Below are 115343 nucleotides of genomic sequence, written 5' to 3'. Positions count from 1 at the left end.
TCCAGGGGTACTTGGGCGAGTCGGGTTGTCCGGTGCTGGTGGAGCCCGCCATGCGCTACGGTCAGCCGTCAGTAGCCTCGGGACTGGACGCCTTGCGCCGCGCGGGCGCACAACGCATCCTGATCCTGCCGGCCTATCCGCAGTATTCGGGTGCGACCACCGGCAGCGTCTTTGATGCGGTCACCCGCTGGGGGCGCGAGACCCGCTGGGTACCCGAGTTGCGCTTTGTGCACCAGTACCACGACGATCCCGGCTATATCGAGGCGCTGGCCGCCTCGGTGCGTCGCCACTGGCAGCGACAGGGCGGACCGGGATATTTGCTGATGAGTTTCCATGGCATGCCGGAGCGCACCCTGCACCTCGGGGACCCCTACCATTGCCACTGCCACAAGACTGCGCGGCTGCTGGCGGAGGCTTTGCAGTTGCAACGCGACCAGTTCGGCGTGAGTTTCCAGAGCCGATTTGGCAAGGCACGTTGGCTTGAACCTGCCACCGAACCCACCTTGGAGGCGCTGGCGCGTCAAGGGCGGGAGCGGGTGGACGTGATCTGCCCCGGTTTCGCGGCCGACTGCCTGGAGACCCTGGAAGAGATCGAACAGGAAGGGCGGGCTGCATTTCTGGCGGCAGGTGGCAAAGACTTCCACTACGTACCTTGCCTGAACGACGATCCTCAAGGTATGCGCGCCTTGACCGGACTGGTGCAGCGCCATCTCTCAGGCTGGACATTGACGGACGATCCCGGCGCGCGAGAAGCCAGCCGACTCCGCGCCTTGGACGCCGGGGCGACCCGATGAGCCGCCAACCTGCCGAGCAGAGCCTGCCGCCGGCCCCGCGTTGGGTCGACCATCCGGTTCGCCTGGACAAGTGGTTGTGGGCAGCCCGGTTCTTCAAGACCCGGAGCCTGGCAGTGCAGGCCATCGACAAAGGCCGTCTGGAGGTCAATGGCCAGGCGGCCAAGGCCTCGCGCGACCTGAAACCCGGCGACCGGATCACGTGGAGAGATCCTGGGATGCCAGCACGAGAACTGGAAGTGCTCGGCCTGAGTGATATCCGGGGGCCTGCGCCGGTAGCTCAGCAGCTCTACCGGGAGACAGCCGCCAGCCTGCAGGCGCGTGAGGCGGCAAAAGAGCAGCGTCGCCAGGGGGTGGAGCCGGCGGCCACACTCACCCATGGCCGCCCCACCAAGAAGGACCGGCGCGAGCTGGCCCAGTGGGACCGCTGGAGCGTCTCCATCGATCCGTCCTGACCGCTGACCGCGCGCGAGGTTTCGCAAATTTTTTGACCCGCCCCTCTTGAAAGCAGGGGAAATGGCCACAGGTCCGGGAGCATGCCGGGTTGGTACGGCGGTGCGGCGGCCAGAGGCCGCCGAGCCATCGTCCCTCGGGCACCACCTTTCCTCTCTCCCGACCATGAACCCACAAGATCAGAACCCGGACGTCCCCAACGTCAATGCCGATGCCGCAGCGGTGGGGGGTGATGCGCCCGCCGTCGACCTGTCGGCCAAGCTCGCGGAGCTCGAGGCGCGCCACACTGAAGTGTCTGACGCCTACCTGCGTGCCAAGGCAGAGACCGAGAACATTCGTCGTCGTGCCGAGGAAGAAGTCTCCAAGGCCCGCAAGTTTGCGGTGGAGGCTTTTGCCGAATCGCTTCTGCCGGTCAAGGACAGCTTGGAGGCGGCCATCGCCATGCCGGGCGCACCGGTGGACAAGGTGCTTGAAGGCGTGCACGCCACCCTGCGCCAGCTTGCTGCCGCCCTGGAGCGCAACAAGGTCCTGGAAGTCAACCCGCCGGCGGGCACCAAGTTCGATCCCCACCAGCATCAGGCCATCAGCATGGTGCCTGCGGAGCAGGATCCCAACACGGTGGTGGCCGTGCTGCAAAAGGGCTACCTCATCGCCGACCGTGTGCTGCGTCCGGCGCTGGTCACCGTGGCTGCCCCCAAGTAAATCGGGCTGGCCCCCACACCACACATCCAAGCCCTTGAAAGCGCAGCGGTTATCCCTACATGCGCTTCAAGGCTGACTGACTACAGGAGCAACAGAACATGGGCAAGATCATTGGCATCGACCTGGGCACCACGAACTCGTGCGTGGCCATCATGGAAGGCAACACCACCAAGGTGATCGAGAACAGCGAGGGTGCACGCACCACGCCTTCCATCATTGCCTACCAAGAAGATGGCGAGATCCTTGTGGGTGCCTCGGCCAAGCGCCAGGCCGTCACCAACCCGCGCAACACCTTGTACGCGGTCAAGCGCCTGATCGGCCGCAAGTTCACCGAGAAGGAAGTGCAGAAGGACATCGACCTGATGCCCTACACCATCGCCGCCGCCGACAACGGTGACGCCTGGGTGGAAGTGCGCGGCAAGAAGATGGCCCCGCCGCAGGTCAGTGCCGAAGTCCTGCGCAAGATGAAGAAGACCGCCGAGGACTACCTGGGCGAAGAAGTGACCGAGGCCGTCATCACGGTGCCGGCCTATTTCAACGATGCACAGCGCCAGGCGACCAAGGACGCCGGCCGCATTGCCGGTCTGGAAGTCAAGCGCATCATCAATGAGCCCACCGCTGCAGCGCTGGCTTTCGGCCTGGACAAGGGCGGCAAGGGTGACCGCAAGATCGCGGTGTATGACCTGGGTGGTGGCACCTTCGACATCTCGATCATCGAAATCGCCGACGTGGACGGCGAAATGCAGTTCGAAGTGCTGTCGACCAACGGTGACACCTTCCTGGGCGGTGAAGACTTCGACCAGCGCATCATCGACTACATCATTGCCGAGTTCAAGAAAGAGCAAGGCGTTGACCTGACCAAGGATGTGCTGGCACTGCAGCGCCTGAAGGAGGCCGCCGAAAAGGCCAAGATCGAGCTGTCCTCCTCGGCCGCCACCGACATCAACCTGCCCTACATCACGGCTGATGCCACCGGCCCGAAGCACCTCAACCTCAAGCTGTCCCGCGCCAAGCTCGAAGCCCTGGTGGAGGAGCTGATCGACCGCACCATCGAACCCTGCCGCACCGCGATCAAGGACGCGGGTGTCAAGACCAGCGAGATCGATGACGTGATCCTCGTGGGCGGCATGTCCCGCATGCCCAAGGTGCAGGACAAGGTCAAGGAATTCTTCGGCAAGGATCCGCGCAAGGACGTGAACCCTGACGAGGCCGTGGCAGTAGGTGCCGCCATCCAGGGTCAGGTGCTGTCAGGCGATCGCAAGGACGTGCTGCTGCTGGACGTCACCCCCCTGTCCCTGGGCATTGAGACCCTGGGCGGCGTGATGACCAAGATGATCAAGAAGAACACGACCATCCCGACCAAGTTTGCCCAGACCTTTTCCACCGCGGACGACAACCAGCCGGCCGTGACCATCAAGGTGTTCCAGGGTGAGCGGGAGATGGCCTCGGGCAACAAGAGCCTGGGTGAATTCAACCTGGAGGGCATTCCGCCCGCGCCGCGTGGCGTGCCGCAGATCGAAGTGACCTTCGACATCGATGCCAACGGCATCCTCCATGTCTCCGCCAAGGACAAGGGCACGGGCAAGGAAAACAAGATCACCATCAAGGCGAACTCCGGACTGTCCGAGGCGGAGATCGAGAAGATGGTCAAGGATGCCGAAGCCAATGCCGCCGAGGACAAGAAGAAGCTGGAGCTGGTGCAGGCGCGAAACAATGCGGACGGCATGATCCACTCGGTCAAGAAGAGCCTGGGCGAGTACGGTGACAAACTCGAAGCGGCCGAGAAGGAAGCCATCGAGGCAGCCCTCAAGGAAGCCGAAGAAGCCCTCAAGGGCGATGACAAGGAAGCCATCGAGGCCCGCACCGAAGCCCTGATGACCGCCAGCCAGAAGCTGGGCGAGAAGATGTATGCGGACCAGCAGGCTGCAGCAGGTGCCGCACAGGCTGCGGCAGGTGCCGGCGCCGAGGCCGCTGCTGCTGCAGGCGGCAAGCCGGCAGACGACAACGTCGTGGACGCTGAGTTCAAGGAAGTGAAGAAGTGATCTTCCGGCCCCCCGGCCCGGTCTGTGGCCGGCCGTGAGTGCCCGCCGCGTCCGGGGAGCCCGCAGGGCTCCTTGCACGCGGCGATTCTGTTTTAAGCGCGAGATCCCGAGATGGCAAAGCGTGACTACTACGAGGTCCTGGGCGTAGCCAAGAACGCCTCGGACGACGAGATCAAGAAGGCCTATCGCAAGTTGGCCATGAAGTTCCACCCTGATCGCAACCAGGGTGACGGCGCCAAGGAGGCTGAGGAGAAGTTCAAGGAGGCCAAGGAGGCCTACGAGATGCTCTCCGATGCCCAAAAACGGGCCGCCTACGACCAGTACGGCCATGCGGGTGTCGACCCCAACGCCGGCATGGGTCGGGGCGGTGAGGGTTTTGGCGGCTTTGCGGAAGCCTTTGGCGACATCTTCGGGGACATCTTTGGTGGCCAAGGCGGTGGCAATGGTCGACGGGGTGGCGGGCAGCAGGTCTACCGTGGCAACGACCTGAGCTACGCCGTCGAGATCAGCCTGGAAGAGGCCGCCGCCGGCAAGGACACGCAGATCCGCATTCCCAGTTGGGACAACTGCGATACTTGTGGCGGCACTGGGGCCAAACCCGGCACTAAGGCCAAGACCTGCGGCACCTGCAACGGTGCGGGCACGGTGCACATGCGCCAGGGCTTCTTCAGCGTCCAGCAGACCTGCCCGCACTGTCACGGCACCGGCAAGATCATTCCTGAGCCCTGCCCGAGCTGCAACGGTGCCGGTCGCCTCAAGCGCCAGAAGACCCTAGAAGTCAAAATCCCGGCGGGCATCAACGAAGGCATGCGGATCCGCTCCGCAGGCAATGGCGAACCGGGGACCAACGGCGGACCGGCCGGGGACCTCTACATCGAGATCCGCATCCGGCAGCATGACATCTTCGAGCGCGACGGTGATGACCTGCACTGCACCGTGCCAGTGCCCATGACGACCGCCGCTCTCGGTGGCGCCATCGAAGTGCCGACCTTGACCGCCAAGGTCGAGATCGAGATCCCCGAAGGCACGCAGCACGGCAAGACCTTCCGTCTGCGCGGCAAGGGCATCAAGGGGCTGCGCTCCGCTTACCCTGGCGATCTGTACTGTCACGTCACCGTCGAGACCCCGGTGAAAATGACTGAACATCAGCGAAAGCTGATGAAGGAACTCGATGAGAGCTTCCGCAAGGGCGGCGACAAGCACTCGCCCAATGCCAAGAGCTGGACAGACCGCGTGAAGGATCTGTTCAAGTAAGGCGCGGGCCTGCCTGGCCGTGACCAGGCATGTCCTCAGAACAGAGGCCTCTGCAGCGGCATCCGGGTCGGATGCGGCATTCTTGCCGTTTGACTAGGCACACCAGCACCTGACGCACTGCGCCGACGGCTCAGCGGCAGCGGGCCGCTTTCAGGCTTCTGCCCCGCGGCGGGCTCGGGGCGGCGGAAGAGGCTGTCGTCCAACACGATGCGGTCAGCCGACAGCCCCAGCCGCCGCCGAGCCTTCTCGAAGCGCTGCCGCAGCAGATCCGCCCACAGGCCGTGGCCGGTCATGCGGCTGCCAAATTGGGCATCGTTGTCTTTGCCGCCTCGCATATCCCGCAGCCGAGCCATGACACGTGCGGCACGCTGCGGAAAATGTCGGGCAAGCCAGTCCTGAAACAGCGGGTTCACCTCCCAGGGCAGCCGCAAGGGAATGGAAAAAGCATGGCGTGCGCCTGCGGCCGCAGCGGACTCCAGGATGCGTTCGAGCTCTGGTTCGTTGAGGAAGGGAATCACGGGAGAGACGCTGACCCCCACGGGGATGCCGGCATTGGCGAGCCGCTCTATGGTTTGCAGTCGCCGTTGGGGCGCTGCAGCGCGGGGCTCCATGATGGCGGCCAAGGCTGGATCGAGGGTGGTGATGGAAACATAGGCGCCCACCAGGCCCTGCGCCGCCATGGGGGCCAGCAAGTCCAGATCACGCTCGATGCTTGCTGATTTGGTGATGACAGAGAACGGATGCCGATGTTCGGCGAGCACTTCGATGAGTGCTCGCGTGATGCCCAGTCGTCGCTCTGCGGGCTGGTAGGCGTCGGTCGCTGATCCCAGATTGAGTGCCAAAGGCTCATAGCCTGGGCTGGCCAGTGCCTCTCTGAGCCGCTGTGCGGCATTGGTCTTGGCGAGGATGCGGGTCTCAAACTCAAGGCCCGGCGAGAGGTTGAGGTAGCTGTGTGTGGGCCGTGCATAGCAATAGATGCACCCGTGCTCGCAGCCCCGATAGGGATTGAGGGACAGGTCGAACTTGATGTCCGGCGAATCGTTGCCGGTCAAGATGCTGCGCACCTCCACCGGTTCCACACGGGTCGGCAGGCTGACCGCAGAAAGCTCTGACCGGGCGTCCCTTGGTCGCTGTGGGCACCAGCCATCGTCCACTGGCTCACGCTGATCTTGGCTGAACCGGTGGGGCATGAGCCACACCGTACCTCGCCCCTTGACACTGGGAGAGACAGGGATCGGGGTGGACGAGTCGCGGAACGGCATGACTGGACTCCAGTGAATACTGTATCTTTATACAGTATTCAGCCTGGCCCGTCACCAGTGAAGGTGCCGCATATGTCGTCCCGGGGCGTCCCAGGGGCCAAAAGTCAGTAGTCGTCGTACCGGGCTTCAGGCGCCAGATTGTCAAAGCGGGTGTTCTGCTTGAGGAACGCCAGGTGCACGGCACCCACCGGTCCGTTCCGCTGCTTGGCGATGATGATTTCCGCCTGCCCGGGGGTCTTGGAGTCCTCCCGGTTGTAGTAGTCGTCGCGGTAGATGAACATGATCACGTCGGCATCCTGCTCGATGGCACCGGATTCGCGGAGGTCTGACATCATCGGACGCTTGTCCGGCCGTGTCTCCACCGAGCGGTTGAGCTGAGAGAGCGCGATCACCGGACAATTCAACTCCTTAGCCAAGGCCTTGAGCCCGCGCGAGATCTCCGAGAGCTCCGTGGCCCGGTTCTCGCCGCTGCTGGCGGCGCTGCCGCTCATCAGCTGAAGGTAGTCGATCACGATCAGACCCAACTGGCCGGACTGCCGGGCTTGGCGCCTTGCCCGTGCCCGCAGCTCCGCCGGATTGAGGGCCGGGGTCTCGTCAATATAGATGTGCGCTTTGGAGAGTTTGTCCACCGCTTCGGTGAGTCGGCCCCAGTCTTCGTCGCGCAGCTTGCCGGTGCGCAGCCCCGACTGATCGATGCGCCCCAACGAACCAACCAGACGCAGGGCCAGCTGCGCCGCCCCCATTTCCATGGAGAACACCACCACCGGACGCCCCTCTTGGACCGCCACGTTCTCGGCGATGTTGAGTGCGAAGGCGGTCTTGCCCATCGACGGACGGGCAGCCAGGATGATCAGATCCCCCCCCTGCAGACCGGCCGTCATCCGGTCCAGGTCATAGAACCCGGTGCGCACGCCTGTGACGTCATCGGCACCGTTCTCCGCCAGCTCGGTCACCCGGTCGATCAGTTGCATGACCAGCTGGTCCATGCTCTGAAATCCCTGCTTGTTGCGCTGACCTTCCTCGCCGATCTTGAAAATCTTCCCCTCGGCCTCGTCCAGGATCTGGGACACCGCCTTGCCCTGGGGGTTGAAGGCGTGGGTGGCGATTTCGTCGCTGGCCGCAATCAACTTGCGCAGGATCGAGCGTTCGCGAACGATTTCCGCATAACGCCGCAGATTGGCCGCGCTGGGTACGCTTTGTGCCAGGGCGTTCAGATAAGTCAGGCCGCCGCAGTCGCCATCCTTGCCCATCGACTGGAGCCGCTCGAACACCGTGATCACGTCCGCGGGCTTGCTGGCGGCAATCAGCAGGCTGATGGCGGAGAAGATCAGGCGGTGCTCATGCCGATAGAAATCCTCTTCGCTCAGGACATCGGCCGCGCGGTCCCAGGCGCCGTTGTCCAGCAGCAGACCGCCCAGCACGCTCTGCTCGGCTTCGATCGAGTGGGGCGGCACACGCAGCCGCGCGACCTCGTCGTCACGCTGGCCGCTGCGGGGATCATAGGCGTCGAAGATGGTGGACATTGCGGGAATGATAGGGCGCACACAAAGCGCGCATACCAAAAGAAAAGGGCCGGCGTGGCCGGCCCTCAGGTGCGGGGAAAGACAAGCGCGGGCATCAGGCCCGCAGCCTCATCATTCCTCGGGCACCACCTTGACGGTGATCTCGACGACCACGTCGGTGTGCGGCGCCACTTGCACGGGGAACTCACCCACGTGCTTCAGCGGGCCGTGCGGCATGCGCACTTGGGCCTTGACGACACTGTGACCCAGCTTCACCAGGGCATCAGCCACGTCGTGGTTGGTCACGGAGCCGAACAGACGACCGTCCACGCCAGCCTTCTGAGCCACGTGCACGAGCATGCCGGTCAGCTTCTCGCCCAGTGCCTGGGCGGCGGCCAGCTTCTCGGCAGCAGCCTTCTCGAGCTCGGCGCGGCGGGCTTCAAATTCCTTGAGCGCGACCTCGGTGGCACGACGGGCCTTCTTGGTCGGGATCAGGAAGTTGCGGGCGTAGCCGTCCTTGACCTTGACGATGTCACCCAGGTTACCCAGGTTGGCCACCTTTTCCAGCAGGATGATTTGCATGGCGGGTGCTCCTGTCAGGCCTTGTGTTGATCAGAGTACGGCAGCATGGCCAGGAAGCGCGAGCGCTTGATGGCCGTGGTCAGCTGACGCTGGAAGAACGCACGGGTGCCGGTCAGGCGGGCGGGCGTGATCTTGCCGTTCTCACCCACGAAGTCACGCAGCAGGTCCACGTCCTTGTAGTCGATCGACTCGACGCCAGCGACGGTGAAACGGCAGAACTTCTTGCGACGGAACAGCAGAGACTGCTGGTTGCGCTTGGGACGACGGTCCTTGGAAAAACGAGACTTGGGCGGGGGCATGTTGACCTCTCTCGATGATCAATCCGGTGTTTGACGGGACGGGCTCAGTCGTGGATGTCGGTGATGTGGAACACCAGGCCTTTGCCATTGCGAGAAGGCGCCAGAAAACCGGTGAAGGTTTTACGGGCTTCCAGCGACAGCGATCTGACCTGGGCGCAAACCTGCTGACCAATGGCCACCGCCCTGATGTCCAGTCGGACCATTCGGGGGTGCCCATCCTGAACCACCTCGGACTCCGACAACAAGGTCAGGTCCACGGCAGGCAGTCCTGCGGGGGTGTAGCGGGTAGTGCCTTGTTCCTGCACCTGCGCGGCAAGCACCAGCCGGTTCATGGCTGGGGGCGCCGATCAGACATCCGCGAGCGGAGCACGTCGAACTCAGGCGGCAGATTCCTGGGCGGCGGCGGCCTTGCGGGCCTCTTCCTTCTCCACCGACTTCATCATGACGGAAGGCGCGGTTTCGGCCTTCTCGAGCTTGACGGTCAGATGACGCAGCACGGCGTCGTTGAAGCGGAAACCGGTTTCCAGCTCGGCCAGCACTTCCTTGGAGCACTCGATGTTCAGGCACAGGTAGTGCGCCTTGGCGAGCTTCTGGATCAGGTAGGCCAGTTGGCGGCGGCCCCAATCTTCCACGCGGTGCACCTTGCCACCACCGTTGGTGACCAGGGACTTGTAGCGCTCCAGCATGGCCGGAACCTGTTCGCTTTGATCCGGATGGATCAGCAGAACGATCTCATAGTGACGCATGAGGACTCCTCTTGGGTTCCAGATGGAAGCTGCCCCGCGCGTCAGATGCGGGTACAGCAAGGGAAAGCCCATCATTATGGCACATCAAGTGCGCACAACGAGGGGCTTTCGGTAAATCAGAGCCGGCTCATTCCGGCTCCGAGGGTTGTCAGCCACGCTTGGCCAGCAGCGTCCAGGTGTCGACCACCGAGTCCGGGTTCAGCGAGATGGACACGATGCCCTCTTGCGCCAGCCACTCGGCAAAGTCGGGGTGATCACTGGGACCCTGGCCGCAGATGCCCACGTACTTGCCCGTGGCGCGGCAGGCCGCGATGGCGCGGCTGATCATGGCCTTGACCGCAGGATCCCGCTCGTCGAAGTCGGCCGCCAGCAACTCCAGACCGGAGTCGCGATCCAGGCCCAGCGTGAGCTGGGTCAGGTCATTGGAGCCAATGGACATGCCGTCAAAATGCGTGAGGAATTGGTCGGCCAGGATGGCGTTGCTGGGCACCTCGCACATCATGATGACGCGCAGGCCGTTCTCGCCGCGCTTGAGGCCCCGATCTGCCAGCATGCCGGTCACACGCTCAGCTTGGCGAACGGTGCGGACAAAGGGCACCATGATTTCGACATTGGTCAGCCCCATGTCATTGCGCACGCGCTTGAGCGCCTCGCATTCCATGCCAAAGGCCTCGCCGAACTCCTCGCTGATGTAGCGGGAAGCACCCCGGAAGCCCAGCATCGGATTTTCTTCGTCCGGCTCGTAGCGGCTGCCGCCAATGAGCTTCTTGTACTCGTTGGACTTGAAGTCGGACAGACGCACGATGACCGGCTTGGGCCAGAAGGCGGCGGCGATGGTGGCCACGCCTTCGGCGAGCTTGTCGACGTAGAAGGCACGGGGCGAGGCGTGGCCGCGCGCCACGGACTCCACCGCCTTCTTCAGGTCCGCGTCAACGTTCGGATAGTCCAGGATGGCCTTGGGGTGGACACCGATGTTGTTGTTGATGATGAATTCGAGGCGGGCCAGGCCCACGCCCGCATTGGGCAACTGTGCAAAGTTGAAGGCCAGCTGCGGGTTGCCGACGTTCATCATGATCTTGACCGGGCAGTACGGCAGTTCGCCGCGCTGAACCTCGGAGACCTCGGTCTCGAGCAGGCCGTCGTAGACATAGCCGGTGTCGCCTTCGGAGCAGACCACGGTCACCAGGGCGCCGTCGGACAGCTTCTCGGTGGCGTCACCGCAGCCCACCACGGCGGGGATGCCCAGCTCGCGGGCGATGATCGCCGCGTGGCAGGTGCGGCCGCCGCGGTTGGTCACGATGGCGCTGGCGCGCTTCATCACCGGCTCCCAGTTGGGGTCGGTCATGTCGGTGACCAGCACGTCGCCGGGCTGCACGCGCTCCATCTCGGCGATCGAGCTGACCAGGCGGACCGGGCCGGTGCCGATCTTCTGGCCGATCGCGCGGCCTTCGGCCAGCACGGTGGAGTGGCCCTTGAGCTTGTAGCGGTGCTCGACCTGGCCTTCGGCCTGGCTGCGCACGGTCTCGGGACGGGCCTGCAGGATGTACAGGCGACCGTCGACGCCGTCCTTGCCCCACTCGATGTCCATCGGGCGGCCGTAGTGCTTCTCGATGATCTGGGCGTACTTGGCCAGCTCGACCACGTCGGCGTCGTTCAGCGAGTAGCGGTTGCGCTGCTCGGGCGGATTGTCCACGGTCTTGACCAGCTTGCCGGAGGCCTTCTTTTCCTCGGGGGTGGCGAACTCCATGCGGATCAGCTTGGAGCCCAGGCTGCGGCGGATGACCGGGAACTTGCCAGCTTCGAGGGCCGGCTTGTGGACGTAGAACTCGTCGGGGTTGACCGCGCCCTGCACCACCGTCTCACCCAGGCCGTAGCTGGAGGTGATGAAGACCACGTCCTTGAAGCCCGACTCGGTGTCGATGGTGAACATCACGCCGGCGGCGCCGACGTCGGAGCGGACCATGCGCTGCACGCCGGCCGACAGGGCGACCTCGGCGTGGCTGAAGCCCTTGTGGACGCGGTAGCTGATCGCGCGGTCGTTGTAGAGGGAGGCGAAGACCTCCTTCATCTTGTGCAGCACCTCGTCGATGCCGTGCACGTTGAGGAAGGTCTCCTGCTGGCCGGCGAAGGAGGCGTCGGGCAGGTCCTCGGCGGTGGCCGAGGAGCGCACGGCCCAGCTGGCGTCGGGCGAGTCACCGGCGACGCGGGCGTATTCGGCGCGCACGGCGGCCTCGAAATCCGGCGGGAACGGGGCGTTCTCCACCCAGCCGCGGATCTCGGCACCGGCCTCGGCCAGCGCGCGCACGTCATCGGTGTCCAGCGCCGCCAAGCGGGCGTTGATCTTCTCGGTCAGGCCACCGTAAGCCAGGAACTCGCGGAAGGCGTGGGCAGTCGTGGCGAAGCCGCCCGGCACGCGCACGCCAGAGGCCGCCAACTGGCTGATCATTTCACCGAGGCTGGCGTTCTTGCCACCGACGTACTCGACGTCGGCCATGCGCAGCTGCTCGAACGGGGCTACCAGGGCGGTGGCCAGGAAAGTGGTAGACATGACAAAGCTCCTTGATGACAAAAATCCGGTGCGGTCAGTCCAGCGCCTCGACGGACGCGCGTCATCCAGCCAGCCCGCGGCGTTGCGGGGTGTTGTTCAGGTTCTGAGCAACGGGGGCACATGCTGGAGAGGGAGGGAGGCTTGGTGGGGCGCTTGGCGCCACACCCCGCAGTCTGTCTGACCAAATTCAGTGAATTCTACGGACAGCGTGCCTATCATGGCTGAAACGCGGCTGAAACTTTTGCGCCTTCTCCCATGACCAATCGCACTGTCTTCTACGTCTCTGACGGCACCGGCATCACCGCCGAGACTTTCGGCAATTCCATCCTGGCGCAGTTCGCGCTGCGTCCTCGGCATGTCCGCCGTCCATTCATCGACACGGTGGACAAAGCCGACAAGGTGGTCTCCGAGATCAACCAGACCGCCGAGGCCGAGGGCCTGCGGCCCATCGTGTTCATCACCTTGGCCAAGGATGAGGTGCGGGAGATCCTGAAAGATGGCCGCTGCAAGGGCATGGTGATGGACATGTTCGCCGCCTTCGTCGAGCCGCTCGAGCATGAGTTGGGCATGAAGTCCAACCATCGGGTGGGCCGTTTCTCGGATGCGGCCAAGAGCCAGGAGTACAACGAGCGGATCGAGGCGATCAATTTCTCGCTGGCCCACGATGACGGGCAATCGGCCAAGAACCTCGAGGCCGCCGATGTGATCTTGGTGGGTGTGAGCCGCTGCGGCAAGACGCCAACCTCGCTCTACCTGGCGATGCAGCACGGGATCAAGGCGGCCAATTACCCGCTCATTCCCGAAGACTTCGAGCGGGGTCAATTGCCTGGTGCTTTGGCCCCGCATCGGCGCAAGTGCTTCGGCCTGACCATCGACCCCGACCGGCTGTGCCAGATCCGCAACGAGCGGCGGCCCGGCAGCCGCTATGCGGCCATCGAGAACTGCCGATACGAAGTGCGCGAAGCCGAGACGATGATGAAACGCGCGGGCATTTCCTGGCTCAGCTCGACCCACAAGTCGATCGAGGAGATCGCGACGACCATCCTGCGCGACATCCGCCCCGACCGGTTGATCTACTGAGCGACCCCACGACCGGGGGCAGAGGGTTCAGCTGAAGACCCCCTGGCGCAGCCATTTGGTCGCCACCCACTTCTCTCCCTCCTCCACGGGCGCGCCGCTGTGCAAGGCCAGGCAGGCAGGGTCGGGTCGGTCGTAGGCAAAGAACAAGGCGTTGCCTCGCACGGGCGACACCTCCAGCCCTGCGTCAGGAAAAGTGGTGGCACCGCCACGCAGCGGGGTGTTCAGGTACATGACCAGCGTGCCTACCCGCTGCCCTCCCCGGGCCAGGATGGTGCCGGCCCCCGGCTGTTCGGGGTCGAAATAGTCTTGGTGGGCCAAGTACCGTGCCCCGGGCAGATAGCGCAGCACCTGCAGACCTTCGCCGTTCTGGATGGGCCATCGCAGCAGGTCAGCGATGCGTTTCTCGATGCGGGCGCAGAGCTCGTTTTCTCCGCGGTTGAAGAACATACCGTCGCTGGTGCGGGCGCTGTTGACTTCGCTGCCGCCGGTCTCGTTGACCACGGTTTCCGAGCGGGCGAGCCGGCCACGGGCCATCGCCACCAGCGCTTCGCACTCCCCTGAGGAGAGGAAGTTACCGAACAGCACAGCCCTGGGACGCTGGCTCTGCATCAGCACCGTGACTTCTCGGTCCCCTGCGATCAGCGTGCTTCGGCCACTGGCCAGGTCTGGCCCCGGTTGACCGGCTGCGGCCAGGAGTCCGGCCGGTGCAGCACGGGCCGGACCTTCGCGCGGGGTGAGCCCCGCGGCCTGAGCGGGCGACGGGGCAGTGGTCCGCGGGTCAAAGGCGGCCATGCCAGAACCGGGCAAGGGGCCCTGCGACTGCAGATGCGACTGCAGCGCCTCCTCCATCGCCCGGATTGCCACCTCGTCGCGCCATCCGCTGGACTTCATGGCTTCCAGGACATCCTCTGGCCGGCAGCCCGCCTGGGCCTGGGCCACGATCCAGCGCTTGAGTTCTTGGGTGATGGGCTGCTCGGCCTGCATGAGGGAAATCCACGAAAGAAGGGGGTCGACGGCATCCGGCTGACCTCAGCCAGCAGGCGCCACGGCGATTGTCCCCAGCACGAGCGTGAGCCGGCAACCGCGGTGGTGGGCTGCACGGTTCAGCGGCGTCGCACCTGTCGCACCCCCGCGACGGTGCCCACGAGCGTGAGCAGACCGGGAAGACGCGAGACCTCCGGCAGCTCCACCGTGAACGTCATGCGCGCGATGTCCCCCATCACATCGCGGGCTGACTGGCTGTGGACGCCGGTCACGTTCACTTTGGCCTTGGCGAAGACTTCGGAGATGTCCCGCAGCAGGCCCTGCCTGTCATGGGCCACGACGTTGATGTCCACCGGATAGGCGGCGCCGTCGGCCCCTTGCGGTCGACCCCAAGTCACCGGAATCACCCGCTCAGGATGGGTCAGGCTCATCTCCCGGAAATTGCGGCAGTCCAGGCGGTGAACGGCCACCCCGCGGCCACGGGTGACAAAGCCACCGATGCCGTCAGGCGGGGCCGGGCGGCAGCATTTGGCCAAGCCGGTCAGCAGGCTTTCCACGCCCACGACCAACACCCCGCCGGCCTGGCCGTCGGCGTGCCGCGGCCGGCGCAGCGCCGGCACCGCGTCCTCCGGCGGTTCGGGCTCGGCAGGCCGCAGGATCTGCTCGATGTTGCGCAGCGAATACTCATCCTTGCCCACCACCTCGAACAGCGCCTCGGCGCTGCGGAAACCGAGGCGCTCAGCCAAGTCTTCCAGCCGCAGGGCCGTGCGCCCTTCGCGCTGCAGCAGGCGCTCGACCAGGTCGCGCCCCCTGGCCACCGTGACGGCCTGGGCCTGGGCGTTGAACCAGGCCCGGACCTTGGCCTTGGCCCGTGCGCTGCGCAAAAAACCCAGCTCCGCATTGAGCCAGTCCAGGGAGGGTCCTCCCTCCTTGAGGGTGATGACCTCGACAGTTTGTCCGTTGGACAGCGGTGTGGACAGGGGCACCATCTGCCCGTCCACCTTTGCGCCACGGCAGCGATGGCCCACATCGGTGTGCAGCGCGTAGGCGAAATCCACCGGGGTGGCGCCGGCGGTCAGCTCGATCACCGCAGCCTGGGGGGTAAAGACGTAGATGCGGTCATCGAACCGGCCCTCAGCCTTGTCCTCCGCCTGCCCTGCCTGGGAGAAGTCCCGCTCCCAGGCCAGCAACTGGCGCAGCACGGTCTTGCGGGCCTCCGCCACACGGGCTTCGAAATCGCCGGCGGCGGCCACCCCACCGTAACCCTTGGCGCCAGCCTCCTTGTAGGCCCAGTGGGCGGCCACACCGTACTCGGCATGCTCGTGCATGGCCTGGGTGCGGATCTGGACCTCGATGGGGCGGCCATCATCCCCCTGCACCACCGTGTGCAGGGACCGGTAGCCATTGCCCTTGGGTCGGGCGATGTAGTCGTCGTACTCCCCGGGCACGGCGGGATAGCGCTCGTGCACCTGGCTCAGGGCGGCGTAGCAGGTGGGGACGTCCTCGACCACCACGCGCAGGGCCTGCACGTCCATCACCTGGGAGAAGTCCAGGTGCTTGCCCTGCATCTTCTTCCAGATGCTGTAGATGTGTTTGGGCCGACCGTAGACCCGCGCAGCGATGCCGTGGCTCGCCAGGTGAGCCGCCACGCCTGCGCGCGTGGCCTCCACCCTCGCCTCCCGCTCCACCCGCTTCTCGGCCAGCAGCCCGGCGATGTCACGGTATGCCTGGGGATGCTGGAAGCGGAAGACCAAGTCTTCCATCTCCCACTTGATCTGCCAGATGCCCAGGCGGTTGGCCAGCGGGGCAAAGACTTGGGCGGTCTCGGCCGCCAGCGGCGCCGGGCACGGCACGCGCTGGGCTGCGTGCCAGCGCAGGCTCTGCAGGCGGGAGGCCAGGCGCAGCAGCACCACCCTCAAGTCGCGCGCGAAGGCCAGGAGCATCTTGCGCACCCGCTCCGTCTGCTCGGCCAGGCGCTCCTGCTCCACCTGCGCCTCCCGCGCCGCACGCTGGATCTGGACCAGCTTGCGGGTAAGCATGACGAGGCTGGCATAGGACGGACCGAAGGCCTTGCTGATCACCTCCTCGGGTCGCTGCAGGAAATCGCCCGCGTAGACGAGGTAGGCGGCAATCTGCAGGGAAGGAGCGCCCCCGATGTCAGACAGGATCCTGGCCACGCCCTCGGCGTGCGACCAGGCGTCCTCACCCGTGTCCAGGCGACGCCCCGTGAGCAGGGGCTCCGCAAACGCGCGGGCACGGATCAACTCCTCAGGCAAGGCTGGTGTGGCCGTGCCGGTACCGGCGTCGCCACGGGTCTCGGCTGGCCGTTGGTCCTGGGCGGCCAGCTCGACGATGGGCGCGGGCCCGTCACGCGGCGGTTGGCTCTTCATGCCTGCTCCAGAAACGCCCGCACAGCTTCACGCTGGTCGGGCTGCTGCAGCATGGGCGCGTGGCCCACGCCCGCAAACTCCACAGCGCGTGCCAACGGTTGACGGCGCAGCATCTCCTGGAGCGTCACCTCGGTGAGCAGGTCGCTCTCCTGACCGCGCAACACCAGCGCCGGCAGGCGCAGGTGGTCCCAAATCTGCCAGAGGGCGGCTTCGCCCGCCTGCACCAACTCCGCGGTCGCTGCCTTGAAGGGCAGCGCGATTGCCGGGTCATAGTGCGGCTTGAAACCGGTGCCGTCGGCCACAAGCTGTGGCCGTGTCAGCGCCATCCACTGCGCCGGGGTGTGGGGACCGAAGCTGGCGGATACCGCCCACAAGGCCTCAGCCGCCTGCTCCAGGGTGTCCCAGCGAACCGGCGCGCCCAGGTACTGGCCGATGCGCTGCAGCGCATCGAGCTCCAGGCGCGGGCCGACATCGTTGAGCACCAGGCGCCGCACGGGAGAGCCCGGCAGACTGCTCAGCGCCAGGCCGATCAGTCCGCCCATGGAGGTGCCCACCCAGTCCACCTCGGCCACGCCCAAGGCGGCGACCAGCCGCATCATGTCGGCGGCGTAGGCCGGTATGGCGTATCCCATGGGGTCGCGCAGCCAATCGGAACGGCCACGGCCGACCACGTCGGGGCAGACCACCCGGTAGGCACCGGCCAAGTCCTGGGCCAGGGTGTCGAAGTCCCGGCCCTGCCGGGACAGACCGTGCACACAGACGAGTACGCGGGGGTTGGTGGGATCCCCCCACTCCGTCCAGGCCATGCGGGGTTGGTCGGACCGGTCCGCGCAGACGACATGGTGGAAGCGGGGCGACTCGGCGTGGAGGGCGGACATGGCGAGGCTTGTTATCTGTTTGCAAGGTAGGGGGCCAGATAATCGACTTTAACAACCCCCCACAGGAGACTGACGCATGTTGAAAGGCAAGACTGCACTCGTGACCGGATCCACCAGCGGCATCGGACTGGGCATTGCCAAGGCCCTGGCCGCCCAGGGGGCCAACGTGATGCTCAACGGGTTTGGCGATGTCGAGGCCGCCAAGGCCGAGGTCGCCGCGTTCGGCGTCCGGGTGGGCTACCACGGGGCGGACATGAGCCAGCCCGGCCAGATTGAGGCCATGGTGCAGGCTTGTGAAGCGGAGTTCGGCGCGGTGGATGTGCTGGTCAACAACGCCGGCATCCAACATGTGGCGCCCGTCGAGAGCTTTCCGGTGGACCGGTGGGACGCCATCATCGCCATCAACCTGAGCTCGGTCTTCCACGCCACACGCGCCGCCCTGCCAGGCATGAAGGCCCGCGGCTGGGGCCGCATCATCAACGTGGCCTCGGTCCACGGCTTGGTGGCATCGGCGCAGAAGTCTGCCTATGTGGCCGCCAAGCACGGCGTGGTCGGCCTGACCAAGGTGGTGGCCCTGGAGACCGCCACCACGCCGGTGACCTGCAACGCCATCTGCCCGGGCTGGGTGCTGACCCCGCTGGTGCAAAAGCAGGTGGACGCCCGGGCCGTGGCTGAAGGGGTGAGTGTCGAGGAGGCCAAGAAGCGCCTGCTGTCGGAGAAGGAGCCTTCCCAGCAGTTCACCACCCCTGAGGAACTGGGGGCCATGGCGGTCTTCATGTGTTCCCCGGCGGCGGCCAATCTGCGCGGCACCGCCATCAACATGGATGGGGGCTGGGTCGCCCAGTGAACCTGCCGCGGCGCCGGTGGGCGCCGCGGCCCGTCCGGTCACCTGGACCGGACAGGCTAGGCGGATGAAATTGTAACAATGCGTCTCCAAGCGTGTTTTGATGCGCTTGTCAAGACGCACAATCACCGCTGTTACAAATTCATCTGTGCCAGACCCATGACAACAAGCACGCCCACCCGCAAGGACCGCGTGGTGGTGGTTGACGACGACGCCCGCATCCGTGACCTGCTCCGCCGCTACCTCACCCAGGAGGGCTTCGAGGTGCTGCTGGCCGAGGACGGCAAGGCGCTGAGCCGCCTGCAGACCCGCGAGACGATCGACATGATCGTGCTCGACCTGATGATGCCGGGCGAGGACGGCCTGTCGATCTGCCGTCGACTGCGCGCCGCGGGTGACAACACCCCCATCATCATGCTCACCGCTAAGGTGGAGGATGTGGACCGGATCGTGGGCCTGGAGGTGGGGGCCGACGATTACCTGCCCAAGCCCTTCAACCCCCGCGAGCTGCTGGCGCGCATCCATGCCGTGCTGCGCCGGCGTCCGCCCCAGGAGGCGCCGGGCGCGCCGGCCAAGGAGCCGCAGGTGATCCAGTTCGGTCCCTTCGAGTTCGACCTCTCGCTGCGCCGCCTGACCAAGGAGGGTGAGCAGATCACCCTGACCACGGGCGAGTTCTCGATGCTCAAGGCCCTGGTGCGCCATCCGCGCCAGCCGTTGAGCCGCGACAAGCTGGCCCAGCTCGCCCGGGGCCGCGAGTTCGAACCCTTCGACCGCAGCCTGGATGTGCAGATCTCGCGTCTGCGCAAGATGATCGAGCCGGATCCTTCGAACCCGCGCTACATCCAGACCGTATGGGGTGTGGGCTACGTTTTCGTGCCTGAGGAAACCGCGTGACCGCCCCCACCGCCCGCCCTGCGCCCACCGCGGGCACACCGGGGCACAACGACAACACCGACTGGTCCGCCCTGGTCGTCGAGGACGAGAAGCGCAAGCGTCGCCAGCGCGGGCCGGTGCTGTCGGTCAACCTCTTCTGGCGCAGTTTCATGCTGGTGTCGGGCCTGATGGTGGCGGCGGTATTGGCTTGGTCCCTCTTGCTGGACCACCGGCAGGAGCTGGTCCTGGGTGCCCATGCCGGGCGCCAGATGGCGGGCGTGGTGTCCGTCACCGTGCTGGGGGTGCAGCAAAGCGAAGGCCAGCGCCGCAACGCCCTGCTCCAGCAGGCCGCCAGCAAGGAAGGGCTGCAGCTGCTGCGCCGGGAGCCCGGCGACAACTGGCGGACGTTGGAGACGGACACCTTCCACAGTGCCTTCAGCCAGGCCGTCCGCGAGCGCCTGGGCCCGGGCACGCTGCTGGCCCGCAGCGTCAACGACGCCGAAGGCGTCTGGGTCGGCTTTGAGCTCGATGGCAACCTGTATTGGCTCAAGGCTGACGCTGCACGCTGGCAACCGGGCAGCACCCTGCCCGACTGGTGGTGGATGGCGCTCCTGGCGATGCTGTGCTTTGTGATCACGGCCATCTTTGTGCGGCTGATCAACGGCCCGCTCAAGCAGCTCTCGTTTGCCGCCAGCCGCCTGTCCGAGGGTGAGTTCGACTCCAACCTCGACGAGTCAAACATCACCGCCGAGGTGCGCATGGTCAACAAGGGCTTCAACCGCATGGCCCGCGAACTGGCCAAGGTGGAGGAGGAACGCGCGGTGATGCTGGCCGGCATCTCGCACGACCTGCGCACCCCGCTGGCCCGTCTGCGCCTGGAAGCCGAGATCAGCGTCTCGGACGAAGAGGCGCGGCGCAACATGGCCAACGACATTGACCAGCTCGACGCCATCATTGACAAATTCATGGACTACGCGCGCCCCGAGGGCACGCGCATCGTGCCGGTGAACATCACCCAGGTGGTGGAGCGCGAGGCCAGCCTGTTCCGGGACAAGAACCAGATCCGCATCCATCCCCGCCTGCCGCCCAACCTGATGGTCCAGGGCGACGACACCGAGCTGGGCCGCGTGTTCTCCAACCTGTTCGAGAACGCGCGCCGCTATGGGCGGTCCATCGACACCGGGGTGGCGCGGGTGAAGGTGTCGCATGTGCAGACGGGTGACGCCATCATCATCACCGTGCGGGACTACGGGCAGGGCGTGGCGCCAGAGAAGTTGGCCCACCTGACCACGCCCTTCTTCCGCGGCGATGCGGCCCGCACGGCGGCCACCGGCGCCGGCCTGGGTCTGGCGGTGGTCAAGAAGGCGTTGCAACGCATCGGCGGCGCCCTGGAACTCAACAACGCTACCGAGAAGACCGGCCTGGTGGCCCACATCCGCCTGAAGAAGGCCTGAGACGCGGGGCGCAGGGGCCGGCAGCTCCTGCAGCCCGGCGCGTCCGGTTCAGCGCCCCATCAGCAGCACCACAGCGCGGGTCTCGATGGCCCGGCCTTCACCCACCGGTCCCATCTTCTCGGCCGTCTTGGCTTTGACGTTGACCCGCCGGGTATCCAGGCCCAGCACCTGGGCGATGCGCGCCACCATGGCCGGGATGTGCGGCGCCAGCTTGGGCGCCTGGGCCACGACGGTGCTGTCCACATTCACCACCTGCCAGCCCTCCGCCTGCACAAGGCGGTGGGCGTGGTCCAGCAGCACCGCGGAGTCGGCACCCTTGAACTCGGCGGCTGTGTCGGGAAAGTGGCGGCCAATGTCGCCCAGGGCGGCGGCGCCCAGCAAGGCATCGGTGATGGCATGCAGCAGCGCGTCAGCGTCGGAATGCCCCAGCAGCCCCATGGCGTGCGGAATGGTCACTCCGCCCAGCACCAAGGGCCGGCCGGTCACCAGGGCGTGGGTGTCCCAGCCCTCGCCCACACGCAATGCCGGCCAGGCCATGGGCGCGGTCCCGTCCGGCGGCAGGGGCGTGCTCATTCCACCGCCTCCATGCGCTGTGCGATGCGCCACAGCACCCCGCTGGGGTCGGTCAGGCTCATGTCCACCAAGCCCCAGGGGCGCTGCTGTGGCGGAGCCACGCTGACCCCGTAGCGCGCGTCGATGCCCGCCTGTTGCAAGCGGCCCCAGAACGCTTCCAGGTTGTCGACTGTGAGGTGCATCACCGTGTGCTGCGTTCGGGTGGTGTCCTCGGCCTGCTGCAGCAGGAAGGCCGCGGAGCCCAGTTTCAAGCCGGCCATCTGGGTGTGGACGAACTCGCGCTCAAAGCCGATGTCCAGGTAGAACTGCAGCGTGGTCGCGAAGTCACGCGCAGGGACGACGGCGCGGATCTCAGCACCCCGGCGTTGGGTGGCCAGCAGACGCTCGGCCAGCAGAAAGTCGCCAGGGAACGTGACCTTGAGGTTCTCCCAATCCCCCCGCACCAGTCGTGGCTGGTGCCCCAGCGCCTCCACGGCGCTGGCTTCGTCAGTGACCTTGTCACCGGCAAAGGCCAATGCCGGCGCCAGCAGGCCCAGGCGGAACATCTGCGGCGTCTGGGCGGTCCATTTGGCGTTGCGGTCGATGGTGGCGGTGGCCCGACCGGCGGCTTCGCTCTTGAGCGTGTCGGCCAGCGGCAAGGCCAGCAGGCCACCCACCTCGTCATCGCGGCATTCGGCCATCAGCCGCAGCACCCACTCAGGCTTGAGCAGGCAACGCGCAGCGTCGTGCACCAGCACCCAATCGTGGGGCTGGGCGCCGCGGGCCCGCAGTTCGTTCAAGCCATTGGCCACTGTCTCGGCCCGGGTGGCACCGCCGACCTTGGCCAGCCAGAGTGCATCGCCCACGCGACCGGGCAGGTCCTCCTCGAACTGGGTGTCGTCGGGGGCCACCACCACCAGGGTCGCGGTCAATCCGGGTACCCGCGCCAGGGCCTCCAGCGTGTGCGAGACCAAGGGCTGGCCGGCCACCGGCTCGTACTGCTTGGGATTGAAGCTGCCGGAGCGGCTGCCGGTGCCCGCGCAGGGCACCAGAGCGAAGAAGCGGGGTTCCACCCCCACCGCGAACATGGACGGATTGGTCATGGGCGGATTGTCTCCGCAGGCAAGCCTACCGGCGGCCCGGGGGCGGCAAGGTCAACCTCTATCCGCTCATCCGCTCACCCCTCAGTCGGCCTCTGCGCTGTACTGGAGCCCCGGCTCGCCGATCAGATCCCGGCCGCTGCCGGTGTTGTGCCCGGTGACAGTCTTGACTTTGGCCGCCGCGTGCAGGTGGAGGTGATCACCAGCACCGTACCGCGGCCAGCCGCCTGGACCCGGTGCCTGGCCGGGCTGCCGCGGCTGCGCCGGCGTCGTCCGGCCTGAGCCAGGCGCCGGGTGGCTCTTTAGAATCTGGCGGTTCGCGCGTCATTCGGCCCGGTCCCCGCGATCCGGCGTCCATGACGCGTTTGCCATTGGCGCTGCCCTCCCGGCGCGCCCCCAGCCCGCGCACCGTCCATGCAACTGCCTTCCATCGCCCCTGGCAAACGCTTCACCCTGCCCCGCCCCATCGGCTCGGCCGATGCCCTGCTGCTGGCGCGGCATGCGCAGAGCCGGGCGGCGCAAAAGCAGTTGCTGTGCATCGTCACCGCCGAGCCTTCGGACGCCCAGCGCCTGGCCGACGAGCTGCCCTTCTTCGCCCCGGGCCTGCGTGTGGCGCTGTTCCCCGACTGGGAAACCCTGCCTTATGACACCTTCAGCCCGCACCAAGACCTGATCTCCGAGCGCCTGGCCACGCTGTGGAAGATCCACCAGCAGGCGCTGGATGTGGTGCTGCTGCCGGCCACCACCGCGCTCACGCGGTTGGCCCCGCCCAGCTTTCTGGCAGGCACCACCTTTGACTTCAAGGCCAAGACCCGGCTGGACGAGGCCGCACTCAAACGTCAACTCACGCTGGCGGGCTACACCCATGTGAGTCAGGTGGTGTCGCCAGGCGAATACGCGGTGCGCGGCAGCCTGATCGACCTGTTCCCGATGGGTTCGGTGCAGCCATACCGGGTGGACCTGTTCGACGACGAGATCGACTCCATCCGCACCTTCGACCCCGACACCCAGCGCAGCCTGTACCCGGTGCCCGAGGTGCAACTGCTGCCCGGCCGCGAGTTCCCGATGGACGATGCGGCGCGCACCACCTTCCGCCAGCGCTGGCGCGAAAAGATGGAAGGTGACCCCACCAAGCACCGTCTCTACAAAGATATGGCGCAGGGCATCGCCACAGCGGGCATTGAGTACTACCTGCCGCTGTTCTTTGAGCAGGCGGCCAGCTTCTTTGACTACCTGGGCGACGGTGCTGCGCTCGTGCTGCATGGCGAGGTGGATACCGCGCTGCAGCGCTTTTCCTCCGACACCCGCGAGCGCCACCGCTTCCTGCAGCATGACCCGGACCGGCCCATCCTGCCGCCGGACGAGATCTTCCTGCGCACCGACGAGTTCTTCGCGCTGGCCGGCCGGCACGCCACGCTGGCGCTGCGTGGCCAGGAGGCGCTGGACTGGGCCCGCCCTCTGCCCGATGTGAGCGCCGACCGGGGCAGCACCGAGCCCTTGGGGGCCCTGCAGAGGCACTTGGACGACACGCCCCACCGCGTGCTGCTGGTGGCAGAGAGCGACGGCCGGCGTGAGAGCCTGCTGGAGCTGCTGCGCGACCACAAGATTGACGTGCCTGCCGTGGCCTCCCTGGACGAGTTCCTGGCGGGCACGGAGAAGGTGGCCATCACCGCCGCTCCACTGTCAGCGGGCTTCTTCTGGCACGAGCCGGCGCAGGGCATCGCCCTGCAGTTCCTGACCGAGACCGAACTCTTTGCCAGTGCCCCCACCACGCGCCGGCGCCGCAAGCAAGAGCAGACCAGCAACGTCGATTCACTCATCAAGGACCTGTCGGAGCTGAAGGTGGGTGACCCGGTGGTGCATTCGGCCCATGGCATTGGCCGCTACAAGGGGCTGATCCACATCGACCTGTCGGGGGGCCAGGGCGGCGCGAACGGAGGCACAGACGGGGCCAGCGAATTCCTGCACCTGGAATACGCCGACAAAGCCACGCTCTATGTGCCCGTGAGCCAGTTGCACCTCATCAGCCGCTACACCGGCGTCAGCGCCGAAGAAGCGCCGCTGCACAAGCTGGGCTCGGGCCAGTGGGACAAAGCGCGCCGCAAGGCCGCCGAGCAGGTGCGCGACGCCGCCGCCGAGCTGCTCAACCTCTACGCCTTGCGCGCCTCGCGCGAGGGTATGAGCCACCGCTACTCGCCCCACGACTACGAGGCCTTCGCCGCCAGCTTCGGCTTTGAGGAGACGGCCGACCAGCGCGCCGCCATCCATGCCGTGATCCAGGACATGGTCAGCCCCAAGCCCATGGACCGCCTGGTGTGCGGCGACGTGGGCTTTGGCAAGACCGAGGTCGCGCTGCGTGCCGCCTTTGTTTCGGTGATCGGCGGCAAGCAAGTGGCGCTGCTGGCGCCCACCACGCTGCTGGCCGAGCAGCACTACCAGACCATCGTCGACCGCTTTGGCAAGTGGCCGGTCAAGGTGGCCGAGCTGAGTCGATTCCGCACCGCCAAGGAAATCAAGGCCGCGCTGGACGGCATTGAGAACGGCACCATCGACATCGTGGTGGGCACGCACAAGCTGCTCAGCAAGGACGTGCGCTTCAAGCGCCTGGGTCTGCTCATCATTGACGAGGAACACCGTTTTGGCGTGCGCCACAAAGAGGCCATCAAGGCCATGCGCGCCGAGGTGGATGTGCTCACCCTGACCGCCACCCCCATTCCCCGCACCCTGGGCATGGCGCTGGAAGGCCTGCGCGACCTGAGCGTCATCGCCACCGCGCCGCAGCGCCGCCTGGCCATCAAGACCTTTGTGCGCAACGAAAGCAAGAGCGTGATCCGCGAGGCCATCCTGCGCGAGTTGAAGCGCGGCGGCCAGGTCTACTTCCTGCACAACGAGGTGGAGACCATTGAGAACCGCCGGCAAGCGCTGGAGGAATTGATCCCCGAGGCCCGTATCGCCGTGGCCCATGGCCAGATGCCTGAGCGCGAGCTGGAACGCGTGATGCGTGAATTCACCGCCCAGCGCTTCAACGTACTGCTGTGCTCCACCATCATCGAAACCGGCATTGACGTGCCCAGTGCCAACACCATCGTCATGGCGCGGGCCGACAAGTTCGGCCTGGCCCAGCTGCACCAGCTGCGCGGCCGCGTGGGCCGCAGTCACCACCAGGCCTATGCCTACCTGCTGGTGCCCGATGTGGAGGGCCTGACCAAACAGGCCGCCCAGCGCCTGGAAGCCATTCAGGAGATGGAGGAGCTGGGCTCCGGCTTCTACCTGGCCATGCACGACCTGGAGATCCGCGGCGCCGGCGAGGTGTTGGGCGACCACCAGAGCGGCAACATGATGGAAGTGGGCTTCCAGCTCTACAACGAGATGCTGGCCGAAGCCGTGCGGGCCTTGAAGAACGGGGAGGAGCCCGACCTGCTGAGCCCCAACTCCGTGGTCTTTGGCACCACCACCGAGATCAACCTGCACATGCCCGCCCTGCTGCCCGATGCCTACTGCGGCGACGTGCACGTGCGACTGAACCTCTACAAGCGCCTGTCCAGCGCCACCACGCTGGACCAGCTCGACCGCTTGCTGGAGGAAGTGACCGACCGGTTCGGCAAGCTGCCGCCCCAAGCCCAGGCCTTGTTCGACACCCACCGCCTGCGCATCCAGGCCAAACCCTACGGCGTCATCAAGATCGACGCCGGCCCCAAGGTAATGAACATCGGCTTCAAGCCCAACCCGCCGGTGGACCCGATGCGCATCATTGAGCTGGTGCAGAAAAACCGCCAGGTCAAGCTGGCCGGCAATGACCGCCTGCGCATCGACCGCGAAATCGCTGACGCCCGCGAGCGGGCGCAGTACGTGCGGGACATCCTGCGTTCGCTGGGGCAGCCGCAGGGACGGGCCGGGGGCTGAGTTGCTGGGGCCGGGGCCGGCCATCCCGGCTGACCCCGAGCCCGGGCAGTGGCCTCAGAATTCGGCCATCTGCTCGATCATCACCTCGCCAAAGCCGGAGCAGGACACCTGGCGGGCGCCATCCATGAGACGGGCGAAGTCATAGGTGACCTGCTTGGTCTGGATGGCGGCTTCCATGGCGCGGATGACCAGGTCAGCGGCCTCGGTCCAGCCGAGGTGGCGCAGCATCATCTCGGCCGACAGGATCATGGAGCCGGGGTTCACATAGTCCTTGCCGGCGTAGCGCGGCGCCGTGCCGTGGGTGGCCTCAAACAGCGCCAGGGTGTCCGAGAGGTTGGCACCGGGGGCGATGCCAATGCCGCCCACCTGGGCGGCCACGGCGTCAGAGATGTAGTCGCCGTTGAGGTTGAGCGTGGCGATCACCGAGTACTCGGCCGGGCGCATGAGCACCTGCTGGAAGAAGGCATCGGTGATGGCGTCCTTGATGACGATCTCCCGTCCCGTCTTCGGGTTCTTCAAGCGGCACCACACGCCACCATCGATCGGCTGCGCGCCGAACTCGCGCTGCGCCAGGGCGTAGCCCCAGTCGCGGAACGCGCCTTCGGTGAACTTCATGATGTTGCCCTTGTGCACCAGGGTGACGCTGGGCTTGTCATGGTCGATCGCGTACTGGATGGCCTTGCGCACCAGGCGCTCAGTGCCCTCCCTGGACACGGGCTTGACGCCCACGCCGGTGCTGTCGGGATGCCGAAACTTGCTCACACCCATCTGGCTGGTGAGGAAGTCGATCAGTTGGCGCGCGCCCTCGCTGCCCGCCGGGTACTCGATGCCGGCGTAAATGTCCTCGGAGTTCTCACGGAAGATGACCATGTCGGTCTTTTCCGGCTCCTTCAGCGGCGAGGGCACGCCCTTGAAGTACCGCACAGGACGCAGACAGACATAGAGGTCCATCTCCTGGCGCATGGTCACGTTCAGGCTGCGGATGCCGCCGCCCACCGGCGTGGTCAGCGGGCCCTTGATGGACACCAGGTACGACTGGATCGCGGCCACGGTTTCGTCGGGCAACCAGACGTCAGGGCCGTAAAGGCGGGTGGCCTTTTCGCCGGCATAAATCTCCATCCACCGGATTTGGCGTTCACCGCGGTAGGCCATTTCCACCGCGGCGTCCACCACCTTGCGCATGACCGGCGTCACGTCGCGCCCCACACCGTCGCCTTCGATGAAAGGAATGATGGGACGGTCCGGAACCTGGAGGGTCTGGTCGGCGCGGACGGTGATCTTCTGGCCGTCCTGGGGCACTTGAATGTGCTGGGTCATGGTCAAAGTGGCAAGGCAGTTTGGAAAAGGATGAACTGCCGCCGATTCTAGGAGCGCCGTGCGTCTGCCACCGCTGATGTCCGCCGGCTGACAGGGCGGATGTACGCCCCTGGCTACACTGGTTCGCGCCGAGCCGCGCAGGTCCGCGTCAGGGGCCGCCGCCACCGGGCTTTTCACTGTCACGTCAGGGACAAAAGGTGCATTCCTCGCTTCTTACACTCGATGAGCGACACAACATCGATGCCGGCCCATGGTTCTCCACCCTCTCCCACGCCCTGCGACAGGCCATCCTGGCGCGCGCCGTGGTGCGGCGGCTGGAGGATGGGGCGCCACTGGCGGCGCGTGGAGCTCCGGCCGAGGAATGGGTCGGGGTGGCCAAAGGCGCGGTGCGGGTGAGCTCGGTCTCGCTGGCGGGCAAGCAGGTTTCGCTCACCTATGTGGAGCCGGGCGCCTGGTTCGGCGACATCGCGCTGTTCGACGGTCTGCCCCGCACCCACGATGCCAACGCGCATGGGCCCACCACGCTGCTGATCGTGCGCAAGCCCGACTTCAAGTACCTGCTCAGCCAGCATGTGGAGCTCTACGAGGCCCTGCTGCGGCTGAACTGCCGTCGCCTGCGGCTGATGTTCAACCTCATCGAGGACCTGAGCACCCGGCCGCTGGCCGCGCGCCTGGCCAAGCAGCTGCTGATACTGGTGCGCAGCCATGGCATCCACCAGGGCGAGGAGATCCGCATCGGCCTGCAACTGGCGCAGGAGGATCTGGCCCAGCTGCTGGGCGCGTCGCGCCAGCGCGTCAACCAGGAACTCAAGGAACTCGAACGCGAAGGCGCGCTGCGCGTGGAGCCCACCCGACTGGTGGTGCTGTCCCGCGACAAATTGCTGCAAGCCGCCGAACGCTGAGCGCCACCCGGCCCTCAGCCCGGCGATGACAGGCTGAGGAGACCCATGGACACCATCGCCCAGGGCAACACCGGCACCCGCCCGGTGGCCCCCCAACACCGCTTTGACGAACGGGCGCTGGCCGCCTACCTGCATGCCCACCTGCCCGGCTTTGCGGGCCCCCTGCAGGTGGAGCAGTTCAAGGGTGGCCAGTCCAACCCCACCTACCGGTTGACCACGCCGGATACGGTCTACGTGATGCGGGCCAAACCCGGCCCGGTGGCCCGGCTGCTGCCTTCGGCGCATGCCATCGAGCGCGAGTTCCGGGTGATGCAGGCCCTGCAGGGCAGTGAAGTGCCGGTGGCGCGCATGCAGCTGCTGTGCGAGGACGAATCGGTGATCGGCCGGGCGTTCTACGTCATGGAGCATGTCAGCGGCCGGGTGCTGTGGGACCCCTCCCTGCCAGAGCTGGACACCTCCGGGCGCGCGGCGCACTACGACGAGATGAACCGGGTCATCGCCGCCCTGCACCGGGTGGACTTCCGTGCCCTGGGCCTGGGCGACTACGGCAAGCCCGGCAACTACTTCGAGCGCCAAATCGGCCGCTGGAGCAAGCAGTTCTTGGCGTCGGTCACCGGCCCCAACCCGGCCATGGACCGCCTGCTGGACTGGTTGCCGCGGCACATCCCGCCCGGCGCCCGCGACGAGACCGAGGTGTCCATCGTCCACGGGGACTTCCGGCTGGATAACCTGATCTTCGATCCGGCCCAGGCCCGGGTCATCGCCGTGCTGGATTGGGAACTGTCGACGCTGGGTCATCCGCTGGCCGACTTCAGCTACCACTGCATGGCCTGGCACATCCCGCCAGGCACCTTCCGCGGCATCGGCGGGCTGGACCACGCGGCCCTGGGCATTCCTGCCGAGCGCGACTACGTGGCCCGCTATTGCGAACGCATCGGCCGCACCGACCTGGAGGCGGTGATGGAGGACTGGAACTTCTACCTAGCCTACAACCTGTTCCGCATCGCCGCCATCGCCCAGGGCATCGCCAAGCGGGTGGAGGACGGCACCGCCTCCAGTGCCCAAGCGCAGGCCACGGGCGCTGCCGCTCCTGCCCTGGCCGAACTGGCCTGGGGCTTCGCCTTGCGGGCAGGCGCCGCCTGAGCCTCCCCCTCCCGCCGCCCCCCCCACAAAACCCCAGGCCCGCGCCCCGCGAGCCGCCCCCAGAGGAGAGACCCCATGGATTTCGGCTACTCAGCCCGCACCCAGGCCTTGCGTGAAGCCGTCATGGCCTTCATGGACGAACATGTCTTTCCCAACGAGGCCCGCTACTGGGCCGAGCTCGAGGCCAACACCCAGGCGGGCAAGCGCTGGACGCCGCTGCCCGTCATTGAAGAGCTCAAGCCCAAGGCCCGGGCCGCCGGCTTGTGGAACCTGTTCCTGCCCGACTCCAGCCTGGGCGCCGGCCTGACCAACCAGGAATACGCCCCGCTGGCCGAGCTGATGGGACGGGTGCTGTGGTCCAGCGAGGTGTTCAACTGCTCTGCGCCGGACACCGGCAACATGGAGGTGCTGGTGCGCTACGGCACGCCCGAGCAGCAAGAGCGCTGGCTCAAGCCCCTGCTGGCCGGTGAGATCCGCTCCGGCTTTGCCATGACGGAACCGGCCGTGGCCAGCAGCGATGCCACCAACATCGAGGCGAGCATCACCCGTGACGGTGAGGACTACGTGCTCAATGGCCGCAAGTGGTGGACCAGCGGTGCCGGCGATCCCCGCTGCAAAGTGCTGATTTTCATGGGCAAGACCGACCCGGACGCTCCGCGCCACAGCCAGCAGTCCATGATCCTGGTGCCCATGGACACCCCGGGCATCCGCATCGTGCGTCCGCTGACGGTGATGGGCTACGACGACGCGCCGCATGGACACATGGAGATCGAGTTCGACCAGGTGCGTGTGCCGGCGGCCAACCTGCTGCTGGGCGAAGGCCGTGGCTTCGAGATCGCCCAGGGCCGCTTGGGCCCGGGCCGCATCCACCACTGCATGCGCCTGATCGGCCTGGCCGAACGCGCTCTGGGCCTGATGTGCCAGCGCGCCCTGAGCCGCACCGCCTTCGGCCGCACCATCGCCCAGCAGACCGTCACGCAGGAACGCATTGCCGAGGCCCGCTGCATGATCGAGCAGGCGCGGCTGCTCACCCTCAAGGCCGCGTGGATGATGGACGTGGCCGGCAACAAGACCGCCAAGGCCGAGATCGCGATGATCAAGGTGGTGGCCCCGCAAATGGCCTGCCAGGTGATCGACTGGGCCATGCAGGTGCACGGCGGCGCCGGCCTGTGCCAGGACTTCCCCCTGGCCTACTACTACGCCCAGGCCCGCACCCTGCGGTTTGCCGACGGTCCGGACGAGGTGCACCGCAACGCCATCGCCAAGCTCGAATTGGGCAAGCACGCCCCGCGCTGAGCGGCGCCTGCAGCGCTCAATCGGTGGCCGACAGCAGGCCGGTGCCACCCGCCGCCGGGACGACCGCCACCTGGGCCATGGCGCGCAGCACCCGCAGCACCAGCTGACGGGTTGCCAAGAGGCGGTGCTCATCGGGTTGGGGCATGTGGATGCGCAAGGCCATCTGTCCTTGACGCAACACCAGGCTGAAGCGCTCCTCGGGCCATCCCAGGGGGTCGGCGACCATGTCCCCGCCCAGTTCAAAACGGGGCGTCTGGCGCACGGCCAGCGGGGGCTGCAAGGCCTGCCACCACCGCTCCAGCCAACCGGGATCGCTGGCCGACCCGGACAGGGCCGGGAAGCGTCGGCGCAGCGGCCCCACCGCCGGCAACACGGCGATCCACCGCAGTTCGGCCGGCAAGGAAGGATCGGCGCTGGTCTGGGTGCTGTCCACCAGGCGTTGGTAAAGCGCCAGGGACTGCTCTTCCAGCAGGTCCGCCGGCCACAGGGCGGCCAGCAGCTCCTCGTCCGGCAAGGGGGCCGGGCAGCGCCAGATCAGCACCGGACTGCTCAGGTAGTTGCGGTCGCTCGCCCCCCAACGGATGTCGTGGCCATCGGGTACGCCCTGCGCATGCAACTGCAGCGATGGCCCTTGTGGTGAGGGCGAGACCTGCCAGCCCAGTACGGTGGCGGCCGCACCCAGCGCCTGTCCGCCCTGTGCGGCCCATCCCCCGATGCGGCCCCAGGGCCAGTCGGCCGCCTCTGGCAGCCGCGCCTGCAAGCGCTGCCGCAGCTGCTCCCAAAGTGTGCGCCGTTCGAGCTCGTCCATGAGCTGTGACATCGGCCACGTCGGCGCTGGCTTGAGGGCCTAGAATCAAAGGCTTGCCAAAGCGCGCTGCCCGTAGCTCAACTGGATAGAGCAGCTGCCTTCTAAGCAGCAGGTCGGGGGTTCGAGTCCCTCCGGGCAGGCCAGCATGCGGTTTCCGGTTCGCTTGCCGCGTCCGATCGGCTCACGGCCGCTGAGCCCCAGGCACGGTGGGCGGCGCCTGAACACGACACTCAGAGCTCGGCTTCGTCCTCGGCGCCTTCAATCTCGGCGTCGTAGGCGCTCAGTTCCGGGTTGGCCACCTTAGGGATCAGCGGCTTATCCAAGGGGCGGCATACGCGGCGACGCAGCCCGCTCAGGCGTTCGGAACGCTCCACAGCCTGCAGGATGGCCTCCGGGTCGGTGATCATCATGAACGGGTTGGCGGCGGTCAGGGCTTGGTGGCGCATGGTGTCTCTCCATCGGCGCGCCGGTACGTGGCCCCGGCGCAGGTTCAATCGGTGTCGATGGAGTTCACTGTAGGCAGCGCGGCCTGTTCGGCACAGTCGGCCTAGGGACAAGCCGCGTGTCGGAATCTGTCTGACAGGCCCGTCAGCCCCGCCCCCGCGGGCCGCTCGGGGCCGGCCTGGCGCTCAGGCTGCCGGTGGTGTGGGCAAGCGGGCCGGCCGGGTGCGGCACTGGCGCTGCACGTCCACACCAAACAGCTGCTCAAAGTTGGCCGTGGTGGCCTGCGCCACCGCCTCCAGGTCCAGGCCCTTTTCCCGTGCCAGCACTTCCGCCACGTGAGGCACCCAGCCTGGCTGATTGACCTTGCCACGGTGCGGCACCGGCGCCAGGTAGGGGCTGTCCGTCTCGATGAGGCAACGGTCCAGCGGCACGAAACGAGCGACCTCACGCAGGTCGGCGGCATTGCGGAAGCTCACGATCCCGGAAAACGAGATCATGAAACCCAGGTCCAGGGCGGCCCGAGCCACCTCGGCGGTTTCCGTGAAGCAGTGGAAGACACCGCCGACCCCGCCTTGAAGGGCGCGCAGTTGACTCAGCGTGTCTTGGCTGGCATTGCGGGTGTGGATCACCAAAGGCAGGGTGGTGAGCCTGGCTGCCTCCAGATGCACCTGAAAGCGGTCGCGCTGCCATTGCATGTCGGCCACGCTGCGGCCGTTGAGGCGGTAGTAGTCCAGCCCCGTCTCGCCCAGGGCGACCACCCGGGGATGCCGGGCCCATTCGCACAGCAGCGCCAGGTCGGGCTCGGGGCTGTCCTCGGTGTCAGGGTGCACGCCGGCACTGGCCCACAGCCGGGGATCCTCCTCCGCCAAAGCCACCACCTCAGCGATCTCCTCGGTGCGGGTGCTGATGCACAGGGCGGCCGCCACCCGGGCCTGCGCCATGGTCTGCAGGATCTCGGGCAGGCGCTCTCGAAGCTCCGGAAAGCTCAGGTGGCAATGGGAATCGACAAACTGCATGGGCAAAGGCAACAGGGGTGAGCGCCGCCGGGCGGCACCTCAAATGGTTTGGGTGGGCTTGGAGGAGGAGATGGCGGTGCCCAGGATCTCCTCGATGCGCATGCGCAGCAACCGGGTCTTTTCGTCCGCGGGAAAACGCACGCCCACGCCTTGGGTGCGACCCCCCGAGGTGTTGGGCGGCGTGATCCAGGCCACCTTGCCGGCCACCGGGAAACGCTGGGGATCGTTGGGCAGGGAAAGCAGCAGGTAGATGTCGTCGCCCAGTCGGTAGTCGCGCGGCGTGGGCACAAACAGACCGCCCTCGGTGAACATCGGGATGTAGGCCGCGTAGAGCGCGCCCCGCTCCCGGAAGTTCAGCTGGATCACGCTGGGACGGTGCCCGGCCGTGGCGGCGGCCGATCCGGTCAGTTCTGGTTCGCTCATGAACCGAGTTTATCGGGGTGCAGGCCGACGAACGCCCGCCCCTGGTGGCCGGCGGGCCGCGCGGTGCGGCAACATGACCGACTGGCCCTCGGCCACCAGCGACTCCAGCAGGAGTGGCGCATGCCAGGGGTGTTCGTCGTGGCGCGCGGCACGGCGCAACTGGTCGCCCCAGGCGGTGAGTGCGGGCAGCGCCAGGCCTTGCGGCAGGCTGGTGCCCGGAAAATAGCGGGCATGGCCCTGCACATGCACGGCCAGGAGGTCGTGGCACAGGCACTGCAGGGCCCGCAGCGCCTGCGGCAGCGGCAGCACCGCCAGGCCACGCACTTCGCCGGCGGCCACCTGTGCAGGCAGTTGGGTCCAGAGCTCGGCGGTCATGCCCGCCTGGGCCAGGGCCAGGGCGGCCAAGGGTTCGCCGCCCGCAGCATGCAGCATGACCTCAGGCTCCGGCAAGGGCCCCCGGCGCAACCAGGCCAGCGCCTGCTCCACCGGGGGCGGGTCCAGGCGCAGCCGCTGGCAACGGCTGCGGATGGTGGGAAGCAGCCGCTCCGGGTTGTCCACGCACAGCAGCAGGCGAACCCCGGGGGCGGGCTCCTCCAGCGTCTTGAGCAAGGCGTTGGCCGACACCAGGTTCATGGCATCCGCCGGATGGAACACCAGCACCTTGCCGCGGCCGCGGCCGGAGCTGGTGTGCGCCCAGTCGATGGCCTGGCGGATGGCCTCGACCTTGATCTCCCGACTGGGCTTGCGCTTGCTGCGGGATTCGCTGTCGCCCTCGCCTTCTGCATCGGCGCTGGCTTGCCATTGACGAGCCAGTTGCTCGGCCTCGGGCATGACCACGCGCAGGTCGGCATGGCTGTGGGCCAGGGCCAGGTGGCAGGCGGCGCACTGGTCGCAGGGCAGGCCGCCCGGGCCGGGGGCCTCGCACAGCCAGGCCTGGGCCGCCCGCAAGGCCAGCTCGAACAGGCCGGATCCGGCCGCACCGTGCAGGATCAGGGCATGGCTGCGCTGGGGCTGCAGCAGCTGGTGCAGTGCGGGGGCCAGCCAGGGCAGGTCCTGCTCGGTGAAGGTGCTCATGCAAGCGCTCCCCGGGCCTGCAGGTAGTGCTGCAGGGCCGCCAGCGCGTCGCGCTGGACGTCGGCCAGGGCCTGCCCAGCCTCCACCCGCACGATGCGCCCGGGCGCGGCCTGTGCGCGGGCCAGGTAGCCCGCGCGCACCCGGTCAAAGAAGTCCAGCGTCTCCTGCTCCAGGCGGTCGGCCTCGCGCGCCGCCTGCCGCCGGCGCGCGGCCAGGGCCGGATCCAGGTCGAACCACAGTGTCAGGTCCGGTTGGCGCCCGTTCTGTACCCAGGCCTCCAGGGTCTGCAGGACGGCGAGGTCGAAACGGCGCCCACCGCCCTGGTAGGCGAAGGTGGCATCGGTGAAGCGGTCGCACAGCACGGTGTGGCCCTGGGCCAACGCCGGCTCGATGACCGTGGCCAGGTGGTCGCGCCGTGCCGCAAAGACCAGCAAAGCCTCGGTGAGGGCATCCATGGGTTGGTGCAGGAACAGGGCGCGCAGCGATTCGGCCAGCGGGGTGCCGCCGGGCTCGCGGGTGGCCACCACGGTGTGGCCGGCGGCCTCCAGCGCCTGGCGAAGCGCGGCGAGTTGGCTGGACTTGCCTGCACCGTCGATGCCTTCGACGGTGATGAACAGCGGCCTTGGCCGGCGAATGTTTGGGATCGGGTCCATCTCGAGGTCAGCGCCCCCCGCGCTGGTAACGGTTGACCGCACGGTTGTGGTCGTCCAGGTTGGCGGAGAAGGCGCTGCGGCCATCGCCCATGGCGACGAAATACAGGGCATCGGTCGCTTCGGGTCGCGCCGCCGCCTGGAGTGCCTGCAGGCCGGGCATGGCGATCGGGGTAGGCGGCAGGCCCGTGCGGGTGTAGGTGTTCCAGGGGGTGTCGGTCTGCAGGTCGGTGCGGCGCAGGTTGCCATCGAAACGCTCGCCCATGCCGTAGATGACCGTGGGGTCGGACTGCAAGGGCATGCCCAGCCGCAGCCGGTTGGCAAAGACGCCAGCAATGCGTCCGCGGTCGGCCGCCGCCCCCGTCTCCTTCTCGACGATTGAGGCCAGCACCAGCAGCTCCTGGGGGCTGCGCAGCGGCACCCCCTGGGCGCGCTCAGCCCACACGCCCTCCAGCCGCCGGCGCATGGCGTCCCGGGCCCGGCGCAACACGGTCACGTCGCTCACGCCGCGGCTGTAGGCGTAGGTGTCAGGAAAGACCCACCCTTCCGGGCGGGCCAGCGGCAGCTCCAGCAGCCGGGCCACCTCGGCATCGCTCAGCGCCGCCAGTGTCGGCCGCAGATGCGGCGCGCGGGCCAGGGCTTCGCGCACCTGCCGAAAGCTCCACCCCTCGATGAAGCGCACGGTCTCCAGCGACTCGTCACCACGCACCATGCGCTCCAGCAGGGTGCGCGGGGTCACGCCGGTCTCGACCTCGTAGCTGCCCGCGCGGATGCGCCGGGCCTGTCCCGAGAGCCTGAACCATTGGTAGAGAACCACCTCTGGCACTTCGACGCCGGCCCCCACCCACAGCCGCGCCACGTCCCGCGGCGAAGTGCCCGGCTCGATCGACACCTCCACCTGCGCCTGCCGCAGGGGCAGCGGGCTGTGCACCCAGGCGGCCAGCAGCGCGCCCAGGCCCAGGGCCAGACCCAGCAGGGTCCACACCAGTCGTTTGACTACCTTCATCGTGCCCCGCGAGACCCCGTACCCAGCTCAGCCATGGGGCGCGATGATAATCGTCCGCATGTTCAAGACCCCCTCCTTCCCCGAAGTGCGCCCCGGCGTGGCGCGTCTGGCCGACTGGGGCCTGATCCGTGCCGAAGGCGAGGACGCTGCCACTTTCCTGCAAGGCCAGCTGACACAGGACGTGCAGAGCCTGCGAGAGGGCGAGGCCCGCCTGGCAGGCTACTGCTCGGCCAAGGGCCGACTGCTGGCCACTTTTGTGGTCTGGCGGCCGGCACCGGACGTCTTCCTGCTGGCCTGCAGCGCCGATCTGCTGCCGACCACACTCAAGCGCCTGTCCATGTTCGTGCTGCGCGCCAAGTGCCGGCTCAGCGATGCCTCCGGCCACTGGACGGTGTGGGGCCAGGTCGGCGCGCCCGAGGGCTTGTCGCCCGCGTTGCCCGGCGCCGCCTGGCAATGGGGGACGCAGGACGATGTTACCCTGGTGCGCCTGCCGGATGTGGCCGGCCAGGCCCGCGCCTTGCGTATCGCGCCGGCTGGGAGCGTGGCGCCCGATGCCCCGGCACTGGAGGAGGATCTGTGGCGTTGGTTGGAAGTGGCCAGCGGTGTGGCCCGCGTGAACCAGTCCACGGTGGAAGCCTTCGTGCCGCAGATGATCAATCTGGAGCTGGTCGGTGGCGTCAGCTTCAAGAAGGGCTGCTACCCCGGCCAGGAGGTGGTGGCCCGCAGCCAGTACCGCGGCACGCTCAAGCGCCGCGCCTATTTGCTGCAGTCTGAGGCCCCCATGGGTGCCGGGCAGGAGGTCTTCCACGCCGCCGACCCCGGCCAGCCGGCCGGCACCGTGGTCCTGGCCGCCAGCTGGCCAGGCCTGGGCGCGCTGGCGCTGGTGGAGCTCAAGCGCGCAGCCGCCGAGGACGATGGCGACCTGCGCGCGGGTCAGGCCGACGGGCCGGCACTGGTGCGGCAGGCCCTGCCCTACGCCTTGCCCGCCGAAGAGGCCTGACCCCTAGGCATGTGCCTGACCGCTTGGGCGCTACAGCCGCGGCCGGGCCTGGCCCTGGTGCTGGCGGCCAACCGCGACGAGTTCCATGACCGCCCCAGCCTGCCCATGGATTGGCGGGAGGATCCGGCCGGCGGACAACCTGTCCTGTCCGGCCTCGACCTGCTGGCCGGCGGCACCTGGCTGGGCGTGGACGGATGCGGGCGTCTGGGCCTGCTGACCAATGTGCGCCAGGGCCTGCCCGCCGCGCACGATGGCCCCTCACGTGGCGATCTGGTGCCGGCATGGCTGGCCCATTCGGGCCGGATGATCGACTTCTGGCGCGACCTGAGGCCGCAGCGCTATGCCGGCTTCAACTTGCTGGGGCTGGACGTGCAGGCCGGTCGCGGTTTCTGGGGCAGCAACCAGCCCCCGGCTTGGCAGGCGCTGGCGCAAAGCGGCGAGTCGGGCCTGCACGGCTTGAGCAATGCCGCGCTTGACACGCCCTGGCCCAAGACGGTCGCCCTGACGCAGGCGTTGCGGTCGGCGGTGAGTGGGCACGGTGAAGCGGCCGCAGCAGGCTCGACGGCCGCACTGCGGCAGGCGCTGCTTGCGGCCCTGGCCCGGCGCGAGCGGGCGGCCGATGCCGACCTGCCCGACACGGGCATGGGCCTGGAGCGGGAGCGACAGCTCTCCAGCATCTTCATTGAAGACCCCGGGCGAGCCCGCTACGGCACCCGCTGTTCCACGGTGGTCATCGTGTGGGGCGCTCCCGGCACCTGGCAGGCCGAGGTGGACGAAGTCCGCTTCGATGCGCAGGGCCAGGCTGCAGGCCAAGGCCGGTTCAGCTTTGCCCTGAAGCCGCCGCCGTGAGCCCCGCCGGAACCAGCTCTAGCACCATGGGCTGATGCGGCCGGCCCAAGGCATCAAACACCGGACCTGCGTGCCTGAAACCCTGACGGGCGTAAAGCGGCGCGGCGGCCGGGCTGGCCACCAACTCCACACGGGACAGGCCCAGTTGCCGCGCCTGCTGCAACAGGGCCGTCAGCAAGGCCGCACCCAGCCCGGTGCGCCGCAGGGGACGCACCACCACCAGCCGGGCCAGCACGCCCAGACCCGAAGCCTCGCCCGGGCAGAGACGACCGGCGGCCACCACCTGGTCCAGGCGGTTGCGCAGCACCACATGGTAGGCCGAGGGGTCCAGCGAATCTTCCTCCAAGGCCTGCGGCAGCCCCTGCTCCTGCACAAAGGCCGCCCGCCGCAGGGCACGCACCGGCGCAGCCACCTGCTCCCAGGTCTGCGGGCAGGCCACCCACGGGGGTGCCGTGGAGGGCCCTTCCAGCAGGGCCCTGAGCGCCCCCGGCAGTGGCAGCGGCCGGCGCTCGGTGGCATGGGCAAACACATAGACCAGCTCCACCCGCACCAGCAGCACGCCGTCGCGGAAGATGCCGACTTCCACCGTCATCGCGCTGCGCCCCAGCCGCAGACATCGCACGCCCAATTCCAACAGGTCATCCAGCTCTGCCGCCTGGTGGTAGTCCAGCTGGCTGTGCCGCACAAACAGATCGCCCTGCAACGCCTCCATGGCTTGTGCATAGGGCACGGCCATCGCGCGCCACCATCCGCCCACGGCGGTGTCGGCGTACATCAGGTAGTGGCCATTGAAGACGATGTGCTGGGCGTCGACCTCTGCCCAGCGCACGCGCAGGGCTTCGCGGTGGGCATAGTCCTGCGGGGTGGGCAGCGGGTTCAGGGACACAGCGCCTCCCGCAGTTGCTGTGCAATGGCGTCCATCGCCGTGGACGCCTCCCGCAGCGCGCGGCCCATCTTGATGAAATCATGGGTCACGCCGCGGTAGAGCTCCAGACTCACCGGCACGCCGGCCGCCCGCAGCTGGTCGGCATAGGCCAGACCCTCGTCCACCAGGGGATCGCACTCGGCCAGCACCACACAGGCCGGCGCCACCCCGTCGACATCCGCCAGTGCCGGCGCAAACCGCCAGTCCGCCCGCGCCGAGCGGTCGATGTACTGGTCAAAGAACCAGGAGATGGACTCCCGGTCCAGCAAGAAGCCATGGGCGAACAGGTGGTGTGAGGGGGTGTCGGCATGGGCGATGGTGCCGGGGGTGATCAGCAGCTGCAGCGCCAGGGGAAGGCCCTGGTCACGGCACCACAGCGCGCTGGCCGCCGCCAGTGTGCCCCCGGCACTGTCGCCGCCCACCGCCATCCGCTGAGGGTCCAGGTCCAGCGTCTCAGCGCCGCCCTCCTGGAGCCAGCGCAGGGCCGCCCAGGCGTCCTCCACCGCGGCGGGAAAACGGTGCTCCGGCGCCAGCCGATAGTCCAGGGCCAGCACGGCGGCGCCGCTGCGTTGCGCCAATTGCCGGCACAGGCTGTCGTGCGTTTCGAGGTTGCCGATGACAAAGCCCCCGCCGTGCAGGTACAGCAGGACCGGCAGCTCCCCTTCGGCACGCGGGCGGTACAGACGTGCCGGCCGGGTCTGCCCGTGGGGCAGGGCCAGCGCCAGGGTCTGCACGGTCGGCAGTGGGGCCCGCGGCAGGTCCAGGATCTCGGCGGCGGCGGTGTAGGCGGCACGGGCCTGCGCGACCGGCAGGGTGTGAAAGGCCGGGCGACGGGCGCGGGCGATGCGGTCAAGCACGCCCCGCATCTGGGGCGTCAACAACTGGGTGCTCAAGGTTTGCTCGGGGTGTGTGGGCGGCAGGACCTGAGGATACTGGCTCCAGCCCAGGCCACGCGCCGTGTGTTTCGGCGTCGGGCGCCTGACTTCCTCCCCCGGTTTGCATCCGCACCCATGGCCCGACTGTTCTACCTTACCCAGATCGAGATCGGCGAAGGCGCCGCGCAATGCCTGCCGGCCGAATGCGAACGTGTGGGCATACGCCGCCCCTTGATCGTCACCGACGCCGGCGTGCGGGCGGCCGGCGTGCTGGCCCAGGCCCTGGCGGCGTGGTCCGGAGGCCTCGAACGACTGGACATCTTCGATGCCACACCGGCCAACCCCACCGAAGCGGCGGTGCGGCAGGCGGTGGCGCTCTACCAGCGCGCCGGCTGCGACGGTTTGGTGGCGGTGGGCGGCGGCTCCAGCATCGACCTGGCCAAAGGCGTTGCCCTGGCGGCCACCCACCCCGGTCCGCTGGCGCACTACGCCACCATCGAAGGGGGCAGCGCGCGCATCACCGACCGGGTGGCCCCGCTGATCGCCCTGCCCACCACCGCCGGCACCGGCAGCGAGGTGGCCCGCGGCGCCATCCTCATCGTCGATGACGGCCGCAAACTCGGCTTCCACCATTGGCACCTGCTGCCCAAGGCCGCGCTGCTGGATCCCCTGCTCACCCTGGGCCTGCCGTCCGGGCTGACGGCGGCCACCGGCATGGACGCGCTGGCCCACTGCATGGAGACCTTCATGTCGGTGGCGTTCAATCCGCCGGCCGATGGCATTGCGCTGGACGGCCTGGCCCGGGGCTGGCAACACTTGGAGCGCGCCACGCGCAACGGCCAAGACCGCGAGGCCCGCCTGCAGATGATGAGCGCCAGCATGCAAGGCGCGATGGCTTTCCAGAAAGGCTTGGGTTGTGTGCACTCGCTCAGCCACAGCCTGGGCGGACGGCTGCCCAGGCTGCACCACGGCACACTCAACGCCATGTTCCTGCCGGCCGTGGTGCGCTTCAATGCCGGTGCCGCCGCGGTGCGGGAACAACGCCGCCTGGAGCGTATGGCCGCTGCCATGGGGCTGCCGGCGGTCGACGGCCCGGACGCTGCGGCGCAGGCGGTGGCCCAGGCGGTGGCCGACCTGACCCGCCGCCTGGGCCTGCCCAACGGCCTGGCGGCCTTGGGGGTCACCCCGGAGGATGTCGACCCGGTCATTGCTGGCGCCTTGAAAGACCATTGCCATGCCACCAACCCGCGCTTGGCCACGTCTGAGGACTATCGCACCATGATGGTGCATTCCATGCGCCTCTGGTCAGACTGAGAGGTCGCCCCCGCCCGACAGGCGGAAAGACGCCCCACGTCGCACCAGCGGGGGGCGGAAAACCGCCTTTCCGGACGGAAAAGCGATGGTCCGCCTTTTGCATTGGACTTCCCGTGAAAAAGTTTCATGGGCAATTCCAATGATTTTGCGTTCTGTCATTGCAGCCGCCTCGCTGTTCATGCTGGTGTCGGCCCCCTTGCCTGCGCTGTCCCAGGCCGCCTCCGAACCCGCCGCGCCAGCGTCGACAGCCGCCAGCACGGCGGTGGTGGCGCCAGAGGCGCAGGTGAGTCCGCCGGCATCCCCAGCCGCCAGTGCAGCGCCCCTGAACGCACCGGCCACAGCGCCCTCCCCGTTTCCGTCCAACGTGCCCGTGGCCCAGCTCAGCGCCGGCGACACGGCGTGGATGATTGCGGCCTCGGCCTTGGTGCTGCTGATGACCCTGCCGGGCCTGGCGCTGTTCTACGCGGGCATGGTGCGCAAGAAGAACATCCTGGGCACCATGGCCCAGGTGATCGCCATCTGCAGCCTGGTCTCGGTGCTGTGGCTGGTGTGCGGCTACAGCCTGGCCTTCATGCCGGGCAACGCCTGGATCGGCAGCCTGCACGCCGCCTGGCTGGACACGGTGCGCTTTGACAAGGCGGCCGGACTGGTGTCGGTGCATCCGCTGGCCGCCACCATCCCGGAATCGGTGTTCGTGATGTTCCAGCTGACTTTCGCGATCATCACGCCGGCGCTGATCGTCGGCGCCTTTGCCGAACGGTTCCGATTCTCCGCGCTCTTCTGGTTCATCACCCTGTGGGTGGTGCTGGTGTATGCGCCGGTGGCCCACTGGGTCTGGTCGCCGGAAGGCTGGCTGGCCAGCATGGGCGCGCTGGATTTTGCTGGCGGCACCGTGGTGCACATCAACGCGGGCATCGCCGGCTTGGTGGCCGCCTGGATGGTGGGGCCGCGCCAGGGCTTTGGCCGCGTGGCGCTGATGCCGGCCAACCTGGGCTACACCCTGATCGGCGCGGCGCTGCTGTGGGTCGGCTGGATCGGCTTTAACGGCGGCTCGGCCGCGGCGGCCGATGGCCGGGCCGGCATGGCCATGCTGGTCACCCACATCGCAGCCGCAGCGGCTGCCCTGTCCTGGATGCTGGTGGAGTGGCTGGTGCGGCGCACGCCCACCCTGCTGGGCCTGTGCAGCGGTGCGGTGGCCGGCCTGGTGGCCATCACACCGGCCTCCGGCTTTGTCGGTCCCAAGGCGGCGCTGCTGATCGGCCTGGTGGCCGGCGCCGGCTGCTACTGGGGCGCCACCGGCCTCAAACGCCGGCTGGGCAAGGACGACTCGCTGGATGTGTTCGGCGTGCACGGTGTGGGCGGCCTGATCGGCGCCTTGCTCACCGGCCTGCTGGCCGACCCCAAGATCGGCGGCGTGGAAGGCTCGGTGCTGACCCAGGCCATCGCCGCCGGCGCCACCCTGGTCTACAGCGGCCTGATGACCGCCCTGATCCTGTGGGTGGTCAAGATGCTGATTGGGCTGCGCGTCACCGAACGCCAGGAACAGGACGGCCTGGACCTGAGCCAGCACGGTGAGCGGGTGGAGTGAGAGGAGACAGGGGTCCGCAGCCGGCCACGGTGCCGGCTGCCGGATGGGGTTCACCGTCAATCGAGGAGCTGACCATGCTTGAGAGCGAGAAACTGGCCATCGCCGCCCATCTGCATGTGGTGATGAGGCGCAAGATCGGGCGGGTGACGGACGTCGAGTGGATGATCCGCAGCCCGGAATACGCCCGCGAGATCATCCGCGTGGCGCTTTCCGACCCCCAGCACGTGGAACTGCTGGATTGGGCCAACCGCCTGCAGGACGCCCTCTTTCCGGCCAGCCTGGCCAAGCCCGAGCGACGTGCTGATGCGCCCGACAGCCGCCTGCCCGGCGATTTCGCCGACAGCCGTCTGAAAAACCCGCTCTCGCCCAAAGCGCCGCCGCCGCCGCGGTACGTGGGCAGCCTGCGCTGAGCGCGGCGCCACGACCGCACGCCACAAAAAACAAGGCCACGCGCTGTACAGCGCGTGGCCTTGTCTGTTTGATTGGGCCGGCGATCCCATGCGCCGGCCGACCTCAGGTCCACCGGAACCCGCCAGGCCCCCACCTGGCTTCTGGGTTCCGGCAGTGGCGGATCAGTGGAACTGCTCTTCTTCGGTCGAGCCGGTCAGGGCCTTCACCGAAGAGGAACCGCCTTGGATCACGGTGGTCACTTCGTCGAAGTAGCCGGTGCCGACCTCCTGCTGGTGGGACACGAAGGTATAGCCTTGTTCGCGGGCGGCGAATTCCGGCTCCTGCACCATTTCCACGTAGTGCTTCATGCCTTCGCCGCGGGCGTAGGCGTGGGCGAACTTGAAGGTGTTGTACCAGTTGACGTGGATGCCGGCCAGGGTGATGAACTGGTACTTGTAGCCCAGTGCGCTCAGCTCTTCCTGGAAGGAGGCGATCTGGCTGTCGTTCAGGTTCTTCTTCCAGTTGAACGACGGCGAGCAGTTGTAGCTCAGCAGCTTGCCCGGGCAGGCGGCCAGCACGGCTTGGGCGAATTCGCGGGCGAAGCCGATGTCCGGCACGCCCGTCTCGCACCACACCAGATCGGCGTAGGGCGCGTAGGCCACGCCGCGGCTGATGGACTGCTCCAGACCGTTCTTGACGCGGTAGAAGCCTTCCTGGGTGCGTTCACCGGTCAGGAAGGGCTTGTCGTTGGCGTCGTAGTCCGAGGTGATCAGGTTGGCGGCTTCGGCGTCGGTACGGGCCAGGATCAGGGTGGGCACGCCCATCACGTCGGCGGCGAAGCGGGCGGAGATCAGCTTCTCCACGGCTTCGCGGGTCGGCACCAGCACCTTGCCACCCATGTGGCCGCACTTCTTGGCGGCGGCCAACTGGTCTTCGAAGTGCACCCCGGCGGCACCGGCGGCGATCATGTTCTTCATCAGTTCGAAGGCGTTCAGCACGCCACCGAAACCGGCTTCCGCATCAGCCACGATGGGCAGGAAGTAGTCGATGAAGCCTTCGTCGCCCGGGTTGATGCCGCGGCTCCACTGAATCTCGTCAGCGCGCTTGAAGGTGTTGTTGATGCGCCGGACCATGGTCGGCACCGAGTCGTACGCATACAGCGACTGGTCGGGGTACATGGTCTCGGAGGTGTTGCCGTCGGCGGCGACTTGCCAGCCCGACAGGTACACGGCTTCCAGGCCAGCCTTGGCCTGCTGCATGGCTTGACCGGCGGTGATGGCGCCGAAGGCGTTCACGTAGCCCTTCTTGGCGCCACCGTTGACCTTGTCCCACAGCACCTTGGCACCGCGCTGGGCCAGGGTGTACTCGGGCTGCAGGGAGCCACGCAGGCGGACGACGTCGGCAGCGGTGTAGCCGCGCTTGACGCCCTTCCAGCGGGGGTTCTCAGCCCAGTCCTTCTCAAGGGCGGCAATCTGTTGTTCGCGGGTCAGTTGGGACATCAGGTTCTCCTAACGGGTGAGAGGTGAGTCGGTCAAAACTCGGCTTGGTATGGACCAAAGCTTACTCCCGTCGCCTCGCATCACAACACTTATGTCTTATATAAGACACAACTCTTCAATCCAACAAAAACAATGACTTGCATCATTGATATCGCAATGTGAAATTCGTTTTTCCACGATGAAAAATTCTGCTGCGCTGCAACACAGAATTTTTTCATGATGTGAGAGTTCGATTTCAGCGGCTGCAACAGGCCTCGTTCCTTGGGCCAGTGCCTTTGCGGCGCGTCCCAGCCTGGTGCGGCCGTGGCGTGGCCCCCACAGCCGCGCCCCACGCCAGTGCGGTGCGTGCGCCACACCGGGGAGTCCGGCCAGCACCCATCGCCGGCTTGACGCCGCGCAAGGCCACGCCGGGTCGGCTTTCAACAATCGGCCATCCCTCACCCACCAGGAGCCTGCAATGTCAACCGCCAAGAACCGCCCCGCCCGTCCCGCCGTGCCCGACTTGCCGCCCCTGGAGGCCCTGGAACAGACCCACCGCCAGGTCATGCGGGTACTGGCCGAACTGGCCACCCTGGTGGACACCCTGGCCGAGGAAGGCGTGACGCCCCCCGTCCAGGCGAAGGCACGGCAGATTGCCCAGTTCTTCGAGCAGGAGGCACGCGCCCACCATGCCCAGGAAGACCTGCATGTATTCCCCAGCCTGTTGGAGAGTACCGACGCCACCCTGGTGGCCCATGTCCAGCGCCTGCAGCAGGACCATGGCTGGCTGGAGGAGGACTGGATCGAGCTGGGCCCGCAGATGGATGCCCTGGCCCGGGGCTACAGCTGGTACGACCTGGATGCGCTGCGACATGGCATCCAGGTGTTCACCGAGCTCTACCAGGAGCACATCGCCCTGGAGGAGAGCCTGATCTACCCCGAGGCGCGGCGCCGCCTGGCCCAGGCCGACGCTGAAGCGGACGCCCGCCGCACGCAATTGGTGATGGCGGTCTGAAGCCCGGTGTCGGGGCCGACCGCTGGCGCCGGCGCTCAGACCGGCAGCGCGGTGGTCTTCTTGACCGTCCTGAGCACCAGGATGGAGTTGGAGCGCTCCACGCCGGGCAGGCGCATCAGCACTTCAGTGTGGAAGCGCTCCAGGTCCTCCGCATCGCGGTAGGAGAAGCGGATCAGGTAGTCGTTGGCGCCGGCCACGTAGTAGCAGTCCAGGATCTGCGGCGTGGCGCGCACGGCCTGCTCGAAGGCCTCCAGCACCTGGTTGCTCATGCTCTCCAGGTTGATGATGGTGAAGCTGGTGCCGGGCTGACCCACCTTCTTGGGGTTGAGCAGGGCCACGTAGCGGTCGATGTAGCCGCTGTCCTCCAGCTGCTTGACCCGACGCAGGCAGGCCGAGGGAGAGAGGTGGATGCGCTGGGCCAGTTCCACATTGGACAGCTTGCCATCGACCTGCAGCTCCTCCAGGATCAGGCGGTCGATCGCATCGAATTGCGGCGGAAGGCTCATGTTTGGCATTTTCTGCGAACAGACCCTCATCTGACAGCACGGAATTGCACCGGCAGGGGAAAGCCTGTGCCCAGGGCGCAAGCACATTGCGCGCCGCCTTGGCTAGACTGGCTCACAAGATGACGCTGCCGACGCGGCGCCGGGCCAAACACCCGGCCGCTGTGCCCGCCTGTCCCGACGGTCCGCCACCCGTGGTCCGGGGCTTGCTGGGCCGGTGGCGTCCCCTACCCTCCCACCGGCCCTTGTGGCCTTGCCTATGCGTCTGCTGAGCACCGATCAGAACCTCGCACGCGATTCCTACTACGCCGCGACGGCCCCGCGCACCCATCATCATGCGCCGCAGGCCGGCGAGACCACCGCCGACGTCGCGATCGTGGGCGGTGGTCTGGCCGGCCTGAGCGCCGCGCTGGAACTGGCCCAGGCCGGACGCTCGGTCGTGGTCCTGGAGGCCCGCCAGGTCGGCTGGGGGGCCAGCGGGCGCAATGGCGGCCAGGCCATCCACGGCCTGGCCTGCGACCAGACCACCATCGAAGACCAGCTGGGCATGGAGGCCGCGCGTCAGGTTTGGGGCATGAGCCTGGAGGCCCTGACGCTGCTGCGCCAACGCCTGACCACCCATGCCATCGACTGTGACTGGCAGGCCGGCTACCTGGGTGTGGCAACCAAGCCCGGCAAGAGTGCAGAGCTGGCGGCGTGGGCCGAGCGCATGGACCGCCTCTACGGTGCTCGCTACACCCTGATCGGTCCCGCGGACCTGCGCAGCTGGATCGACAGCCCGCGCTACCACAGCGGCCTGCATGACCCCGAGTCCGGGCATCTGCACCCCTTGAAATATGCCCTGGGCCTGGCCCGCGCCGCCCAACAGGCCGGTGCACGCTTGCATGAGGACAGCCCCGTGACCGCCCTGCAGGCCCTGCCGGGCGGTGGCCACCGCCTGCAGACACCGCAGGGCGTGGTGCGGGCCGGGCAGGTGCTGCTGGCCGGCAACGTCTACCTGCAGGGAGTGGCCCCGGCGCTGGAGGCGCGCATCATGCCGGTGGGCACCTACATCGTCTGCTCCGAACCCTTGGATCCGGCACTGGTCCGGCGGCTTATCCCGAGCCGCTCTGCGGTGTGCGACAACAACTTCGTGCTCGACTATTTCCGCTTCACCGCGGACCACCGCATGCTCTATGGTGGCCGGGTCAGCTACAGCACCCTCACCCCGCCCCGCCTGGCCGAGTCCATGCGCCAGCGCATGGTCGGCACCTTGCCCGCCCTGTCCCACGCCCGCATCACCCATGCCTGGGGCGGTTTCGTGGACATCACGATGAACCGCGCGCCGGACTTCGGGCGGCTGGCGCCAGACCTGTACTACCTGCAGGGCTTCTCCGGGCATGGCCTGGCCCTCACCGGCCTGGCGGGCAAGCTGGTGGCCGAGGCCATGACGGGAGATGCCGGCCGCTTCGACGTCTTCGCACGCCTGCGGCACCGGCCCTTCCCCGGAGGACGGTTGCTGCGCACCCCTGCCCTGGTACTGGGCATGGCCTGGTACCGGCTGCGCGACCTGCTGGCCTGAGACGGCCCCGACACGAGACGACCGCATGAACGCTCCCGCTTCCCGCCCCATCGTCCTGGTGCCCGCCTGCAACCGCATGCTGGGCGAGCACCCCTTCCACATCGCGGGCAAGAAGTATGTGGACGCGGTCCGCCTGGCCGGTTGCACCCCGCTGGTGGTACCCGCGGCCGAGCCCGCAGAGATCAATGCCCTGCTGGACCTGGCTGATGGCGTCCTGCTCACCGGCTCACCGTCCAATGTGCACCCCAGTCACTTTGGCGAGGCGGTGCACAACCCGGCCTTGCCGCTGGACCCGGCGCGCGATGCCTGGACCCTGCCGCTGATCCGCGCCGTGGTGGCGCGGGGCATGCCGCTCTTTGCCATCTGCCGCGGCACCCAGGAAACCAATGTGGCCCTGGGTGGCTCCCTGCACCAGGCGGTACAGGAGGTGCCCGGGCATGACGACCACCGCGCCCCTGAGGGCGCGCCGGCCGTGGTCGCCTACGGCCCCGCCCACGCGGTGGAAGTCGTGCCCGGGGGCCTGCTGGCCGGCCTGCTGCCCGGACAGCCCCGGTTCGTCGTCAACTCGGTGCATGGCCAGGCGGTCCATCGCCTGGCCGAAGGCCTGCGGGTGGAAGCCCGGGCGCCGGACGGGCTGATCGAGGCATTTTCAGTGGCCGCTTCCCCCGGGTTCAGCCTCTGTCTTCAGTGGCATCCCGAGTGGCAAGCTGCTGACAACCCGGTGTCCCGCGCCATGCTCGACGCGTTTGGCCGTGCCTGCCAGCAGTGGCGCGACCGCCACCGTGGGCCTGAGCCGTGCTGAGGGCCGGCAGGCTCCCCGAGACCCCTTTTCCCTGGATTCGCCGGGGCCCGCGCGGCCCGGCCCCGCGCCCCACCGGGCGTCCACACTGCGCGTGACGCTGAGAACCCCCAAGGTGCCCTCATGGCCAACAGAGAACCCATGACCTTCGCCGAGCTGGAAGGCTGGCTCAACCAGAACCGTGTCACCGAGATCGAGTGCCTGGTGCCCGACCTCACCGGCGTGGCCCGCGGCAAGATCCTGCCGCGACAGAAATTCACCGAGGACCGCGGCATGCGGCTGCCCGAGGCTGTCGTGGCCATGGGCGTGACCGGCGAGTTCCCCGAGGAAGGGCCGTACTACGACGTCATCAGCCCCACCGACCACGACATGCACCTGCGGCCGGATCCCACCACGGTGCGCATCGTGCCCTGGGCGACCGACCCCACGGCCCAGGTGGTGCATGACTGCTACGACCGCAATGGCCAGCTGGTGCCTTTCGCCCCGCGCTCAGTGTTGCGGCGGGTCTGCGACCTGTTCGCCGCAGAGGGCTGGGAGCCGGTGGTCGCCCCCGAACTCGAGTTCTACCTCGTGGCCCGCAACACCGACCCGGACATGCCGCTCAAGCCGCCCATCGGCCGCAGCGGTCGGGCCGAGACCTCCCGGCAGGCCTACTCCATCGACGCGGTCAACGAGTTCGACCCCCTGTTCGAGGACGTCTACGACTACTGCGACAAGATGGAGCTCAACGTCGACACCCTGATCCACGAGATCGGTGCCGGCCAGATGGAGATCAACTTCTTCCACGCCCATCCGCTGGGCCTGGCCGATGAGGTCTTCTTCTTCAAGCGCACGGTGCGCGAGGCGGCCATGCGCCACGACATGTACGCCACCTTCATGGCCAAGCCCATCGCCGGCGAGCCGGGCAGCGCCATGCACATCCACCAGAGCATCGTCCACAAGGCCACCGGCCGCAATCTCTTCAGCAACGAGGACGGCACCCCCAGCCAGGAGTTCTTCTGGTACATCGGCGGCCTGCAGAAGTACATCCCGGCGGCCATGGCCCTGTTCGCGCCCTACGTCAACAGCTACCGCCGGCTGGCGCGCTTCACCGCAGCGCCCATCAACATCCAGTGGGGCGTGGACAACCGCACCGTGGGCATCCGCAGCCCGGTGGCGCCGCCCCAGGCGCGCCGCATCGAGAACCGGGTCATCGGCGCCGACGCCAACCCCTATGTGGCACTGGCCGCCACCCTGGCCTGCGGCTACCTGGGCATCAAGAACCGCATCCAGCCCAGCCCGGAATGCAAGGGCGACGCCTACCTGGGTGACTACCAGCTGCCCCGCAGCCTGGGCGAGGCCCTGGAGCTGCTGCGCCGCGAGAAGGACCTGGCCCAGGTGCTGGGCGAAGCCTTCGTGACCGTCTACACCGAGGTCAAGGAAATCGAGTACGCCGAGTTCATGAAAGTGATCTCGCCTTGGGAGCGCGAGCACCTGCTGCTGCATGTGTGACGCCCCCACGCGGCCTGCCGGCCGCTGACCCCGAATTCAAGGAGATCCCATGCAAGACCCCATCGTCATCCAGGCCCCGGCCCTTGCCCAGAAGGCGCAGCGCAGCACCCGGGAATGGCAACAGGCCGACGCCGCGCACTTCCTGCACCCGTTCACCGACAGCAAGGCCCTGGCTGCCAAGGGTTCGCGCATCATCACCAAGGCCGAAAACATCTACCTCTGGGACAGCGAGGGTCACAAGATCCTCGACGCCATGAGCGGCCTGTGGTGCGTCAACGTCGGCTACGGCCAGCCCAGCCTGGTCGAGGCGGCCACCCGGCAGCTCCAGCAACTGCCCTTCTACAACGCCTTCTTCCAGACCGCCACGCCACCGGCCATCGAGCTGGCCGAGCTGCTGGCCGAGGTGTCGCCCCCGCAGTTCCAGCATGTGTTCTTCGCCGGCTCGGGCTCCGAAGGCAACGACACCGTGGTACGCATGGTGCGCCACTACTGGGCCAGCCTGGGCCAGCCCGAGCGCCAGGTGATCATCAGCCGCGAGAACGCCTACCACGGCTCCACCATGGCCGGCGCCTCGCTGGGTGGCATGCGCTACATGCATGCGCAGGGCGGCCTGCCCATTCCGGGCATCACCCACATCCCCCAGCCCTACTGGGTCGAGCACGGCCAGGGCATGGACAAAGACACGTTCGGCAAAGTGGCCGCCGGCTGGCTGGAGGCCAAGATCCTGGAGGTGGGCCCGGAGAAGGTGGCCGCCTTCATCGGCGAGCCGGTTCAGGGCGCCGGTGGCGTGATCATCCCGCCGGCCACCTACTGGCCGGAGATCCAGCGCATCTGCGACAAGTACGGCATCTTGCTGGTCTCCGACGAGGTGATCTGCGGCTTTGGCCGCACGGGCGCCTGGTTCGGCTGCGAGACCCAAGGCAGCCGCCCCGACCTGATGACCTTCGCCAAGGGCGTGACCTCCGGCTACATCCCGCTGGGGGGCGTGATGGTGAGCGAGCGCGTGGCCAAGGTACTCATCGAGCAGGGCGGCGAATTCGAGCACGGCTTCACCTACTCGGGCCATCCGGTGGCCGCCGCGGTGGCGGTGGCCAACATCCGCCTGATCCAGAAACTGCGGCTGGTCGAGCATGTGCGGGACGACGTGGGCCCGTATCTTGCTCAGCAGTTTGCGACGCTCAAGGACCATCCGCTGGTGGGAGATGCTGAAACCTGCGGTCTCATGGGCGCCCTGCTGCTGGTCAAGGATCCGGCCACCCTGACCCCCTTCCCGGCCGAGCTGGAGATCGGGATGGTGTGCCGGGGCCACTGCTTCGGCAACGGCCTGATCATGCGCGCCGTGGGCAACCGCATGATCATCGCCCCGCCGCTGGTGATGACCCGGGCCCAGGTGGACGAGATGATGGCGCTGATCCGCCGCTGCCTCGACCTCACCCTGGCCGACGCCCGCAGCAAGGGCTGGCTCTGAGACTGCAGACCGCCCGGCCCCAACCGGCCGGCGGAGGGTGCCGGGCGTTGTCAGCAGGCCGCGCCGTGGCGCCGAGGGTCCTCGCTGGCCCTAGACTTGCGGCCTGTCGCCGGCACTGGCCCATCCGCTGATGCCGTCCCCCCATTTCCGTCGTCCCACCCAAGCCCCCCCCTTAGCCCCCTACCGGAGGTTCGATCATCATGAAGTTCAAGCTGGTGCGTTCGGTCCTGTCCCTCGCCGCCGCGGCCCTGCTGGCCGCCGGCGCGGCGCACGCGCAGGAAGAGGAGAAGGTCCTCAACGTCTACAACTGGTCGGACTACATCGCCGAGGACACCCTGCGCAACTTCGAGCGCGAGACCGGCATCCGGGTGCGCTACGACAACTTTGACAACAACGAGATCGTCCACGCCAAGCTGGTGGCCGGCAAGACCGGCTACGACGTGGTCATCCCGTCCTCGCACTGGGCCAAGCTGCAGGCCGAAGGCGGCCTGCTGCGCAAGCTGGACAAGGCCCAGCTGCCCAACCTGCGCCACATGGACCCGGCCATCCAGGCCCAGCTGGCCAAGCTGGACCCGGGCAACGAGTACATGGTGGACTGGCTGTGGGGCTACACCACCGTGGGCATCAACGTTGACAAGGTCAAGGCCGCCCTGGGCAGCACCCCCATGCCGGAGAACGCCTGGGACCTGGTCTTCAAACCCGAGTACATCTCCAAGCTGAAGTCCTGCGGCGTGTCCTTCCTGGACTCCGCCTCTGAAGTCATCCCCGCGGCGCTGCACTACCTGGGCAAGCCCTCCTTCAGCAAGACCGCCTCGGATTACGCCGCCGCCGGCCAGCTGCTGAAGTCGGTACGCCCGCACATCACCCTGTTCAGCTCCTCGGGCTACATCAACGACATGGCCAACGGCCAGGTCTGCGTGGCCCTGGGCTGGTCGGGTGACATCAACATCGCCCGTCAACGTGCGCTGGACGGCAAGACCGGCCAGAACATCCAGGCCCTCATCCCCAAGACCGGCGGCCTGCTGTTCTTCGACGTCATGGTGATCCCGGCCGATGCCCCCCACCCCAGCAACGCCCACAAGTTCATCAACTACATCATGCGCCCGGAGGTGCATGCGGGCCTGACCAACAAGGTCTTCTACGCCAACCCCAACAAGGATTCACTGAAGTTCGTCAAGAAGGAAGTGGCCTCCAACCCCACGGTCTTCCTGAGCGAGGACGACATGAAGAAGATGGTCCCGCCGGACGCGCTCAACAACGACCTGCGCCGCCTCATGACCCGCACCTACACCTCCTTCAAGACGGGTCTGTGAGCCGGGGTTGACGACAGCATCATGACTTCCACGCCCACGAAACCGACCGGCCAGGACGCCACCTTTCTGCAGATCCAGAACGTGGTGAAGGACTTCGGCGGCTACCGCGCCGTCCAGAACGTCAGCCTCGACATCGCCAAGGGGGAGATCTTCGCCCTGCTGGGCTCGTCGGGCTGCGGCAAGACCACCTTGCTGCGCATGCTGGCCGGCTTCGAGACGCCCACCTCGGGCCGCATCGTGCTCAACGGCCAGGACCTGGCCGGGCTGGCGCCCTACGAGCGCCCGCTGAACATGATGTTCCAGTCCTACGCGCTGTTTCCCCACCTCTCGGTGTGGGACAACATCGCCTTCGGGCTGCGGCGCGACGGCCTGCCCAAAGACCAGGTGGCCGAGCGCGTGGAAGCCATGCTCAAGCTGGTGCAGCTGAGCAAGTTCGCCAAGCGTAAGCCGCACCAGCTCTCCGGCGGCCAGCAGCAGCGGGTGGCCCTGGCGCGCAGCCTGGCCAAGCAGCCGCAGCTGCTGCTGCTGGACGAGCCGCTGGGCGCGCTGGACAAGAAGCTGCGCGAGCAGACTCAGATCGAGCTGGTCAACATCATCGAGCAGGTCGGCGTGACCTGCGTGATGGTGACCCACGACCAGGAAGAGGCCATGACCATGGCCAGCCGCATCGCCATCATGAGCGAGGGCCGTTTCCTGCAGGTGGGCACGCCCAGCGAGATCTACGAAACGCCGCAGACCCGCTTCGTGGCCGACTTCATCGGCAACGTCAACCTGATGGAGGGCACCCTGGTGGAGGACGAGGCCGACCACGTGGTCATCGAGTGCGCGGACTGCAAGCACTTTGTCGGCCACGGCATCACCGGCACCTTGGGCATGCCCGTGACCGTGGCGCTGCGTCCCGAGAAGATCCACGTCTCCCGGCACGCACCGGCCGACGCCTTCAACGCGGTGCAGGGTGAGATCAAGGAGATGAGCTACTTCGGCAGCTTCACGGTCTATCGCATCCAGCTGGCCAGCGGGCACATGCTCAAGGTCAGCCAGGCCAACACCGTGCGCCACCGCGACGACGAGCTCACCTGGGGCGACAAGGTCTGGGCCCACTGGTCCCGCTCGTCGCACGTGGTGCTGACCCAGTGAGGACGTGTCGATGAAGACCGCCGTCCAACGCCTGCTCGACCGCCGGCCCGCGTGGCTGCGAGGCCGCTCACTCGTCATCAGCGTGCCCTATGCCTGGCTGCTGGTGTTCTTCCTCTTCCCCTTCTTGATCCTGGCCAAGATCAGCGTCTCCGAGATGGAGACGGTGGTCTTCAAGGACCTGATCACCTATGTGGATGGGGTGCTGCAGCTCAGCCTCAAGCTGGGCAACTACGTCTTCATCACCGAAGACGACATTTATTACCGGGCCTACTTCGCCAGCATCAAGTACGCCGGCATCACCACCCTGCTCTGCCTGGCCATCGGCTACCCCTTCGCCTATTTCATGGCGCGGGCGCGCAGCACGGTGCAGCCGCTGCTGCTCATGCTCGTGATGCTGCCGTTCTGGACTTCCTTCCTTCTGCGCGTCTACGCCTGGAAGGGCCTGCTCAGCGAGAACGGCTGGGTGGCTGACTTCCTCATCAGCACCGGCCTAGACGGCCTGCTGGCCGCCGGTGGGCTGATTCCGGCGCCGGGCAAGTTCATGAACACGCCCTTCTCGCTGGTGCTGGGCATGACCTACACCTACCTGCCCTTCATGGTGCTGCCGCTGTACTCCAACCTGGCCAAGATGGACCTGCGCCTGCTGGAGGCCGCCGCCGACCTGGGCGCCACGCCCTGGACCGCCTTCTGGAAGATCACGGTGCCCCTGTCCAAGGCCGGCATCATCGCCGGGGCCATGCTGGTGTTCATCCCCTGCGTGGGCGAATTCGTCATCCCCGAGCTGCTGGGTGGCCCCGAGACCATGATGATCGGCCGCGTGGTGTGGGACGAGTTCTTCTCCAACAACGACTGGCCCATGGCCTCCAGCCTGGCCGTGGTCATGGTGCTGCTGATCATCGTGCCGCTGGCCGTGTTCAGCAAATACCAGGCCGAATCGCAGGAGACCCGCTGATGCTGCGCACCTCTGCCGCCTTCAACCGTGGTTTCGGCCGCGGCTGGCTGATCGCCGGCTTCGTGTTCCTGTACCTGCCCATCCTGGCGCTGATCGTCTTCTCGTTCAACGACTCCACGGTGGCCAACCTCTGGCGCGGCTTCACCCTCAAGTGGTACGTGCAGCTGGCCCATGACCAGGAACTGCTCAACGGCCTGTGGCTGTCGCTGCAGATCGCTTTCTTTACCGCCTGTGGCTCGGTGGTGCTGGGCACCTTCGCCGCCTTCAGCCTGGTCAAGTACCGGCGCTTCTTCGGTCGCACCGCCTTCTCGGGCATGGTCAACGCGCCGCTGGTGATGCCGGAGGTCGTGGTCGGCCTGTCGCTGCTGCTGATGCTGGTGTCGGTGCAGCGGGTGCTGGGATTCCCCGAGCGCGGCATGTTCACCATCTGGCTGGGCCACCTGCTGCTGGGCATGGCCTACGCCACCGTGGTGGTGCAGGCCCGGCTGCGTGACCTGAACCCGCAACTGGAGGAAGCCGCCATGGACCTGGGGGCCCAGCCCCACCAGGTCTTCTTCCTGGTGACGCTGCCCATGATCGCCCAGTCGCTCATGTCGGCCTGGTTGCTCACCTTCACCCTGTCGCTGGACGACGTGGTGCTCTCGGCCTTCCTGTCCGGCCCCGGCTCCACCACCATGCCGCTGGTGATCTTCTCCCGTGCCCGCCTGGGGCTGAACCCCAGCGTCAACGCCGTGGCCACCCTGATCGTCGTGATCGTGGCCCTGGGCGTGGTGGCCGCCAGCTACTTCATCGCCCGCGCCGAGCGCCGCCGCCAGCAGGAGCTGGCCGCCGCCCAGCACGCCTCCTGACCCCGCCCGTCTCTCCTCTGAACCCCGGAAGGACCTCCCCATGAAACTCCTGCAACCCACCGTGCTGGCCCTGGCCCTGGTGGCCGCCTTCCCCGCGGCCGCCCAAGGCATGCCCGACGTCAACGCTGAGATCAAGGCGCTGCGCACCCGCCTGGCCGAGCTGGAGAAGAAGGTGGGCATGACGCCCGAGCAGCAGGCCGAGTTCAACCGCATCGCCGCCAAGACCGAGGCGATGCAGGACACCTTCACCGACAAGGGTTTTGCCGGCCTGAAGATCTCCGGCTACATCGAGCCCGTGTTTGTCTGGAATCAGCGCCAGAACCGTGCCGGCTTCCAGTTCCTGAACAACCCGGCCAGCGGCCCGGCGGGCGCCTACAGCTACGACACCTCGTACATGGGCGCCGCCGTGCTGGACCTGACCAAGGAAACCGAGTCCGGCACGATCTGGAAGTTGACCCTGGCGCCCAACCGCTCCGCGGGCACTGTCGTCGACGGCGGCAACATCGTGCAGGAGGCCAGTGTCTCCGTGCCGATGTCCGACAGCCAGACCCGCCTGATCGCCGGCCAGCTGCCCGACTGGTCGGGCTACGAGTACCAGCAGCCCACCCTCAACCCCTTCACCAGCCACAACCTGCTGTTTGACTTCACCCTGCCCACCACTTACACCGGTGCCGGCATGGACATCAAGGAAGGCAAGTGGTGGATCCGCACGGCGCTGGCCAACGTCAACGCCACCATCCGCGCCAATGGCGAGAAGGCACCGGCCTGGGCCTTCCGCGCCGACTACGCCAAGGGCGAGTTCAGCGGCTGGGGCTTTGCCAGCCTGATCGGCAAGGCGCCGCGCTTCTATGACGACGCCACCACCGGCGAGACCGGCCTGCAGACCACCAGCAACGTGGTGATGATGGAGCTGGACGGCTGGTACACCCGCGGCGACCTGACCCTGGGCGGCCAGGTGAGCTGGGGCAAGCAAAAGGAGGCCGCCATCAGTCTGGCCGCCGACGGCAGCTTCCAGGACGCCGAATGGGCCGGCATCTCCGGCATGGTGGGCTACAGCCTGGACCCGCGCCTGCAGTTGCTGGCCCGTGCCGACTACATCCGCAACGACAAGCACGGTGGCGGCCTGTTCACCTACAACTACGCCGACGGCTACAACGGCCTGGGCCCGGACGCCGCCGGCGACGCCCAGAAGGGCGCCAACCGCTGGGCCGTGACCCTGGGCACCAAGTACCTGGTCAACACCAGCACCACCTTCAAGGCCGAGGTGCGCATGGATGGCGCCAGCCTGGCGGTGTTCGAAGACGTCAAGACCGGCACCTTCAAGAAGACCAACACCCAGTTCGCCACCTCGCTGCTGGTGGCCTTCTGATCCTGAGGAGGGCCGGCCGCGGCGCCCCCTCCGCCCTGCGCCCCGGCACCGCCCGAGCCGCTCGTGGAGCGGCTTTTTTTCGCCTGAACCCGACGCCCGCGGGCCCACAAGGCCCTGGCGCCACCGCCTGAGGAGACACGACATGAGCACCCCCTCCACCGCCTGGCATGAACGTGCCGCTGGCCTGCGGCTGGACGGCCGCGCCGTCATCAACGGCCAGCGCGTGGCCGCCGTCGACGGCCAGACCTTTGCCAAGCACTCGCCCATCGACAGCCGCTTCCTCACCCAGGTCGCGCGCGGCCAGGCGGCGGATGTGGATGCCGCTGTGATGGCCGCACGGGCCGCCTTTGACGACCGCCGCTGGGCCGGCAAGGCCCCGGCCGTGCGCAAGAAGATCCTGCAGCGCTTTGCCGACAAGATCCTGGCCGCCAAGGAGGAGCTGGCGCTGCTGGAGACGCTGGACATGGGCAAGCCCATCCAGTACAGCCTGTCGGTGGACGTGCCGGCGGCGGCCCGCTGCATCGCCTGGTATGCCGAGGCGGTGGACAAGGTCTATGACGAGATCGCGCCCACGCCCGACACCGCCCTGGCCCTGATCACCCGCGAGCCCATGGGCGTCATCGGTGCCATCGTGCCCTGGAACTACCCCATGATCATGGCCGCCTGGAAGCTGGGGCCGGCCCTGGCCGCCGGCAACTCGGTGGTCTTGAAGCCCAGCGAGAAGAGCCCGCTGACCGCCTGCCGACTGGCCGAGCTGGCGGTGGAGGCTGGCATTCCGCCGGGCGTGTTCAACGTGGTGCCGGGCTTTGGCCACGAGGCTGGCGAAGCCCTGGCCCTGCATCTGCAGGTCGATGCCATCGGCTTCACCGGCTCCACCCGCGTGGGCCGGCGCATGCTGGACTACGCCGGCCGCAGCAACTTAAAGCGTGTGTACAACGAGCTGGGCGGCAAGTCCGCCTTCGTGGTGTTCGAGGACTACGCCGACCTGCCGCGCGCCGCCCGCACCCTGGCCGGCAGCATGTTCTTCAACCAGGGCGAGAGCTGCAACGCCCCCTCGCGGGTCCTGGTGCAGGCCAGCGTGGCCGAAGAGTTCACCGCCCTGCTGGCCGCCGAGGCGCCCAAGTACGCGCCGGGTGACCCCCTGCACCCGGCCACCGAGCTGGGGGCCCTGGTCGACGAGACCCAGTTGCGCACCGTCATGGGCTACATCGAATCGGGCCTGAGCGAAGGCGCGCGCTGCCTGACCGGCGGCCGCCAGGCCCGCACCGAGACCGGTGGCTTCTATGTGGAGCCCACCGTCTTCGCAGCCGCCACGCCGCAGATGCGCATCACCCGCGAAGAGATCTTCGGCCCGGTCACCGCCGTCATCGCCTTCGAGACCGAGGCCCAGGCCATCGCCTTGGCCAACGACTCCAGCTACGGCCTGCAGGCCAGCGTCTGGAGTGACCAGCTCAACCGCGCCCACCGCGTGGCGCGGGCGCTGCGGGCCGGCACGGTGCACGTCAACCAGTACGACGAGGACGACATCACCGTGCCTTTTGGTGGCTACAAGCAGAGCGGCAACGGACGCGACAAGTCCCTGCACGCGTTTGACAAGTACACCGAGCTCAAGACCACCTGGATCCGGCTCGACTGAGCGCGCGCGCCCATGCACACCGCCGAGACGCTTGCCGCCCTGCAGCGCACGCTGCAGGACCAGGGCCTGCACACCCTGCTGGTGCAGTTCACCGACCTGCGCGGCGTGGCCAAGGGCAAGTACGTGCCCGTCACCCAGCTGCCCGCGCTGGCCACCACCGGGGCAGGCTTTGCCGGTCCCTCCATCGTGGGTACCGGCCTGCCCCGTTGCGGCCCGCGCTCGGAGTTCTACGCCCGGCCCGACCTGAGCCGGGTGCAGCCTCTGCCCTGGCAACCCGGCTACGCCCGGGTGGTGGGCAGCGGCTGGGTGGACGGGCAGCCCTTCGACGCCTGCCCCCGCCAGACCCTGCAGCGCGCCACCGCCCGCCTGGCCGCCCGCGGCTGGACGCTGCGCACCGGCATCGAGCCGGAGTTCTTCCTGCTGCGCCAGACGGCAGACGGCTGGGTGCCGGCCGACGACCACGACCGCCTGGACAAGCCGAGCTACGACCTGCAGTCCCTGCCGCGCCAGGCCGGCTTTCTGCACGCCCTGCACCAGGTGCTGGCCGGCTGGGGGCTGGAGGTGCTGCAGATCGACCACGAGGATGCGCACGGCCAATACGAGGTGAACTTCTCCTTTGACGAGGCCCTGGCCAGTGCCGACCACCTGATGGGCTTCAAGCTGGCGGCTCAGGCCCTGGCCGAGGCGCACGGCTGCCGGTTCTCGATGATGCCCAAGCCCTTTGCCAACCAGCCGGGCAGCGGCATGCACTTCCACGTGTCGCTGTGGGATGGCGCCGGGGACAACCTGTTCGCCCCCGGCCCCGGCGAGGCCGGCAGCCCCACGCCGCTGTCCCCCTTGGGCCGGCAGTTCATGGCCGGGGTGCTGGCGCACAGCGCCGGCCTGTGCGCCCTGGCCGCGCCCACGGTCAACAGCTACAAGCGCTTGGTGGTGGGTGAATCGCTCTCAGGCACCAGCTGGGCGCCGGCCTATGTGGCGCACGGCCCCAACAACCGCACCTGCACCCTGCGCAGCCTGAGCGGCCGCTTCGAGTGGCGGGTGCCCGATGCCAGCGCCAACCCCTACCTGGCCACCGCCGGCCTGATCGCCGCCGGCCTGGACGGCATCGATCGCCAGCTTGAGTTGCCCACCGCCGTGGACGACGACCTCTTCGCCTGCCCGCTGGCCCGGATACGCGAGCGCGGCATCCCCCTGCTGCCGCAAAGCCTGGCCGAGGCCAGCGACGCGCTGGCAGCCGATACGGTGCTGGCCCAGGCCCTGGGCCCTGTGCTGCACACCGAACTGCTGCGCCACCAGCGCACCGAGTGGCTGGCCTATGCCCGCCATGTGAGCGCCTGGGAGCTGCAGCGCTACGCCACCGCCTTCTGACCGCCTGACCCCGGGCGCGCTCCCTGACCCCCTGATCCCGTTGCTGATGTCCGCTCCCTCCCTGAACGTGCCCTGGGGCGCTTACGGTTTTCTCGTCGCCAGCATGGCCCTGGTGGGCAGCTATGTGGGCCTGTCCAAGCTGTTGCTGGCGGTGCTGCCGGTCTTCCTGCTGGCCTGGCTGCGCTTTGGCCTGGCCGCCGTGGCGATGGCCGGCTGGTTGCGGCGCCCGGCGGGTGAAGCGCCACTGAGCCGGCGCGACCGCATGCTGCTGTTCTGGGAGAGCTTCCTGGGCAACTTCCTGTTCTCCATCTGCATGCTCTACGGCGTGCAGCTCACCTCGGCCGTGGCCGCCGGGGTGGTGATGGCGGGCATCCCGGCGGCGGTGGCCCTGCTCTCGCGCTGGTGGTTGGGTGAGCGCATCCGCCCGGCGGTGGCCGCCGGCATTGCCTGCGCCGTGCTGGGCGTGGCCTTGCTGGCGATGGTGCGCCATGGCGGCGCGGCGCCGGCGGGCGGCGCCGCGCCGCTCTCGCCCTGGGGCGTGGCGCTGCTGATTGGGGCGGTGTTCTGCGAGGCCAGCTATGTGGTCATCGGCAAGCAGCTCACCGGCCAGGTCTCGCCGCGGCGCATCAGCGCCCTGATCAACCTGTGGGGCCTGGCCCTGGTCACGCCGCTGGGCCTGTGGCAGGCCTGGCGCTTTGACTTTGCCGCCGTGCCCTCCGCCACCTGGGGCCTGCTGGTGTTCTACGCCCTGGCCGCCAGCATGGTGACGGTGTGGCTGTGGATGAAGGGATTGCGGCAGGTCCCGGCGCCGCAGGCGGGGGTGTTCACCGTCTTCCTGCCGCTGGCAGCCACCGCCGTGGGCGTGCTGGTGTTGGGCGAGCCCTTTGGGGTCGGACAGGCTGCGGCACTGGGCCTGGCGGTGCTGGGCCTGCTGCTGGCCACCTGGCCCCAGCGCCTCCCCCGCTGACCCCCGGCACCGTGCAGCGCCCGGCCCCGGCCCGGGCAGGCGCCGCGCTCAGGCCGGCAGCCCCATCTCCCGGGCGGCCGCGGCCGCCGGCGCGGGCACAGGCGCGACCAGACCGGCGGGCAGCACGGGCGGACCGCTGTCCCGGCTGCCACCGGCCGAAGGCGGTGTCACCCCCGGCAGCCAAACCCGCACCCGCGTGCCCTGCCCGGGCTGGGAGTCCACCAGCAGGTGACCGCCATGGGCTTGCACCACCAGGCGCACGATGCTCAGGCCCAGGCCGAAGCCCGGATGGGCGCCCGAGGTGTCGGCACGCCAGAAGCGGTCGAAGGCCTGGGCCACCTCCGCCTCGGACATGCCGATGCCGCCGTCCTCCACACTCAACCAGGCCCCAGCGCCCCCGTCCGCCGCAACCAGGCGCAGGTGTACCGGCGGGCCGCTCTCGCCCTGTCCCGCGGCGGGTGAGAAGGCGTAGGCATTGGCCAGCAGGTGGCGCAGCATCAGGCCCAACTTGCGCGCGTGCAGCTGGCAGGTCAGCGGCCCCTGCGCCGGCGCCTCCAGCACCGGGGCGGCACGGCCCGCCGGCGGCCGCCAGGTCTTGAGGAAGGCCCGTACGGCGGCCGCCAGGTCGGCGGGCTGGCAGGCCAGCCCGGTACGGCCCACCGTCTCTAGCTCCACCAAGTCCAGCATATTGGCCATCAGCACCGACAAGGCCTGGGCCTGGGCATGGACATGCCTGAGCATCTCCTCGCGCTGCACCGGCTCGAGGTTGGGCCTGGCCCGCAGCAGCTGCGCATAGCCCAGGATGCTGGTCAGCGGCGTACGAACCTCATGCGCCACGTTGGCGATGAACTGGGTCTTGCTGCGGTCCAGCCGCACCGCCTCGGTCACGTCCTCCACCAGCAGAATGCTGCGCAGCGTGTCGTCCTGCACCGCATGGCGGTGCCAACTCAGCAGGCGCTCGCCCTGGGGCGTCTGCCAGCTCAGGCGCATGGCGCCGCAGGCCGCCTCGTCCTGCAGGGAGGCGGCCATGCAGTGCCGCAGCGCCTCGGCCTGGTCCGGACAATGGCGGGCGCACCAATCGGCCAGGTCGTCCAGGTCCATGCCCACCAGGGCCTGCTCTTCCAGACCGATCAGGCAGCACAGCGCCTCATTGACCACCGCCACCCGGCCTTGGGTGTCGATCGCCAAGTAGCCCACGGGAGTACTCTGCAGCAGCAGCCGCAGCTGGGCCGACTGTTGGCGGTAGCCGTCCACGGCCTCCTCCAGCAGCAGCAGGCTCTGGTCCAGTTCGGCGGTGGTGCGGGCCACCGCCTCCTCCAGGGTCTGGCGCCGTCCGCCCACCCGGAAGGCGCCCCACTGCATGCCCAGGGCCAAGGCCAAGCCCAAAAGCCAGGCCGCCAGGGGCCAGCCGCTGCTGTTGCCGCGCCACCTCACCGGATCGGCCGTGATGCGCAGCACCAGCGCAGAAGCCCCCAGGCGGTGCCGGCTCAGGTGCTCGGGCGCCGACGCGGAGGACGCCGGCGGCACCACCGCGCCCGCCCGGGCAGCCGCACCAGGGACCTCCACCTGCAGCTGCAGGCCCACGCCCTGCAGTGGCAGGGGCACGCCTTGGCCGGCCTGTCCAGCGCCGCGCCACCAGGTGGCACGTGCGTCGTCCAGCAGGCGGTCCAACTCCAGCCGCCCCTCCAGATGAGCCGACAAGCCCACACGGTGCTGCAGCCAGACCCCGGCGGCCAGCGCCACCACGGTGGTGGTGGGGCTGTCGGCCGCGGGCGTGGCCACACCCGCCAGGCCCGGCGGCGCCGTGGCCGCATGCCAGGCCACCGCCTGCAGGGCTGGCTGTTGCAGGGCCAGGGCGGCCAGCCCCGCCTGCAGGTTGTCGGGGTTCAGCCGGGCCAGGTCCAGCTCCACGCTGCGCAGGCGCAGATCCAGCGCCTGCGCCGCCTGCAGCGCCTGGTGGTGAAAGAGGTTGTCCAGGCGCTGCCGCTCCAGGTGTTGCACGGCCAGCGCCCCAACCACCGCTGCGCCCATGCCCGCCAGGGCCCACGCCAGCAGCATGGTCGTGCGCCGGTCCCTCCAGGCCTTGGGCCGGGTGGCCCGCAGCAGCAGGGGCAGCAGCAGGGCCCCCACGGCCAGGTCGCCCAAGGCCCAGGAAAGCTGTAGGCCCGCGCCCATGGCCCAGGCACCCTCTGCCCGCCAGGCCCCCAGGACGGTGCGCAGCAGCGTCGCCACCAGCGCGCCGGCCAGGGCCATGCCCAGCAGACTGAGGAGGGTGCGCCAGCCGGGGGCCGTCAAGTCGCGTGGGGGGCGCCGCCGCAGCAGCGCCGCCACCACACCGGCCTGGCACAGGGCGGCCAGCACCGCCAGGTCCAGGGGTAAGCCCCCCAGGGCCGGCCAAGCCCCCACCTCCAAGCCCAAGGCCACCATACCGGCCCCCAGGGCCACGCCGGCGGCGTGGCTGCGGGCCAGGGCCCACCCGCGGGTGTGGGCCAGGGCCACCACCGACAGTGCGGCGGCGGCCAGCGGGCTGACCGGCTGACCCGGCCAATGCGGCACCAGGGCCGGCCACCACAGCCCCGCCAGGCTCAGCAAGGCGCCCAGGGCCAGGGCCAACAGGTGGGCCAGCCGGGCCGGCGGAGCCGGGGGGGCCTCGGCCCCGTCGGCCAGGCGATGGTCGGTATCCGACCCGTGGGCCGTGTCGGTGCCGTCGGCGGGGGTGGACAGCCATAGCGCCACCGGCACGGCCGGTTCAACCGGTTCAACCGGTTCAGCCGGTTCGAGCTGTTTCGGTGGCAGCGGGGGCTCCGGGCCGCCGGGGCGGGGGGACTCGGCGCTCATCACCGGACACTCCCCGGGCATGACAAGCGGCTGGCGCGTGGAACGCGGGCATGGGGCGCACACATGGACGGAAACACCTCTTTGCAGGCGAGGCGGAAACGCAAAGGCGTCGGCACCGGGCGCATGGGCTCAGCGGCCGGCCCCGGCAGAACGGTGACGGGCGGCGGGCAGTGCCGCCGGGAGGGCCGCGGTGGGCACCTCGGCCAGCGGGGGCGGGCCCGCATCCTGCAACAGCAGGGTGAAGGTGGAGCCTTGGCCCAGCGCGCTCTGCACCTCCACCTGGCCCCCCATGCGCTCCACCAGCTCCTTGACGATGACCAGGCCCAGGCCGGTGCCGGGCACAGGCCCGTCGGGCTGGGCGCGGAAGAAGCGGGTGAACAACTGGCCGAGGTGCTCGCTGGACAGGCCCACGCCCTGGTCGGTCACGCTCAGGGCCCACCAGTCGCGCCCCTGGCGCTGGCAGCGCTTCAGGCGCAGCTGCAGCGGGGCGCGGGCCGGCGAGTACTTGCAGGCGTTGGACAGCAGGTTGATCAGCACCTGCTCCAGCTTGGCCGCGTGCCCGCAGACCATCACCGGCGCCTCGCCGAGCTGCCAATCCACCGGACGCGGCTCGGTGGGCAGCACCACCACGCGCAAGGCCCGGCGCACCACCTCATGCAGGGCCACGGGCCCCAGCTCAAAGGCGGTAGGGCCCTGGGCCTCCAGCTTGCTGAGGTCCAGCAAGTCGGTCAGCAGGGCGTTCAGGCGCAGGGCCTGGCGCCGCACCGTCTCCAGCATCTCCCGGGTGTCCTCGGGCCCGTGCTGACGCATCAGCAGCAACTCGGTGAAGCCACGGATGCTGCCCATGGGTGCCCGCAGCTCGTGGGCGGCGGTGGCCAGGAACTGGGTCTTCATGCGCCGCAGGTCGGTCTCGGCGGTGACGTCGCTCAGGAAGATCAGCCGCAGCCCCTCGTCGTCGGGCCGGTCCGCCGCCGCCAGCTGCACCATGCGGGCGCTGCCTCGGCCCGGACCGCCCCCCAGGGGCCAGACCTGGCACTGCCCGGGCTCGGGCCAACTCACGGCCTGCCCCGGGCCCACCCGCTCGCGCAGCGCCTGCTCGAACTGCGCCAGGCTCTGACCCGCCAGGGCTTCACCGTCCAAACCCGTCAGGCGCGCGACGGCAGGGGTCTGCAGCAACAGGCGCCCGGCCCCGTCGGCGGCCACGATGCCGAGCGGACTGTGGCGAAACAGGCCCTCCAGCTCGGCCACGCGCCGCGCGGCGGCCTCCTGCGACTGCACCTGCTCGGAGACGTCGGTCTGCAGGCCGAAAAAGTGGGTCACCAGGCCGCTGACCGGATCGCAAATGGGCGAGAGCTCCACCTGGTTCCAAAACCGGCTGCCGTCCTTGCGGTAGTTGGCCATGCGCACCGACACCGCACGGCCGCTGTCCAGGGCCTCGCGCATGTCCCTGCGGCCGGCCTGCTGCGCCTCGTCGCCCTGCAGAAAGCTGCAGCTGCGGCCCAGCACCTCGTCGGCGCCGTAGCCGGTCAGGTGGGAGAAGCCGGCGTTGGCATACACCGTCGGGTAGCCCGGCCGCGTGGCATCGGCAATGATGACCCCAGCCCGGATGTGGTCCAGGGCCCGGGTCTGGATGGCCTGGATACGCTGGGCCAATACCCGCTCGGTGGCGTCCACCAGGGTGCCAGCGCAGCGGTCGCCCAGGGTCTCGTCGCGCCAGAGCCGCAGCTCCAGCCAGCGCAGGGGCGAGCCGGCCACCGGCTCGAAGGGCCAGTCCATGCGCAGGGCGCGCTGCTGGCCCTGCAGCACGGGCAGCAGGTGCTCGGCGCAGTTGGCGCGGGCGGTGGCGGGGCAGAAGTCGGTCAGGGCACGGCCCATGGCCATGGCCGCCGGCAGGCCGCTCAGGGTCTCCCAGGCGCCACCCAGGTGCCGCAGACGGCCCTCGGCGTCAAGCTCCAGCACCGCCTCCCGGTCGGCCTCCAGTGGGCGTGACACACGGGCCCGTGCCGGCGTGGCGCCGGCCAGGCTCTGCCAGCGCAGCAGGGCGCAGGCGCGCTGCTGGCCTGCGGCCTCACTGGCCGGGGTGATGGACAGCACCCAGGGCGCCGACTGGTCCATCAGCGGGCGATCGGCCAGCAGCAGGCTCACCGGCTCGGCGCTGGCGCAGCCAGCCAGCAGGGCCAGGGTATCAAACGCCCCCATGCCGGCCTCCAGCCAGTTCCAGGCCTCCAGCCGTTCGCCGCTGCGCACCCCCAGCCAGCGCTGCAGCGGCGCATCCATGAACTCCAGGTGGCAGCGCCCGCGCATGACGTCCACCGCCAACACCCCGCTGGCCTGGGCCCCCGGGGCATCGGAGAGCTCACGCGGCGCCTGAGAATGCGGATCCAGGCGCGCCAACAGCGCCCCGGCCACCGGCCGGGCCCGCAGCACCAGCCATTCCCCCAGCGGCGTGTCTACCCATGCGCTGAGCCATTCCACCCACGTGTCCAGTCCGGCGCCACCGGGATCGGGCAGCAGCAACCGCTCCAGGGGCTGACGGGCGGTGATGCCCAGCCAGCGGTCCATGGCGCCCTCGCCCGCGGCCCCCTGCCAGCGCTTGAGGGCCTGGCGCAGGCCGTCTCGGTCGGCCAGCTGCGCGGCAGAGCGGCCCAGCCAGCGCAGGCTGCCCGCGTTGCACCACAGCAGCTCGCCGCTGCGCGCGCACAGGGCCAGCTTGGGCCACGGGGCCGATTCGGACTCCTGGCGCAGGCGTTCCAGCACCCGGTCATCCAGCAAGGTCAGCGGACTCATCACCCTCCCCTTCCAAGATGCGCGGCACCGTGGCCTGCGGCGTGACGTCTGCGGGCGGCAGCGGCCAGTCGCAGGCCTTGCCCATGGCATTGACCGGCAAAGCCGGTCCGGTCTGGATGTGCACCGGCCGCGCAGCGGGCGGCAGGCCCTGGCGCGCCCAGGCCAGCAGGGCGGCCACCAGTTCGGCCTCCTGCGCAGCCGCCCGAACTTCGGGGGCGGGCACCACAAAGGCCTTGAGCCGGGCCTGTGCCCCCTCGCCCCAGGGCCGTACCACCGCCTGGGCCACCCCCGGGCGTGCCGCCAGGGCGGCGGCCACCGTGGCCGGGCTCACATTGACCCCGCCCACCTGCACCACCTGGTCGCGCCGCCCCACGGGCTGGAAGCGGCGCTCGCCCTGCCACTGCAGGCGGTCGGGCCCTTCCACGGCCTGGTGGCTGCCCTGTCGCAGAAAGCGCGGCACCCGCCCTGCACAGGCATCGTCCTGCCCCTCTTGGCTCCCTTCAGGCACCCGCTCCCAGTAGGGCAGCAGGGTGTAGTCGGCAGCGGGCCAGCGGCGCACCCCCAGCCCGGCGGTCTCGCTGCTGCCATAGATCTCCAGAAAGGCCTGCAGCCCCCCTGCCCCACCCAGGGCCGCGGCCAGCGCCGGCGGGCACGGGGCCGTGCTGCATAGGCCGGACACCTGCGCCGGCCAGTCGCCCGGGCTGCGCAGCAGCAGGCCCCACAGCGCCGGCACCGCCACCACCACGTCGCCCGGGCGCAGTCCCAGGGCGGCCTTGGCCGGCGGGCGGCGCCAGGCGTCCACCACCGGCAGGGGCTGGCCGTCGGCACGCTGCCAGGCCAGCGGCCACAGCACGCTGAACAAGAAGCCATAAATGTGGTGCGCCGGCACCAGGCTGACCACGCGCTGCGGCCGCGGCAGGCCCTGGTCACGCCACAACAGCACCCAGTGGGCCACCTCCTGCCACAACGCGGCCAGGCGGTGCCGGCAGCCCCGCGCCGGGCCGGTGCTGCCGGAGGTGCGGAACACCACCGCCTCATGCCGGCTGGCCAGGCCGTGCGCCAGGGCCTGGCAGGCGGCCGCCAGGGTGGGCTCGGCCCACAGGCGCTCCAGCGCCGGCCCATCCTCCAGCTCGGCCCATTCGGCCAGGGCGGTCAACAGCTGCATGCGCTCCAGGGAGTCGGCGCCCAGGTCGTGGCGCCAATCCAGCGCCGGGTGCCAACCCCCGGCAGGATCGTCCTGACCCGTGGCAAACCAGCCGCCGGGGCGCAGCTGCTGCATCTCTGCGCGCAGCAGGTGGCTGACCAGACGCGCCAGCACCTCCGGTTCGTCCCACCAGGGTGGCAGGGCGGGATGGACGTCAGGCGTCGCCATCGGTCGGCCGGCCCTCCAGCCGGAGTTGGGCGCTCTGGTCGGTGAACACCGCCATCAGGGCGTCGGGGTCGGCAGACAGGCGCATGAGGGTGAGCCCCAGCGCCAGGGGATGGGCGCCGTCCTGCCCGGTGGGGGGCAGCACCACCCGCAGGTTGTCGCACACCACCCCCACCGGGCGGCGGAAGGCCTGCACACGCGCGGGCAGGTCCGGGCACAGCGGCGCCAGGATCTCAAAGAGGTTGAGGTGCCCCTCGGTGCCGCACCACGGGCCCAGCCAGCGGGCGGCCACCGGGTTCATCATTAGCACCTGACCGCTCAGGCGGGTGCGCAGCAGCGCCACCGGCGCCAGGTGCACGAACTGCTCAAGCGCGCGCACCTCCAGCCGCAACTCCTCGGCCTCGGCACATGAAGGCGGATCGGCGGGAAGGGTCATGCCGGGCTCCAGCCGTAGCGTCGGGACTCAGACCAGGCCGCTGACCTGGCGCTGCACCAGGACAAAGCGCAGCGGCAGGGCGGGATCGGACAGCAGGCGCAGGCGCACCCGCGTGGGCCGCATGGCAAAGGTCAGCACATAAGGCACCACCGCATCCAGGGGCTGGGACTGCTCCATCGCCAGCTCAAAGCGCAGGGCGACGATGTAGTTGTTGAGGCAGGGCGCCAGCTCCACGAAGACCTGCTGGCCCATCACCTCAGAGACCGGGAACTTGGCGGCCTGGCTCTCGTGGCGGTTGTAGCGCACCACCAGCTGCTCGGCGTCAAAGCCGATGACGCCGAACGGCAGTTCGTCCAGGGCTTCGGCGGGCAGGTCGTTGAGCAACTGACAGAGCTGCTCGCTGTCAAAGTGCGGGCTGGAAGACACGGTCCTCTCCTTGGCTGACGGCCAGCTGGGACCCGCCCGCGGCGGCTTGGCCCAGCCCCGTGGGGCACGTGGTTCGGGACCCTGGGCACACCCCGTGTGCCGGCCCCGCCACCGATCTGCCTGCATGTTTCGTCCCGCCGGCCGCGGAGTTGAGGCCGCTGGCGATGGTGCCCGGACTTATTTGGCGCCGGCGCGCTGTCGGCGGGCCCAGGCGCCATCGAGCAGGCCCAGCAGGCGCTCCAGCGCCACCGGCTTGGTGAAGTGGCTCACGCCCGCAGGCAAGCCCCCCCGGGCAGCGATCTCGTCACCCGAGAGACCGGAGAGCACCAGCACCTCGATGCCCACCCACTCGGGCTGGGCCACCAGGGTGCGCAGCAGGTGGAAGCCGTCAAAAGGCTGCATCACCAGGTCGGTCACCAGCAGGTCGGGCCGCTCGCGCTCCAGCAGGATGAGGGCTTGTGAGGCGTCTGCCGCGACGATCAGGCGGTGCCCGGCATGGTGGGCCGCCAAGGCATGGCGAAACCAAAGCACCTGGTCGGGGTCGTCCTCGGCCAGGAGCACACGCAGGCCCTGCACAGCGGCCCCCGGTGTGGCGGCGGCGGCCGCCGCCGCACGGGACATCAGCGGTGGCGCCGGCGGCGCGGGCACGGTATCCCAGGCCGAGGCCGGGACCGGTGCCGCGTCGGCCTCAGGCGGTGCCGGCGCGCCCTGGCGCCGCGCCTGCGCCAAGCGCTCCACCGCGGCGCGGTCGATGCGCCGGTGGCCCCCGGGCGTGATCCAGGCGGTCAGCTCGCCGCGGCCCACCAGCTTCTGCACCGAACTGACCGACAGGCCCAGACGCCGTGCGGCCTGCTGGGTGGTGAGCACGTCAGGAACGTTGTCGGTCATGGGCGCACAGAAAAGTGGATTGCCGCGATTTTCACACTTTGAAGCGTGGCGGCGCCCCGACACCCTGGCCATGCCCGCCGGGGCTCATACCCAGCGCTCGCGCAGTGCCTGCAGGGCCTGACCGAAGTCGGCCGTGGCCCGGGCGCCGGGCGCATGCAGGCGCACCGGCTTGCCCGCGCCAAAGGCCTCGGCCACCCGGATGTCGTTGCGGATGCCCGGCAGCAGACGCTGGGGACCGAACTGCCGCCCCAGGTCGGCCAGCACCTGGCGGTGCACGCCGATGCGGCCGTCCAGCATCACCGGCAGAAAGCCCAGCAGGCGCAACTGTGGGTTCAGGCCCTGGCTGGAGACGCGGAACATCAGCCGCGCCAACTGCTTGACCCCCTCGGCCGAGAGGTGGTGCGGCATGAGTGGCACCACCACCCGCTCGGCGGCGCACAGGGCGTTGAGCAGCAGCAGGTCCAAGGAGGGCGGGGTGTCCAGCAGGATGACCTCGTAGGCCTCGGCCAGGCCCTCCTCACGCAGGGCACGGGCCAGGGTGCGCTCATCGGGCCGGGCCTGCCCATGCTCGAACAGCGGGTCGGCGGGCACCAGGTCCAGGCCGGGCACTGGCGTGGGCACGATGGCCGGGCGCAGCGCATGCCGGCCGGCCAAGAATCCGTGCACGGTGGGCGCGCCCCGCGCCGGCTGCACCCCCAGGCCCACCGCGCAGTGGCCCTGGCTGTCCAGGTCCACCAACAGCACCCGGGCGCGCGGGCCATCGGGCCGTGGTGGCAGGGCGGCCGCCCATTCGGCGGCCAGGTTGACGGCGCAGCTGGTCTTGCCGCTGCCGCCCTTGCGGTTGGTGATGGCGAGCACTCGACCCATGGACAGACGTGCTCAGAACAGCTCAATGGCCGGGCGCTCCGCCGCCTGCGGGGCGGCCGCGGCCGGCAGGGCCGCGCCGGACTTGCCCTTGACCGCCGCGTGGTGGGTCTGGCGCTGCGCGTCCATCACGTAACGCTGGGTCTGCTGGGCCAACACCTCGGAGATGGCCAGCCGCGGCAGCGCCCCATGCTCGCCGGGCTCGCGCAGGTCAGCCGCCGCCCCTTGCAGATGGTGGTCCAGGTGCTGCATGGCCTCCTGCACCTGCTGCACCCGCTGGCGCAGCACGTCCTGGAACTGGATCAGCCCCAGGGCCTCGGACAGGCCGGCGCGGATGGTGTTGTTGCCCCGGTCGATGCCCTGGTCGCCCTGCAGACGCTCCGAGGCCTCGGCAAAGCGGTGGCGCATGGCCTCGATGTCGCGCAGCACGTCGTGCATGTTGCGGGAGCTGCCATCGCGCACCCCGGTGCGCATGACCTTGTCCACCTCGGCGTCGATGCCCTGGGTGACCGCGTTGATCTTGGCCGTGATCTCGCGGGCCGCCTCGGCGGTCTGCTGGGCCAGGCGGCGCACCTCGCCGGCCACCACCGCAAAGCCGCGGCCGCTCTCGCCGGCGCGCGCGGCCTCGATGGCGGCGTTGATGGCCAGGATGTTGGTGTGGCGGGCCACCTCGGCCACCACGTCCACCATGGGCGCCAGGTCGCGCACCTCCTGCAGGCGCTGCACACGCTCGGCATGACCGGCGAGTTCCTCCTCCTGCCGCTGGACGAACATCTCCAGGATGGCCGAGAGCTGGCGGTCCACCAGCAGCTTCTCGCGGATGACCTCCGAGAGGTCGTGCGCGTTGCGGGTGGCAGCGTCAATGCGCTCGACCTGCTGTTCGGCCGCGGCGTGCACCTGGTCCAGGCAGTCCACCACGGCCAGCACGTCCTTCTCGCATTGCGCCACCGCGCCGTCGAGCTGCCGGGTCATGACGGTGACGTAGGGGCTGGCCTCGCCCAGCCGTTCGGCCAGGGTCTGCAGGTGGGCGCGCTGCCCGCCCCGCGGGCCGGCGGCCCGCACGATCAAGGCGGTGAGCCCCAGGCCGGCCCCGCCCACCGTCATCAGCCACAGCCAGCGCCACAGGCTGCCGGCCTCGGCCGCGGGCCACAGGGCCGGCCAGAAAGCGACCCCGGTGGCCATGACCGTGACGGACAAGGCGGGCACGCCCCAGCGACGCAGGGCACGGGGCCGGCGCGGGCGGTCCGGAGAGAAGGAGCGTTCCACTTCAGGGCGGTGCGCGGGGTTCATGGGCCTTCCTATGACCGTCAGGCGCCCGGCAGGACCTGCTTGATGACGCGGATCAGGTCGGTGCCCTTGATGGGCTTGACCAGCCAGCCGGTGGCCCCCAGGCGCTTGCCTTCGTCGCGCTTGGCGCCGTCGCCCTCGGTGGTCAGCGTCAGGATGGGGGTGAACCGGAAGCCCGGCAGCAACTTGACCGCCTTGATGAGGGCCAGACCGTCCATGCGCGGCATGTTGATGTCGGTGATGATCAGGTCCGGTTTGGCACCGCCGCGCAGGGTCCCGATGGCCTCCTCGCCGTCACCGGCGGTGAGCACCGCAAAGCCGCTCATCTCCAGGTTGGACTTCAGGCTCTTGGTCATGGTCAGAGAGTCATCCACCACCAGAATGGTCTTGGGCACTTTGGCTTCCCTTGCGTTGTGGGCGTTCAGTTGGCGAAATCAGTCACGGGCTCAAGCCGCCTGCCGGTCACGCAGCACGGTGCGCAGCCAGGCCGTCAGCTCGGCGTCGGCCGGCCAGGCGGTCACGCGCAGGTCGGCGGCCATCAGGACCTGCAGCACGGCGGTGTGCAGGTGCTGGCAGCCCGCCAGGTCCACCCGGGCCTCGGGCCGCTCCTGCACCCAGCCCAGCAGGCCCTCGGCCTCCTCGACGGTGACGTTGTCGGTCAGCACGGCCAGGTTCTTGCGGTATTCGATGGGCATCACACCATCTCCTTGACGTTGAGCACCATGAGCACCGAGCCATCCCCCATGAGGGCCGAGCCGGCATACGCGCTCAGGCCACCCAGCACCCCGGCCAGTGGCTTGAGGATGATGTCGGCGGTCTCGCGGAAGTTGTCCACCAGCAGGCCGACGGTCTCGTCGCCTACGCGCACCACCAGCACCGCGTACTCCTCGCTGTCGTTGGTCAGGGGCGGCGCGGCCAGGCCCAGCAGCTGGTTGAGCGGCTTGAGCGGCACGATGCGCCCCCGCAGCGTGGCCACCAGGCTCTGTTTGATCCGCCGCACCGCGGCGGCGGGCACGCGCACGGTCTCAACCACCGTGTCCATGGGCACGCCAAAGACCTGACCGTCGGCTTCGATGGTCATGACGTTGGTCACGGCCATGGACAGCGGCAGCGACAGCCGAATGCGAGTGCCCTGCCCCTTGACGCTCTCCAGGCTGACGTTGCCATGCACCCGCTCCACGGCGGTGCGCACCACGTCCATGCCCACGCCCCGCCCCGACAGGTCCGACACCACATCGGCCGTGGAGAAACCCGGCGCAAAGATCAGGTGGATGGCCTCCTGGTCGCTCATGCGCTCCATGGCGGCCTCGTCGATCAACCCCTTCTCCCAGGCCTTGCGCTTGATGACCACCGGGTCCATGCCCTTGCCGTCGTCGTGAATTTCGATGACGACGCGATCGCTCTCCTGGCGGGCACTGATGCGCAGCGTGCCCACCGCCGGCTTGCCGGCGGCCTGGCGCACCTCGGGGGTCTCGATGCCGTGGTCCAGGCTGTTGCGCACGATGTGCACCAGCGGGTCGCCCAGGCTCTCGATGATGTTCTTGTCGGCCGCCGTCTCCTGGCCGTCGAGCACCAGGTTGACCTCCTTGCCCAGGCGGCGCGAGGTATCGCGCACCAGGCGCGGAAAGCGCTGGAAGATGAAGGACACCGGCATCATGCGCACCTGCATGATGGCGTCCTGCATCTCCTCGGAGATGCGGTTGATGACGGCGTACTGGGCCTTGATCTCACGGGCCAGCTCGCGCACGCCGAACTGCTGCTCCGCCCGGCTGGCCAGGTAGGGAATGGCGTTCTTGGCCACCACCATCTCGCCGATGAGGTTCATCAGCCGGTCGATCTTGGCCTGGTCAACCTTGAGGCTGCTGCGGGTGGCCCCGGCGTCCTCGCCGCGGCGCGGGCTGCGGCCTTCAGCCTCCGTGGCCTCAGCCTGGGCGTCGGCAGAGGCCGCCGGCGGGCTGGGGGGCTGCGGCGGTGGGGGCGGAGCCGGCCGCGGTGGCGCCTCCAGCACCACCACGTCCTCGTCGTCTTCCAGGTAGTCGTCGCTCGGGCCTGACAGGCCCCCGACCGGGCTCGGGGCCGGCGTTGGGGCCGGTCGCACCGCGGCCACCGGGGCCGGGGCGATCACCTCGGTGACCGGGGACACTGGGGCGACAGTGGCCTCGGCCAGCACCGGCGCCGGGTCCGCCACCTGCAGCAGCCGGGTCAGGGGCCGGCCTTCGGGAAACACCGCCTCCAGCCAGGCCGCCAGGGGCTGCGCGCTGCCCTGCCCCCGCGCCTGCTCGGCCACAGCCTGCATGGCCGGCACCTGGGCCTCGCGGCCGGTCTGGCGCAGGCAACCGGCCAGCACCCGCGCGGCAGCAGCCAGGCGGCCGGAGAGCCACTGCGCGTCGTCCGGCAGGGCCAGCACCTCACGCTGGGTTTCCACCAGATTGACCAGGGCCTGCATCGCAGGCGATTCGGGGTTCTCCAGCGGCACCTCGCGCGGACCGGGCGCATCGCCATCTGCCCGTTCGGCGCGGTCCATGGCCCCCAGGATGTCCGGCGGCTGCAGGTCGGCCAGAGACGCCACCAGGGCCCGCAGCGCCGGCCGGGGCACGGCCTCCATCTGCAGCAGCGTGCGCATCCAGCGCAGGGCCGAGGCGAACCACAGGGCCGGGCTGCTGAGGTCCAGCAGGGCGTCCACCGCCCGGCCCAGGGCGGACAGGTCGTCCGCCTCCAGCCAGCCCTGCGCGTCCTGCATGAAGTCTTCGTAGACCGGGCCGCCGTTGGGGTCGCCTTCCGGCCGCACCAGGCACCAGGGCGAGAAGGCCTCCAGCCGCCGCTGGTCGGGCACATAGCGGTAATGTTCGGACAGGGCCTGGGGATCGGCGGCGGTGATGGCCTCTAGGTCGAGCTGGCAGTCGAAAGGGTCCAGCGTCGCCAGCGGGGCCCAGGGGCCACGGGGCCGGATCTGGCGCCAGAGCAGGCCCGGCGTCTGCAGGGCCCGGTACAGCGGGTCATCGCCCTGGAAGAAGCACTGCGGGTCCGGCCGGTAGAGCAGCCAGTGCAGCAAGCGGCCACCGGATTGGCGCACCAGGTCCTGGCGCACCGCCTCGGGCAGCGCCCACAGTTGTGCCACGGAAAGCGCGGGCAGCGCAGGGGCTGCGGCTTCCTCCGCCGGCTGGCCGGCTTCGGCGTCCTCCCCCTTGAGGGCCCGCAGCGCCTGGGCCAGGCGCACCGCCTCGTCGGCGTGGGCATGGGCGTCCTGCCGGCCGGCCTCGATGGCGTCGCAGAGCATGCCCACGAAGTCCATCGCGTCCAGCAGCCGGTCGGCCAGCTCGCGGGAGTAGGACAGGCGCCCGTGGCGCACCGCGTCCATCAGGTCTTCACCGGCGTGCAGCACCCGGGTCATCTCCGGGAACTCGAACAGGCCGCTGTTGCCCTTGAGGGTATGCACCAGCCGGAACAGCTGGGTCATCAGCTCGGTGTCGTCCGGCGCCTGCTCCAGCGCCATGAGCTTGTCACCGATGCCCTCCAGCGCCTCGCGCGCCTCGGACAGGAACTGTTCGAGCAGCTCGTTCATGCTTCTTCCTCGCCGCCCAGCAGCAGGGCGATGGGCGCCACCAGTTGCTCGGGCCGGGTGGGCTTGATGAGGTAGAGGTTGGCACCGGCGGCATAGGCGCGCTTGCGGTCGCTGGCGGTGGCCTCGGTGGAGACCATGATGGCCGGGACCTGCGGACGGTTGCTGTGGCGCAGCTCCCGCAGGAAACCGTAGCCGTCCAGCTTGGGCATGTTGACGTCCACGATGTAGAGGTCGAAGTCCTGGGCCAATGCCTTTTCCAGGGCCTCCACGCCGTTGATGGCCTCGACCACCTCATAGCCTGCGTCCTGCAGGATGGTGCGGTGGTACAGGCGCACCGTGGCGGCATCGTCAATGATGAGAATGCGTTTCATGGCTTACTCGGTGGGCTTCTGGTAGACGATGGCTTCGGGGAACTTGCGCACCTTGTAGAGCGATGAGATGCGGCTCATCGACTCCGAGTGGCCCAGCAGGATGAAGCCGCCGGGCTTGAGCGCGTCATAGAAGGTCTCCGCCGCGGCCTTGCGCGAGACATCGTCAAAGTAGATGAGCAGGTTGCGGCAGAACACCACGTCAAAACCCCGGTAGGGCCGGGTGTCGGCCCGGTCCGAGAGGTTGACGCGGGTGAACTCCACCGCGCTGCGCAGGTCGTCGCAGATCTGCCAGCCCTGGCCGGTGCGCCGGAAGTAGCGGCTCATGTAGGGCTTGGGCACCTGGGCCACCGAGCGGTCGGAAAACAGCCCCGCGCGGGCCTGGTTGAGGATGTCGGTGTCGATGTCCGAGGCGATCAGCTCCACATCGTGCTCATGGATGCCGGCCCACTGCTCCAGCAGCGTCATGGCAATGGAGTACGGCTCCTCGCCCGAGGACGAGGGCAGGATCCAGATGCGGATCGGGGTGCCCGGCTTCTTGCGCGCCACCACCTCCGGCATGATCGAGTTCACCAGGCACTTGAACTGGTAGTCCTCGCGGAAGAAGTAGGTCTCGTTGACCGTCATCAGGTTGGTCAGGATCTGCAGCTCCTGCCCCGACGCCTGAAAGCGCAGCATGGTGAAGTAGGTGCGGAACAGCGTGTTGCCGGTGGCGGCCATGCGCTCGAGCAGCCGCTTGTCCACGAAGTAGCGTTTGGACGGGTCGAACTGGATCCCCGTCTTGCGGTAGAAGAACTCCCGGAACTTCTGGAAGTCTTCGTCGGTGATGGTGGGTTCAACCATGGTGGCGTTCAGCCTTCCTGGATGCGCTTGATGGCCAGGTCGGCCGCAAACTGGATGTAGGGTTCGCCCACGAAACGGGTTCGCAGAGCCTGCAGCGCGTCCAGCGCCCGCTCGGAACCCACCTCGCCCAGCAGGTCCACCGCGGTGGCGCAGACGTTGACGTGGTCGTCGTGCTCGATCACCTCCAGCAGCCAGGTCTCCACACTGGGGTGCCGCAGCGACTCCAGGATGTTGACCGCAAAGATGCGCATGTCGCTGTCCTCGTCCAGCAGCAGGCCGCGCATGATGGGCGAGACCGCATCGGGCAGCTGTTTCATGGCCTCGATGGCTTCGTTGCGCAGCGCGGCGTCGTCGCTGCGCATGCAGGCCACCAGGCCGTGCACCGCCACCGGGTCGCCCAACTCGATCAGGCTGGTGAGGATGACCTCACGCACCGATTCGTCGGGCTCCTCGGCCAGCCGGTCCACCAGGGCCTGGGCGCTGCCCGGGCAGTCGGCCAGGTCGCGGGCGGCCCAGCGGCGCACCTCAGCCTGCGGGTCGGCCAGGCGCTGGGCCAGGTCCGCCGGGTCGCGCCCATGTTGGCGGGTGTCGGCCTCGCGCGCGGCGCCGGCCTGGGGTTGTCCTTTGATGAGCGCCATGTCGTTCCAGCTTGGGTTGTCAGGTTGATGCCGCCGGCCCCACGGGCCAGCCTCAGCGGCCGGCCCAGGCCTTGACCTGGGCCGCCACTTTGTCCAGGGGCAGCACCAGGGAGGCGCCACCACGTTCCACCAGCTCCCCGGGCATGCCCCAGACCACGGCCGACTCCTCGGATTCAGCGATGGTCTTGCCGCCCCGGCGCTTGATCTCGGTAAAGCCGTCGGCCCCGTCGTTGCCCATGCCCGTCAGCATGACCGCGTGCAGCTCGCCGGGGGTGCAGACCTCCAGGGCGCTGCGGGCCAGCAGCTCCACCGACGGGTGCCAGAGGTGCTGCGGGTTCTCCGGACGGGGCAGCACGGTGAGCGCGCCCACACGGCGGCTCAGCACCATGTCGGCGCCGCCCTTGCCGATGTAGATGTGTCCCGGCTCCACCGCCATGGGCTTGTGGGCCTCCACCACGGTCAGCGGACACAGGCCATCCAGCCGGGCGGCAAAGGGGCCGGTAAAGGTGGCCGGCATGTGCTGGGCCACCAACACCGGCCAGGGAAAGGTGGCGGGCAGCTCCGGCAGCAGGGTCTCCAGCGCCCGCGGGCCGCCGGTGGACACACCGATCAGCAGCAACCCGGGCCGACCGGCGACCGCCCGGGCGCTGGCAGCGGCCTCGCGCTCGGCACGCAAGCGCTGGGCCAGTCCCGCCGCGCTGCCCGTCCCGCGTGGCGCGGGGGCCGCCGGCACCCGGGGCGCAGAGACCGTGGTGGCGCGGGCCCCACCCGACGGGCCTACGCGACCCATGCGCATGCGGGACGCTGCCCGCACCTTGCCCACCAGCTCGTCCTTGACCTGGTCCAGCGACAGCGAGATGGTGCCGCCGGGCTTGGCCACATAGTCCACCGCCCCCAGGTTGAGGGCCTCAAAGGTGGCCAGGGCACCCTTCTCGGTCAGCGAGCTGACCATGATCACCGCCACCGGCCGCTCGGCCATGATGTGCGAGAGCGCGGTCAGCCCGTCCATCTCGGGCATGTTGATGTCCAGCGTCACCACATCGGGCTGGAAGTCGCGGTTCTCGGCCACGGCTTCCTGCCCGTTGCGGGCTTGGCGGATCTCGAACCCGCCCACCGACTGGAACAGCAGGCTGAGCTGGCGCCGCATCAGCGCCGAGTCGTCCACGATGAGCAGCTTGATCATGGGCCGCGTCTCCCTCTCACCGCCAAGGGCCGGGATCAGGCGGCCATGGCCGCCATGCCGTTGAGCTCGCCATCGCCCAGCAGGTAGGCCGGGTCGATCAGCTGCAGCATGCGCTTTTGCTTCTCCAGGTTGGCCATGCGTGCCAGCAGGGTGGCCTGCTCGCTGGACAGCTGGGGCGCGGGCTCGATGGCTTGGCGGGGCACCTTGAGCACCTCGGCCACCGCGTCGACGATGAAGCCGGTGCGCACGCCCTGGATGAGGAAGACCACGATGCGCTGCCCGTCGTTGCGGGCCACGGTGGGCAGCCCCAGCCGCCGGCGCAGGTCCACCACCGGCAGCACCGAGCCCCGCAGGTTGATCACCCCCTCCACCGAGGACGGGGCCTTGGGCACATGCGTCAGCACATCGGGCACGCGCACGATTTCCTGCACGCTGTCGATGGGCACGCCGAACTCCTCGGATCCGAGCCGGAAGACGACCACCTGCTCGTCGTCACCGCTGCCCTGGGTGCGGCTGCTGCTGGCCGCCACGGCGGCGTTGGGGTCCTGGTCGCTCACGGTGTCCAAAGCCTCCTGGATGGCGGAATGGCGGAACAGGTTGCCGGTGGAGAGGATGGAGACCAGGCGCTTGCCGCCATCGAGCCGGCAGATGTCGGTGATGTCGGCCAGGTCACCTTGGCGCGCCAGCAGGGCCGGCATGGTCTCGGCGTCCTGCCGGGCCACCCGCAGCACCTCCTTGACGCTGTCGACCACGATGCCCACCGAGGCGCCACCGATGGCCACCACCACGATGCGGCCCTGCTCACCGGTGTCACGTTCGGGCAGGCCGAACATGCGCCGCAAAGCCACCAACGGCAGCAGGCGGTTGCGCAGGGTCATCAGGCCCAGCACATGCGACTGGGCATGCGGCACCTGCACGATCTGCTCGGGGATCTGCACGATCTCCTGCACATCGGCGATGTCGATGGCGTATTCCTGCTCGGCCACGTCAAAGCTGACCAGGTGGAGCTCGTCGTCGGTGACCTCCTCGGCCCCGCCGCCGCCGGAGACCCCGCCCGACATGCCCGCGGCGCGGTGGTTGGCCATTTGGGCGATCTGTGCGAACTCGCGGGCCAGCAGGGCCTCGAAGTTGAGCACCATCACCATGGCGTGGCCGCCGACGTTCTTGATCAGGCCCGACAGCAGGTCGGTGTTGACCGTGGAGCCAATGCCAGCGGTGCCCTCGATCTGGCCCACGTCCACACCCACCACGCTGGCCACCCGGTCCACCACAAAGCCCATGGGCTGGCCGATGTCGATCACCACCGCGCGGGAGGTGTCGTCATGGGCCCGGTCGCCCAAGCCCAGCACCCGCCGCAGCGAGACGATGGGCAGTACCTTGCCGCGCAGGTTGGACAGGCCCTCCAGGGTGGGGGGCGAGAGGGGCACGCGCACCACCTCGGGCACGCGGATGATTTCCTGCACAGGGGCCATCTCGACCGCGAACACCTCGTCGCCGGCCATGAAGGTCACGAACTGCCGGGTGTCACTGGCACTGGACTGCCCGGTGGAGGCGCCGGCGCTGGCCGGCTCCACAGGCGCCAGGTCGTCAGGGTTGTCTCGTCGCATGACGCACTCCCCTGGCTTCAGGCGCTCTGCAGCTCGTCGGCCAGGGAGGAGATCTCCTCGATGGCGGCGGCCAATTCGTCAGCACCCTGAGACTGCTGCTTGGCGGCGGCAGCGGCCTCCTCGGCCGCCTTGGCGGCCTCCTGCGCGGCCGCAGAGATCTGCTCCACCCCCTTCTTGACCTGGGCCACGGCGGCCCCGATCTCGCCGGCGGCGCCCAGGATCTCGTTGGAGGCACGCTCCACCTCCTGCACATCGACCTCAATGGTCTGCAGGCTGGCGGTGGTGGCCTTGGCCTTCTCCACCTCCACCAGGGAGGTGGCCAGGATCTCGTCCAAGTCGCGGCCCACCACGCCAATCTGGTCCTGCACCGCCTTGACCAGGTCCTTGATGCGGTCGGCGTTCTCGGCCGAGTCCTGTGCCAGGTTGCGGATGTCGGTGGCGACCACCACAAAGCCCTTGCCGAACTCGCCCGCCCGCGCTGCTTCGATGCTGCCGTTGACGGCGAGCATATTGGTCTGGATGGAGACTGTGGTGATGGCGTCGACGATCTTGTCGATGCGCCGGCTCACCAGGGCCAGCTCCTTGATCTGCTTGATGCTGACCTTGCTGGCGTCGGCCGAGAGCACGATGTTGCGGATCAGGCTGTCCACCGCCGTCTTGTTGGTGCCCAGCAGCTGGCGGATCGCCCCCACCTTCTCCGCGCTCGTGCGACCGCGCTCCATGGCCAGCTGTGCGCCCTTCTCGATCTGGGTGATGGCGGCGGAGGACTCCTCGGTGGCCGCCGACTGGACTTCGGCGCCCTTTCGGATCTGCTCGATGGCGGCCATGATCTGCGCGCCCGAACGGCTGATCTCCTGCACCGCGCTGGAGAGCTCCTCGGCCGAAGAGGCCACCTCCTCGGCGCTCTTGGCCACATCGGTCGAGTTCTTGAGGTCCTCGGCCAGCTCGGCCAGGGCCTGGGCGGTCTGCTCGCTGGCGGCCAGGGCCTGCGACTGCTCGGAGACGGTCGAGGCCGCCTCCTCGGCGGCGGCCGACTGCTCCTCGGCAGCGGCGGCAATGCTCTCGCTGCCCTTGAGCGCCTGGGCCGAGGCGGTGGCCGACTGGCTGGCGCCGGTGGCGATCTCGGAGACCCCCTTGACGATCTCCACCACGTCCAGCCGAATCTGGTCGAGCTGCTGGGTGATGACCTTGCCGTTCTCCACCTCCACCTCCACCGCCTTGGCGGAGCTGCTGATGCCGTTGGCGATGACCTTGACCTCGCCCTGGATCTGGCCCACCAGGTCCTGGATCTGCTTGGCGCTCTTCTCGCTCGTCTCGGCCAGGGTGCGCACCTCATCGGCCACCACGGCAAAGCCCTTGCCGTGCTGCCCGGCGCGGGCGGCCTCGATGGCAGCGTTCAGGGCCAGCAGGTTGGTCTGGTCGGCAATGCGGGCCACCGCCTTGACGATGTCGCCGATGTTGGCGGCCTGACGTTCCAGCTCGGCCACCATCTCCACCGAGGCGCTCTGGCGCTGCGCCGACACGCCCACGTTGGTGATCAGGTTGGCCACCTCGGTGCTGGTCTTGGCCACCAGGTTCTGGGCGGTCTCGGCACGTGCGCGGCTGGCCTCAGCGTTTTGCAGCTGGCGCACGATGGCGCCCTCCACCTGCTTGAAGGCGGCCAGCGACTCCTGCGCCGCGCCCGAGGCCTCTTCGGCCCCGGTGGCGATCTGGTCAGCGGCGCGCTTGAGCTCCTCGGCGGCCGATGCCGCCTCGGTGATGCCCGAGGACATCTGGGCCGAGGCCGCGGCAATGCGCTCGGCAGCCTGCTGCTGCTTGGCCAGGGTGCGGGCGCGCTTGCGCTGCTGCTCGGCGTCGCGTGCCGCAGACTGGTTCATGCGGGCCGCGCCGTTGACCACTGCGGCCGGCACGGGGGCGGCGGAGGCCGCAGCGGTTTTCTTCACAAGCGCCATGAAAATCTCCTGGGTCAGGTGTACGGGCCCTCCGACAGGCCCAGAAACGTTGCTAAGCCGGCGGCCAGGGTCGCCGCATCTCGTTCGGGCCGGCCCCCCGCGGGCTCGCCCCCCTTCGGCACCAGCCCTGGCCTGGTCCGCTTTCCTCTGGCCTGCGTGCCGGCCCCTGCCGGCTCCGCATCCCTGACCGGTTCACCCCGGCCAGTCATCCGTCGGATATCGACCCGCCAGCCCCGACTTTGAGTCGTGGCAAACCCGGGCAATCGCCCCTGAAGATCAGAAATTCCGGGCCAGTTCGGCCAGCGACGGGCGCTGGTGGCTGAGCTGTGCCATCCAGTCCAGCAGGGCCGACCCCTGCGCCAGGGTCAGCGCCACCAGCGAGGGGTCGAGTTGACGACCGGCCAGCCGGTCGATGTCGCGCCAGAGCAGGCGTCCGGGCATGGGCCCGCCGCGGCTGGGCTGGGTCCAGCCGTCCAGCACGTTGGCCACGGCCGCCAGGCGGGCCGACAGCGGGATGGCCCCACCCCCCAAGCCTTCGGGCAGGCCGGCGCCGTCCCAGCGCTCGCGCCAGGCATAGGCCACCTCGGTGCCCAGCTCCAGCGGGTGGCGCGCGGCCAGGCCCAGGGAACGCGGCCCGGTGGGCACCGCAGCGGCCTCCAAGGCCTGGGAACCGGCCATCCCCTCATCGGGCAGTGGCACATCCTGCACGCCAATGCCAAAAAACAGCGCCGCATTGCGCAGGCAGCGGGCGGGCTCCGCGGCGACCCCCGCCAGCAGGGCCAGCCGTTCGGCCACGCAGCCCACCCGGACCAGATGCGCCACCCGGTCCTCGCTGGCCACCTCAGTGGCCATGGCCAGCTGCAGCTTCTCCTGGTAGGCCTCCTGCAGCGCCACCAGGGCCTGGTCCCGCTCTTTTTGCATGCGCTGGAAGTCCACCAGCAGCCGGCCCATGGCCTGGGTGGCGGCGTCGCCGTAACCCCCATCGCGGCCCGGCAGCCCTGCGCCCGTCAGGGCGTTCATGACGCCACCCCGCGCGACTCGTCGATCAGCTGCCCCACCGTCTCGATCAGCTCGATGGGGCCGAATGGCTTGGCCAGGTAGACCTTGGCGCCAGCCGCCAGGCCGGCCTCCATGTCGCTGTCACGGTCCAGGGCGGTCAGCATGACCACCGGGATGCGGCTCAGGCGTTCATCGGCCTGCAGGGCCTGGCTCACCGCGAGCCCGTTGATGCCCGGCATCATCACGTCGAGCAGGATGAGGTCGGGCTTCTCACGGCGGGCCATGGCCAGGCCCTCCTCGCCGTGGGACGCCTCCAGGACCTCAAAGCCCTCGAACTCCAGCGTCATGCGGATCAGGCGACGGATGTCGGCCTGGTCGTCGATGGTCAGAACCCGTCGCTTCATGTGCAGCTCCTAAGCGTTTTGATGATTCTGGTGGGTGATATCGCCCGCTCACGCCGGCGTTTTAATCATTTTCAGCATTTAAATCGTTTGTCGTGAATTTCTGCGCGGCCCGCGGCCCACACCGCCGGCCGGCGTGACCTGCGCGACAATCGCGCCCCGGTTTCGCCCTCGTCCTGCGCATGAACTCTCAAGCCCTTGCCCCTGGTCTCTACGTCCGTGGCCTCACCCCACCGCTGCGCCTGGCCGACTTCCGGCTGGTCGCCTTTGACATGGACTCCACGCTCATCAACATCGAGTGCGTGGACGAGATCGCCGAGGCCGCCGGGCGCAAGGCCGAGGTGGCCGCCATCACCGAGGCCGCCATGCGCGGCGAGATCACCGACTTCAAGGACAGCCTGCGCCGCCGCGTGGCCCTGCTGGCCGGCGTGCCCGTGACCGCCATGGAGGAGGTCTATGCCCGGCACCTGCAGCTCAACCCCGGCGTTGAGGCCTTTGTCCAGGCCTGCCAGGCCGCAGGCCTCAAGACCCTGCTGGTCTCGGGCGGCTTCACCTTCTTCAGCGACCGCGTGCGCCAGCGCTTGGGCCTGGATTTCGCCCGCGCCAATGTGCTGGAGATCGAGGATGGCCGGCTGACCGGCCGGCTGGTGGACCGGCCGTGGGGCGACATCGTCGACGGCGCCGAGAAGCGCCGCGTGGTGCTGGAGGTCTGTGAGCTGATGGGCGTGGAGCCCGCCCAGGCCATCGCGGTGGGCGACGGGGCCAACGACCTGCCCATGATGCAGGTGGCCGGCCTGTCGGTGGCCTTCCATGCCAAGCCCGCGGTGCGTGAGCAGGCCATGGTGTCCATCGAGTCCGGCGGCATGGACCGGCTGCTGCAACTGCTGACCTGATCATTGGCAAGCCCGGGGGCCAGCCTGGGGGGTGAAGACGGTCCTGTTCGGCGTTTAGGCGGGCCGGTGCTGTCTTCCAATCAGGGGCAGCAAGGAGCCCCGATGAACCCCGCCGTACCGCCAGAACCGGTTGCCTCGTCCGCGCAAGAGCCGCCGCAGGCCCGCGAGACCCCGGGGCCCGAGACGGTGGCAACCGACCCGGTGTCGACGCCAGCCCCAGGCGACACGGCCCCACCCGCCAGCGAAGCCCCTAGCCCCACGGCATTCGACGCGGCACAGACGTCCTTCAACGAGGCCGAGTACCTGCGCTTTGTCGAGTACCTGCAGCACCGCACCGGCCTGAGCTTTGGCCTGAGCAAGCGCTACTACGTGGAGAAGCGCCTGCACGCGCGCATGGGCGACCGGCCCGAACTGGACTTTGACGCCTGGTTCGCCACCCTGCATGCCGACCCGGAGGGTGCGGCCTGGCAGGACGTCATCAACACGATGACGGTCAACGAGACCTACTTCTACCGGGAGCCGCACCAGTTCGAATGCATGAGCCGCCACCTGCTCGACGAGCGGCTCCGGGATCGGCAGGTGGACGCCCCCCCCGGCCCGCTGCGGGTGTGGTCCATGCCCTCCTCCACCGGCGAGGAGCCCTACTCCATTGCCATCTGGCTGCTGGAGCACTGGCCCGGCCTGGCCGAGCATGACGTGGAGATCCTGGCCTCGGACATCGACACCCGGGTGCTGGAGGCGGCCGAGCGCGGCGAATTCAGCGCCCGCTCGGTGGCCCGGCTGCCCCGCCCGGTGCTGGACCGGCATTTCGCCCCCCTGGATGAAGGCAGCTGGCGCATCGACCGCGAGCTGGTGGCCTCGGTCCAGTTCAGCCGCCACAACCTGTGTGACCCCCAGGACCTGCCCCAGGCGCTGGACCTCATCTTCTGCCGCAACCTGCTGATTTACTTCGACGACAGCACGCAGCTCAGGGTGCTGTCCACCTTGTTTGACGCCCTGACCCCGGGGGGCTTTCTCTGCCTGGGCCATGCCGAGATCTTGCCGCGCCACGGACCGCCCTTCGTGACACGGCGCTTCCCTCAGGGTGTGGTCTACCAGCGGCCCCTGGCCCCGCCGACGGCTGCACCGCCCCCCTGAGACCTTGGACACGGCGACTGGGACTTGGTGTAAGTCCCCGCTCAAGTCCCCCGCGCCACGGCCGTAAACGCGAAGGAGTGAGGCATGGATGCGGGCACACGCGGCACGGAGGGCTGCACAGCCGGTTCTCCCTTGGACATGAAGGACTAGCATGAAGAGCGTGTTTCTGGTGGACGACTCGGCCACCATGCTGATGAGCCTGAAGGGCACCCTGGAGATCAGCGGCTTCAAGGTGGAGACCGCCAACGACGGGGATGTGGCGCTCACCAAGCTCAAGGGCGGGCTCAAGCCTGACCTCATCATCACCGACATCAACATGCCACGCATGGACGGCATCACGCTCATCCGCGAGGCCCGCAAGATGCTGCGCTTCACGCCGATCCTGGCGCTCACCACCGAGAGCCAGCAGGTCAAGCGCGACGAGGCCAAGAAGAACGGCGCCACCGGCTGGCTGGTCAAGCCGGTGGGTGGTGCGGAACTGGTCAAGGTGATCAAGCAGGTCCTGCCGGGCGCCTGAAGGGGCTGGGGATGAACAACGACGAGCAGCAAAGCGGCCCGCAAGGGTCGGAGCGTCAGAGCCCGGCACGGGCCTGGCATATGGCCCTGGCGGTGACAGGCGTGGCGGGCCTGGTGGCGGCCTCCTGGTTCTGGCCGGAGATGGTGGATCCGGGCCATGCCGTGGCGCTGCTGGCCGGCCTGCTCGGTGGCAGCGCCATGCAGTTGCGGCCCCGCAAGGTCAAGCTGGGGCGCAACCTGCGGGCCACGGAGGTCGTCATCCAGGACATCAGCACCCTGCGCCAGGCCTTCGGGGTGCTCAAGCAGCAGGTCAGCGCCACCATCCAGACCTCCGAGACCGCCGTCATGTCGATGATGGAGCGCATGAACCGGGTGCATGCCAACGCCGTGGACCTGCGCGGCCGGGTGATGCATGCAGTGGAGCGCTCGCACAGCCTGTCGGCCGACTCCCTGACCCGCGCCGGCGAACACGGGCAGGCGGTGGCCAGCCTGGCCGAACACCAGCGCCAGTTTGAAGAGGCCCGCCAGCGCAACCAAGACCGGGTGCGCGCGGTGGCTGAGCAGGTGCGCCAGCTCACCCCGCTGGCCGCCCTGATTGCCGACATCTCCCGCCAGACCAACCTGCTGGCCATCAACGCCAGCATCGAGGCGGCACGGGCCGGCCATGAAGGGGCCGGCTTCAAGGTGGTGGCCGCCGAGGTGCGCCGCCTGTCCACCCAAACGGCCGAGGCCGCCCGTCAGATCACCGAGGGCATCACCGCCGCTGCGCAGACCATCGACGAAGAGGTCAACAGCGCCGACCACCTGCAGGCCGAGGGCGCGGCACAACAACTGGGCGAGATCGCCCGCCACATCCAGACCATGAGCGAGACCCTGGGCGACGTGGTGCCCTACCTCAGCGAGCTGTCCACCAACATGGAGGCCGGCATGCAGGTGGTGACCACCGACATCATCGACACCCTGGGGGACATGCAGTTCCAGGACATCAACCGCCAGCTGCTCGAACAGATCAACACCGCGCTCAGCAGCCTGTCGGACCACTTCTCGCAGCTCTACCAGCTCATCGATGGCGAGGCCCCGCCGCCGCCGGTGCTGCTGGAGGAACTGCTGAGCCTGTGGACGCAGAACTACGTGATGCACTCCCAGCGGGTGGCCCATGCCCAGGCGCTGGGCCACCAGATTCCCAAGGAAGAGGTCCGCCGCGTTCCTGATGAGCTGCCCGACGGGCAGCAGGACCGCAACCTCACCCTGGCCACCCAACACGGCCCCCGCATCGAGCTGTTCTGACGCCGGAGCACCCCATGGCCCTGATCCTTGTCGTGGACGATTCCTCCACCATGCGGCGCAGCCTGCAGATGTCGCTGGAGCTCTCCGGCTACCGCGTGGTCACCGCCCCGGACGGCCAGGCCGCCCTGGAACTGCTGCAGCAGGGACTGCGCCCGGACCTGATGCTGACCGACATCGTCATGCCCCGGTTGGACGGTCTCAAGCTCATCCCCCAGGCCCGACAGATTCTGCGCTTCACGCCCATCATCGCGCTGACCACCCAAGGCCAGCGCGCCCAACGCGAGCAGGCCCGCCAAGCCGGCGCCACCGCCTGGCTGGTCAAGCCCGTGGGGGGCACCGAGCTGGCGCAGCTGCTGCGCAACTACCTGCCGGTGGGCGCCGCACCGGCCACGTCCGCAACGGGCGCCTCCCCGGAAGGGGGCTGAGCGTCACCAGACCGTGGGACAGGCAGGCGACCTGTCCCCTCGGCCCTGTGCCCCCCGGGTGGATCCTGTCCCGAATCAGGACAAAAGGTGGAATGATCTGGCGTGCGTACGGCTAGAGTCGGCTCCAAGAGTCGGCACTACCCGCGTCACACCGGCGCAGCCCCCCCTAGCCGGCCACAGGGAGCCCATGACCCACCCCCTGCCACCCGGCGATGACACCGCCATGGCGTTGGCGTCGACGCCTGCCCAAGGCACCCGCGACGCGTTATCCCAGGCACCGGCCGCACCAGTTGCCTTGCCAACGCCCCCTTCCGACACCGTTCCGCTGGTGGTGTTGGGCGCCTCCGCAGGCGGACTGGATGCACTGGTGCAGTTCTTCAGCGCCTGCCCAACCCGCACCGGCGTGGCCTGGGTGGTCATCCAGCACCTGCTGCCCGACCACCGCTCCATGATGGACAGCCTGCTGGCGCGGCATACCACCCTGCCCGTGGCCCTGGCGGAGGACGGGCAGGTCCTGCAGCCCGATCGGGTGGCCCTGATTCCACCGGGCAAGCTCATGGAACTGCAAAACGGTTGCCTGCGCCTGCAGGACCGGCCCGCCGGCGCGTTCTCGCTGCCCATCGACCTGTTCCTTCACAGCGCAGCCGCTGCCTTGGGGCCACGCTGCGTGGCCGTGGTGCTGTCAGGCACGGGCTCCGACGGCAGCCGGGGCGTGGTCGCCCTCAACGAAGCCTGCGGCCTGGTGCTGGCCCAGGCGCCCCAGGACGCGCGCTTCGATGGCATGCCGCGGGCAGCCATGGACACCGGCGTGGTGGACGCCGTGCTGCCGGCCGCAGAGCTGCCGGCCGCCGCCTTGCGTTTTTTGGCCCCCTGGCGCCAGGATGCAGAGGCTGTGCTGGCCGCAGGGCCGGCGGTCTGCCTGCCCACCGGCCTGGCTGGGGTGGTCGCACTGCTGCTCGAACACTGCGGACTGGATTTCGGCGACTACAAGCCCGCCACCCTGCAGCGCCGCCTGCAGCGCCGCCAGATGCTGCTGCAGTTGCCGGTGCTGGACGACTACCTGCAGCGCCTGCAGGACGACCCGGAGGAGCTGCGCCAGCTCCACCGCGACCTGCTCATTGGCGTGACGCACTTCTTCCGCGATCCCGAGGTTTGGGAGCAATGGCGCGTGCAGGTCATCGCGCCACTGGTGGCCGCCCGCCGGCGCCACCAGACCCTGCGGGTGTGGCTGGCCGGTGTGGCCACCGGTGAGGAGGCCTACTCCGTGGCCATGCTGATCACCGAGGAGTTCGAGCGCCAGCAGCGCGGCTGCCAGCTCAAGATCTTCGCCACCGACGTCTCGCCCCACCATGTCGAGGCCGCCAGCCTGGGCCTGTACGGTGATGCCGCACTGGCCGAGCTCGATCTTGCCCGCCGGGCGCGGCATTTCCAGCCCCACGGCAAGGGCCTGTGGCAGGTGCGGCCCGAGCTGCGGGCGCAGGTGGTGTTCGCCCAGCACAACCTGCTGGGCGACCCCCCCTTCACCCGCATGGACCTGGTGGTCTGCCGCAACACCCTCATCTATTTCAACGCCGCGGCGCAGGAGCGGGCGCTGGCCAGGCTGCACTTTGCGCTGAGCCCCGGCGGCCACCTGCTGCTGGGCCCCAGCGAGTCCCTGGGCCCGCTGGAGTCGGCCTTCCGGACCGTGGATGGCCGGGCCAAGCTGTACCGACGCCTGGCCGGCGCGGCCCTGCCCGCCATGCTGCACAAGGGCGGTCTGGGCCTGTCAGCGGGCACCCGGCGCGGCCGTGGGCCAGGCGAGGCCCCCAGCGACGGCCTGGACGCCGACCCGGTGCAGCTGGCGCAGGCGGCGCTGTGCGCCCAGCACCTGCCTCCGGCGGTGCTGGTGGACGGCCAGGGCCAAGTGCTGCACTTCTTTGGCGACCTCTCGCCGTGGATGGTTCCGCGCGAAGGCCAGGCCACCCTGCAGCTGCTGCGCCTGCTGCCTACAGGCTTGGCAGGTCCGGCCCTGGCGCTGGTGCATCAGGTGCGCCAGCACCGGCTGCCCGCCAGCACCGTGCTGGCCTGGCCCCCTAACGCCGCGGCCCCCGCCTCTCCTGCCAGCGGCAAGGCCGACGCCCACGCCCCACTGCTGCGCCTGCAGGCCTTGCCGGTGTCCACCGACCTGGTCACGCTGAGTTTTGACGCCCAGTGCGCCCTGCAGGAAGCACCCGCCACCGTCAGCCCCGACCTGCTGGCCGCAGAGCGCCTGGCCGACCTGCAACAGGAGCTGGACCATGCCCGGGCCGACCTGCAGGCCGTGCTGGAGGAGATGGAGACTTCGCACGAGGAAATCCAGGCCACCAACGAGGAGCTGATCTCCGCCAACGAGGAGCTGCAAAGCAGCAACGAGGAACTGCAGGCCCTCAACGAGGAGCTGCACACGGTCAATGCCGAGTACGAGAGCAAGCTGGCCCAGCTGCACCGCGCCCATGCCGACCTGGAGAGCATGGAGCGTGCAGTAGGCGTGGCCACGCTGTTTGTGGACGACCACCTGCGCTTGACCCGCTTCAGTCCCGAGGCCGCCCGGCTGTTCCGGCTGCAGGCCGGCGATCTGGGTCGGCGACTGGACGATTTCAGCCACGACCTGCTCTATCCGACCCTGGTGGAGGACCTGCAGCACACGCTGGAGCACCAGCAGCCGGTGGAGCGGCCAATCAGCCACCGAGACGGCCAACGCGGCTACCTGGCCCGCATCCAGAGCTACCGCATCCCCTCCCGGGCCCTGGCCGGCGCGGTGCTGAGCTTCACCGACGTCACCGCCCTGCAAGACGCCCGTCGGCTGCAGAGCATCTTGGACGCCCTGCCCGAGCATATTGCCGTGCTGGACGAGGCCGGCACTATCCGGCTGGTCAACCAGGCCTGGCGCCGCTTTGCCGCTGCCAACGGCGACCCGGGCTTGCGTCACAGCGGTCCGGGCATCAACTACCTGCAGATCTGCAACGCCGCCGAAGAAGGGGGCGACGCCCGCCACGCCGCCTTCGGCCTGCGCGAGGTGCTGGGCGGCACCCGAGACAGCTTCAGCCTGCGCTACCCCTGCCATACCGACACCGAGCGGCGCTGGTTTGTCATGAACGTCGCGCCCCTGCAGGGCCATGGGTTTGGCGCCGTGGTCAGCCACACCAACATCACAAGCTGGTACCAGCAGCCGTCGCCCGCCAAGCCCCATGACCCGCGCTGAAAACACCCCCATGCCGCGCCGGGCCATGATCGAGGCCCTGGCGGCGCACCTGCAGGCGAGGCCCGTCGATCCCGCCGTGACCCGGGCCCTGCTAGAACGGCTGCAGCTCTACCAAGCCGAACTGGAAGCCCAGAACGAGGAGCTCCGAGTCACCCAGCAGCAGCTGGCCGAGACCAGCGCACAGCAGCAGCAACTGTTTGACGCGCTGCCCGCCCCGGCCCTGGTGGTGGACACGCAGGACCGGGTGTGCCAACTCAACGCGGCGGCGCAGCGGTGGCTGGGTTGGACTCAGACTGAGGGGCCCGTCCCGCTGGTCCAGTTGCTGCAGCGCGTGCATGCCGACACGCCCGCTGCCTTGTGGCAGGCCGCGCACGGCGAATGGTCCAGCGAGCCAGGTGGCCCGCCCACCGGACTGCCTGTGCGCCTGGGCCCCACCGGGGCCGGCCTGCCCCATACCTTGATGAGCCTGCCGCTGGGCTCGGCGTTTGAGGTGGCGCCGCGGCGCATGCTGCTCTTCATTGACCGCAGCGCAGAGCTGCTTCAAACGTGGCAGGCACGGGTGAATGCCGCGCTGCTGGCGCTTCGCCAGGTCGAAGCCGCCGGCCCGGGCCCGCTGCTCGAACAGGCGGGCGCCGCGCTGGCCGCCCTGTGTGAAGCGCCGGTGTGGCAGATCCGCCCCCTACCGGAGGTGCCGGGGTGGCCCTCTCGCGGCAGCCGGCTGCCCGCCAGCTTGAGCTGGGTGGACCTGGAGGCCTGGCTGGGCAGCCTGGCGGCCTCAGCGCCATCCGGCGGACCGCTGACGGTGCGGCAGGACCTGCGGCGCCCGCCCCGACCCGCCCCGCGTGCCGCGGGAACGTCGCGGCACGACGCCTGCCTGCTGCTGCTTCACCTCCACGGACAGGAGCAGGGCCATCCCCCGCTGCAGCTGGCGCTGCTGCGCGAGGACGCGCCGTTCCGCCCCACCGAGGTCGAGGCCGCACAACGTCTGGCCGCCGAGCTGAGCACCCTGCTGGAACGCGGCCAGCGCCTGCGTGCCTTGCGCCGGCTCTCACAGGCCATCGGCCAAACGCACGAAGGCATCTTCATCGCCGACGCCCAAGGGCGCCTGGCCTACGTGAACCCTGGCCTGGAGGCCATGGCCGGGCGACCGGCCAGCGTCTTGCTGGGCGCGCCCTGGCAGGCCTTGGGCCTGCACGGCGAGCAACTGCCCCACCTCGGCCTGGAGGTGCAGGCGCTGCGCGCCGGTGAGGGCCAGTGGTCCGGCGAAGTCTGGCTGCAACCCGCCAGCGGCCCCGCCATCCCGGTGTGGCTGCTGCTGTCGGCCGGACCGCCAGGTGACGGCCTGGGCGCCGACGTGCTGGGCACGGTGCAGGACCTGCGCCAGCGCAAGGCCGATGCCGATCGCATCCATCAACTGGCCTTCTACGATCCGCTGACCGGGCTGCCCAACCGCCGCCTGCTGCAAGACCGCCTGCGCCGGGCCCTGGCCCGGCAACGCCGGCACGGCGTGCAGGCGGTGGTGTTCTTCATCGACCTGGACGACTTCAAACGTGTCAACGACGTGCTGGGCCACGACCAGGGCGATGCCCTGCTGCTGCACGTGGCCCTGCAGATCAAGAGCTGCCTGCGGACCAACGACACGGTGGCGCGACTGGGCGGGGACGAGTTTGTAGTGCTCACGGAGCTGCCCGCCCAGGAGCCGGCGCGACTGCCCCTGGCCGCCGAGCACATCGCCCAGAAGCTCATGCGCGCGGTGGGTCAGCCGGTGTGGCTGCGCGAGCAGCGGGTGACCGTCACCCCCAGCATCGGCATCACCTTGCTGAACGAGCCTTCGCTGACGGTGGAGGACGTGCTCAAGCAGGCCGACCTGGCCATGTACCGGGCCAAGCGGGCCGGCCCCGGCCAATTGCGCTTCTTCAGCCCGGCCATGCAGGCCGAGGCCGAGGCGCGCGCCCGGCTGGAGGCCGATCTGCACGAGGCCCTGGCGCTGGGCGAGCTGGAACTGGTCTACCAACCGCAGGTGGACCGGGCGGGACGCATCACCGGCTGCGAAGGGCTGCTGCGTTGGCGCCATCCGCAGCGGGGCCTGGTGATGCCGGCGGACTTCATCCCGGTGGCCGAGCAGAGCGGTTGCCTGCCGGCCATGGGCCGCTGGGTCATCGAGCAGGCCTGCGCCACCCTGGCGCAATGGCGCCGGATGCCCGCACGCCGGCACTGGACCCTGGCGGTCAACCTGAGCGCGCGCCAGTTTCACGATACCGGCCTGGGCGCCTGGGTACAGGCCTGCCTGCTTCAGCATGAGGTGGCCCCGGGCCGGCTGGAGTTGGAGCTCACCGAGTCCACCCTGGTGGACGATGTGGAATTGGCCAGTGCCCGCATGCGGGAGCTGCGGGACCTGGGCGTGCTGCTGTCGCTGGACGACTTCGGGACCGGCTACTCCTCGCTGGCCTACCTGCAGGCGCTGCCGCTGCACAAGCTCAAGCTGGACCAACGCTTTGTGCGCGAACTGCCCGGCGCCAGTGCCGATGCGGTCATTGCCCGCACGGTCATCGGGTTGGCCCACAGCCTGGGCCTGAAGGCCCTGGCCGAAGGGGTGGAGCAACCGGCCCAACTGGCGCTGCTGCAGGAAGCTGGCTGCGACCACTTCCAGGGCTACCTGTTCGGCCATCCCCAGCCCCTCACCGGGCTGCCCGATGTGGGCGCCGCGGGGGCGCTGGCGGCCCCGCCAGCCCCGGGCCTCAGCTGCTGATCTGCGCCCAGGTCTTCTCCAGGCGCTTGACCGACACCGGCTGCGGCGTGCGCAGCTCCTGCGCGAACAGGCTCACCCGCAGCTCCTCCAACTGCCAGCGGAAGTCCTCCAAGCGGGCATCGGCCTGACCCTTCAGGTCGGCCTGGCGGCGCAGCAGGCGCTGCTCCAGCGGGCGCAACTCCGCCAGGCGCTGGGCGTCACGTTCGGGATCGGCGCGCAGCTTGTCCAGGCGCATCACGATGGCCTTGAGGTAGCGGGCGTAGTGCTGCAACTGGACCCACGGGATCTGCACCACGAAGCGCTTGGGGCACAGGCGCTGCAGCTGGGCGGTGATGTCCTCGGCCACCTCCTTGGGTGGCCGGGCGTCCTTGAGCTTGCGGCTGGCCGCGGCGTACTCCACCAGCACCACACCGGCCAGCTTGGCCACCTCCTGGGCGATCAGGTTCAGGCGGCCACGGCCCTCCTCCACCCGGCGGGTGAAGCTGGCCGCGTCCTGCGGCAAGGGCTCTTGAAGAAAGGCACGCTCCAGCGCCACGTCGATGATCTGCACCTTCAGCTCCTCGGCCGTGCCCAGGGGCATGAAGAGCACGCCCATCTGGGTCAGGCCCGGGATGTTCTTCTCCAGGTACTTCAAGGGCTCCTTGATCTGCAGCGCCACCAGGCGGCGCAGGCCCGCGCGGTGCCGGCTGGCGGCCACCTCGGGCTCGTCAAAAACCTCGATCTCCACCCGGTCGCCTTTGTCGATCAGGGCCGGAAATCCAATCAAGGTCTGCCCAGCCTTGCGGATCTCCATCAGCTCCGGCAACTCACCAAAGGTCCAGGCGGTATAGCTGGCCGCCGGCGTGTCGGCTGCGACCTTGGGGGCCGGCGCCGACGGGGCCTTGAGACCGGCCACCACCGCCCGCCCGCCACTGGGGGTGGTGATGACCTGCGGCGCGGTGGGCGCCGGCGCCGGCGCGGCCTGCACCTTCAGCGCGGCCAGGGCCTGGAAGGCGCTGCGCGCCTGCGCCCCCAGCTCGGCCTTGAGCGTGGCCAGCTGCCGGCCCATGCCCAGCTGGCGGCCATGCTCGTCCACCACCTTGAAGTTCATGAACAGGTGGGGGCTGAGCTGCTCGAGCTTGAAGTCGTTGCGCTGCACGGCCACCTGGGTGCGCTCGCGCACCGACTTCAGCAGCACGTCCACCAGGTTGCCCTGGGCAAAGGGCGCCAGCTCGCAAAACTCGGCCACGTACTCCGGCAGGGGCACCAGGCGGGCGCGGGGCTTCTGGTGCAAGCTTTTCACCAGGGCCAGCACCTTGGCCTCCAGCATGCCGGGCACCAGCCAGTCGCAGCGCTCCTCGCTGACCTGGTTCAGGGCGTAGATGGGCACGGTGACGGTGACGCCGTCCTTGGCGTCACCCGGCTGATGCAGGTAGCTGGTGGCGCAGTCCACCCCGCCCAGGCGCAGGGTCCGCGGGAAGGTGTTGGTGGTCACGCCGGCGGCCTCATGGCGCATCAGCTCCTCGCGGCTCAGGTGCAGCAGCTTAGGCGCGTCGGCTGTGCGGGCCTGGCTGGCGTGGCGATACCAGCGCTCCAGCGTGGCGCCACTCACCACGTCGGCGGGCAGGTGCTGGTCGTAGTAGGCGTAAATCAGCTCCTCGTCCACCAGCACATCCTGCCGGCGCGACTTGTGCTCCAGCTCCTCCACCTGGGCGATCATGCGGCGGTTGTGTGCCAGGAAGGGCAGCTTGCTCTCCCAATCGCCGGCCACCAGCGCCTGGCGGATGAAGATCTCGCGCGCGGCCTTGGCATCGACCTTGCCAAAGTTCACCTTGCGCTGGTTGTAGATGACGATGCCGTAGAGCGTGGCACGCTCGAAGGCGATCACCTCGGCGGCCTTCTTCTCCCAGTGCGGCTCCAGCAGCTGGGTCTTGATGAGGTGGCCCGCGATGCCTGGCAACCACTGCGGCTCGATGGCGGCCAGACCCCGGCCGTACAGGCGCGTGGTCTCCACCAGCTCGGCGGCCACCAGCCAGCGGCCGGGCTTTTTGGACAGGTGTGCCCCCGGGTGGCGCCAGAACTTGATGCCCCGCGCGCCCAGGTACCACTCCTCGTCGTCGCTCTTGCAGCCGATGTTGCCCAGCAGACCGGCCAGCAGCGCCAGGTGCACCTGCTCGTAGGTGGCGGGGCTGGTGTTCAGGCGCCAGCCGTGCTCGGCCACCACGGTGTGCAGCTGGCTGTGGATGTCGCGCCATTCGCGCACCCGCCGCGGGCTGACGAAGCTGTCGCGCAGGCGCTGCTCCTGCTGGCGGTTGCTGAGCTTGTGGCTGTCCACCGGCGCCGCGCTGCCCGCCGCAACACCGGGTTTGGGCGCATGGCCGTGCTGCCCGCGGCCTTCCTCGATCCAGTGCCAGAGCTTGAGATAGCCCATGAACTCCGAGCGCTCGTCGTCGAACTTCTTGTGCTTCTCGTCGGCAGCCTGCTGCTGGTCCAGCGGGCGATCGCGCACGTCCTGCCCGGTCAGGGCCGAGGCGATGATGAGCACCTCGGTCAGGCTCTCGCGGTTGCGCGCCTCCAGGATCATGCGGCCCACGCGCGGGTCCAGCGGCAGGCGCGACAGCTCCTTGCCAATGGGCGTCAGCTCGTTGGCCTCGTCCACCGCGCCCAGCTCGGCCAGCAGGGCATAGCCGTCGGCGATCGCCTTCTTCGGCGGCGCCTCCAGGAAGGGGAAGTCCTCCACCAGGCCCAGGCCCAGGGCCTTCATGCGCAGGATCACCCCGGCCAGCGAGGAGCGCAGGATCTCGGGGTCGGTGAAGCGCGGCCGGCCCAGAAAGTCCTTCTCGTCATAGAGCCGGATGCAGATACCGTTGGCCACGCGCCCGCAGCGGCCCGCGCGCTGGTTGGCCGCCGCCTGGCTGATGGCCTCCACCTGCAGCTGCTCCACCTTGTTGCGGTAGCTGTAGCGCTTGACCCGGGCCTGGCCCGAATCGATCACATAGCGGATGCCCGGCACGGTGAGTGAGGTCTCGGCCACGTTGGTGGCCAGCACGATGCGCCGGCCGTTGCCGGGCTCAAACACCCGGTCCTGCTCGGCCTGCGACAGGCGGGCGAACAGCGGCAGGATCTCGGCGTGGCGGTGGCGTGGGTCGTGCGCCAGGTGTTTGCGCAGGTGGTCGGCCGCCTCGCGGATCTCCCGCTCGCCGGGCAAGAACACCAAGATGTCACCCGGGCCGCTGCGCCAGAGCTCGTCCACGCCCTCGGCGATGGCATCCAACAGGTCGTAGTCCTTGCTCTCCTCGAACGCCTTGTAGCGCTGCTCCACCGGGAAGGTGCGGCCGCTGACCATGAGCACCGGGGCCGGCCCCCGGCGGGACTCGAAGTGCTTGGCAAAGCGGTCGGCGTCGATGGTGGCCGAGGTGACGATGATCTTCAGATCCGGCCGGCGCGGCAGGATCTGACGCAGGTAGCCCAGCAGGAAGTCGATGTTCAGGCTGCGCTCATGGGCCTCGTCGATGATGAGGGTGTCATAGGCCTTGAGCAGCGGGTCGGTCTGGGTTTCGGCCAGCAAGATGCCGTCGGTCATCAGCTTGACCGAGGCGCCGGGCTGCAGCCGGTCTTGGAAGCGCACCTTGTAGCCCACCACCTCGCCCAGGGGCGACTTCAGCTCCTCGGCAATGCGCTTGGCCACCGAGCTGGCCGCAATACGCCGTGGCTGGGTGTGGCCAATCAGGCCCGTGCCGCCCGCGCCCCAACCGCGGCCCAGGGCCAGCGCGATCTTGGGCAGCTGGGTGGTCTTGCCCGAGCCGGTCTCACCGCAGACGATGACCACCTGGTGCTCCCGCAGCGCCTGCTCGATCTCTTCACGCCGGGCCGAGACGGGCAGGCCTTCAGGAAAGGTGATGGGCGGAACCGGATTGGCGGGACGCGGCGCACGGGCGCCGGAGCCCCGGGTCGCGCGTGGGGCAGGCGCCGGCAGGGGCGCGGAAGTGGACTCGGACAAGGCGGGCAGGTCTTGGGGTGGGAAAACGGGCGCCCGCCGCACCGCGCACCAGGCGCGGCGTTGCAACAAGAAAGGCAGCCGGGATCGCGATTATCGGCGCCCGCCCAGCGGCCGGTGCCCGGGCCCCTTGCGCCGCTCAGTAGTGGGGCGGCAGTTCGTCGCGCAGGCTGCGCACCACAGTGCCACCCGCGGCTTGTTGGGCCTTGAGCGCCCGCAGCTCGTGGATCAGCACATCAATCTGGTTGGCCTGGCGGTAGACGGTCTGGTTGAGCGCGTCCACCTGATCTTCCAGGTAGCTGATCTTGATCTCCAGGCTGGTCAGCCGCTCGTCAGCGGGATCCTGCGTGGCGTCAAGGGCGTGGGGATGGTGGTGTGGGGACATGAAGAATGCAGGCGCGCCAAACCGGTCGGAACACCGGCAAACCTGATCTCGATCATGCCAGAGCCAGGGTTTGACCCCTTTGACGCAGGCCAGTCACGTAAAATCGAGGTTTTGCCCTGGCGCACCTGCGCCTTGCCGGGCCTCCGTCGGCCGAGATCGCCCGGAGCCTGGGCGCCCGACGGTCCGCCGCCAGGGAACTCCTGAGAAAGTGCCTGATGAAACGTGTCGATGACTTCCGCTTGCGCCTGGGCAAGCATGAGCTGGTGCCGATCATGATCGGTGGCATGGGCGTGGACATCTCCACCGCCGACCTGGCTCTGGAAGCGGCGCGACTGGGCGGCGTGGGTCACATCTCCGACGCGATGATCAACACGGTCACCGACCGCCGCTACAAGACCAAGCACGTCAAGGAAAAGCTGGCGCTCTACAAGCACAACACCGATTCCGAGGACAAGTCCAGCGTCAAGTTCGACCTGGGCCGCTTGGAAGAGGCCACCCGCCTGCATGTGGAAAACACCATGGCCCGCAAGAAGGGCCCCGGCATGGTGTTCATCAACTGCATGGAAAAGCTCACCATGAACGCGCCCAAGGAGACCCTCAAGGTCCGCCTGACGGCCGCGCTGGACGCCGGCATCGACGGCATCACCCTGGCCGCCGGCCTGCACCTGGGCTCCTTCGGCCTGATCGAGGACCACCCCCGTTTCCGCGACGCCAAGCTGGGCATCATCGTCTCGTCGGTGCGCGCGCTGCAGTTGTTCATCAAGAAGAACGCCCGCTCAGGCCGGCTGCCCGACTACGTGGTGGTCGAAGGCCCGCTGGCTGGTGGCCACCTCGGCTTTGGCATGGATTGGGCCCAGTACGACCTGGCCACCATCACCAACGAAGTGCTGCAATACCTGCGCGACGAGCAGCTGGACATTCCGGTGCTGCCGGCCGGCGGCATCTTCACCGGGGGCCAGGCCACCGCCTTCCTGGAGGCAGGCGCCTCCGGCGTGCAGGTGGCCACCCGCTTCACCGTGACCAAAGAGTGCGGCCTGCCTGACGAGATCAAGCAGGAGTACTTCAAGGCCGGCGAAGACGACATTGAAGTCAACCAGATCTCGCCCACCGGCTACCCGATGCGCATGATCAAGTCCTCGCCCGGCATTGGCGACGGCATCAAGCCCAATTGCGAGGCCTACGGCTATCTGCTGGACGCCAACTGCAAGTGCTCGTATGTCACCTCCTGGAACCGCGAAGTGGCGGCCCACCCGGGTGAAAAGCGCGTGCAGATCTGGGACAAGACTTGCCTGTGCACCCACATGCGCAACTTCGAGATCTGGACCTGTGGCCACCTGACCTACAAGCTCAAGGACACCACGCACCGCGACGCCAACGGCCAGTACCAGCTGCTGACCGCCGAGCACGTGTTCAAGGACTACCAGTTCAGCACCGGCCACCAAATTGCCCTGCCTGAACTGAGCCTGGCTGCCGAGCCGGCCTGACGACACAGCGCCGCTTCGGGCGGCCATCCTCCTCACCCACCCACAGGCCGCCGGCAGAAGCCGAGCGGCCTTTTTTTTGGCTGCCGGCTGAGACAAACAGCCCGATGGAGCCGACTGACCCGGGTTTTGGTCAGCCAACGCCAACGGGGCTCTTTAGGTCACGCCGCTGTCAGCGGGCCACGATTTGCTGCAGAGAACTGTTCTGGCCCGGTGTGAATCGCCAGGCCTCTTGCGCATCGCTGTCCAGTTGGAACATCGGGACAGTGCAGGCCACCGGCACCTGGGCAATCGCCTGGGTGCAACTGGTTTCGTTGTTGAAACTGGTACTTCGCGGCAGCGCACCCAACGATTGGGACACCAGCCCCGGCAAGCTCAGTTGCACCAGCGCTTGCGCGTTGCTGTCAAAGGCGATGAGGGCGGAGGGCTGCACCGCCGTGCTGCCGTGCGCAATGGTGGCCGGGAGCACCGGAAGCAAGAGGTTGCGGCTGCTGTCAAAGGTGACGGGGCTGGTCGGGGCTTGGGCGTCGCTCTGCACCGCCAGCAGGTGGCCACTGCTGTGGCTGGTCGTGTTGGTCCACGATTGCTTCAGCACGATCTGGTCGCCGCTGCCCCAGCCCAGGAACATGGTCGGGACACCGCCAACCACGCCGCAGGTGTCCACGGCCTCTTTGCGCAGGCTGACCGGACTGCCGCCGGCCCTGCCCAGTGATTGGAGCAGGCGAGTGTGGTTGACGCAGCCCAGCGGCAGGTCGGTGCGGGCGGGCGTGGTCAGCATGGCGGCCACCCGTTGCGTGGTCAAGACCAGCTTCTCCACGCCCAGGTCAGCGGTGTCGTCGCCCAGGGTGCCCAAGGCGGCAACCACTCCCGCACGGGCGCGTAGCAGCGACAGGCCGTCGCTGAAGTAGACCCCCTGCGCATCACCTGCAAAGGCAGAAGCGTCAGAAGAAGCAAAACTGTGCAGCACTGCGGTATCCAGGCTGAGCTGTTGGCCAGACCAACGCAGGCTGCGCAACTGGCCATTGAGTTTCAAGTAGCCCAGTCCGGGCTGGCTGGCGTCTTGCCCCAACCATTCCACCGAGGTGCTGACGCTGGCGGGCACCTCACCCAGGAGGGTCGGGGCAGCACTGCTGCCCACCGCCCGCCAGGCGACCCATTCACCGCCGCCATTGACCTTGACGGCCATCAGCAGGCCGGCGACCCCGCCGTCCGCATTCTTCACCGGCTGAATCAGTCGCTCGTTGACCAGGGCGATCGTCACGACGGCACCATTGGCGCCCACCTGCAGCAAGTGACTGGGCGTGCTGCCGCAGCTGCCGTCTTGGAGGGAGGCCAAGGTCAACAAAGCGCTGTTGCCGCTGCTGTCCAAACTGGTGGCCGCCAAGACGCGGCATGCACCGCCCGGGCCATTCAGCGCCATCGGACTCTGGTGTGTCTTTCCGCGCAGGTCCAGCCCTTGCACACCACTGGAGCCCATGAAGAACACCCATTGATCGGCCCCGCGTGTGAGCGTGTTGGCCGAAGCGTCATAGTGCTCTGCCGGAATACTGGCCAACGTGGTGTCGCTCACCGCGTAGGCATTGACGATGCCGTCGTCGTTTCGAACAAGCAGTTGATAGGCGACATTCGAGCTGCCCGCCAACGCGGCCTGCCTGACTCCCGAGCCCTCCACGCCGTCGCCCTCACTTTCACTGCCGCACCCCGACAGCAAGATCAAACTCAAACCGAGCACTGGCAAGACGTGACGCGAAGCGCCGTTGGCAAGAGGCATTTCAACTCCCGAAATTTGTGGGCTGGACGGTACATCAGCCGGTGGCTGGGGCGGTTTGATCACACCGCCCAAGACAGCGCCAACCTAGGGGTGGAAGTGCAACGGTGACCCCAAGCAGGAAGGCGGCTTGCGCCCTCCAAGATCCATGTCTCGCCGGCACCGCCAGCCATCCACAGACGGGTGAGCCCATGCCTTCGCTTTGGTACGACCTCTGCCGATCTACCCGAAACCCCTTGCCGTTGCATGGCACCTGTCACCCACCCGACAGGGCAGATGGCAGGCCCACCACCACAATCGGCGCCGTCCGCTTGAACCCGAGAAGGCTGCGCCACCATGACCACGCCCTACCCTCACCTGCTGGCCCCGCTCGACCTGGGATTCACCACGCTGAGGAACCGGGTGCTGATGGGCTCCATGCACACCGGGCTGGAGGAAGGCCGTGACCTGAGCCGCTTGGCGGCGTATTTCAGGGAGCGGGCCGAGGGTGAGGTCGGGCTGATCGTCACCGGCGGCTTTGCCCCGAACATCGAGGGCTGGGCCAAGCCCTTCGCCGGCACCCTGGCCACGCGCGGCGCGGCCCGTCGCCATCAGGTCGTGACCCAGGCCGTCCATGGCGCCGGCGGCAAGATTGCGCTGCAGATCCTGCACACTGGCCGATATGCCTATCAGCCCCTGGCGGTGGCCCCGTCCTCACTGAAATCGCCCATTTCCCCGTTCCGGCCGCGTGAGCTGTCCGAGCGCGGCATCGAGCGCCAGATCCGCGCCTTTGTGCGCTGCGCCGTGCTGGCCCGTGAAGCGGGATACGACGGCGTGGAAGTGATGGGCAGCGAAGGCTATTTCATCAACCAGTTCATCGCGGCGTGTACCAACCACCGCACCGATCGCTGGGGCGGTGCCTATGAAAACCGCATGCGGCTGCCGGTGGAGATCGTGCGTCGCATCCGAGAAGCCGTGGGGCCGGACTTCATCCTCATCTACCGCCTGTCGATGATCGACCTGGTGCCCGGTGGCTCCACCTGGGACGAGGTGGTGCAGCTGGCCAAGGCCATTGAGGCGGCAGGCGCCACGATCCTCAACACCGGCATTGGCTGGCATGAGGCGCGGGTGCCCACCATTGCCACCAGCGTGCCCCGCGGCGCCTTTGCCTGGCTCACCCGCAAGATGAAGGCCGAGGTGCGGATCCCGCTGATCACCAGCAACCGCATCAACACCCCCGAAGTGGCCGAACAGCTGCTGGCGGACGGCCATGCGGACATGGTGTCGATGGCCCGCCCGCTGCTGGCCGATGCCGCCTTTGTGCAGAAGGCCCGGCAAAACCGCGCCCTGGACATCAACACCTGCATCGCCTGCAACCAGGCTTGTCTGGACCATGTGTTCGACAACAAGCTCTCCAGCTGCTTGGTCAACCCCCGCGCCTGCCGGGAGACGGAGATCCGCCTCCTCGCCGCGCCAACCGCCAGGACCCTGGCGGTGGTGGGAGCCGGACCGGCAGGCCTGGCAGCCGCCACCACCCTGGCCGAACGAGGCCACCGCGTGCACCTGTTTGAAGCCGCCCCCGAGGTGGGCGGCCAGCTCAACCTGGCCAAGCAAGTCCCGGGCAAAGAAGAATTTCACGAGACGCTGCGCTATTGGCGCCGCCGCCTGGACGCCACCGGCGTGCAGGTGCACCTGAACACCCGGGCCGACGTGGCCACCCTGACCGCCTGCGGCGCCTCCGAGGTGGTGCTGGCCACCGGGGTGCAGCCACGCAACCCGCGCATTCCGGGCCAGGATCAGCACCCGGACAAGGTGCTGGGCTACATCGACGTGCTGCGCGGTGCTCCCGTCGGCCCGCGGGTGGCGGTGGTCGGCGCCGGCGGCATTGGCTTTGACGTGGCCGAGTTCCTGACGCAGCCGGCGGCCCACCCCAGCACCGCGCTGGACCTGCCCGCCTGGATGGCCGAATGGGGCGTGGTCGATCCGGCCGAAGCCCGCGGCGGACTGGCGCCCCAGCCCCCCGCCCCACCCGCCCCCGCACGGCAGGTCACCCTGCTGCAGCGCAAGGCACAGAAGATGGGCGCCAACCTGGGCAAGACCACCGGCTGGATCCACCGCAGCAGCCTGAAGATGCGCGGCGTGCGCATGGTCAGCGGTGTGAACTACGAAGAGATCGGCCCCCAAGGCCTGAAAATCAGCGAAGGCCCCGACCGCCGCAACCCGCAGTGGTTGCCCGTGGACCATGTGGTGCTCTGCGCCGGCCAGGAGCCGCTGCGCACGCTGCAAGCGCCGCTGCAGGCGGCCGGCTTGACGGTGCATGTGATCGGCGGCGCGCAGCAAGCGGGTGAACTCGACGCCAAGCGCGCCATCGAGCAAGGTGTTCGGCTCGGCGCGCGGCTTTGACGCGAGGCTGCCGATCCGCCCCCTTTGTCTTGGCTGGTTGGTGGGCCTAGGGCCCGCCACTGTTGCCCTTTGGTGGACGGATGCGTGGCTGGGCGCGGTCTTTATTGATTATTTGCGTATATCCATTTATTGACCTTAAAAAAGCGAGGCTCGCGCCTCGCCGTGCCGCGGATGTTGGTCCGCGGCGGCCACGTCGCGCAGGACGCCTCAAGGCAGCACGGCGGTGACCTCAATCTCCACCTTGGCCCGATCCTCAATCAGGCCGCTCACCTGCACTGCGGTCATGGCCACGCCAAACTCCCGGCCCAGCACCTCGCGGTAGGCGCGGCCAATGTCAGCGGCACGGGCCAGATAGTCGCGCTTGTCGATCAAGTACCAGGTCATGCGGCAGATGTGCTGGGGCGCGGCGCCGGCCTCGGCCAGCACGGCGCGCACGTTGAGCAGGGCCTGGCGTACCTGGTCCACCAGGTCGTCGCTCTCGAACTGGCTGGCGGCGTTCCAGCCGATCTGGCCGGCCACGAAGACGGTGCGGCCGGTGGCCGCCACGCCGTTGGCATAGCCCTTGGGTGCGGCCCAGTCCGCCGGTTGCAACACTTGTTTGGTCATTCGGATTCCTTCAGCTTGAAGCGTTGCAGCTTGCCGGTCTGGGTGCGGGGCAGCGTGGTGCGGAATTCCACCGCACGCGGGTATTTGTAGGGCGCCACGGTCTGCTTGACGTGGTCCTGCAGGGTGCGCACGGTGGCCTCGTCCTCGGGCACGCCGGGGCGCAGCACCACGAAGGCCTTGACGATCTGGCCGCGCTCCTCGTCGGGCACGCCGATCACCGCGCATTCGGCCACGGCGGGGTGGGACATCAGCGCGTCTTCCACCTCGGGGCTGGCGATGTTGTAGCCGGCCGAGATGATCATGTCGTCGGTGCGCGCCTGGTAGAAGAAGTAGCCGTCGGCGTCCATGCGGTAGGCGTCGCCGGTCACGTTCCAGCCGTTCTGCACGTACTGGGCCTGGCGCGGGTCGTCCAGGTAGCGGCAGCCGGTGGGGCCCTGCACCGCCAGCTTGCCCACGGTGCCGGGCGGGCAGTCTTGGCCCTGCTCGTCGATCACCTTGGCGCGGTAGCCGGGCACGGCGCGTCCGGTGGCGCCGGGGCGGCTGTGGGCCTCGTCGGCCGAGATGAAGATGTGCAGCAGCTCGGTCGAGCCGATGCCGTCAATCAGGGTGACGCCGGTGGCCTCCTGCCACAGCGCGCGGGTGGCGGCGGGCAGCGCCTCGCCGGCCGACACGCACTGGCGCAGCGGCGTGGCCCGCAGGCGCTCGCCGTGGGCCGCCAGGGCGCGGTACGAGGTGGGCGCGGTGAACAGGGTGGTGGCGCCAAAGGCTTCGATGCCCTCTAGCAACTGCGGCGGGCCGGCCTTTTCCAGCAGCACGGTGCTGGCGCCCACGCTCATCGGGAACAGCAGCAGGCCGCCCAGGCCGAAGGTGAAGGCCAGGGGCGGGCTGCCAATAAACACGTCGTCGGGGCGCGGGCGCAGGATGTGGCGCGGGAAGGCGGCGCAGGCGGCCATCACGTCGCGGTGGAAGTGCATGGTGGCCTTGGGCACGCCGGTGGTGCCCGAGGTGAAGGCGAACAGGCAGCAATCGTCGGCGGCGGTGTCCACGGCGTCGAAGCGGCCGCTCTGGCGGGCCATGGCGGCCTCCAAGCCGTCGGGCTCGGCGCCGTTGAAGTGGCGCACCTCGCGCAGCACCGACACCTCGGGCCGCGCCAAGGCCAGCTCCTCGGCAAGTTGGGCGTCGCACAGGGCGTGCGTCACCTGGCCCTTGTCGATGATGGGCTTGAGCTCCTTGGCGCGCAGCAGCGGCATGGTGGCCACGGCGATGCCGCCGGCCTTGACCACGCCGAACCAGCAGGCAGCCATCATCGGGTTGTTGGGCGCGCGCAGCAGCACGCGGTTGCCGGGCACCAGGCCCATCTCGCGCACCAGCACCTCGGCCACGCGGTTGGCGCGGTCCTGCAGGTCGGCATAGGTCCAGACCACACCGCCGGGGGCGCGGATGACCACGCGGTCTCCCCTCCCCTCCGCCACGTGGCGGTCCAGCAGCTCGGCGGCAGCGTTCAGGCGCTCGGGGAACTGCAGCTCGGGGCGCTCGAACAGGAACTGGGGCTGGGCCTCGGGCGCGGGCAGGTGGTCGCGGGCAAAGGTGTCGATCAAGCCACTGCGGATCATGTGCCAACCCCCTTCAGCAGTTCGCGGGCGATGATGAGTTGCTGCACCTCGGTCGCCCCTTCGTAGATGCGCAGCGCGCGGATCTCGCGGTACAGGCGCTCGACCGGCACTTCGCTGACCACGCCCAGGCCGCCCCACAGCTGCACCGCGGCATCGATCACCTGCTGGGCGCCCTCGGTGGCCACCATCTTGGCCATCGCGGCCTCGCGGGTGACGGGGCGGCCCTGGTCGCGCTGCCAGGCGGCGCGGTAGGTCAGCAGCGCGGCCGAGTCGATGGTGGTGGCCATCTGGGCCAGCTTGGCCTGGGTGAGCTGGAAGTCGGCCAGCACGCCGCCGAACATCTTGCGGGTGGTGGCGCGGTGCAGGCCCTCGTCCAGCGCGCGGCGGGCAAAGCCCAGCGCGGCGGCGGCCACCGAGGTGCGGAACACGTCCAGCGTGCGCATCGCCACCTTGAAGCCCTCGCCCGGGGCGCCGATGCGGGCGCTGGCCGGCACCCGGCAGTTGGTGAAGCGCAGCCGGGCCAGCGGGTGCGGGGCGATCACGTCGATGCGCTCGGCGATCTCGAAGCCGGGCGTGCCGGCCGGCACGATGAAGGCGCTGATGCCGCGCGACCCCGGCGCCTCGCCCGTGCGGGCAAAGACGACGTAGACATCGGCGATGCCGCCGTTGCTGATCCAGGTCTTCTCGCCGTCGATGATGTAGTGCTCGCCCTCGGCGCGCGCGGCACAGGCCATGGCGGCGACATCCGAGCCGGCCTCGGGCTCGGACAGCGCGAAGGCGCTGATCGCCTCGCCGGCGGCCACCTTGGGCAGCCAGGCGGCGCGCTGCTCGGGCGTGCCGGCCAGGCTGATCGCGCCCGAGCCCAGGCCCTGCATCGCGAAGGCGAAGTCGGCCAGGCCGCTGTGGCGGGCCAGGGTCTCGCGCACCAGGCAGATGCTGCGGGTGTCGATCACGTCGGCCGCGCCGCCGTGGGCGGTGCCGCCCACCGCGTGCCGCAGCCAGCCGGCGGCGCCCAGGGACTTGACCAGGGCGCGGCACTCGGCGTCCACATCGGGGCCGTGCTCGTGGGGCACGTGGGCGGTGGCCCAGGCGTCCAGCTCACGGGCCAGCGCGCGGTGGCGGTCTTCCAGGAATGGCCAGTCGAGGTAGGCGGTGTCGCTCATCGGGTCAGTTCCCTTCGAAGACGGGCTTCTGCTTGGCGGCGAAGGCCTCGTAGGCGCGGCGGAAGTCCTGGGTCAGCATGCACAGGGCCTGGGCCTGGGCCTCGGCTTCGATGGCCTGGTCCACGGTCATCGCCCACTCCTGGTGGAGCATGGTCTTGGTGATGCCGTTGGCGAAGGTGGGGCCCTCGCACAGGCTGGCGGCCAGGGCCCGGGCCTCGTCCAGCAGGGCTTCGGGGGCGACCAGGCGGTTGAGCCAGCCCCAGCGCTCGCCCTCTTCGCCGCCCAGAGAGCGGCCGGTGTAGAGCAGCTCGCTGGCGCGGCCCTGGCCGATGAGCCGCGGCAGGATGGCGCAGGCGCCCATGTCGCAGCCGGCCAGGCCGACCCGGTTGAACAGGAAGGCGGTCTTGCTGCGCGCGGTGCCCAGGCGCAGGTCCGAGGCCATGGCCAGGATGGCGCCGGCGCCGGCGCACACGCCGTCCAGCGCGGCCACGATGGGCTGCGGGCAGGCGCGCATCGCGGCCACCAGGTCGCCGGTCATGCGGGTGAACATCAGCAGCTCGGGCGCGGGCAGGCGCACCAGCGGGCCGATGATCTCGTGCACGTCGCCGCCGGAGCAGAAGTTGTCGCCCGCGCCGACCAGCACCACCGCGTGGACATCGTGGGCGTGCTTCATGGCGCGAAACAGGTCGCGCAGCTCGGCGTAGCTCTCGAAGGTCAGCGGGTTCTTGCGCTCGGGGCGGTTGAGGGTGATGGTGGCGACCGCGCCGGCCACTTCAAAGCGGAAGTGGGTGGCCTGGTAGCCGGCCAGGGGGCGGCGGTTGCCGGCCAGCAGACCGGGGTCGATGTCGGGGGAGGAAGGGGTGTGGCTCATGGGGATCCTCAAGGGGGGGCTCACATGACTTCGCCGCCGGAGACGGACAGGCACTGGCCGGTGATGGCCGCGGCGCCCTCGCCCATCAGCCAGGCCACCGTGTCGGCGACCTGGGCGGGCTGGACGATGCGGCGCTGCGGGTTGCTGGCCGCGAACTCGGCCAGGGCCTGCTCGGGCGTGCGGCCGGTCTTGGCGACCACGTTGGCCACGCTCTCGCGCAGGATGTCGGTGTCGGTGTAGCCGGGGCAGACCGCGTTGACGGTGACGCCGCTGCTGGCCAGCTCCAGCGCCAGCGAGCGGGTCAGGCCCACCACGCCGTGCTTGGCCGCGCTGTAGGCCGCCACGTAGGCGTAGCCGCGCTGGCCGGCGGTGCTGGCGATGTTGACGATGCGGCCCAGGCCGGCGGCGGCGCGCAGGTCGGGCAGCGCCTCGCGGCAGCACAGGAAGGTGCCGGTCAGGTTGACCGCCAGCATCTGCTGCCACAGCGCGCTGGAGGTGCGGTGCAGCGGCGCGCTCTCGGCCTGGCCGGCGTTGTTGACCAGGCCGTGCAACAGGCCCTGGCGCTCGCGGGCCTGGGCGAAGGCGGTCTGCACCTGGGCCTCGTCGGCCACATCGGCCATCACCCAGTGGTGGCCGCTGCCGGGCAAGGCCTGGCACAGCGCGGCCAGCGCGTCGGGGCGGCGGCCCAGCAGGGTCAGGCGGGCGCCGTCGGCGGCCAGGCGCTGGGCGATGGCGGCCCCGATGCCGCGCGCCGCGCCGGTGACCAGCACGTGGCGGTCGCTCAGCGGGCCGCTCACTTGGCGCCCCCCGCCGCCTGGGCCGCCTGCTGGGCGGCGCGCTGGGCCAGCGACTCCATCTGCGACTTGCCCGACACCAGCTGGCGCGGCCAGCGGATCGGGGTGTGGCCGATGCGGGCGGCCTCGGCCAGGGTCCAGGCCGGGTTGGCCAGGTGCGGGCGGCCCACCGCGCACAGGTCGGCGCGGCCGGCGGCGATGATGGCGTTGACGTGGTCGGCCTCGCTGATCGCGCCCACCGCCATGGTGGCGATGCCGGCCTCCTGCCGCACCCGGTCGGCAAACGGGGTCTGGTACATGCGGCCGTAGGTGGGCTTTTGATCGGGCGAGACCTGGCCCGAGGACACGTCCACCAGGTCCACGCCCACCGCCTTGAAGGCCTTCGCCATGGCCACCGCCTCGGCCGGGGTGTTGCCGCCGGCCACCCAGTCGTGGGCCGAGATGCGCACCGACATCGGCCGGTCGGCCGGCCAGGCGGCGCGCACCGCGGCGGCCACCTCCAGCGGGTAGCGCAGGCGGTTCTCCAGCGGGCCGCCGTGCTCGTCCTGGCGGTGGTTGGTCAGCGGCGACAGGAAGCTCGACAGCAGGTAGCCGTGGGCGCAGTGCAGCTCCAGCCAGTCGAAGCCGGCCTGGGCCGCCCGGCCGGCGGCGGCGACGAAGTCGGTCTTGACCCGGTCCATGTCGGCGCGGGTCATGGCGCGGGGCACCTGGCCGTCGGGCAGGTAGGGCTGGGCGCTGGCGGCCAACAGGCCCCAGTTGCGCAGACCGTCACCCTGCCCTTCCCCTTCCGGCAAGGCCTGGTCCATGCCGCCGCCCTGCCAGGGCGCGCAGGTGGAGCCCTTGGGGCCGGCATGGCCGATCTGCACGCCGATGGCGGCGTCGCTGTGGGCGTGCACCCAGTCGACGATGCGGGCCCAGGCGGCGCCCTGCTCATCGGTCCACAGGCCGGGGCAGCCGGGTGTGATGCGGGCCTCGGGGCTGGTGCAGGTCATCTCGGCCATCACCAGGGCGGCGCCGCCCAGGGCGCGGGCACCCAGATGGACCAGGTGGTAGTCGCCCACCACGCCGTCCACCGCGCTGTACTGGGCCATGGGCGAGACCACCACGCGGTTCTTCAGCGTCAGCCCGCGCAGGCGGTAGGGGGTGAACATGGGCGGGGTGGGCTTGGCCGTGGCGGCGGGCGCCGCCACGCCGGCCTGCTCCAGGGCGCGCTGCGCGAACCAGCGCTCGTAGCCCTCCAGCCAGCCGGCGTCGCGCAGGCGCAGGTTCTCGTGGCTGATGCGCTGGCTGCGGGTCAGCATGGAGTACATGAACTGCTCGGGCTCGAGCTGGTCGCAGTAGCGCTGGCCGCAGACCTCGAACCACTCCATCGCGTTCCAGGCGGCGTTCTGGATGCGCAGGGTCTCGACGCTGCGCTCGGCCTGGTAGCTGGAGAGCACCGCGCCGATCTGCTCGGGCCGGTCGCCCAGGCGCTTGAACTGGCGCACCAGCTCGATCGCGTCCTCCAGCGCCAGCTTGGTGCCCGAGCCGATCGCGAAGTGCGCGGTGTGCACCGCGTCGCCCATCAGCACCACATGGCTGCCATGCTGGTTCTTCAGCCACCACTGGCCGCAGACCACGCGCTGGAAGTTCAGCCAGGCCGAGCCGCGCAGGTGGCGCGCGTTGCTCATCAGCGCGTGGCCCTGCAGGTTGTCGGCGAACAGGCGCTCGCAAAAGGCGATCGAGTCGGCCGGATCGGCCCGGTCCAGGCCGTGCGCCAGCCAGACGTGCTCGGGGCACTCGACGATGAAGGTGCTGGTGGTCTCGTCGAACTTGTAGATGTGCGCCTGGAACCAGCCGTGCTCGGTGCGCTGGAAATCAAAGGTGAAGGCGTCGTACAGGCGCTGGGTGCCCAGCCAGATGTAGCGGTTGGGGCGGGTGACGATGTCGGGCTTGAAGACCTCGGCGTAGCGGCTGCGCACGCGGGAGTTGATCCCGTCGCTGGCGATGACCAGGTCGGCGTCGGGGTAGTCCAGATCGGAGTCGGCCTCGGTCTCGAAGACCAGCTTCACGCCCAGGGCCTCGCAGCGGGCCTGCAGGATGTTGAGCAGCTTCTTGCGGCCGATGCCCACGAAGCCGTGGCCGCCCGAGCGGATGGTGCGGCCCTTGAACAGCAGCTCGATGTCGTCCCAGTGGTTGAAGGCCTGCTGGATCTGGTCGGCGGTCACGCCGTCCCACTGGCGCATGTGGTCCATGGTGGCGTCCGAGAACACCACGCCCCAGCCGAAGGTGTCGTAGGGGCGGTTGCGCTCGACCACGGTGATGTCGTGGGCCGGGTCCAGCTGCTTCATCAACAGCGCGAAGTACAGGCCGGCGGGGCCGCCACCGATGCAGACGATCTTCATCGCGGGTGCTCTTTCCTCGCCCGGGACCGCCGGGCCTTCGGGTTTTAGTTTAGGACTAAAGCTTTATAACTGAAGTAAATTGAAACCCTGAGCCCGCTCCCGCCTCTCATCGCCGGCTCTCACCCCCTGCTCTCACCCCATCTGCGCCGGGCCCGGCCCGTGTCTGCCATGAGCGAAAACGCCCCTCCCGCTGAACCCGCCCCGTCTGACCCGCAAGTGCCGCCGGCCCACCACCTGGGCCTGGAAACCCGCTCCGCCGAAGACGACCACCTGGCCGTGCGCACCTGGCTACGCTTGCTCTCGCTCACCACGCAGATTGAGCAGGAGATCCGCACCCGGCTGCGCGAGCGCTTTGGCACCTCGTTGGCGCGCTTTGACTACCTGGCCCAGCTGGAGCGCCACCCCGAGGGTCTGCGCATGAGCGCCCTCTCCCGCTGCCTGATGGTGACAGGCGGCAACGTCACCGGCCTGACCACCCAGCTGGAGGCTGAAGGGCTGGTGGAGCGCCAGCCCGACCCCGACGACGGCCGCTCTTGGCGCGTGCGCCTGAGCGACGCCGGCCGCGCCCACTTCGCCACCATGGCAGCAGAGCACGAAGGCTGGCTGCAAGCCCTGTTTGCCGGCCTGCCCCATGCCGAGCAGCAGCAGCTCTATGACCTGCTGGGCGTGGCCCGTGCCCGGCTGGGCCAAAGCGCGCCGCCCGAACGCTGAGACGGCCCGGGATTTCCACCCCCCGTTGGAAATAACCGACACCACGCCTCGCCCAACGCCCTTACCTTGCCGCCCCCATGAAACAGCCGCCCACCCTGTACGACATCTCACCCCTGGTGAGTGCCGACGCGCCGATCTTTCCCGGCGACGAGCCCTACGCCCTGCGCTGGACGGCCCGGCTCGCGCCCGGCTGCCCGGTCAACCTCAGCGCCATGACGATGTCGCCCCACGTGGGCGCCCACGCCGACGCCCCCCTGCACTACGCCAACGACGCCCCCGCCATTGACGCGGTCGACCTGCACGCCTACCTGGGCCCTTGCCGCGTGATCCACGCCATCGGCTGCGGCCCGCTCATCACCATCGAGCACCTGCGCCACGCCGCCGCCGGCCTGCCGCCCCGCGTGCTGGTGCGCACCTGCGCGCAGGCCGACACGGTGTGGAACCCCGCCTTCAGCGCCTACGCGCCTGAGACCCTGACCTGGCTGGCCGACCAAGGCGTGCGCCTGGTGGGCATTGACACCCCCAGCGTGGACCCCGGCGACAGCAAAACCCTGGACGCCCACCAGGTGCTGCGCCAGCGCGACCTGCGTGTGCTGGAAAACCTGGTGCTCGACGCCGTGCCCGCCGGCGACTACGAGCTGATTGCCCTGCCCCTGAAGCTGGCCGGCGCCTGCGCCTCGCCGGTGCGTGCCGTCCTCCGTTCCCTTTGACCCCGTGGAGCCCCCATCCATGACCGCCCCCCAAAACCTGACCCGCGCCGCCTGCGCCGCCCGTGACGCCGCCGACCCCCTGGCCCCGCTGCGCGAGCAGTTCGACCTGCCCGCCGGCGTGAACTACCTCGACGGCAACTCGCTGGGCGTGCTGCCCCGCGCCACCGCCGCCCGCGTGCAAGACGTGGTGACACAGGAATGGGGCCAAGGCCTGATCCGCAGCTGGAACAGCGCCGGCTGGATCGACCTGCCGCGCCGCGTGGGCGACAAGATCGGCCGCCTGGTGGGCGCCGCCCCGGGCGAGCTGGTGGTGGCCGACTCCACCTCGGTCAACCTGTTCAAGGTGCTGAGTGCCGCCGCCCGCATCGCCCAGGCCAACGACCCGGCGCGCCGGGTCATCGTGTCTGAGCGCAGCAACTTCCCCACCGACCTCTACATCGCTGAATCGGTGGCCGCCCAGCACGGCATGGTGCTGGAGCTGCACGAGATCGACGCCATCCCGGCCCGCCTGGCCCAGGCCGCTGACGTGGCCGTGCTGATGCTCACCCAGGTGAACTACCGCAGCGGCCGCATGGCCGACATGGCCACCGTGACCGCCCAGGCCCACGCCGCCGGCGCGCTGATGCTGTGGGACCTGGCCCACTCCGCCGGCGCCGTGCCGGTGGACCTGAACGGCGCCAACGCTGACTTTGCCGTGGGCTGCGGCTACAAGTACCTGAACGGCGGCCCCGGCGCCCCGGCCTTCTGCTGGGCCCACCCGCGCCATGCGGACCGCTTCTGGCAGCCCCTCTCAGGCTGGATGGGCCACGCCGCGCCCTTCGTCTTCGAGCCCGGCTACCGCCCGGCCCCTGGCATGCAGCGCTACCTGTGTGGCACGCCGCAGGTCATCGGCATGTCCGCGCTGGAATGCGGGGTGAACACCGTGTTGGCCGCCGAACCCCTGGGCGGCATGGCCGCGCTGCGCGCCAAGTCGGTGGCCCTGTCTGAGCTGTTCATCGCCCTGGTGCGCCAAGAACTGGCCCACAGCGGCCTGAGCATCCACACCCCGCTGGACCCCGCGCAGCGTGGCAGCCAGGTGTCGCTGGGTGTGCCGGCCGATGGCTCGGTCGACGGCTACGCGGTGATGCAGGCCCTGATCGCCCGCGGCGTGATTGGCGACTACCGCGCCGGCGACGGCACCGCCGCCGAGCCCCACCTGCTGCGCTTTGGCTTCACCCCGCTCTACACCCGCTTTGTGGACGTGTTCGACGCCATCCAAACCCTGGCCGACGTGCTGGCCAGTGGCGAATGGCGCGAGGCCCGCTTCATGGCCAAAGCCGCTGTGACCTAAAGAGACTGAGCCCATGTCCGGCGCCGCAACCCCTGCGGCGCCTCGCCCCCACACAACAACACAACCCTGAGCCCGAAACAGGAGACGCGCCATGTCCTGCCCCTACCACCCAGCCGAAGAAGCCGGCACCCCCACCGCCGCCCGTGGCGAATCCATCGTCCGCACCGAAGGCGCGCAGCTCGACTTCTCACGCGACATGAGCTACGGCGACTACCTGCAGCTCGACCAGATCCTCACCGCGCAAAAGCCGCTCTCGCCCGACCACAACGAGATGCTCTTCATCGTGCAGCACCAAACCTCGGAGCTGTGGATGAAGCTCATGCTGCACGAGCTGACCGCCGCCGTGGGCGCCATCGGGCGCGACGAGCTGCAACCCGCCTTCAAGATGCTGGCCCGGGTGTCCAAAATCATGGAACAGCTGGTGCACGCCTGGGACGTGCTGGCCACCATGACCCCGCCCGAGTACTCCGCCATCCGCCCCTACCTGGGCCACTCCAGCGGTTTTCAAAGCTGGCAATACCGCTGCATTGAGTTCAGCCTGGGCAACAAAAACGCCGCCATGCTGCAACCCCACGCCCACCGCCCCGACCTGCTGGCCCCGGTAGAGGCCGCGTGGCGCGCCCCCAGCCTGTACGACGAAGCCCTGCGCCTGCTGGCCCGCCGTGGCATCCCCGTGCCCGCCACCCACACCCAACGCGACTGGACACAACCCTACGCCGCCGACGACGCCGTGCAGCAAGCCTGGCTCACCGTCTACCGCGCCCCCCAAGCCCACTGGGACCTCTACCAACTCGGCGAAGAACTCACCGACCTGGAAGACGCCTTCCGCCTCTGGCGCTTCCGCCACCTCACCACCGTCGAGCGCGTCATCGGCTTCAAACGCGGCACCGGCGGCACCGGCGGCATCAGCTACCTGCGCAAGATGCTCGACACCGTGCTGTTCCCGGAGCTGTGGAGGTTGAGGACGGAGTTGTGAGGGGGAGTAGGTTGACAGCGGGCGGGGGCAGCTGAGAATGTCTACAAGGTGCAATTTCGGCGGTGCAAATACTGCCTTCATCCGCCCCCCATAAGTGGAATTTATGTCTACTTGTCAGGTCCCGGATGATTCCTGATCATTTTGAGGAACAAGTGCGGGTGTGAGATCCGCCATCGTTTGAGCGCCTGCACGGGCGTCTCATGCCCAAGCGCCTTCTGTGGCAGGTACTGGTTGTAGAGCCACACATAGCGGTGCAGGGTCTTCTCCAGATCCTCCGCGCTGTTGAAGTGGTGCGTGCGCAGCACCTGCTCCAAGCGGCCATTGAACCGCTCGACCATGCCATTGGTCTGTGGC

General features: G+C 68.9%; 97 protein-coding genes and 1 tRNA gene (1 of these 98 running past the window's edge). 45 read left to right on the top strand and 53 right to left on the bottom strand.

Going from position 1 to position 115343, the window contains the following annotated elements; genetic code table 11:
* The 5 genes from hemH to dnaJ all read left to right on the top strand — a co-directional run.
* Positions 1-794, top strand: partial view of a ferrochelatase gene (gene hemH, locus G3A44_RS05015; RefSeq protein ID WP_163456416.1) — the 3' portion only. Its footprint begins 292 nt before the window's first position; 794 of the gene's 1086 nt are visible here — the last part of the coding sequence; its start codon lies off the left edge, out of view; its stop codon occupies positions 792-794.
* The gene (locus G3A44_RS05010) at positions 791-1246 is read left to right on the top strand and encodes an Hsp15 family ribosome-associated heat shock protein (protein WP_163456415.1); all 456 of its coding nucleotides are present in this window, start codon (positions 791-793) and stop codon (positions 1244-1246) included. The genes hemH and G3A44_RS05010 overlap by 4 nt, the downstream gene beginning before the upstream one ends.
* 163 nt (positions 1247-1409) lie before the next feature.
* Entirely contained in the window at positions 1410-1946 is a 537-nt protein-coding gene (gene grpE, locus G3A44_RS05005; protein ID WP_163456414.1) for a nucleotide exchange factor GrpE, read from the top strand.
* A gap of 98 nt (positions 1947-2044) precedes the next feature.
* Positions 2045-3988, top strand: a complete 1944-nt coding sequence (dnaK, locus tag G3A44_RS05000; protein ID WP_163456413.1) for a molecular chaperone DnaK — start codon at positions 2045-2047, stop codon at positions 3986-3988.
* 111 nt (positions 3989-4099) lie between these two features.
* Positions 4100-5242, top strand: coding sequence for a molecular chaperone DnaJ (gene dnaJ / locus G3A44_RS04995; protein ID WP_163456412.1), 1143 nt, complete (start codon positions 4100-4102; stop codon positions 5240-5242).
* 35 nt (positions 5243-5277) lie between these two features.
* Here dnaJ and G3A44_RS04990 read toward each other — a convergent pair whose 3' ends face one another.
* The 7 genes from G3A44_RS04990 to ppsA all read right to left on the bottom strand — a co-directional run bounded on the left by G3A44_RS04990 (position 5278) and on the right by ppsA (position 12181).
* Positions 5278-6504: a PA0069 family radical SAM protein gene (locus G3A44_RS04990; RefSeq protein ID WP_163456411.1), complete on the bottom strand. Its 1227-nt coding sequence runs from the start codon at positions 6502-6504 to the stop codon at positions 5278-5280.
* Between the two features lie 104 nt (positions 6505-6608).
* Complete coding sequence (gene dnaB, locus G3A44_RS04985; protein ID WP_163456410.1) at positions 6609-8027, bottom strand: replicative DNA helicase; 1419 nt, start codon at positions 8025-8027, stop codon at positions 6609-6611.
* A 111-nt stretch (positions 8028-8138) separates the two neighbouring features.
* A complete protein-coding gene (gene rplI / locus G3A44_RS04980; protein ID WP_163456409.1) occupies positions 8139-8588 on the bottom strand; it encodes a 50S ribosomal protein L9 in 450 nt (149 codons plus the stop codon).
* 14 nt (positions 8589-8602) lie between these two features.
* The gene (rpsR, locus tag G3A44_RS04975) at positions 8603-8887 is read right to left on the bottom strand and encodes a 30S ribosomal protein S18 (RefSeq protein ID WP_163456408.1); all 285 of its coding nucleotides are present in this window, start codon (positions 8885-8887) and stop codon (positions 8603-8605) included.
* A 44-nt stretch (positions 8888-8931) separates the two neighbouring features.
* On the bottom strand, positions 8932-9219 hold the full coding sequence (priB, locus tag G3A44_RS04970) for a primosomal replication protein N (RefSeq protein WP_163456407.1): 288 nt from the start codon (positions 9217-9219) through the stop codon (positions 8932-8934).
* 45 nt (positions 9220-9264) lie between these two features.
* A complete protein-coding gene (gene rpsF, locus G3A44_RS04965; protein WP_163456406.1) occupies positions 9265-9633 on the bottom strand; it encodes a 30S ribosomal protein S6 in 369 nt (122 codons plus the stop codon).
* A 148-nt stretch (positions 9634-9781) separates the two neighbouring features.
* The gene (gene ppsA / locus G3A44_RS04960; protein WP_163456405.1) at positions 9782-12181 is read right to left on the bottom strand and encodes a phosphoenolpyruvate synthase; all 2400 of its coding nucleotides are present in this window, start codon (positions 12179-12181) and stop codon (positions 9782-9784) included.
* Positions 12182-12436: 255 nt separating this feature from the next.
* Here ppsA and ppsR point away from each other — a divergent pair, with 255 nt between their 5' ends.
* The gene (ppsR, locus tag G3A44_RS04955; protein ID WP_163456404.1) at positions 12437-13261 is read left to right on the top strand and encodes a posphoenolpyruvate synthetase regulatory kinase/phosphorylase PpsR; all 825 of its coding nucleotides are present in this window, start codon (positions 12437-12439) and stop codon (positions 13259-13261) included.
* Between the two features lie 27 nt (positions 13262-13288).
* Here ppsR and G3A44_RS04950 read toward each other — a convergent pair whose 3' ends face one another.
* The 3 genes from G3A44_RS04950 to G3A44_RS04940 form a co-directional block, all read right to left on the bottom strand.
* Positions 13289-14245, bottom strand: coding sequence for a 2OG-Fe(II) oxygenase (locus G3A44_RS04950; protein WP_163456403.1), 957 nt, complete (start codon positions 14243-14245; stop codon positions 13289-13291).
* A 119-nt stretch (positions 14246-14364) separates the two neighbouring features.
* The gene (locus tag G3A44_RS04945; protein ID WP_163456402.1) at positions 14365-16635 is read right to left on the bottom strand and encodes a RelA/SpoT family protein; all 2271 of its coding nucleotides are present in this window, start codon (positions 16633-16635) and stop codon (positions 14365-14367) included.
* The gene (locus tag G3A44_RS04940) at positions 16632-17513 is read right to left on the bottom strand and encodes an alpha/beta fold hydrolase (protein WP_163456401.1); all 882 of its coding nucleotides are present in this window, start codon (positions 17511-17513) and stop codon (positions 16632-16634) included. The genes G3A44_RS04945 and G3A44_RS04940 overlap by 4 nt, the downstream gene beginning before the upstream one ends.
* 76 nt (positions 17514-17589) lie before the next feature.
* On the opposite strand from G3A44_RS04940, the gene G3A44_RS04935 reads away from it, so the two are divergent.
* The 3 genes from G3A44_RS04935 to G3A44_RS04925 all read left to right on the top strand — a co-directional run bounded on the left by G3A44_RS04935 (position 17590) and on the right by G3A44_RS04925 (position 20684).
* Positions 17590-18360 (top strand): 3-hydroxybutyrate dehydrogenase, encoded by a 771-nt coding sequence (locus tag G3A44_RS04935; RefSeq protein ID WP_163456400.1) that lies wholly within the window; start codon positions 17590-17592, stop codon positions 18358-18360.
* Positions 18361-18516: 156 nt separating this feature from the next.
* On the top strand, positions 18517-19251 hold the full coding sequence (ompR, locus tag G3A44_RS04930; RefSeq protein WP_163456399.1) for an osmolarity response regulator transcription factor OmpR: 735 nt from the start codon (positions 18517-18519) through the stop codon (positions 19249-19251).
* Complete coding sequence (locus G3A44_RS04925) at positions 19248-20684, top strand: ATP-binding protein (RefSeq protein ID WP_310734321.1); 1437 nt, start codon at positions 19248-19250, stop codon at positions 20682-20684. The genes ompR and G3A44_RS04925 overlap by 4 nt, the downstream gene beginning before the upstream one ends.
* A gap of 48 nt (positions 20685-20732) precedes the next feature.
* Here the strand turns inward: G3A44_RS04925 and ispF are convergent, their stop codons facing one another.
* Together ispF and ispD are read right to left on the bottom strand one after the other, a co-directional pair.
* The gene (gene ispF / locus G3A44_RS04920; RefSeq protein ID WP_239061709.1) at positions 20733-21257 is read right to left on the bottom strand and encodes a 2-C-methyl-D-erythritol 2,4-cyclodiphosphate synthase; all 525 of its coding nucleotides are present in this window, start codon (positions 21255-21257) and stop codon (positions 20733-20735) included.
* Positions 21254-22339: a 2-C-methyl-D-erythritol 4-phosphate cytidylyltransferase gene (gene ispD / locus G3A44_RS04915; protein WP_163456398.1), complete on the bottom strand. Its 1086-nt coding sequence runs from the start codon at positions 22337-22339 to the stop codon at positions 21254-21256. The genes ispF and ispD overlap by 4 nt, the downstream gene beginning before the upstream one ends.
* 411 nt (positions 22340-22750) lie before the next feature.
* Between ispD and mfd the strand changes: the two genes are divergently transcribed.
* Entirely contained in the window at positions 22751-26239 is a 3489-nt protein-coding gene (mfd, locus tag G3A44_RS04910; RefSeq protein ID WP_163456397.1) for a transcription-repair coupling factor, read from the top strand.
* Between the two features lie 54 nt (positions 26240-26293).
* On the opposite strand, the gene icd is transcribed toward mfd, so the two are convergent.
* On the bottom strand, positions 26294-27556 hold the full coding sequence (gene icd, locus G3A44_RS04905; RefSeq protein ID WP_163456396.1) for an NADP-dependent isocitrate dehydrogenase: 1263 nt from the start codon (positions 27554-27556) through the stop codon (positions 26294-26296).
* A gap of 197 nt (positions 27557-27753) precedes the next feature.
* Between icd and G3A44_RS04900 the strand changes: the two genes are divergently transcribed.
* The 3 genes from G3A44_RS04900 (at position 27754) to G3A44_RS04890 (ending at position 30897) form a co-directional block, all read left to right on the top strand.
* A complete protein-coding gene (locus G3A44_RS04900; protein ID WP_163456395.1) occupies positions 27754-28458 on the top strand; it encodes a Crp/Fnr family transcriptional regulator in 705 nt (234 codons plus the stop codon).
* A gap of 45 nt (positions 28459-28503) precedes the next feature.
* Positions 28504-29601, top strand: a complete 1098-nt coding sequence (locus tag G3A44_RS04895; protein ID WP_163456394.1) for a phosphotransferase — start codon at positions 28504-28506, stop codon at positions 29599-29601.
* Positions 29602-29676: 75 nt separating this feature from the next.
* The gene (locus G3A44_RS04890; RefSeq protein WP_163456393.1) at positions 29677-30897 is read left to right on the top strand and encodes an acyl-CoA dehydrogenase family protein; all 1221 of its coding nucleotides are present in this window, start codon (positions 29677-29679) and stop codon (positions 30895-30897) included.
* Between the two features lie 16 nt (positions 30898-30913).
* Here G3A44_RS04890 and G3A44_RS04885 read toward each other — a convergent pair whose 3' ends face one another.
* A complete protein-coding gene (locus G3A44_RS04885; protein WP_163456392.1) occupies positions 30914-31705 on the bottom strand; it encodes a hypothetical protein in 792 nt (263 codons plus the stop codon).
* A 66-nt stretch (positions 31706-31771) separates the two neighbouring features.
* Here G3A44_RS04885 and G3A44_RS04880 point away from each other — a divergent pair.
* Positions 31772-31848 (top strand) — tRNA-Arg (locus G3A44_RS04880).
* Positions 31849-31935: 87 nt separating this feature from the next.
* Here G3A44_RS04880 and G3A44_RS04875 read toward each other — a convergent pair.
* From G3A44_RS04875 to mltG, 6 genes are all read right to left on the bottom strand, one after another.
* Positions 31936-32151 (bottom strand): hypothetical protein, encoded by a 216-nt coding sequence (locus tag G3A44_RS04875; protein WP_163456391.1) that lies wholly within the window; start codon positions 32149-32151, stop codon positions 31936-31938.
* A 183-nt stretch (positions 32152-32334) separates the two neighbouring features.
* Positions 32335-33165, bottom strand: coding sequence for a TatD family hydrolase (locus tag G3A44_RS04870; RefSeq protein WP_163456390.1), 831 nt, complete (start codon positions 33163-33165; stop codon positions 32335-32337).
* Positions 33166-33204: 39 nt separating this feature from the next.
* Positions 33205-33588, bottom strand: coding sequence for a PilZ domain-containing protein (locus G3A44_RS04865; protein WP_163456389.1), 384 nt, complete (start codon positions 33586-33588; stop codon positions 33205-33207).
* Positions 33589-33597: 9 nt separating this feature from the next.
* Positions 33598-34662, bottom strand: coding sequence for a DNA polymerase III delta subunit-related protein (locus G3A44_RS04860; RefSeq protein ID WP_163456388.1), 1065 nt, complete (start codon positions 34660-34662; stop codon positions 33598-33600).
* Complete coding sequence (gene tmk / locus G3A44_RS04855; protein WP_163456387.1) at positions 34659-35315, bottom strand: dTMP kinase; 657 nt, start codon at positions 35313-35315, stop codon at positions 34659-34661. The genes G3A44_RS04860 and tmk overlap by 4 nt, the downstream gene beginning before the upstream one ends.
* Positions 35316-35322: 7 nt before the next feature.
* Entirely contained in the window at positions 35323-36318 is a 996-nt protein-coding gene (mltG, locus tag G3A44_RS04850) for an endolytic transglycosylase MltG (protein ID WP_163456386.1), read from the bottom strand.
* Positions 36319-36376: 58 nt separating this feature from the next.
* On the opposite strand from mltG, the gene ygfZ reads away from it, so the two are divergent.
* Both ygfZ and G3A44_RS04840 read left to right on the top strand, forming a co-directional pair.
* Positions 36377-37318 (top strand): CAF17-like 4Fe-4S cluster assembly/insertion protein YgfZ, encoded by a 942-nt coding sequence (gene ygfZ, locus G3A44_RS04845; RefSeq protein WP_163456385.1) that lies wholly within the window; start codon positions 36377-36379, stop codon positions 37316-37318.
* A gap of 9 nt (positions 37319-37327) precedes the next feature.
* Entirely contained in the window at positions 37328-38167 is an 840-nt protein-coding gene (locus G3A44_RS04840) for an NRDE family protein (protein ID WP_163456384.1), read from the top strand.
* Here G3A44_RS04840 and G3A44_RS04835 read toward each other — a convergent pair.
* Entirely contained in the window at positions 38139-39053 is a 915-nt protein-coding gene (locus G3A44_RS04835; protein WP_163456383.1) for a GNAT family N-acetyltransferase, read from the bottom strand. The two genes, G3A44_RS04840 and G3A44_RS04835, sit on opposite strands and share 29 nt — an antisense overlap.
* Positions 39044-39958 (bottom strand): alpha/beta hydrolase, encoded by a 915-nt coding sequence (locus tag G3A44_RS04830; RefSeq protein WP_163456520.1) that lies wholly within the window; start codon positions 39956-39958, stop codon positions 39044-39046. The genes G3A44_RS04835 and G3A44_RS04830 overlap by 10 nt, the downstream gene beginning before the upstream one ends.
* Before the next feature lie 144 nt (positions 39959-40102).
* Between G3A44_RS04830 and gbd the strand changes: the two genes are divergently transcribed.
* The 3 genes from gbd to G3A44_RS04815 all read left to right on the top strand — a co-directional run bounded on the left by gbd (position 40103) and on the right by G3A44_RS04815 (position 43279).
* Positions 40103-41281 (top strand): 4-hydroxybutyrate dehydrogenase, encoded by a 1179-nt coding sequence (gbd, locus tag G3A44_RS04825; protein ID WP_163456382.1) that lies wholly within the window; start codon positions 40103-40105, stop codon positions 41279-41281.
* Positions 41282-41420: 139 nt separating this feature from the next.
* Positions 41421-42869 (top strand): ammonium transporter, encoded by a 1449-nt coding sequence (locus tag G3A44_RS04820; protein ID WP_375138626.1) that lies wholly within the window; start codon positions 41421-41423, stop codon positions 42867-42869.
* Positions 42870-42943: 74 nt separating this feature from the next.
* A complete protein-coding gene (locus G3A44_RS04815) occupies positions 42944-43279 on the top strand; it encodes a hypothetical protein (protein WP_163456381.1) in 336 nt (111 codons plus the stop codon).
* A gap of 162 nt (positions 43280-43441) precedes the next feature.
* On the opposite strand, the gene aceA is transcribed toward G3A44_RS04815, so the two are convergent.
* Positions 43442-44758 (bottom strand): isocitrate lyase, encoded by a 1317-nt coding sequence (aceA, locus tag G3A44_RS04810; protein ID WP_163456380.1) that lies wholly within the window; start codon positions 44756-44758, stop codon positions 43442-43444.
* A 457-nt stretch (positions 44759-45215) separates the two neighbouring features.
* Between aceA and G3A44_RS04805 the strand changes: the two genes are divergently transcribed.
* Entirely contained in the window at positions 45216-45752 is a 537-nt protein-coding gene (locus G3A44_RS04805; protein WP_163456379.1) for a hemerythrin domain-containing protein, read from the top strand.
* Positions 45753-45787: 35 nt separating this feature from the next.
* Here G3A44_RS04805 and G3A44_RS04800 read toward each other — a convergent pair whose 3' ends face one another.
* Entirely contained in the window at positions 45788-46267 is a 480-nt protein-coding gene (locus tag G3A44_RS04800) for an Lrp/AsnC family transcriptional regulator (protein ID WP_163456378.1), read from the bottom strand.
* Between the two features lie 247 nt (positions 46268-46514).
* Between G3A44_RS04800 and G3A44_RS04795 the strand changes: the two genes are divergently transcribed.
* The 12 genes from G3A44_RS04795 to G3A44_RS04740 all read left to right on the top strand — a co-directional run bounded on the left by G3A44_RS04795 (position 46515) and on the right by G3A44_RS04740 (position 61164).
* On the top strand, positions 46515-47816 hold the full coding sequence (locus G3A44_RS04795; RefSeq protein ID WP_163456377.1) for an NAD(P)/FAD-dependent oxidoreductase: 1302 nt from the start codon (positions 46515-46517) through the stop codon (positions 47814-47816).
* Between the two features lie 25 nt (positions 47817-47841).
* On the top strand, positions 47842-48618 hold the full coding sequence (locus G3A44_RS04790; protein ID WP_163456376.1) for a gamma-glutamyl-gamma-aminobutyrate hydrolase family protein: 777 nt from the start codon (positions 47842-47844) through the stop codon (positions 48616-48618).
* Positions 48619-48738: 120 nt separating this feature from the next.
* Positions 48739-50106, top strand: coding sequence for a glutamine synthetase family protein (locus G3A44_RS04785; protein ID WP_163456375.1), 1368 nt, complete (start codon positions 48739-48741; stop codon positions 50104-50106).
* A 49-nt stretch (positions 50107-50155) separates the two neighbouring features.
* Positions 50156-51574 carry an aspartate aminotransferase family protein gene (locus tag G3A44_RS04780; protein WP_163456374.1) on the top strand — a complete coding sequence of 473 codons (1419 nt, stop codon included), beginning with the start codon at positions 50156-50158 and terminating at the stop codon, positions 51572-51574.
* 200 nt (positions 51575-51774) lie between these two features.
* Entirely contained in the window at positions 51775-52887 is a 1113-nt protein-coding gene (locus G3A44_RS04775; protein ID WP_163456373.1) for a polyamine ABC transporter substrate-binding protein, read from the top strand.
* Between the two features lie 21 nt (positions 52888-52908).
* The gene (locus tag G3A44_RS04770) at positions 52909-54024 is read left to right on the top strand and encodes an ABC transporter ATP-binding protein (RefSeq protein ID WP_163456372.1); all 1116 of its coding nucleotides are present in this window, start codon (positions 52909-52911) and stop codon (positions 54022-54024) included.
* A gap of 10 nt (positions 54025-54034) precedes the next feature.
* On the top strand, positions 54035-54976 hold the full coding sequence (locus G3A44_RS04765) for an ABC transporter permease subunit (protein ID WP_163456371.1): 942 nt from the start codon (positions 54035-54037) through the stop codon (positions 54974-54976).
* A complete protein-coding gene (locus G3A44_RS04760) occupies positions 54976-55824 on the top strand; it encodes an ABC transporter permease (RefSeq protein ID WP_163456370.1) in 849 nt (282 codons plus the stop codon). The genes G3A44_RS04765 and G3A44_RS04760 overlap by 1 nt, the downstream gene beginning before the upstream one ends.
* A gap of 40 nt (positions 55825-55864) precedes the next feature.
* A complete protein-coding gene (locus G3A44_RS04755) occupies positions 55865-57193 on the top strand; it encodes a DUF3138 family protein (protein ID WP_163456369.1) in 1329 nt (442 codons plus the stop codon).
* Positions 57194-57335: 142 nt separating this feature from the next.
* Positions 57336-58829 carry an aldehyde dehydrogenase gene (locus tag G3A44_RS04750; protein ID WP_163456368.1) on the top strand — a complete coding sequence of 498 codons (1494 nt, stop codon included), beginning with the start codon at positions 57336-57338 and terminating at the stop codon, positions 58827-58829.
* A gap of 12 nt (positions 58830-58841) precedes the next feature.
* The gene (glnT, locus tag G3A44_RS04745) at positions 58842-60197 is read left to right on the top strand and encodes a type III glutamate--ammonia ligase (protein WP_163456367.1); all 1356 of its coding nucleotides are present in this window, start codon (positions 58842-58844) and stop codon (positions 60195-60197) included.
* A 46-nt stretch (positions 60198-60243) separates the two neighbouring features.
* Positions 60244-61164, top strand: coding sequence for a DMT family transporter (locus G3A44_RS04740; protein WP_163456366.1), 921 nt, complete (start codon positions 60244-60246; stop codon positions 61162-61164).
* Positions 61165-61212: 48 nt separating this feature from the next.
* Here G3A44_RS04740 and G3A44_RS04735 read toward each other — a convergent pair whose 3' ends face one another.
* From G3A44_RS04735 to G3A44_RS04645, 19 genes are all read right to left on the bottom strand, one after another.
* The gene (locus G3A44_RS04735; protein ID WP_163456365.1) at positions 61213-64002 is read right to left on the bottom strand and encodes a PAS domain-containing sensor histidine kinase; all 2790 of its coding nucleotides are present in this window, start codon (positions 64000-64002) and stop codon (positions 61213-61215) included.
* A gap of 129 nt (positions 64003-64131) precedes the next feature.
* Positions 64132-66789: an ATP-binding protein gene (locus G3A44_RS04730; RefSeq protein WP_163456364.1), complete on the bottom strand. Its 2658-nt coding sequence runs from the start codon at positions 66787-66789 to the stop codon at positions 64132-64134.
* Positions 66764-68161 (bottom strand): AMP-binding protein, encoded by a 1398-nt coding sequence (locus tag G3A44_RS04725; RefSeq protein WP_163456363.1) that lies wholly within the window; start codon positions 68159-68161, stop codon positions 66764-66766. Before G3A44_RS04725 ends, G3A44_RS04730 begins: the two co-directional genes overlap by 26 nt.
* On the bottom strand, positions 68148-68594 hold the full coding sequence (locus G3A44_RS04720; RefSeq protein ID WP_163456362.1) for a nitrogen regulation protein NR(II): 447 nt from the start codon (positions 68592-68594) through the stop codon (positions 68148-68150). The genes G3A44_RS04725 and G3A44_RS04720 overlap by 14 nt, the downstream gene beginning before the upstream one ends.
* Before the next feature lie 27 nt (positions 68595-68621).
* A complete protein-coding gene (locus G3A44_RS04715) occupies positions 68622-69020 on the bottom strand; it encodes a phosphonate transporter (protein ID WP_203561295.1) in 399 nt (132 codons plus the stop codon).
* Positions 69021-69197: 177 nt separating this feature from the next.
* Positions 69198-69908: a response regulator gene (locus G3A44_RS04710; RefSeq protein ID WP_163456361.1), complete on the bottom strand. Its 711-nt coding sequence runs from the start codon at positions 69906-69908 to the stop codon at positions 69198-69200.
* A gap of 84 nt (positions 69909-69992) precedes the next feature.
* Positions 69993-70775, bottom strand: a complete 783-nt coding sequence (locus tag G3A44_RS04705; protein WP_163456360.1) for a ParA family protein — start codon at positions 70773-70775, stop codon at positions 69993-69995.
* 12 nt (positions 70776-70787) lie between these two features.
* A complete protein-coding gene (locus G3A44_RS24040) occupies positions 70788-72062 on the bottom strand; it encodes a methyl-accepting chemotaxis protein (protein WP_163456359.1) in 1275 nt (424 codons plus the stop codon).
* Positions 72063-72079: 17 nt separating this feature from the next.
* The gene (locus G3A44_RS04695) at positions 72080-72454 is read right to left on the bottom strand and encodes a response regulator (protein WP_163456358.1); all 375 of its coding nucleotides are present in this window, start codon (positions 72452-72454) and stop codon (positions 72080-72082) included.
* A 51-nt stretch (positions 72455-72505) separates the two neighbouring features.
* On the bottom strand, positions 72506-72754 hold the full coding sequence (locus G3A44_RS04690; RefSeq protein WP_163456357.1) for a hypothetical protein: 249 nt from the start codon (positions 72752-72754) through the stop codon (positions 72506-72508).
* Positions 72754-75621, bottom strand: a complete 2868-nt coding sequence (locus tag G3A44_RS04685; protein ID WP_163456356.1) for a chemotaxis protein CheA — start codon at positions 75619-75621, stop codon at positions 72754-72756. The genes G3A44_RS04690 and G3A44_RS04685 overlap by 1 nt, the downstream gene beginning before the upstream one ends.
* Positions 75618-75992, bottom strand: a complete 375-nt coding sequence (locus G3A44_RS04680; RefSeq protein ID WP_163456355.1) for a response regulator — start codon at positions 75990-75992, stop codon at positions 75618-75620. The genes G3A44_RS04685 and G3A44_RS04680 overlap by 4 nt, the downstream gene beginning before the upstream one ends.
* 3 nt (positions 75993-75995) lie before the next feature.
* The gene (locus G3A44_RS04675) at positions 75996-76832 is read right to left on the bottom strand and encodes a CheR family methyltransferase (RefSeq protein ID WP_163456354.1); all 837 of its coding nucleotides are present in this window, start codon (positions 76830-76832) and stop codon (positions 75996-75998) included.
* Between the two features lie 8 nt (positions 76833-76840).
* Positions 76841-77470 carry a HEAT repeat domain-containing protein gene (locus G3A44_RS04670; protein ID WP_163456353.1) on the bottom strand — a complete coding sequence of 210 codons (630 nt, stop codon included), beginning with the start codon at positions 77468-77470 and terminating at the stop codon, positions 76841-76843.
* A 52-nt stretch (positions 77471-77522) separates the two neighbouring features.
* Entirely contained in the window at positions 77523-78653 is a 1131-nt protein-coding gene (gene cheB, locus G3A44_RS04665) for a chemotaxis-specific protein-glutamate methyltransferase CheB (RefSeq protein ID WP_163456352.1), read from the bottom strand.
* A 35-nt stretch (positions 78654-78688) separates the two neighbouring features.
* Positions 78689-80260, bottom strand: coding sequence for a chemotaxis protein CheW (locus G3A44_RS04660; protein WP_163456351.1), 1572 nt, complete (start codon positions 80258-80260; stop codon positions 78689-78691).
* A gap of 17 nt (positions 80261-80277) precedes the next feature.
* Positions 80278-82212, bottom strand: coding sequence for a methyl-accepting chemotaxis protein (locus G3A44_RS04655; RefSeq protein ID WP_163456350.1), 1935 nt, complete (start codon positions 82210-82212; stop codon positions 80278-80280).
* Positions 82213-82488: 276 nt separating this feature from the next.
* The gene (locus tag G3A44_RS04650) at positions 82489-83232 is read right to left on the bottom strand and encodes an HD domain-containing phosphohydrolase (protein ID WP_163456349.1); all 744 of its coding nucleotides are present in this window, start codon (positions 83230-83232) and stop codon (positions 82489-82491) included.
* Positions 83229-83615, bottom strand: coding sequence for a response regulator transcription factor (locus G3A44_RS04645; protein WP_163456348.1), 387 nt, complete (start codon positions 83613-83615; stop codon positions 83229-83231). Before G3A44_RS04645 ends, G3A44_RS04650 begins: the two co-directional genes overlap by 4 nt.
* Before the next feature lie 179 nt (positions 83616-83794).
* Between G3A44_RS04645 and serB the strand changes: the two genes are divergently transcribed.
* The 7 genes from serB (at position 83795) to G3A44_RS04610 (ending at position 93839) form a co-directional block, all read left to right on the top strand.
* Positions 83795-84505, top strand: coding sequence for a phosphoserine phosphatase SerB (gene serB / locus G3A44_RS04640; RefSeq protein ID WP_163456347.1), 711 nt, complete (start codon positions 83795-83797; stop codon positions 84503-84505).
* Between the two features lie 102 nt (positions 84506-84607).
* Positions 84608-85642, top strand: coding sequence for a CheR family methyltransferase (locus G3A44_RS04635; RefSeq protein WP_163456346.1), 1035 nt, complete (start codon positions 84608-84610; stop codon positions 85640-85642).
* Between the two features lie 151 nt (positions 85643-85793).
* The gene (locus tag G3A44_RS04630; RefSeq protein ID WP_163456345.1) at positions 85794-86159 is read left to right on the top strand and encodes a response regulator; all 366 of its coding nucleotides are present in this window, start codon (positions 85794-85796) and stop codon (positions 86157-86159) included.
* Between the two features lie 11 nt (positions 86160-86170).
* Positions 86171-87445, top strand: coding sequence for a methyl-accepting chemotaxis protein (locus G3A44_RS04625; protein ID WP_163456344.1), 1275 nt, complete (start codon positions 86171-86173; stop codon positions 87443-87445).
* Positions 87446-87459: 14 nt separating this feature from the next.
* Complete coding sequence (locus tag G3A44_RS04620) at positions 87460-87870, top strand: response regulator (protein WP_163456343.1); 411 nt, start codon at positions 87460-87462, stop codon at positions 87868-87870.
* Positions 87871-88057: 187 nt separating this feature from the next.
* Positions 88058-91090, top strand: coding sequence for a chemotaxis protein CheB (locus G3A44_RS04615; RefSeq protein ID WP_163456342.1), 3033 nt, complete (start codon positions 88058-88060; stop codon positions 91088-91090).
* Positions 91077-93839, top strand: coding sequence for a sensor domain-containing protein (locus G3A44_RS04610; protein WP_163456341.1), 2763 nt, complete (start codon positions 91077-91079; stop codon positions 93837-93839). Before G3A44_RS04615 ends, G3A44_RS04610 begins: the two co-directional genes overlap by 14 nt.
* Here G3A44_RS04610 and hrpA read toward each other — a convergent pair.
* A complete protein-coding gene (gene hrpA / locus G3A44_RS04605; protein ID WP_163456517.1) occupies positions 93829-97794 on the bottom strand; it encodes an ATP-dependent RNA helicase HrpA in 3966 nt (1321 codons plus the stop codon). The genes G3A44_RS04610 and hrpA overlap by 11 nt on opposite strands.
* Positions 97795-97954: 160 nt before the next feature.
* Positions 97955-98200, bottom strand: coding sequence for a SlyX family protein (locus G3A44_RS04600; protein ID WP_163456340.1), 246 nt, complete (start codon positions 98198-98200; stop codon positions 97955-97957).
* A 215-nt stretch (positions 98201-98415) separates the two neighbouring features.
* Here G3A44_RS04600 and G3A44_RS04595 point away from each other — a divergent pair, with 215 nt between their 5' ends.
* Positions 98416-99684, top strand: a complete 1269-nt coding sequence (locus G3A44_RS04595; RefSeq protein WP_163456339.1) for a nitronate monooxygenase — start codon at positions 98416-98418, stop codon at positions 99682-99684.
* A gap of 169 nt (positions 99685-99853) precedes the next feature.
* On the opposite strand, the gene G3A44_RS04590 is transcribed toward G3A44_RS04595, so the two are convergent.
* The gene (locus tag G3A44_RS04590; protein WP_163456338.1) at positions 99854-101515 is read right to left on the bottom strand and encodes a hypothetical protein; all 1662 of its coding nucleotides are present in this window, start codon (positions 101513-101515) and stop codon (positions 99854-99856) included.
* A gap of 270 nt (positions 101516-101785) precedes the next feature.
* On the opposite strand from G3A44_RS04590, the gene G3A44_RS04585 reads away from it, so the two are divergent.
* Positions 101786-103831 carry an NADPH-dependent 2,4-dienoyl-CoA reductase gene (locus tag G3A44_RS04585; protein WP_163456337.1) on the top strand — a complete coding sequence of 682 codons (2046 nt, stop codon included), beginning with the start codon at positions 101786-101788 and terminating at the stop codon, positions 103829-103831.
* A 207-nt stretch (positions 103832-104038) separates the two neighbouring features.
* Here the strand turns inward: G3A44_RS04585 and G3A44_RS04580 are convergent, their stop codons facing one another.
* Genes G3A44_RS04580 through G3A44_RS04555 form a run of 6 tightly spaced genes read right to left on the bottom strand, consistent with a single transcriptional unit; the run spans position 104039 to position 111262 of the window.
* A complete protein-coding gene (locus tag G3A44_RS04580) occupies positions 104039-104437 on the bottom strand; it encodes a RidA family protein (protein ID WP_163456336.1) in 399 nt (132 codons plus the stop codon).
* Entirely contained in the window at positions 104434-106050 is a 1617-nt protein-coding gene (locus tag G3A44_RS04575) for an AMP-binding protein (protein ID WP_163456335.1), read from the bottom strand. Before G3A44_RS04575 ends, G3A44_RS04580 begins: the two co-directional genes overlap by 4 nt.
* The gene (locus G3A44_RS04570) at positions 106047-107213 is read right to left on the bottom strand and encodes an acyl-CoA dehydrogenase family protein (RefSeq protein ID WP_163456334.1); all 1167 of its coding nucleotides are present in this window, start codon (positions 107211-107213) and stop codon (positions 106047-106049) included. Before G3A44_RS04570 ends, G3A44_RS04575 begins: the two co-directional genes overlap by 4 nt.
* Before the next feature lie 4 nt (positions 107214-107217).
* Complete coding sequence (locus tag G3A44_RS04565; RefSeq protein ID WP_163456333.1) at positions 107218-108084, bottom strand: enoyl-CoA hydratase family protein; 867 nt, start codon at positions 108082-108084, stop codon at positions 107218-107220.
* 20 nt (positions 108085-108104) lie between these two features.
* Positions 108105-108881, bottom strand: a complete 777-nt coding sequence (locus G3A44_RS04560) for an SDR family NAD(P)-dependent oxidoreductase (protein WP_163456332.1) — start codon at positions 108879-108881, stop codon at positions 108105-108107.
* The gene (locus G3A44_RS04555; RefSeq protein ID WP_163456331.1) at positions 108878-111262 is read right to left on the bottom strand and encodes a bifunctional salicylyl-CoA 5-hydroxylase/oxidoreductase; all 2385 of its coding nucleotides are present in this window, start codon (positions 111260-111262) and stop codon (positions 108878-108880) included. The genes G3A44_RS04560 and G3A44_RS04555 overlap by 4 nt, the downstream gene beginning before the upstream one ends.
* A gap of 168 nt (positions 111263-111430) precedes the next feature.
* On the opposite strand from G3A44_RS04555, the gene G3A44_RS04550 reads away from it, so the two are divergent.
* The 4 genes from G3A44_RS04550 to kynA all read left to right on the top strand — a co-directional run bounded on the left by G3A44_RS04550 (position 111431) and on the right by kynA (position 114989).
* Positions 111431-111973, top strand: coding sequence for a MarR family winged helix-turn-helix transcriptional regulator (locus tag G3A44_RS04550; RefSeq protein ID WP_163456330.1), 543 nt, complete (start codon positions 111431-111433; stop codon positions 111971-111973).
* Between the two features lie 77 nt (positions 111974-112050).
* The gene (gene kynB / locus G3A44_RS04545) at positions 112051-112683 is read left to right on the top strand and encodes an arylformamidase (RefSeq protein WP_163456329.1); all 633 of its coding nucleotides are present in this window, start codon (positions 112051-112053) and stop codon (positions 112681-112683) included.
* 19 nt (positions 112684-112702) lie between these two features.
* Complete coding sequence (gene kynU, locus G3A44_RS04540) at positions 112703-114013, top strand: kynureninase (RefSeq protein ID WP_163456328.1); 1311 nt, start codon at positions 112703-112705, stop codon at positions 114011-114013.
* A gap of 91 nt (positions 114014-114104) precedes the next feature.
* The gene (gene kynA, locus G3A44_RS04535; protein WP_163456327.1) at positions 114105-114989 is read left to right on the top strand and encodes a tryptophan 2,3-dioxygenase; all 885 of its coding nucleotides are present in this window, start codon (positions 114105-114107) and stop codon (positions 114987-114989) included.
* A gap of 107 nt (positions 114990-115096) precedes the next feature.
* Here the strand turns inward: kynA and G3A44_RS04530 are convergent.
* On the bottom strand, positions 115097-115343 hold a 247-nt coding region (locus G3A44_RS04530), incomplete at its 5' end, for an integrase core domain-containing protein (protein ID WP_163456326.1).

Source organism: Ideonella livida (genome assembly GCF_010499455.1).
GTDB classification, from domain to species: domain Bacteria; phylum Pseudomonadota; class Gammaproteobacteria; order Burkholderiales; family Burkholderiaceae_C; genus Ideonella; species Ideonella livida.
Note: the sequence above shows the minus strand (reverse complement) of the source record. Positions and strands in the feature narration are given on the sequence as shown.

Coding starts and splice junctions, on each gene's coding strand:
- G3A44_RS04735 (WP_163456365.1), bottom strand. CDS start 64,002: ATGAGCGCCGAGTCCCCCCGCCCCGGCGGCCCGGAGCCCCCGCTGCCA.
- G3A44_RS04710 (WP_163456361.1), bottom strand. CDS start 69,908: ATGACCGACAACGTTCCTGACGTGCTCACCACCCAGCAGGCCGCACGG.
- G3A44_RS04785 (WP_163456375.1), top strand. CDS start 48,739: ATGGCCAACAGAGAACCCATGACCTTCGCCGAGCTGGAAGGCTGGCTC.
- rplI (WP_163456409.1), bottom strand. CDS start 8,588: ATGCAAATCATCCTGCTGGAAAAGGTGGCCAACCTGGGTAACCTGGGT.
- G3A44_RS04795 (WP_163456377.1), top strand. CDS start 46,515: ATGCGTCTGCTGAGCACCGATCAGAACCTCGCACGCGATTCCTACTAC.
- G3A44_RS04555 (WP_163456331.1), bottom strand. CDS start 111,262: ATGAAGATCGTCTGCATCGGTGGCGGCCCCGCCGGCCTGTACTTCGCG.
- G3A44_RS04760 (WP_163456370.1), top strand. CDS start 54,976: ATGCTGCGCACCTCTGCCGCCTTCAACCGTGGTTTCGGCCGCGGCTGG.
- G3A44_RS04580 (WP_163456336.1), bottom strand. CDS start 104,437: ATGACCAAACAAGTGTTGCAACCGGCGGACTGGGCCGCACCCAAGGGC.
- kynB (WP_163456329.1), top strand. CDS start 112,051: ATGAAACAGCCGCCCACCCTGTACGACATCTCACCCCTGGTGAGTGCC.
- G3A44_RS04635 (WP_163456346.1), top strand. CDS start 84,608: ATGAACCCCGCCGTACCGCCAGAACCGGTTGCCTCGTCCGCGCAAGAG.
- G3A44_RS04705 (WP_163456360.1), bottom strand. CDS start 70,775: ATGGGTCGAGTGCTCGCCATCACCAACCGCAAGGGCGGCAGCGGCAAG.
- G3A44_RS04725 (WP_163456363.1), bottom strand. CDS start 68,161: ATGGCGACGCCTGACGTCCATCCCGCCCTGCCACCCTGGTGGGACGAA.
- G3A44_RS04890 (WP_163456393.1), top strand. CDS start 29,677: ATGGATTTCGGCTACTCAGCCCGCACCCAGGCCTTGCGTGAAGCCGTC.
- G3A44_RS04780 (WP_163456374.1), top strand. CDS start 50,156: ATGCAAGACCCCATCGTCATCCAGGCCCCGGCCCTTGCCCAGAAGGCG.
- G3A44_RS04575 (WP_163456335.1), bottom strand. CDS start 106,050: ATGATCCGCAGTGGCTTGATCGACACCTTTGCCCGCGACCACCTGCCC.
- G3A44_RS04680 (WP_163456355.1), bottom strand. CDS start 75,992: ATGAAACGCATTCTCATCATTGACGATGCCGCCACGGTGCGCCTGTAC.
- G3A44_RS04895 (WP_163456394.1), top strand. CDS start 28,504: ATGGACACCATCGCCCAGGGCAACACCGGCACCCGCCCGGTGGCCCCC.
- G3A44_RS04595 (WP_163456339.1), top strand. CDS start 98,416: ATGAAACGTGTCGATGACTTCCGCTTGCGCCTGGGCAAGCATGAGCTG.
- kynA (WP_163456327.1), top strand. CDS start 114,105: ATGTCCTGCCCCTACCACCCAGCCGAAGAAGCCGGCACCCCCACCGCC.
- G3A44_RS04765 (WP_163456371.1), top strand. CDS start 54,035: ATGAAGACCGCCGTCCAACGCCTGCTCGACCGCCGGCCCGCGTGGCTG.
- ppsR (WP_163456404.1), top strand. CDS start 12,437: ATGACCAATCGCACTGTCTTCTACGTCTCTGACGGCACCGGCATCACC.
- ompR (WP_163456399.1), top strand. CDS start 18,517: ATGACAACAAGCACGCCCACCCGCAAGGACCGCGTGGTGGTGGTTGAC.
- ygfZ (WP_163456385.1), top strand. CDS start 36,377: ATGTTCAAGACCCCCTCCTTCCCCGAAGTGCGCCCCGGCGTGGCGCGT.
- G3A44_RS04660 (WP_163456351.1), bottom strand. CDS start 80,260: ATGCGACGAGACAACCCTGACGACCTGGCGCCTGTGGAGCCGGCCAGC.
- G3A44_RS04945 (WP_163456402.1), bottom strand. CDS start 16,635: ATGAAGAGCCAACCGCCGCGTGACGGGCCCGCGCCCATCGTCGAGCTG.
- G3A44_RS04615 (WP_163456342.1), top strand. CDS start 88,058: ATGACCCACCCCCTGCCACCCGGCGATGACACCGCCATGGCGTTGGCG.
- mfd (WP_163456397.1), top strand. CDS start 22,751: ATGCAACTGCCTTCCATCGCCCCTGGCAAACGCTTCACCCTGCCCCGC.
- G3A44_RS04675 (WP_163456354.1), bottom strand. CDS start 76,832: ATGGTTGAACCCACCATCACCGACGAAGACTTCCAGAAGTTCCGGGAG.
- G3A44_RS04770 (WP_163456372.1), top strand. CDS start 52,909: ATGACTTCCACGCCCACGAAACCGACCGGCCAGGACGCCACCTTTCTG.
- gbd (WP_163456382.1), top strand. CDS start 40,103: ATGGCCCGACTGTTCTACCTTACCCAGATCGAGATCGGCGAAGGCGCC.
- G3A44_RS04820 (WP_375138626.1), top strand. CDS start 41,421: ATGATTTTGCGTTCTGTCATTGCAGCCGCCTCGCTGTTCATGCTGGTG.
- G3A44_RS04645 (WP_163456348.1), bottom strand. CDS start 83,615: ATGAAGCGACGGGTTCTGACCATCGACGACCAGGCCGACATCCGTCGC.
- G3A44_RS04875 (WP_163456391.1), bottom strand. CDS start 32,151: ATGCGCCACCAAGCCCTGACCGCCGCCAACCCGTTCATGATGATCACC.
- ispD (WP_163456398.1), bottom strand. CDS start 22,339: ATGACCAATCCGTCCATGTTCGCGGTGGGGGTGGAACCCCGCTTCTTC.
- G3A44_RS04870 (WP_163456390.1), bottom strand. CDS start 33,165: ATGCAGTTTGTCGATTCCCATTGCCACCTGAGCTTTCCGGAGCTTCGA.
- G3A44_RS24040 (WP_163456359.1), bottom strand. CDS start 72,062: ATGAACCCCGCGCACCGCCCTGAAGTGGAACGCTCCTTCTCTCCGGAC.
- ispF (WP_239061709.1), bottom strand. CDS start 21,257: ATGAGCACGCCCCTGCCGCCGGACGGGACCGCGCCCATGGCCTGGCCG.
- serB (WP_163456347.1), top strand. CDS start 83,795: ATGAACTCTCAAGCCCTTGCCCCTGGTCTCTACGTCCGTGGCCTCACC.
- rpsF (WP_163456406.1), bottom strand. CDS start 9,633: ATGCGTCACTATGAGATCGTTCTGCTGATCCATCCGGATCAAAGCGAA.
- G3A44_RS04570 (WP_163456334.1), bottom strand. CDS start 107,213: ATGAGCGACACCGCCTACCTCGACTGGCCATTCCTGGAAGACCGCCAC.
- G3A44_RS04585 (WP_163456337.1), top strand. CDS start 101,786: ATGACCACGCCCTACCCTCACCTGCTGGCCCCGCTCGACCTGGGATTC.
- G3A44_RS04565 (WP_163456333.1), bottom strand. CDS start 108,084: ATGAGCCACACCCCTTCCTCCCCCGACATCGACCCCGGTCTGCTGGCC.
- G3A44_RS04815 (WP_163456381.1), top strand. CDS start 42,944: ATGCTTGAGAGCGAGAAACTGGCCATCGCCGCCCATCTGCATGTGGTG.
- G3A44_RS04860 (WP_163456388.1), bottom strand. CDS start 34,662: ATGAGCACCTTCACCGAGCAGGACCTGCCCTGGCTGGCCCCCGCACTG.
- G3A44_RS04610 (WP_163456341.1), top strand. CDS start 91,077: ATGACCCGCGCTGAAAACACCCCCATGCCGCGCCGGGCCATGATCGAG.
- glnT (WP_163456367.1), top strand. CDS start 58,842: ATGCACACCGCCGAGACGCTTGCCGCCCTGCAGCGCACGCTGCAGGAC.
- G3A44_RS04740 (WP_163456366.1), top strand. CDS start 60,244: ATGTCCGCTCCCTCCCTGAACGTGCCCTGGGGCGCTTACGGTTTTCTC.
- G3A44_RS04655 (WP_163456350.1), bottom strand. CDS start 82,212: ATGGCGCTTGTGAAGAAAACCGCTGCGGCCTCCGCCGCCCCCGTGCCG.
- rpsR (WP_163456408.1), bottom strand. CDS start 8,887: ATGCCCCCGCCCAAGTCTCGTTTTTCCAAGGACCGTCGTCCCAAGCGC.
- G3A44_RS04935 (WP_163456400.1), top strand. CDS start 17,590: ATGTTGAAAGGCAAGACTGCACTCGTGACCGGATCCACCAGCGGCATC.
- dnaK (WP_163456413.1), top strand. CDS start 2,045: ATGGGCAAGATCATTGGCATCGACCTGGGCACCACGAACTCGTGCGTG.
- G3A44_RS04720 (WP_163456362.1), bottom strand. CDS start 68,594: ATGACCCTTCCCGCCGATCCGCCTTCATGTGCCGAGGCCGAGGAGTTG.
- G3A44_RS04650 (WP_163456349.1), bottom strand. CDS start 83,232: ATGAACGCCCTGACGGGCGCAGGGCTGCCGGGCCGCGATGGGGGTTAC.
- G3A44_RS04670 (WP_163456353.1), bottom strand. CDS start 77,470: ATGGCGCTCATCAAAGGACAACCCCAGGCCGGCGCCGCGCGCGAGGCC.
- G3A44_RS05010 (WP_163456415.1), top strand. CDS start 791: ATGAGCCGCCAACCTGCCGAGCAGAGCCTGCCGCCGGCCCCGCGTTGG.
- dnaJ (WP_163456412.1), top strand. CDS start 4,100: ATGGCAAAGCGTGACTACTACGAGGTCCTGGGCGTAGCCAAGAACGCC.
- aceA (WP_163456380.1), bottom strand. CDS start 44,758: ATGTCCCAACTGACCCGCGAACAACAGATTGCCGCCCTTGAGAAGGAC.
- cheB (WP_163456352.1), bottom strand. CDS start 78,653: ATGATCAAGCTGCTCATCGTGGACGACTCGGCGCTGATGCGGCGCCAG.
- G3A44_RS04990 (WP_163456411.1), bottom strand. CDS start 6,504: ATGCCGTTCCGCGACTCGTCCACCCCGATCCCTGTCTCTCCCAGTGTC.
- G3A44_RS04885 (WP_163456392.1), bottom strand. CDS start 31,705: ATGGACGAGCTCGAACGGCGCACACTTTGGGAGCAGCTGCGGCAGCGC.
- G3A44_RS04800 (WP_163456378.1), bottom strand. CDS start 46,267: ATGCCAAACATGAGCCTTCCGCCGCAATTCGATGCGATCGACCGCCTG.
- G3A44_RS04805 (WP_163456379.1), top strand. CDS start 45,216: ATGTCAACCGCCAAGAACCGCCCCGCCCGTCCCGCCGTGCCCGACTTG.
- G3A44_RS04840 (WP_163456384.1), top strand. CDS start 37,328: ATGTGCCTGACCGCTTGGGCGCTACAGCCGCGGCCGGGCCTGGCCCTG.
- G3A44_RS04830 (WP_163456520.1), bottom strand. CDS start 39,958: ATGCGGGGCGTGCTTGACCGCATCGCCCGCGCCCGTCGCCCGGCCTTT.
- mltG (WP_163456386.1), bottom strand. CDS start 36,318: ATGAAGGTAGTCAAACGACTGGTGTGGACCCTGCTGGGTCTGGCCCTG.
- G3A44_RS04730 (WP_163456364.1), bottom strand. CDS start 66,789: ATGAGTCCGCTGACCTTGCTGGATGACCGGGTGCTGGAACGCCTGCGC.
- G3A44_RS04790 (WP_163456376.1), top strand. CDS start 47,842: ATGAACGCTCCCGCTTCCCGCCCCATCGTCCTGGTGCCCGCCTGCAAC.
- G3A44_RS04755 (WP_163456369.1), top strand. CDS start 55,865: ATGAAACTCCTGCAACCCACCGTGCTGGCCCTGGCCCTGGTGGCCGCC.
- G3A44_RS04550 (WP_163456330.1), top strand. CDS start 111,431: ATGAGCGAAAACGCCCCTCCCGCTGAACCCGCCCCGTCTGACCCGCAA.
- G3A44_RS04690 (WP_163456357.1), bottom strand. CDS start 72,754: ATGCCCATCGAATACCGCAAGAACCTGGCCGTGCTGACCGACAACGTC.
- kynU (WP_163456328.1), top strand. CDS start 112,703: ATGACCGCCCCCCAAAACCTGACCCGCGCCGCCTGCGCCGCCCGTGAC.
- G3A44_RS04685 (WP_163456356.1), bottom strand. CDS start 75,621: ATGAACGAGCTGCTCGAACAGTTCCTGTCCGAGGCGCGCGAGGCGCTG.
- G3A44_RS04865 (WP_163456389.1), bottom strand. CDS start 33,588: ATGAGCGAACCAGAACTGACCGGATCGGCCGCCGCCACGGCCGGGCAC.
- G3A44_RS04630 (WP_163456345.1), top strand. CDS start 85,794: ATGAAGAGCGTGTTTCTGGTGGACGACTCGGCCACCATGCTGATGAGC.
- G3A44_RS04625 (WP_163456344.1), top strand. CDS start 86,171: ATGAACAACGACGAGCAGCAAAGCGGCCCGCAAGGGTCGGAGCGTCAG.
- icd (WP_163456396.1), bottom strand. CDS start 27,556: ATGACCCAGCACATTCAAGTGCCCCAGGACGGCCAGAAGATCACCGTC.
- dnaB (WP_163456410.1), bottom strand. CDS start 8,027: ATGTCCACCATCTTCGACGCCTATGATCCCCGCAGCGGCCAGCGTGAC.
- tmk (WP_163456387.1), bottom strand. CDS start 35,315: ATGGACCCGATCCCAAACATTCGCCGGCCAAGGCCGCTGTTCATCACC.
- ppsA (WP_163456405.1), bottom strand. CDS start 12,181: ATGTCTACCACTTTCCTGGCCACCGCCCTGGTAGCCCCGTTCGAGCAG.
- G3A44_RS04750 (WP_163456368.1), top strand. CDS start 57,336: ATGAGCACCCCCTCCACCGCCTGGCATGAACGTGCCGCTGGCCTGCGG.
- G3A44_RS04950 (WP_163456403.1), bottom strand. CDS start 14,245: ATGCAGGCCGAGCAGCCCATCACCCAAGAACTCAAGCGCTGGATCGTG.
- G3A44_RS04620 (WP_163456343.1), top strand. CDS start 87,460: ATGGCCCTGATCCTTGTCGTGGACGATTCCTCCACCATGCGGCGCAGC.
- grpE (WP_163456414.1), top strand. CDS start 1,410: ATGAACCCACAAGATCAGAACCCGGACGTCCCCAACGTCAATGCCGAT.
- G3A44_RS04600 (WP_163456340.1), bottom strand. CDS start 98,200: ATGTCCCCACACCACCATCCCCACGCCCTTGACGCCACGCAGGATCCC.
- G3A44_RS04775 (WP_163456373.1), top strand. CDS start 51,775: ATGAAGTTCAAGCTGGTGCGTTCGGTCCTGTCCCTCGCCGCCGCGGCC.
- priB (WP_163456407.1), bottom strand. CDS start 9,219: ATGAACCGGCTGGTGCTTGCCGCGCAGGTGCAGGAACAAGGCACTACC.
- G3A44_RS04940 (WP_163456401.1), bottom strand. CDS start 17,513: ATGTCCGCCCTCCACGCCGAGTCGCCCCGCTTCCACCATGTCGTCTGC.